Annotated in this window: 64 protein-coding genes (1 of these 64 only partly in view); 42 read left to right on the top strand and 22 right to left on the bottom strand. The window is 58.2% G+C overall.

Translation table 11 applies throughout. From position 1 onward, the window contains the following. Positions 1–1,694, top strand: the 3' portion of a protein-coding gene (locus B5D61_RS20295; RefSeq protein WP_078815270.1) for a carbon starvation CstA family protein. It extends 355 nt beyond the left edge of the window; only the last 1,694 of its 2,049 coding nucleotides appear in the window; its start codon lies beyond the left edge, outside the window; the stop codon is at positions 1,692–1,694. Between the two features lie 174 nt (positions 1,695–1,868). On the opposite strand, the gene B5D61_RS20300 is transcribed toward B5D61_RS20295, so the two are convergent. Next, positions 1,869–2,771 (bottom strand): hypothetical protein, encoded by a 903-nt coding sequence (locus tag B5D61_RS20300; RefSeq protein WP_078815271.1) that lies wholly within the window; start codon positions 2,769–2,771, stop codon positions 1,869–1,871. A gap of 144 nt (positions 2,772–2,915) precedes the next feature. Between B5D61_RS20300 and B5D61_RS20305 the strand changes: the two genes are divergently transcribed. Then, entirely contained in the window at positions 2,916–4,043 is a 1,128-nt protein-coding gene (locus tag B5D61_RS20305; protein WP_245846577.1) for a M20 family metallopeptidase, read from the top strand. A 31-nt stretch (positions 4,044–4,074) separates the two neighbouring features. After that, a complete protein-coding gene (locus tag B5D61_RS20310; protein ID WP_078815273.1) occupies positions 4,075–5,001 on the top strand; it encodes an amidohydrolase family protein in 927 nt (308 codons plus the stop codon). A 15-nt stretch (positions 5,002–5,016) separates the two neighbouring features. Here the strand turns inward: B5D61_RS20310 and B5D61_RS20315 are convergent, their stop codons facing one another. Further along, positions 5,017–5,550 carry a hypothetical protein gene (locus B5D61_RS20315; RefSeq protein ID WP_078815274.1) on the bottom strand — a complete coding sequence of 178 codons (534 nt, stop codon included), beginning with the start codon at positions 5,548–5,550 and terminating at the stop codon, positions 5,017–5,019. A gap of 196 nt (positions 5,551–5,746) precedes the next feature. Here B5D61_RS20315 and kdsA point away from each other — a divergent pair, with 196 nt between their 5' ends. Genes kdsA through hpf form a run of 5 tightly spaced genes read left to right on the top strand, consistent with a single transcriptional unit; the run spans position 5,747 to position 9,646 of the window. Then, on the top strand, positions 5,747–6,577 hold the full coding sequence (gene kdsA, locus B5D61_RS20320; protein ID WP_078815331.1) for a 3-deoxy-8-phosphooctulonate synthase: 831 nt from the start codon (positions 5,747–5,749) through the stop codon (positions 6,575–6,577). Next, entirely contained in the window at positions 6,577–7,092 is a 516-nt protein-coding gene (locus B5D61_RS20325) for an LPS export ABC transporter periplasmic protein LptC (RefSeq protein WP_078815275.1), read from the top strand. Before kdsA ends, B5D61_RS20325 begins: the two co-directional genes overlap by 1 nt. A gap of 1 nt (position 7,093) precedes the next feature. Next, positions 7,094–8,083, top strand: coding sequence for an LptA/OstA family protein (locus B5D61_RS20330; protein ID WP_078815276.1), 990 nt, complete (start codon positions 7,094–7,096; stop codon positions 8,081–8,083). 24 nt (positions 8,084–8,107) lie between these two features. Continuing rightward, the gene (lptB, locus tag B5D61_RS20335) at positions 8,108–8,998 is read left to right on the top strand and encodes an LPS export ABC transporter ATP-binding protein (protein WP_245846578.1); all 891 of its coding nucleotides are present in this window, start codon (positions 8,108–8,110) and stop codon (positions 8,996–8,998) included. Positions 8,999–9,055: 57 nt separating this feature from the next. Beyond that, positions 9,056–9,646, top strand: coding sequence for a ribosome hibernation-promoting factor, HPF/YfiA family (hpf, locus tag B5D61_RS20340; RefSeq protein WP_078815277.1), 591 nt, complete (start codon positions 9,056–9,058; stop codon positions 9,644–9,646). 111 nt (positions 9,647–9,757) lie between these two features. Here hpf and B5D61_RS20345 read toward each other — a convergent pair whose 3' ends face one another. After that, positions 9,758–10,390, bottom strand: a complete 633-nt coding sequence (locus B5D61_RS20345) for a TPM domain-containing protein (protein WP_078815278.1) — start codon at positions 10,388–10,390, stop codon at positions 9,758–9,760. Positions 10,391–10,533: 143 nt separating this feature from the next. Here B5D61_RS20345 and B5D61_RS20350 point away from each other — a divergent pair, with 143 nt between their 5' ends. The 7 genes from B5D61_RS20350 to uvrA all read left to right on the top strand — a co-directional run bounded on the left by B5D61_RS20350 (position 10,534) and on the right by uvrA (position 24,463). Then, the gene (locus B5D61_RS20350) at positions 10,534–12,891 is read left to right on the top strand and encodes a glycosyltransferase (protein ID WP_078815279.1); all 2,358 of its coding nucleotides are present in this window, start codon (positions 10,534–10,536) and stop codon (positions 12,889–12,891) included. A gap of 23 nt (positions 12,892–12,914) precedes the next feature. Beyond that, positions 12,915–14,870 carry an asparagine synthase (glutamine-hydrolyzing) gene (gene asnB, locus B5D61_RS20355; RefSeq protein ID WP_078815280.1) on the top strand — a complete coding sequence of 652 codons (1,956 nt, stop codon included), beginning with the start codon at positions 12,915–12,917 and terminating at the stop codon, positions 14,868–14,870. A gap of 22 nt (positions 14,871–14,892) precedes the next feature. Continuing rightward, entirely contained in the window at positions 14,893–16,161 is a 1,269-nt protein-coding gene (locus B5D61_RS20360) for an O-antigen ligase family protein (protein ID WP_078815281.1), read from the top strand. A gap of 73 nt (positions 16,162–16,234) precedes the next feature. Then, a complete protein-coding gene (gene recO, locus B5D61_RS20365; RefSeq protein ID WP_217699028.1) occupies positions 16,235–16,786 on the top strand; it encodes a DNA repair protein RecO in 552 nt (183 codons plus the stop codon). Positions 16,787–16,914: 128 nt separating this feature from the next. Beyond that, positions 16,915–17,808, top strand: a complete 894-nt coding sequence (locus B5D61_RS20370) for a tetratricopeptide repeat protein (protein WP_078815283.1) — start codon at positions 16,915–16,917, stop codon at positions 17,806–17,808. A gap of 104 nt (positions 17,809–17,912) precedes the next feature. Then, on the top strand, positions 17,913–18,704 hold the full coding sequence (locus B5D61_RS20375) for a transporter substrate-binding domain-containing protein (RefSeq protein WP_078815284.1): 792 nt from the start codon (positions 17,913–17,915) through the stop codon (positions 18,702–18,704). 98 nt (positions 18,705–18,802) lie between these two features. Continuing rightward, positions 18,803–24,463 carry an excinuclease ABC subunit UvrA gene (gene uvrA / locus B5D61_RS20380; protein WP_078815285.1) on the top strand — a complete coding sequence of 1,887 codons (5,661 nt, stop codon included), beginning with the start codon at positions 18,803–18,805 and terminating at the stop codon, positions 24,461–24,463. A gap of 77 nt (positions 24,464–24,540) precedes the next feature. Here the strand turns inward: uvrA and rpoD are convergent, their stop codons facing one another. From rpoD to B5D61_RS20430, 10 genes are all read right to left on the bottom strand, one after another. Continuing rightward, positions 24,541–26,430 carry an RNA polymerase sigma factor RpoD gene (rpoD, locus tag B5D61_RS27105; protein WP_078815286.1) on the bottom strand — a complete coding sequence of 630 codons (1,890 nt, stop codon included), beginning with the start codon at positions 26,428–26,430 and terminating at the stop codon, positions 24,541–24,543. A 108-nt stretch (positions 26,431–26,538) separates the two neighbouring features. Then, entirely contained in the window at positions 26,539–27,672 is a 1,134-nt protein-coding gene (locus B5D61_RS20390; protein ID WP_176159566.1) for an exo-beta-N-acetylmuramidase NamZ family protein, read from the bottom strand. Positions 27,673–27,855: 183 nt separating this feature from the next. Further along, positions 27,856–28,902, bottom strand: a complete 1,047-nt coding sequence (locus B5D61_RS20395; RefSeq protein ID WP_078815288.1) for an NHL repeat-containing protein — start codon at positions 28,900–28,902, stop codon at positions 27,856–27,858. 68 nt (positions 28,903–28,970) lie between these two features. Further along, positions 28,971–29,288 carry a PadR family transcriptional regulator gene (locus B5D61_RS20400; protein WP_078815289.1) on the bottom strand — a complete coding sequence of 106 codons (318 nt, stop codon included), beginning with the start codon at positions 29,286–29,288 and terminating at the stop codon, positions 28,971–28,973. Positions 29,289–29,418: 130 nt separating this feature from the next. Continuing rightward, complete coding sequence (locus B5D61_RS20405) at positions 29,419–30,762, bottom strand: tetratricopeptide repeat protein (RefSeq protein ID WP_078815290.1); 1,344 nt, start codon at positions 30,760–30,762, stop codon at positions 29,419–29,421. Positions 30,763–30,796: 34 nt separating this feature from the next. Continuing rightward, positions 30,797–31,462: an energy transducer TonB gene (locus B5D61_RS20410; RefSeq protein ID WP_078815291.1), complete on the bottom strand. Its 666-nt coding sequence runs from the start codon at positions 31,460–31,462 to the stop codon at positions 30,797–30,799. A gap of 9 nt (positions 31,463–31,471) precedes the next feature. Continuing rightward, a complete protein-coding gene (locus B5D61_RS20415; RefSeq protein WP_078815292.1) occupies positions 31,472–31,876 on the bottom strand; it encodes an ExbD/TolR family protein in 405 nt (134 codons plus the stop codon). Positions 31,877–31,886: 10 nt separating this feature from the next. Then, entirely contained in the window at positions 31,887–32,594 is a 708-nt protein-coding gene (locus B5D61_RS20420) for a MotA/TolQ/ExbB proton channel family protein (RefSeq protein WP_078815293.1), read from the bottom strand. Positions 32,595–32,640: 46 nt separating this feature from the next. Continuing rightward, positions 32,641–34,140 (bottom strand): MotA/TolQ/ExbB proton channel family protein, encoded by a 1,500-nt coding sequence (locus B5D61_RS20425; protein WP_078815294.1) that lies wholly within the window; start codon positions 34,138–34,140, stop codon positions 32,641–32,643. A 27-nt stretch (positions 34,141–34,167) separates the two neighbouring features. Further along, on the bottom strand, positions 34,168–34,965 hold the full coding sequence (locus B5D61_RS20430) for a DUF3450 family protein (RefSeq protein ID WP_078815295.1): 798 nt from the start codon (positions 34,963–34,965) through the stop codon (positions 34,168–34,170). 304 nt (positions 34,966–35,269) lie between these two features. Here B5D61_RS20430 and B5D61_RS20435 point away from each other — a divergent pair, with 304 nt between their 5' ends. The 3 genes from B5D61_RS20435 to B5D61_RS20445 all read left to right on the top strand — a co-directional run bounded on the left by B5D61_RS20435 (position 35,270) and on the right by B5D61_RS20445 (position 39,133). Beyond that, positions 35,270–37,816: a circularly permuted type 2 ATP-grasp protein gene (locus B5D61_RS20435; RefSeq protein WP_078815296.1), complete on the top strand. Its 2,547-nt coding sequence runs from the start codon at positions 35,270–35,272 to the stop codon at positions 37,814–37,816. Positions 37,817–37,908: 92 nt separating this feature from the next. Beyond that, positions 37,909–38,790, top strand: coding sequence for a transglutaminase family protein (locus B5D61_RS20440; RefSeq protein WP_078815297.1), 882 nt, complete (start codon positions 37,909–37,911; stop codon positions 38,788–38,790). Between the two features lie 31 nt (positions 38,791–38,821). After that, positions 38,822–39,133, top strand: coding sequence for a hypothetical protein (locus B5D61_RS20445; protein WP_078815298.1), 312 nt, complete (start codon positions 38,822–38,824; stop codon positions 39,131–39,133). Between the two features lie 22 nt (positions 39,134–39,155). Here the strand turns inward: B5D61_RS20445 and B5D61_RS20450 are convergent, their stop codons facing one another. From B5D61_RS20450 to B5D61_RS20465, 4 genes are read right to left on the bottom strand one after another with little or no spacing between them, the layout of a single operon-like run. Then, complete coding sequence (locus B5D61_RS20450; protein ID WP_078815299.1) at positions 39,156–40,553, bottom strand: efflux transporter outer membrane subunit; 1,398 nt, start codon at positions 40,551–40,553, stop codon at positions 39,156–39,158. 8 nt (positions 40,554–40,561) lie between these two features. After that, positions 40,562–43,687 (bottom strand): efflux RND transporter permease subunit, encoded by a 3,126-nt coding sequence (locus tag B5D61_RS20455; RefSeq protein ID WP_078815300.1) that lies wholly within the window; start codon positions 43,685–43,687, stop codon positions 40,562–40,564. 34 nt (positions 43,688–43,721) lie between these two features. Beyond that, entirely contained in the window at positions 43,722–44,807 is a 1,086-nt protein-coding gene (locus B5D61_RS20460) for an efflux RND transporter periplasmic adaptor subunit (RefSeq protein ID WP_176159568.1), read from the bottom strand. A gap of 19 nt (positions 44,808–44,826) precedes the next feature. Next, entirely contained in the window at positions 44,827–45,531 is a 705-nt protein-coding gene (locus tag B5D61_RS20465; RefSeq protein WP_078815302.1) for a TetR/AcrR family transcriptional regulator, read from the bottom strand. Between the two features lie 178 nt (positions 45,532–45,709). Here B5D61_RS20465 and B5D61_RS20470 point away from each other — a divergent pair, with 178 nt between their 5' ends. The 3 genes from B5D61_RS20470 to B5D61_RS20480 are packed head-to-tail and all read left to right on the top strand — an operon-like array spanning position 45,710 to position 51,212. Beyond that, positions 45,710–48,850, top strand: coding sequence for an efflux RND transporter permease subunit (locus tag B5D61_RS20470; protein WP_078815303.1), 3,141 nt, complete (start codon positions 45,710–45,712; stop codon positions 48,848–48,850). Between the two features lie 45 nt (positions 48,851–48,895). Beyond that, positions 48,896–49,897 carry an efflux RND transporter periplasmic adaptor subunit gene (locus tag B5D61_RS20475; RefSeq protein WP_176159569.1) on the top strand — a complete coding sequence of 334 codons (1,002 nt, stop codon included), beginning with the start codon at positions 48,896–48,898 and terminating at the stop codon, positions 49,895–49,897. 25 nt (positions 49,898–49,922) lie between these two features. Continuing rightward, positions 49,923–51,212: a TolC family protein gene (locus B5D61_RS20480; protein ID WP_176159570.1), complete on the top strand. Its 1,290-nt coding sequence runs from the start codon at positions 49,923–49,925 to the stop codon at positions 51,210–51,212. Between the two features lie 74 nt (positions 51,213–51,286). On the opposite strand, the gene B5D61_RS20485 is transcribed toward B5D61_RS20480, so the two are convergent. Beyond that, entirely contained in the window at positions 51,287–52,276 is a 990-nt protein-coding gene (locus B5D61_RS20485; protein ID WP_078815306.1) for a TlpA family protein disulfide reductase, read from the bottom strand. Between the two features lie 33 nt (positions 52,277–52,309). Between B5D61_RS20485 and miaA the strand changes: the two genes are divergently transcribed. Further along, the gene (gene miaA, locus B5D61_RS26445) at positions 52,310–53,251 is read left to right on the top strand and encodes a tRNA (adenosine(37)-N6)-dimethylallyltransferase MiaA (protein WP_217699029.1); all 942 of its coding nucleotides are present in this window, start codon (positions 52,310–52,312) and stop codon (positions 53,249–53,251) included. Further along, the gene (aroB, locus tag B5D61_RS20495) at positions 53,209–54,321 is read left to right on the top strand and encodes a 3-dehydroquinate synthase (RefSeq protein ID WP_078815307.1); all 1,113 of its coding nucleotides are present in this window, start codon (positions 53,209–53,211) and stop codon (positions 54,319–54,321) included. Before miaA ends, aroB begins: the two co-directional genes overlap by 43 nt. A gap of 175 nt (positions 54,322–54,496) precedes the next feature. Here the strand turns inward: aroB and B5D61_RS20500 are convergent, their stop codons facing one another. Continuing rightward, entirely contained in the window at positions 54,497–55,354 is an 858-nt protein-coding gene (locus B5D61_RS20500) for a hypothetical protein (protein WP_078815308.1), read from the bottom strand. 353 nt (positions 55,355–55,707) lie between these two features. Here B5D61_RS20500 and B5D61_RS20505 point away from each other — a divergent pair, with 353 nt between their 5' ends. The 11 genes from B5D61_RS20505 to B5D61_RS20555 all read left to right on the top strand — a co-directional run bounded on the left by B5D61_RS20505 (position 55,708) and on the right by B5D61_RS20555 (position 70,161). Then, positions 55,708–57,078: a sigma-54-dependent transcriptional regulator gene (locus tag B5D61_RS20505; RefSeq protein ID WP_078815309.1), complete on the top strand. Its 1,371-nt coding sequence runs from the start codon at positions 55,708–55,710 to the stop codon at positions 57,076–57,078. A 96-nt stretch (positions 57,079–57,174) separates the two neighbouring features. Continuing rightward, on the top strand, positions 57,175–57,888 hold the full coding sequence (locus B5D61_RS20510) for an outer membrane lipoprotein-sorting protein (RefSeq protein WP_078815310.1): 714 nt from the start codon (positions 57,175–57,177) through the stop codon (positions 57,886–57,888). A gap of 134 nt (positions 57,889–58,022) precedes the next feature. Then, positions 58,023–60,746, top strand: a complete 2,724-nt coding sequence (locus tag B5D61_RS20515; protein ID WP_217699030.1) for a DEAD/DEAH box helicase — start codon at positions 58,023–58,025, stop codon at positions 60,744–60,746. Between the two features lie 123 nt (positions 60,747–60,869). Further along, complete coding sequence (locus B5D61_RS20520; RefSeq protein WP_078815312.1) at positions 60,870–61,106, top strand: hypothetical protein; 237 nt, start codon at positions 60,870–60,872, stop codon at positions 61,104–61,106. 113 nt (positions 61,107–61,219) lie between these two features. After that, entirely contained in the window at positions 61,220–61,996 is a 777-nt protein-coding gene (locus B5D61_RS20525; RefSeq protein ID WP_078815313.1) for an MlaE family ABC transporter permease, read from the top strand. A gap of 11 nt (positions 61,997–62,007) precedes the next feature. After that, on the top strand, positions 62,008–62,820 hold the full coding sequence (locus B5D61_RS20530; RefSeq protein ID WP_078815314.1) for an ABC transporter ATP-binding protein: 813 nt from the start codon (positions 62,008–62,010) through the stop codon (positions 62,818–62,820). After that, positions 62,817–63,302 carry an outer membrane lipid asymmetry maintenance protein MlaD gene (gene mlaD, locus B5D61_RS20535; protein ID WP_078815315.1) on the top strand — a complete coding sequence of 162 codons (486 nt, stop codon included), beginning with the start codon at positions 62,817–62,819 and terminating at the stop codon, positions 63,300–63,302. Before B5D61_RS20530 ends, mlaD begins: the two co-directional genes overlap by 4 nt. Further along, on the top strand, positions 63,299–63,883 hold the full coding sequence (locus B5D61_RS20540) for an MlaC/ttg2D family ABC transporter substrate-binding protein (RefSeq protein WP_078815316.1): 585 nt from the start codon (positions 63,299–63,301) through the stop codon (positions 63,881–63,883). Before mlaD ends, B5D61_RS20540 begins: the two co-directional genes overlap by 4 nt. Then, on the top strand, positions 63,880–64,686 hold the full coding sequence (locus B5D61_RS20545; protein ID WP_078815317.1) for an MlaA family lipoprotein: 807 nt from the start codon (positions 63,880–63,882) through the stop codon (positions 64,684–64,686). Before B5D61_RS20540 ends, B5D61_RS20545 begins: the two co-directional genes overlap by 4 nt. 240 nt (positions 64,687–64,926) lie before the next feature. After that, positions 64,927–68,286, top strand: coding sequence for a beta strand repeat-containing protein (locus B5D61_RS20550; protein ID WP_217699031.1), 3,360 nt, complete (start codon positions 64,927–64,929; stop codon positions 68,284–68,286). Positions 68,287–68,406: 120 nt separating this feature from the next. After that, on the top strand, positions 68,407–70,161 hold the full coding sequence (locus B5D61_RS20555; RefSeq protein WP_139373394.1) for a hypothetical protein: 1,755 nt from the start codon (positions 68,407–68,409) through the stop codon (positions 70,159–70,161). A gap of 114 nt (positions 70,162–70,275) precedes the next feature. Here the strand turns inward: B5D61_RS20555 and B5D61_RS20560 are convergent, their stop codons facing one another. Further along, complete coding sequence (locus B5D61_RS20560) at positions 70,276–70,728, bottom strand: OsmC family protein (protein WP_078815320.1); 453 nt, start codon at positions 70,726–70,728, stop codon at positions 70,276–70,278. A gap of 82 nt (positions 70,729–70,810) precedes the next feature. Beyond that, on the bottom strand, positions 70,811–71,173 hold the full coding sequence (locus B5D61_RS20565) for an MmcQ/YjbR family DNA-binding protein (protein WP_078815321.1): 363 nt from the start codon (positions 71,171–71,173) through the stop codon (positions 70,811–70,813). A 91-nt stretch (positions 71,174–71,264) separates the two neighbouring features. Here B5D61_RS20565 and B5D61_RS20570 point away from each other — a divergent pair, with 91 nt between their 5' ends. From B5D61_RS20570 to ligD (B5D61_RS20605), 8 genes are all read left to right on the top strand, one after another. Then, entirely contained in the window at positions 71,265–72,062 is a 798-nt protein-coding gene (locus tag B5D61_RS20570) for a CE1 family esterase (protein WP_139373395.1), read from the top strand. A gap of 84 nt (positions 72,063–72,146) precedes the next feature. Beyond that, a complete protein-coding gene (locus B5D61_RS20575) occupies positions 72,147–73,127 on the top strand; it encodes an alpha/beta hydrolase (RefSeq protein WP_078815322.1) in 981 nt (326 codons plus the stop codon). A 37-nt stretch (positions 73,128–73,164) separates the two neighbouring features. Then, on the top strand, positions 73,165–74,130 hold the full coding sequence (locus tag B5D61_RS20580; RefSeq protein WP_078815323.1) for a sialate O-acetylesterase: 966 nt from the start codon (positions 73,165–73,167) through the stop codon (positions 74,128–74,130). Positions 74,131–74,148: 18 nt separating this feature from the next. After that, on the top strand, positions 74,149–75,795 hold the full coding sequence (locus B5D61_RS20585; protein WP_078815324.1) for a sulfatase-like hydrolase/transferase: 1,647 nt from the start codon (positions 74,149–74,151) through the stop codon (positions 75,793–75,795). A gap of 55 nt (positions 75,796–75,850) precedes the next feature. Beyond that, positions 75,851–76,630 carry a nucleotide excision repair endonuclease gene (locus B5D61_RS20590; RefSeq protein ID WP_078815325.1) on the top strand — a complete coding sequence of 260 codons (780 nt, stop codon included), beginning with the start codon at positions 75,851–75,853 and terminating at the stop codon, positions 76,628–76,630. A 65-nt stretch (positions 76,631–76,695) separates the two neighbouring features. Next, complete coding sequence (gene ku / locus B5D61_RS20595; RefSeq protein WP_078815326.1) at positions 76,696–77,598, top strand: non-homologous end joining protein Ku; 903 nt, start codon at positions 76,696–76,698, stop codon at positions 77,596–77,598. Between the two features lie 8 nt (positions 77,599–77,606). Continuing rightward, entirely contained in the window at positions 77,607–79,202 is a 1,596-nt protein-coding gene (gene ligD, locus B5D61_RS20600; protein ID WP_078815327.1) for a non-homologous end-joining DNA ligase, read from the top strand. Between the two features lie 12 nt (positions 79,203–79,214). Next, complete coding sequence (gene ligD / locus B5D61_RS20605) at positions 79,215–80,126, top strand: non-homologous end-joining DNA ligase (protein ID WP_078815328.1); 912 nt, start codon at positions 79,215–79,217, stop codon at positions 80,124–80,126. A 179-nt stretch (positions 80,127–80,305) separates the two neighbouring features. On the opposite strand, the gene B5D61_RS20610 is transcribed toward ligD (B5D61_RS20605), so the two are convergent. Continuing rightward, complete coding sequence (locus tag B5D61_RS20610; RefSeq protein ID WP_078815329.1) at positions 80,306–80,500, bottom strand: hypothetical protein; 195 nt, start codon at positions 80,498–80,500, stop codon at positions 80,306–80,308. Positions 80,501–81,473: the final 973 nt, after the last annotated feature.

Consider the following 81,473-nt stretch of genomic DNA (forward strand, 5'->3'; position numbering starts at 1 on the left):
GGATTTTGGTCGGAGCGACTTTGGGCGGCGGGGTGCACGATGCGATTGTGATGTTCGCTTCCATCCGTCGTGGCGGTAAGTCCGTGGGGCAGATGCTGAAGGAAGAGGTGAATCCGGTGGTCGGTTTCGTCGCCATGATTTCCGTGTTGGCGATCATGACCATCCTCCTGGCCGTGTTGGGGCTGGTGGTGGTGAAGGCGTTGGCCGAGAGTCCTTGGGGCCTGTTTACCATCGCCATGACCATCCCGCTGGCATTCATCATGGGCGTGGGGCACACGATCTTTAAGGTCAGCGTGCGTAATGTGACCATCTTCGGCATTGTGGGTCTGCTGGTCGGTGTTTGGGCGGGCAGTGAACTCAAAACGCTCGGCATTGAGCATTACTTCGAGCGCTCCGGTGAGTGGATGGCCTGGTCCATCATGATTTATGGTTTCGCCGCTTCCGTGTTGCCGGTGTGGATGCTGTTGGCTCCGCGTGATTACCTGAGCACCTTCATGAAGATCGGCACCGTGGCGGTGCTGGCTGTGGCCGTTCTCGTGGTGGCTCCCGAGCTGCACATGCCGAAGCTCACCGACTACGCCAGCAACGGTGAAGGTCTGGTGTTCCTGGGCAAAGTGTTCCCCTTCGTGTTCATCACCATCGCTTGCGGTGCCATCTCCGGTTTCCATGCCCTGATCTCCAGTGGCACCACGCCGAAGCTTTTGGATAAAGAAGACAGCATCCGCAGTGTGGCCTATGGGGCCATGGTGACGGAGATGCTGGTGGCCCTGATGGCTCTGGTTGCGGCTTGTGCTCTGCAACCCGGTGAATATTTCGCCATCAATGCGGGCATCAACAAGACCATGGCTCCTGAGCAGGTCACGCAGGTGATCACAGCCGCGGGTTATCCTGTGACGGTGGCGGGCATGAATACCCTGGCCAGCGAGATTGGTGAGAAGACCATGTTTGGCCGTGCCGGTGGTGCCCCGACTTTCGCCGTGGGGATGGCCCATATGTTTGCCCGTGCGTTTGGGGATAAGCTGATGGCTTTCTGGTATCACTTCGCCATCATGTTTGAGGCGTTGTTCATCCTGACGACGATTGATGCAGGCACCCGTGTGGGCCGCTTCATTCTTCAGGACTTCATGGGCAATATCTGGAAGCCGCTCGGCAACACCAAGAGCATGCCGGCCAACGTCTTCGCCAGCGCCATGCTGGTGGCCATGTGGGGTTACTTCCTCTATCAAGGTGTGGTGGATCCGCTGGGCGGCATCAATACCCTGTGGCCGCTCTTCGGCATAGCCAATCAGTTGCTCGCGGTCATCGCCTTCTGCCTTGGCACCACCATCCTCATCAAGATGGGCAAGGCCCGCTACATGGCGGTCACACTGGCGCCGCTAGCCCTGCTGCTTTCCGCCACTTTCTCGGCCGGTTGGATCAAGCTGTTCGATAAAGATCCGCGCATGGGCTTCCTGGCTCAAGCTGAACTTTACGCTGGTAAGATCGCCGCGGGTGGAACCCCCAAGGAGTTGTCCGACTGGGGCCATCTGAAGTTCAACGGTCTGGTTGATGCCTGGGTGACCGGCTTCTTCCTGATTGCGGTGACCATCGTTTTCTTGGGCTGCCTCGTTGAGTGGATCAAGCTGCTCAGCGGTGCCAAGCAGCCGAAGCTGCACGAAGACCCTTACGTGACCGCTACCGCCGAAGTGGCTTGAGAGGTAATCTCCAAGGATAAAGCCAAAAGCCGTCGTTGCGATACGACGGCTTTTTTGTTCGTGAGACGAGAGGGATGGTGCCCGCCGTCGGATGAATTCCACGCGCCCTCACGCCTTCGGTTATCCCTGATCTCGAATCGAGACTCCGAGTTATCTCTATCGAGCCCCCGCTCCTCACTCCACGCTGATCAGCTTCGTGGTCACCTGCTGGCGCACCGGGAGGGGTTTCTGGCCTTGGATTTCCAGCGCGATGTCCGCCCGGAAAGCTCCGAAGGCGACCGTGCCGCGTTCGAGGTCGAATAGAATCTGCCCGAAGACCTTCGATCCTTTGCCAATCTGCACGGGGCGGGATTCAATGCCGTTGTCGTCATTGGCCATATCACCCTCGAAACTCACCTTGGCGTGGGGGTGTCCGTCGTAGTTTACAATGGCATCGAACTTGACTCGCAGTTCCACATTGACAGAACCGGCACTGGGGAATTTCAGGGTGTGCTCGGCATTCCAGCGGTCGCCAGGTTTCACGCTGCGCTGCTGCAGGCCCATTTCGAGTGAACGGCGATAAAGTTCGGCCACTTCTTTCGCTTCAGCGATGCGGGTCAGCACGGGATTGCCCATATTGGCAGGGGCCATTCCGGCGGTATCTCGCACGTCGAGGAAGTTATCGTTTTCGTCGTAAATGAGCACGAAGGACTTGCCCACACTCTGCCCCACGGAGGCTTTGATGACATCGGGGGCTTTGGAGAGATCGGCGGAATCGAAGGTTTCCTGCTGGCCATTTAGGGTGACTTCTCCGTTCATTTTTTCAAAAGTGACGCGGGCTTCCTTGTGGCCTTTTTCCGTCTCGGTGACGGCAATGGAGGTGACCTGATGCACCTTCATTTTGGAATCCTTGGCTTGGCCGAGTGCGGTCAGGGCTGTGAGGGTCTCGGTCTGAGTTTCCTGGGTATAGGTCTTGCCCGGAAGCCAGCGGATCATCAGCGAGACGGGGCCTTCTTGGGCCATCAGACCCGGGCTGGCGAGCAGGGCGGCCATCAGCACGAGCGCACGGGAAGCGGGGGCAGGGAAGGGGAAAAACATCGTGCTCGCAGCAAAGGGCAAAACCGCACGGCTTGCAACTGTGGCGAAGAAGATGCGCGGGAGTAGGCAAAGTCGCGCTGGGAGTATCGAAGTGAAGGATTGTCAAACCAGTCGGCTTTGCTCATGCTGGTTCTTTCTCTCCCCATGTCTCCAGTGATCCAGACCCTGGCCGATCTTGTGCGCATCAACAGCGTGAACAGCTCTTATGAGGGCGGGCCCGGGGAGCGAGAGATCGCCACCTATGTGCGGCGTTTCTTTGAGCAGCAGAGCATCGAGGTCTGGGAGCAGGAGGTGTTTCCGGGAAGACCCAATGTGCTGGCGCGTTTGCCGGGGATGAATCCAGGCCGACGCATCGTGCTGGAGGCGCACACGGATACCGTCTCCGTGCAGGGCATGACAATCCCTCCCTTTGAGCCGACGATCCGCGACGGGAAAATGTGGGGCCGGGGTTCCTGCGATACCAAGGCTGGGCTGGCCGCCATGATGCATGCCGTGGCTTCACTCAAGGAACAGGGGCTCACTCCGCCCTGCGAAGTCTTGCTAGCGGCCGTGGTGGATGAGGAGTTCTCGTATCGCGGGGTGGTGAGCCTGTGTGAGGGGTTGAAAGCCGATGCCGCCATCGTGGCTGAACCCACGGAACTCAGAGCCGTGATCGCCACCAAAGGGGTGCTGCGTTGCCGGATCGTGGTGCAGGGGAAAGCGGCGCACAGCTCGAAACCTCACCTGGGAGTGAATGCCATCAGTCAGATGGCCAAGGTCATTGCGGCCCTGGAGGCGGATCAAGAGTGGCTCTCCGCACGTCAGCATCCTCTGGTGGGCTCTGGCACCTGCAACATCGGGGTCATCCGTGGAGGCGTGCAGGTGAATTTTGTGCCGGATCGCTGCGCCATTGAGATCGATCGCCGTTTGTTACCGGGGGAACGCGCCGAAGATGCGGTGATGCATTATCGCCAGTTGCTGGCTAGCCTACCGGGCATCCAGGCTCACATTGAGGAGCCGCTGCTGCTTGTGGATGAAGGTCTGGATACCTCTGCCGATGCTGCCGTGGTGCAAGTCGCCACCGCTGTGTTGGGTGAGCTAGGCTTGAATGCCGCGCCTAGTGGCGTGCCCTTTGGGTGTGATGCCAGCAAGCTCTCCCGTGCAGGTGTGCCGAGCATTGTCTTTGGCCCGGGTAGCATTGATCGCGCCCATACCGTGGATGAGTATGTGGAGCTGGATCAGGTGGAGCAGGCTCTCGAGTTCCAAAAAAGATTCCTGCTCGCCTTCACGTAAACCGCTAGCCTTTGCTTTCTTCATTCTCCCCATGAAAACACTCTCCCGTCGGCAGTTCGTCACCAGCACCGTCACCGCCGCCTTGGGGACGCAACTGGGCATGAGTGCCCCCGCCAAGGATGGACACTACATTGATGCTCATGTGCATGTGTGGACTTCAGATACGGAGCGCTATCCCCTGGCGAAAGGGTTTAAAAAGAAAGACATGGCCCCGCCGAGCTTCACGCCAGAGCAGCTCTTTGTGCATACCCATCCGCAGGGGGTGAACCGCATCGTGCTCATCCAGATGAGCTACTACCGTTTTGACAATCGCTACATGCTGGACTGCATGGCAGCTCATCCGGGCGTCTTTTCAGGGGTGGCCATCATCGATGAAAACGCGGCGGATGTGAAGGGCCGCATGAAGGATCTGGCCAAGCAGGGGGTGCGTGGGTTTCGCCTCTATAAAGGAGATCAAGAGGTGAGTGCCTGGCTCAGCTCCCCAGGGATGCAGGAGATGTGGAAAGTGGCGGCGGATGAGGGGCTCAATCTCTGCCTGCTGATCAATCCCGAGGAATTGGCCGCCGCCGATAAGATGTGCATCCAATACCCCCAGACGCCGGTGGTGATCGACCACTTTGCCCGAGTCGGCATGGCGGATGCCATTACCCGTGCGCATCTAGATCGCCTCCTGCACATGTCCGCTCATCCGAAGGTGACGCTGAAAACATCCGCGTTTTATGCCCTGGGCCGGAAGACGCCACCCTACACGGACCTGGGCGGGATGATCAAAGAGTGCCGCCAATACTTCGGGGCTCAGCGGCTCATGTGGGCCAGCGATTGCCCCTTTCAGGTGGACCCTGGGCACACCTACGCGGACTCCATCTCTCTGATCCGCGATCATCTCCCCTTTCTGACGGCAGAGGACAAGGCCTGGATGCTGGGGAAAACGGCGGAGAAGGTGTTCTTCGGCGCGTGACGGAAATGCCGAAACTCACCTGACTCGAGCGGCGTGCAGGATCATGGGTAGCACGCTGAGGGATTTTTCTTTTTCTTCCTCGGACATGGATTCGCCAAGCTTCCAAAACAGCTCTTCCAGGCGTTCCGTGTATTCGGAGATGTAGATCTCCGTGCCTTGGCGGCTTTTGGCCACCACTGCATTGATGCCATTGTTGTAAAAGGTGTGCATGCTGACGATGTCGCTCAGCGGGATCTGCTTTTTTCGCCCCCAGAAGTTCGGGCCAATCAGCACATCGTCTTTGATCACGACGCTGTAACTCTTCATGGCGAGGGCGATAAGGAAAGTCAGGCAAGGGATTCCGGCCAGGAATCCTGCAATGATCCAGGCTATTTCTGAAGACGACAGAGCGTCTGCCGGGGGCTCGGTAGGTTGACGAGAGAAACCCAACAACGAAGAAACCCCGACGATCACCAGACCTGCTACACCGGCCCCGACAAGCGCGAAAAAAATATGTTTCATCAGGGACTTCCAGAGGGAAAACCAGCGGATCGGGAAGATGTCGTTCATCGGAATGTGCTCCTAGAGAAACCCGAAGAGCAATAAAGAGTATGTCATGGTGCGGAGTGTCCCTCCAAGCTGAAAACCCCCGGTCGTGCTTTTACACGTTCGGACCACTTTGGCGGTTGTCAGGGAGAAGGGGCTTCGCTATGCTGATTCCCCGCAAGGTGGTGCCGTGCCACCGGGCGGATTTCTCAAGATCCCCATGCTCCCTCTCCCTGTCGTTAAGGTGGGCTCCGTGCCGGTCGATGGCACGCAGCCTCTGTTTATCCTCGGTCCTTGTGTCATCGAGAGTGAGGAGTTTATCTGGGATGTGGCGGAGCGCTTGGGGGCCATCGCCAATAGCCTGCGCCTGAAGTGGGTCTTCAAGGCCTCCTACGATAAAGCCAACCGCAGCGCCATCAGCTCCTACCGTGGACTCGGCGTGGAGAAAGGCTGCCGTATTCTCGCCGAGATCGGGGCGAAACTGGGCGTGCCTGTCACGACGGATGTGCACTCTCCTGAGGAAGCCAAGATTGCCGCTGAGCACATCGATCTCCTGCAAATCCCGGCTTTCCTGAGCCGCCAGACCGATCTCATCCTCGCCGCAGGGGAGACGGGGCGGGCGGTGAATGTGAAAAAAGGCCAGTTCATGGCCCCTTGGGACGTGAAGAACATCGCCGAAAAACTGGCCAGCGTCGGTTGCGAAAACTTTCTTTTTACTGAACGCGGCACCACGTTTGGGTATCAAAACTTGGTGACGGATATGAGGTCGCTATACTGGATGCGGGAGTTGGGCTATCGCGTTATTTTCGACGCGACTCACTCTGTTCAACGCCCCGGCGGCCTCGGCACCACCACGGGTGGTGATGGCAAGCTGGCTCCGGTTTTAGCCCGCGCGGCAGTCGCCACCGGCTGCGATGGTGTCTTCATGGAAACCCATCCCGATCCCTCCAAGGCTCTTTCGGATGGCCCCAATCAAGTGCCCATGGCGGACATCGCGCAAGTGGTGGAGAAACTGCGCCGTATCCATAGTCTCGTGACGGAGGACTCTTAATGATGAAGTCAGGTGATCTGCTGAGAACCCTCAGCCTCTGGCTCGGCCTGGGGCTGGTGATGACCGCCCTTTCCCAAACCACGACGCCTGAAGAGATCACCAACGATGGCATGGCGGCGTTTGGCAAAATGATCCCCCAGGGCTTTGTGAACGCCGATATCCAAGTGCCCTCCTTCCAGAATGGGCAGCCCTCATCCTTGCTGACGGCGGCCACAGTGACCCGTTTGGACGATGACCGCCTCTCTGCCGAAAACGTGGTGGTGGAGATCTATGGCCAAACTCCGGCGGAAAACATGCGCGTGGATCTGAAAAGCGCGATTTACAACATGACCGAAAAAGTGCTGCGCAGTGGCGAGCGCAGCCGGGTTTCTCGTGCGGATTTCGAGATGGAGGGAGATTCCATGGTCTTTAACTCGGCCACCTCTGTCTCCAGCATGAAAGGCCGCGTGCGCACTTTGATCTTTGACACTGACACGGTCTCGGGCCAATCGAAAGACAACCAACCAACCAACTGACATGAGAACGATCACCAGCATAGCCATGGCACTGAGCTGCATGGTCCTGTCGGCCAGCGGGCAGGGGGCGTCGCGTCTCACCACGCCCACCGGAGAGCAGAAAAAGCAGATGGAAGAGGCTGCGGAAAAACTGCGTCAGGCTCAGGCCAATGGTCAGCTCGATAAGGCGAAGGAAGCCGCGAAAGGCTTGATGGGAAATCTGCCGGGTAATCTCACCGATGCAGCCAAGGCCGCTCTGCAATCTCCAGAAATCAAAGCGCAAGCGGCTGAAGCGGCCAAGGCGGCTGCTAAAAACCTCCTCCCTGAGGCCCAGAAGCTGATGGACGCCCGTGCTGCGGCTCAGCAACAGACCCCTCCCGCTGCCACCACGACCACCCCGGCGGCCGATCAACCCCCAGCGGTGGCTCCGACCGGCCCTCAACCGCAACTGCTTCAGCCTCTGGCTTCCACCCCCCCAGACCCGAGCACGCGTAAACCCATGGCGGTGATCGAGGCGGATTCATCGGTGTTCGATCCGAATACCAGCGTTCTGGTTTACTCCGGCAATGTGCGTGCACGTCACCCGCAGTTTTACATCGAGTGTGAGGAACTGACCGTGCATCTGGAAAAAGATGAAGAAGGGAAAGAGGCAAAGAAGCCCGCTGCGCCTTCCAAAAACGATGCTATCTTAGCTAAACCGAAAAAAGATGAGCAGGAGCGTCAGAGTAAAGTGAAGAAAGCCATCGCGACCGGACCCATGGTGCGGATCGAGAAGGCCAATGAGCAAGGTGAAGTGCAAAGAGCCTTCTGCCGCCATGCGGTTTACGACGGCACCACAGGCATCATCACGATGCGCGATAACCCTCAAGTGCAGACTGGCAATGTGATGCAGGCTGCCATTACCCCCGATACGGTGATGACCTTCGACGAGAAGGGCAACTTCACCTCCAACCGCCGAACCAAAACCATCATCCTCTCCGAGAGTGAGAATGCGGGTCAAGTCGCGCAATAACTTCCAATTCACTTATCCAGGGCAATGTCCGCCTCACGTTCCAAACGTCCACGCACTAAGGATGCCGGGATGCTCCCCCTCATGGAGAACCCGCCGCCAGAGAGCACGGCTACGTCATCCATGGCGGCTGAAGCTGCTGTCCGAGATCCAGCCTCGGCACCTGAGGGTGCTCAGGAACAACCTATCGTGGGGAATGTCCTCCTGCATACCGAAGGCCTGAAAAAGGTCTATGATGGCCGCGCTGTGGTCAACGGTGTGGATATCGAAGTGAAAGAGGGAGAGATCGTTGGCCTTCTGGGGCCGAACGGTGCGGGTAAAACCACCACCTTCTACATGATCGTCGGCCTCGTGCGCCCCAATGGTGGCAAGGTGATGTTCAATGGCAATGATGCCACGCAAGAGCCGATGTTTAAGCGCGCTCGCCTCGGCATGGGGTATCTGCCCCAGGAAGAGTCCATCTTCCGCCGCCTCACCGTGCGGGAAAACATCCTGGCCGTGATGGAAACACAGAGCTACACCAAGAAAGAGCGCGAGGATCAGTGCCAGCAGCTCATGGAGAAGTTCGGCATCGATCACGTCGCGGACAACCTCGCGCTCACGCTGTCCGGGGGTGAAAAACGCCGCCTGACCATTGCCCGCAGTCTCGTCACCGAGCCGAAGCTGCTGATGTTGGACGAACCTTTCAGCGGGGTGGACCCCATCGCTGTGAGTGAGATTCAGGACATCATCCGCATGCTGCGTAAAGCCGGTCTCGCCATCCTCATTACCGACCACAATGTTCGCGAAACACTGAACATTGTAGATCGTGCCTATCTCATTTACGAAGGACAAGTGAGACGGCATGGAACCAAAGATTTTCTCGTCAACGATCCCGAGTCTAGGCGCCTGTATTTGGGCGAGGACTTCTCCATGTGATCCCTGATTCCCTTTCCCACCAACCTTTCAACCAACCCTAAAAGGAGGACATACACCATGCAAAAACATAACGTGAACCTGCCAATCATCGTCACTGGCCGTCACATTGAGATCACGGAAGCCATTCGTGACTACGCCCATAAGAAGATCGAAAGCCTCCACCTAGATTACCCGCGAATCATCGAGGCTAAGGTCATCCTCGACGTGCAGCAATACCGCCAGATGGCGGAAATCATCCTGTTCTGCGCAGACCACATTCATATCGAGGTCCGCAGCACCACGGAAGACATCTATGCTTCGATCGACGAGTCCATCGCCAAGATCGCTCGCCGCATGCGCAAGTATAAAACCCGCCTGCTCAAGAGCCATCGCCCTCGTAAAGAAGGCAGCATCCGTCATCTCGAGCAGAAGGTCTTCCACGCAGACGACCTTCACAGCGAAGACGAAAACATCGAGCATTCCTACGTTCACCAGGAGCAATACAAGGTCCGCCCTCTGTATCCCGATGAAGCCATCATGGACCTCGAAATCAGCCAGCGTCCATTCGTGGTGTTTCACAACCAGAAGACTCACCGCTTGGCCATCATGTTCCGCCGTAACGACGGTGAATATGGCCTGATCGAGCCCGAAGACAAGCTGGCTGCCTAACGATTCCAGCGACCGGCAGGCGTTAGGCCCTGATCGGTTAGGATCCTTCCCATTCCCCGCATGCAGTTGCTGTATGCGGGGTTTTTTGTGTCGCTGGCATGGTCGCGGAGGTCAATACACATCCTCGTCCAGTTCGGCAGGCTCCATTTCCTCCAGCAGGCTATCGGAACTACTGTACCAGGTCTGAACGGGAGCGAGACCGAACGTTTTAGGCAGGGCGTTCAGCACTGTTCTGAGCTGCCGCTCGAGTTCTCGCACAAAAGCTTCGATCGCGGCGCCACATCGGCCTTTGGCGAGGGATCCTGAGGCCGCCGTCAGGCAGATTTCCAGAGAGAGTTCCGGGATGAACGGCTCTAAACCGTAGCCCACCATGGCGGCACTGCGTCGTTGACTGGGATCCAGCAGCAAGAGCACGCCATGGTTATCACCACCCTTTTCCACGGCGCTGAAGAGACTGCCTTTATTGAACAGCCAAAACGCCATCAAGGCGGGAGCGATGTCGGCGGGCCATTCCTGGATGACCACTGCGAAGCTGAGCTGTGGAAAGGTTTGATGTAGAGTTTGGATCACCGCGCGTGCGGACCTCTCTTCTCCTGAGCTCAAAGTTCCTGTCATGTCCGACAACGGGGGCTCCAGCAGAGGAGGCAGACCCAGGGTCTGTGACAGCCCTTCCAAAGTCAAACCACACTGCCTGCACGCTGGATCAAGCTCCAGGGCTGGGGTTTGGCAGGCAGGACAACGCATGCCTCACTGAAACGAGAGCCGATTCCTCACTGCAACGGGTTTTTCAGCGATGGCTCGTTAGTTCCCCAGGTGTGGGAGCTAGCATGATCTTCGGCACGACTTGCATTGCCAATACCCCATTATGGAGATTATAGTTCAACCGAATGCCCGAATGCCCAGTGCCATGCCGACTTGCCTTTCTGATCCGTGACCTCGGTCACGGCGGGGCTCAGCGGCAGTTGGTAACGCTTGCACGGGCCTTGGCTCAGCGGAGCGAGTGTAGCCTTACGGTGGTGCATTTCTATCCCGGTCCTATGGAGGCGGATCTCCACGCGGCAGGGATCAAGACGGTGTGCATTGGCAAACGGCATCGCTGGGATCTGGCGGGTTTTTTCTTCCGACTCCTGCGCACGTTTCGGGAGATGAGGCCGGATGTCATTCATGGCTACCTCCATGAGTCCAACCTCATGGCGTTGCTGCTGAAGCCGCTGTGCGGGTTTCCCAAAATCGTCTGGGGTATTCGCGACTCTCAGACCGATGCGGCGACCTGGGGGATTCTGGGGAAACTGAGCTTCCGTCTGAATTGCCTGCTTTCGGGTTATGCGGATCTCATCATCGCTAACTCTCAGGCAGGGCGAAACTATTATCGAAAACACGGCTACCCTGCGGAGCGATTCGTGGTGGTGCCCAATGGCATCGACATCAGCCGCTACAGCGCCAAGACATCAGGCTCGACAGGGAAGACCTTCACCCTCATTGGCCGCCTTCATCCGATGAAGGATCACGCCACTTTCCTCAAGGCCTTGGCTGAGGTGTCAGAGGCTCAGGGACGCATCATCGGTCAGGGAGACGCGGTTTATATGGAGGCCATGCAAGCGCTGGCGTCTGAGCTCGGTGTTCAAGATCGAATCACGTGGGAACCAACTCGGGATGACCTACCCACTCTTTACCCCCTGCTGGATTGCGTCGTTTCTAGCTCGGCCTATGGCGAAGGTTTTTCCAATGTCTTGGGTGAAGCCATGACCAGTGCCTTGCCCTGCATCGCCAGTGATGTGGGAGACTCTGCGTGGTTAGTGAATGACCCCGCGTGGATTTTCCCCGCCGGAGATGAGGCGGCTCTCGCAGAGAGGATGCGGGCCTTTCTTGCTCTAGCGCCTGAGGGGCGGCACCAACTCGGCCTGAAAAACCGCCAACGCATTTTGGACCATTTCACCGTTCAGCGCATGGTGGAGAGAACCGCTGCCTTGATCAAACCGTCTCTGGTAGGGACCCGCTGCGCCGGGTCCGTAGAATCATCGGATGAGGCAGGTATCTCCTCCTACGACGACGCTGCTATCTCACGCTTTCAAAAATTGTCGGACCAGACGCAGCGGGTCCCTACCAGCCAGACCAGGGTGCTTTGGATCACCACGGGGCTAGGCACGGGAGGCGCTGAAATGATGCTGACGCAGCTGATCGGTGGCCTATCCGGATGTCATCATACGGTCATCTCCCTGACTTCTGGGGGCAAATACGTGAAGCCACTGAAATCTCTGGGAGCGACGGTTCACAGTCTAGACATGCCTGCGGGCAAACCGACACCGAGAGCCGTATGGCGTCTCTTCAAGTTCGCTCGCCAATCCAGGCCCACCGTGATCATGGGTTGGATGTATCATGGTTGCCTGGTGGCTTCCTTGGCACGCCTCTCCACTCCCGCAAGAGTGATCTGGAACATTCGCCAATCGCTCTATGACCTTGCCTTGGAGAAACGAGGCTCGGCGATGGTCATCCGTGCATTAGCTCTGCTTTCCCGGTTTCCTGAAGCCATCACTTACAACTCGGAGGTGAGTGCCCGACAGCATGAAGCCATCGGTTATCGCAAAGCACGCACGAGGCTCATCCCCAATGGCTTCGATCTCAGTCGCTGGGGCAGACGTTTAACGCAGCCCTTGAGGCGTGATCAACCTTATCGTCTCGGTCGTTTCGGTAGATATGCCGCCATGAAAGACTATCCCACCTTTCTCGAGGCCGCAGCCTTGATCGTGAAGAAAGCTCCGCAGGCTGAATTTGTGCTCGTGGGTACTGGCGTGGATGAACAAAACGAAGAACTTACCACTCACATCCATCGCCTCAACCTAACAAAAAACGTTCAACTAATGGGTGAACGTCACGATCTCCCAGAGCTCACAGCATCGCTTGATATCGCAGTCTCATCCTCGGCTTTTGGCGAAGGGTTCCCGAATGTCGTCGGCGAGGCCATGGCGTGTGGTGTGCCGGTTGTGGCTACGGATATCGGCGATACCGCCTGGGTCATGGGTGACACTGGGCGGTTGGTGCCGCCAAGGAACCCTGTTGCATTGGCCCAGGCCTGCCTGGACATTCTGCGTCTTCCAGACGAAGAGCGTCGCGTTCTTGGCCATGAAGGGCGAGAGCGCATTGAGAACCACTTTTCCCTTCAGAGTGTCATAGCCGAATTTGAGACCTTGCTCAGTCATGGCCCTGAGCGGGCAAGCGTGCCTGCTTCACTGAATCCTGAATACTGATCACCGTTTACTGACCTTTCTCCATGTGCGGCATCTCTGGCTTTTTCACGGTCCCCCGATCACGCTCTTCTGCGCAGATGACAGCGGAGGTCACGCGCATGACCGATGCCATTGTGAGTCGAGGCCCTGATGATCATGGAGCCTGCGTGGATGGGGAAACTGGCATCGCTTTGGGACATCGGCGTTTATCCATCCTCGATCTGTCACCCTTGGGGCATCAACCGATGACGAGTGCCGGCGATGGCGGGCGTTATGTCATGGTTTTCAATGGCGAGATCTACAATTTCCAAAGCTTGCGTGCGGAGTTGGAGAAGCATGGCCACACTTGGCGCGGCCACTCGGACACGGAAGTGATGCTGGCGGCCTTTGTGCAGTGGGGAATCCCCGAGGCAACACGTCGATTCAATGGCATGTTTGCCTTTGCCGTGTGGGATCGCCAAGAGCGTGCCTTGCACCTGGGACGTGACCGCCTGGGGGAGAAGCCGCTTTATTATGGTTGGTTAGGTGAGACCTTTCTTTTTGCCTCCGAGCTGAAAGCCATTCGCCAGTTCCCCGGCTTCAATGCAGCAATCAACCGCGATGCTTTATGCAGTCAGATTCGGTTCAACTACATCCCCGATCCTCAGTGCATCTATCAGGGGTTTCATAAGCTACCACCGGCCACCTTGCTGACGCTAGGCAACTCGCAGGAGCGACCTCAGCCACAGACTTACTGGTCACTGCGTCAGGTCGTCGAGCATGGCGTTGATCATCCATTCAGCGGCACGGATCAGGAAGCCATTGAAGCTTTTGAATCCATGCTCAAGGAAGCCGTGGGCCTGCGCATGGTGGCCGATGTGCCGCTGGGGGCCTTCCTTTCTGGGGGGGTGGATTCCTCGCTCATCGTCGCGATGATGCAGGCCCAGAGTTCACGCCCTGTGCGCACCTTTACCATCGGCTTCGATGTGCCGGAATACAATGAGGCGCAGTTTGCCAAAGAAGTGGCCGCGCATCTGCACACGGATCACACCGAGATGTATGTGACAGGGCAGGATGCGCTGAAGACCATCCCTCTCATGCCCGGGCTGTATGATGAACCTTTTTCAGATTACTCTCAGATCCCCACTTACCTCGTCTGTAAAATGGCGCGCCAGCATGTGACGGTGGCGCTCAGTGGAGATGCTGGGGATGAGTTGTTCGGAGGGTATGAGCGTTACTTCGTGGGGCGAAATCTCTGGAACAAATTCGCCTGGATGCCACCGGTTCTGAAAAAGGCCGCCGCCGGAGGCATGACCCTGCTGCCGCCGCAAACGCTCAATGCGTTAGGCCAAGTCGCGCGCCCAATGCTGCCGAAGCGCCTGCGGCATGTGCCATTCGGTGACAAGCTGCACAAACTGGCGGAAGTGGTGGCCGCTCCAGGTATGGAGACACTTTACCTCACGCTCATGTCGCACTGGAAGCAGCCCGCACAGGTGGTCATCGGCGGGCATGATCCACAGACGAGCATCACGAACACGCAGGGCTGGCCACGCGTCAGTGACTTCACCCATCGCATGATGCATCTGGACATGGAGACTTATCTGCCGGGAGATATCCTGGTGAAGGTGGATCGTGCCGCCATGGGGGTCAGTCTGGAGGGGCGTATTCCCCTGCTGGATACCAACCTCATCGAGTTTGCCTGGACGATCCCGTATGCGATGAAAGTGCGTGAGGGCAAAGGCAAGTGGCTGATGCGAGAGACGCTTTACCGACATGTGCCGAAGGCTTTGATTGATCGACCCAAACGCGGCTTTGGAGTGCCCCTGGAGCATTGGCTACGGGGTGAACTGCGCGAGTGGGCGGAGGATCTGCTGAGTGAAAGCCGCCTGAAGCGTGAGGGGTATTTCCATCCCGCGCCCATCCGTCAAAAGTGGCAGGAGCATCTGAGCGGCACCCGCAACTGGCACTTCTATCTTTGGGATATCCTCATGTTCCAGGCCTGGCTGGCGGAGCAAAAATGAGTTAGCTTTCTCCCGCTTTCCGATGTCACCTTACCCGACTAGCTATCCCGTAGCTCCTGCACCCTCCGCTTATGCCGGTCGGGCTCTGCCTGCACCGGTCGTGAAAGAGCCGCTATCGCATCGACTGGTCATTTGGGTCTGTGGCACCATTCTCGGCCTGCTCGCTGCGGATGTGATCATCGGTTCTTACAATGCGGGAATTTCGCCGTTGAAGCCGTCCTGGTTCACCGTGCTGGCCTTCAGCTCCTGCATGGGGCTATCCCTCCTGGCGGGTATCCGGTTGGCTCCTGCGGCCCTGCTGGTCTTGCTGCTGCCGTCGGTGCGTCTGTTCGATGCCGCTTTTCTGTCTCGGGCCGTCACCAGCCTCCAGGGACAGATGGGCATGGACCATGCCCGTGTGATGCTCGTCATCGTGGTGACACTCGTGGTGCTTTCCACACCAGTGGGGCTTCGGGCGGTGCGTTGGGCCGCCATCTTAGCCATCTTCATGACCACCGGTTCTGAACTGGCCGAGATGCTTGGAATGGTGAAGTTCACCAGCATCGAGGGGCGTTTCGCGGGGTTTAACAGCCACCCCAACTTCCCGCCCGTTTTGTTGTGTGAGATGTTAGGCATCACCTTCGCTTTGGTTCGGAGTTTTCGACTCAACTGCCTGCTCATCGCCGTCTCCTTCGTCGGCGTCGCACTCACGTATGGACGCAGCGGTTTCGTGGTGCTGATCCTGATGGTGGGGGTTTATGTTTTGGTCAATGCACGGCGTAACCTCCCTTTTTTGCTGCTGATGGCGGCACTCGCCATTCCCGCAGCCGGGATTGGTTTTGCGGTGCTGCAGAGCCGCACGGAGCAAGGCATCCTCAAAGATAAAAACACAGCTGATCGTCTCCAAGCCATTTACGAACTGGACTTTGAAAAACTGAAATCCCCCGAACGTGCCAAAGACCTGGCGGATGCTTGGGAAGGCGTGATGAAAGCGCCCCTGCTCGGCCATGGCACAGGTGTCTCTGGCGTGCTGTGGGCGCCCCACAATGAGTATGTCTCCCTGTGGCTGGAGCTCGGGATTCCCGGCCTGCTGCTCTTTGTCGGCACACTCGGTTCCTTGGTCGTGCGCAGCATCATGACCGGTGGGAAGGCCGGATATTTGCTCTTCGCCATCATCGCTTACACGCCTGCAGGGCAGGGGCGCATCGAGATGCCGCATTACTATCTGGCCCTCTCCACGGCGGCCTTCATTCTGTGGCCGAAGATGTATCGCCTGACGTTAAGAAGCCCGACCCAAACCGAGGCGGCGTAAGGGGCACCGATCACGCTCGTCTTAGACCTCTGCCTCTTGCACCCGGCCTTTTCCCATGAGACAACAGGGGCCGATGGAAAAAACTGAGGCCATTTTGATCGGTCGCACACGCTACTCCGAGACGACCCTCATCGTCCAATGGTGCAGTGCCGAGATGGGCCTCTTTCGCACCATTGCGAAAGGAGCGTTGCGGCCGAAGTCCGCTTTTGCTGGTCTGCTAGATCTCTTTGTCTCCGCCGACATTCACTATGCGCCTGCACGTAAAGGGGATCTGCATACGCTGGTGGAGGCCCACTGGCAGACTCCACGGTTAGGGCTGCGCAACAGCTACGGGCGTGTCCTTGCCTCGACTTATCTGGTCAAACTGATTCAGCTCGTGGTGGAGCCGCACGCTCCGCTCCCCGCCATTCACGACCTGCTGACCAAGGCCTTGGATTATCTCAATGATCACGACCCGAGTCAGGCCTTGATCCAGCGTTTCGAGCTTCGCCTCGCCGAAGACCTGGGCCTTATCGCTGGGGCGAGCAGCGGGGATGAGGCGGTCTTAGCCATCTCGGACAGCTTTCACCGGCGTCTGCCCGTGCAGCGGAGGCAACTGCTGGAGTGGATCGCCAGCCGCCCTTGATGGAAAATCCTGCCTCACTTTTGATACAAGACTCTTTAGCCCCCTCCAAAGTCTGTCTTTTTTGCTTGATGTCGGAAGGGTGAAGCCGCGATGTTATAGGCTCATTACCAACCCCCTGCTTCTTAACTGTGTCTGCGAGTCTTTCGAGCTTCTCCAATCTGCTGGATAATCACGCCGCGACTCTCTTGCGCGAAGGAAAACTGGATGAGGCTCTCAGTGCCGCCACCAGTGCCCTTTCTGGTCTTCGTGAAGCGGTGGAGGATGAACCCGCAGAAGCTCCGCGTTTATTCACCGGTCTGCAGGTCTTGGGCGACATCCAGCGGGAGATGGGCGATGCAGCAGGCTCTGAGGCCAGTTACGGTGAGGCTTTGGAAATCGCCGGGAAGACCACCATCCCACCTTCTCAGGTGGCCCGTGCTCGCACCCAGCTGGCCACCTTGCTGGACTTCAGTCAGCGGGAGGCGGAGGCCGCACCGCTTTATGAGCAGGCCATCAGCGATTACGAGGCGCTCACCCCGCCGAATGAGGAAGTGGCGGCTCAGCTCCGCAATAATTTGGCGATGATTTACAAAGGCCTCGGCAAATACGCCCTGGCTGAGCAGCACTACCTGCGGGCACTGGAAGCTTTAGAAAACCGTCGAGGCCGTGAAACGGAGGAAGTCGCTTCCGTTTATAACAATCTCGGCAGCCTTTATTACACCGCTGGTTTTCCTGACCAAGCTAAGGAGATGTTCACAGAAGCTCTGGACATCCGCATGAAGCTGCTGGGCACGAATCATCCCGATGTGGCGCAGTCTTACTGCAATCTCGCCACCGCCTGCCATGAGCTGGGCGATAATCCGGCCGCCATTCTGAATTATGAAAATAGCCTGCGCATTCTCGAGCAGCATCTGGCCACAGAGGCCGTTAGCTACGAGGCTGTGGGCCAAGACTACATCTCTCTGCTGGATAGTCTGGGTGAAGAGCGCAAGGCTCAGGCCGCCCGCAAGCGTCTGGACAAAGTCCTCTCTGAAGCGGCCTAAACACGGCCTCTGTTTCGGAGAAGGAGCACATCGGATGGTCTTCTCTCCCTAGCGTCGGTTTCTTCTCTGGCGCTGGCACGCATTTTGGTGCGTAGTGAGGGATCATGAGAGTCGCTTCCTTTTTCCTGCTGCCCCTGCTGAGCCTTTTGATCACTCTCACCGGTTGTTCGAGAAAGGAGCGCGAGGCACTCGTCATCGGCATGGACGCCACTTACCCCCCCTTTGAATTCAAAGACGCGCAGGGTAAGGTCAGTGGTGTGAGTGTGGCCATCGGGGATGAGATTGGTAAGACCTTGGGGAAACAGGTCATTTATGAAAACATGAGCTTCGAGGGGCTGATCCCAGCGCTTCAATCTGGGCAGATCGACCTCATCATTTCCTCTCTCACGGCCAATGATCAGCGGCGGAAATCCATCGACTTCTCGGACCCTTACGTCAAAACGGGCCTCTCCATCCTGGTGGCCAAGAACTCGACCGTGCAATCTGCGGCCGACTTGAAAACCCCGGGACGCAAGCTGGCGGTGCGCATCGCCACGACGGGTGAGCAATGGTGCCGTGCGGAATTACCCGGGGCACAACTCGTTGCGCTAGATACCGATGCTGCCTGCGTGCTGGAGGTGGTGAACGGCCGGGTGGACGCCTGGGTGTATGATCAAATTTCAGTGATGAACTACCATGAGCAGCACCCGGACACGACCCGGGCGATCTTGGCCCCACTGCGTGAGGAGGTATGGGCGGTGGGCATGAAGAAAGGCCGCGACGAACTTCAAGCCCAAGTGAACGCAACACTGGCCCGCATGCGCGCGGAGAAGGTCTTCAGCAAGCTGGCGGATCAATACATGGCCAAAGAGCGGGACCTCATGAAGGCCCAAGGACTGCCGTTTGTGTTTGAGTGATCGGTAGGGACATCTCAAGGCCGCACTTTTTTCTTCAGGGCTGAAAAAATTAGCGTTCACTTGAACTGTTCTGGCGTAACTCTATCCTGCGCCACCCCATGCCGAAAAAAACTGCCGCTAAGCCCAGCCCGACCGCCATCGCCGACGTCATCCAGGTGCGTGGGGCGACTCAAAACAACCTGCGTGGTATCAGTCTGGACCTGCCTTTGGGCAAGCTCTGTGTGGTGACGGGACCCAGCGGCAGTGGCAAGTCATCGCTGGCCTTTGATACCATTTATGCCGAGGGGCAGCGGCGCTATGTGGAGACCTTCTCGCCTTACACACGGCAGTTCTTTGAGCGCATGGATAAACCCAAGGTGGAGGCCATTCATGGCATCCCGCCCGCCATCGCCATTGAGCAGGTCAATAACATCCGCTCCACCCGCAGCACGGTTGGCACCATCACGGAGATCAACGACTACCTGAAGATGCTCTTCCCGCGTCTGGCCGAGGGACGTTGCCCAGAGTGTCACCGGCCGGTGAAACCGGAAACGCCAGAGAGCATTTTGCGTGAACTGCTGACCAAGCATGCGGGGAAAGCGGCGCTGATTTGTTTCGGTGTGCCTGTGCCGAAAGGGACTCCCGTGGAGGAGTTTTTTCCCTTCCTCCAGAGCCAGGGTTACCTCCGCCTGTGGTTGTATGGAGAGGCCATTCGCACCGATGAACCGGACTCGGTTAAAGGTCGTAAGCTTCCTGCGGTGGCCTTGGTGATTCAGGATCGCGTGACCCTGGAGCCTAACCAGAAGTCACGCGTCAGTGAGGCGCTGGAGGCGGCTCTGCGTTATGGTAAAGGACAGGTGACGGCGATCATTCAGGATCAGTCCTTTGCTTTCAGTACCGACTGGCGCTGTGCGGACTGTGATGTGCAGCTTCCGCCTCCGACCCCGGGTTTATTCTCGTTCAACAGTCCCATTGGAGCGTGTCCAGCGTGTAAAGGTTTTGGCCGGACTCTGGGCTTGGATTTGCGCAAGGCCATGCCGGACGAGTCCTTGAGCATTCGTGAGGGTTTGGTCAAAGCTTTCACGGGAAGCACGTATCGCGAGAGTCAGGATGATCTGGAACGCGCGGCTAAAAAGAAGGGTGTGGACTTGGACACGGCCTTTTGCGATCTGCCAGAGGATCAGCAAAAATGGATTGTCGAGGGCTCGGGGAAAGATCCTGAAGAAGCTTGGCAAAACGGCGAGTGGTATGGCGTGCGCGGTTTCTTCCGCTGGCTGGAGAGTCGTGCTTACAAGATGCACGTGCGCATCTTCCTCAGCCGTTTCCGTGCTTACACCACCTGCCAGGAATGCAATGGCGGTCGCTTGAAAAAAGAGGCTTATCACTTTCGCATCGGCGAGCACACCATTGCGGATCTCTGGAACCTCGCCGTGACGGACCTGCTGCCGCTGATCCAGAGTTGGCCAGTGCATACTGGCGACAATGCCGCAACGATGCTGCGGGATGAGATCCTGAGTCGTCTGAGCTACTTGGAGCGTGCTGGGTTGGGCTACATTCATTTGGATCGCCAAACCCGTACCTTGAGTGGAGGTGAGCTTCAACGTGTTAACCTAACCACCTGTTTAGGAGCATCGCTGGTGAATACGCTGTTCGTTTTGGATGAGCCGAGTATCGGTCTGCATCCGCGTGACATCGGGCGCCTCATCGGGGTGATGGAAGGGCTGCGTGACAAGGGCAATACCCTACTGGTGGTGGAGCATGAAGAATCCGTCATGCGGGCAGCGGATCATCTCATCGAGATCGGGCCGGGCAGGGGTGATAAAGGCGGCACATTGGTTTACGATGGACCTTTGAGCGGGCTGGAAAAGCAAGCGGGCTCATTGACGGCGGATTATCTCACGGGGCGTAAAACCATCCCGGTGCCGGCACAACGTCGTGCCGTTGGGGTGAAGCCGAGCGGCAAAGGGAAAACCTCGAAGAACCTGCCCTTCATCACCATCAAAGGAGCGAAACAGAACAACCTCAAGAACCTGGAGGTGGAGATTCCTCTCGGTGTCTTCTGCTGCATCACCGGGGTGTCGGGCTCGGGCAAAAGCACCCTCGTGCATGAAGTGCTGTATCGGAATCTCCAGCGTCTGCGGGGGGAAGTGAGTGAGGATGAACCCGGCCGAGTTCGGTCCATCTCGGGCCATGAGAATCTCAGCCAGGTCATCATGGTGGATCAGTCGCCTCTGGCTCGGACACCACGCAGCACTCCCGCCGTGTATGTAGGGGCCTTCGATACCATTCGTGCCTTGTTTGCCGAAAGTGAAGATGCTCGCACCCAGGGCATCAGCGCCGGGTTCTTTTCCTTCAACTCGGGTGAAGGCCGCTGCGAGCGCTGCATGGGGAACGGCTTCGAGAAGATCGAGATGCAGTTCCTCAGTGACCTGTATGTGACCTGTCCCGAGTGTGAAGGGAAGCGCTACCAACCCCACGCCCTGAAGATCCAATTGCATGGTCGCAGCATTCATGATGTGCTGAGCCTGACCGTGGAGGAAGCCTCGGAATGGTTTGGCCAAATGGAAGCTCCAGGAGGGAATGCGGGGGCCCGAGCCGATGCGTCCTTCATTCGCAAAGCGCGTCAGGTGGCGGGACAGCTCGCGATCCTGGTGGAAGCAGGGCTGGGTTATCTGAAACTCGGTCAGCCCCTGAACACCCTTTCCGGCGGTGAAGCTCAACGTCTTAAACTGGTGGGGCACCTGATCGAAAGCGCCTCGGAGAAAGATCATGACGGTCGCCCCACTCTACTACTGCTGGATGAACCGACGACGGGCCTGCACTTCGATGACATCGCTTTGCTGGTGAAGCTGCTGCAGCGTCTTGTGGATGAAGGTAACAGCCTGTTGGTGATTGAGCACAATGTGGATGTGATTCAGTGCGCCGACTGGGTGATCGATCTCGGACCTGATGGCGGGGCTCAGGGCGGTCAGCTCGTGGTGGCGGGAACGCCTGAGCAAGTGGCGGCCTGTGAAGGTTCCTGGACGGGGCATTACCTTGCAGAGAAGTTTGGAACGAAAAAATCCGCACGCTCCAGCAAGGTTCAGGAAGCCGCGACGGCGTATCAGACCCATAAACCCGAAAAGGCGGAGCATCTCGCTCCGAATGCCATCAGCATTCGTGGAGCGCGCGAGCATAACCTGAAAAACATTTCGTTAGACATACCACGTGATCAGTTCGTGGTGGTTACCGGTTTGAGCGGCAGTGGTAAGTCATCCCTGGCTTTCGATCTGGTGTTTGCAGAAGGTCAGCGTCGTTTCCTGGACAGCATGTCCGTCTATGCACGCACCTTTGTCGAGCAGATGGAGAAGCCAGAAGTGGATGTGATCAGCGGTGTGCCGCCGACGGTGGCCATTGAGCAGCGCATCTCCCGTGGCGGTGGAAAATCCACCGTGGCCACGGTCACGGAGGTGTATCATTTCCTGCGCCTGCTGTTTGCCAAGCTCGGCACCCAATACTGCCCGCACTGCAACGTGCCTGTGCAGAAGCAGAGCCTGAGTGCCATCACCCAAACGGTGGTGGATCGCGCTCGCAAAGCCGGGCTGCAAGTGTTGGCTCCGCTGGTGAAGGCTCGGAAAGGTTTCCACACGGATGTGGCGGAAGCCGCAGCGAAACAAGGCATCGAAACCCTGCTGGTGGATGGTCAGTTCGTTGGCACCGCCAATTTCAAACGACTAGAGCGTTTCAAGGAGCACAGTATCGATGCGGTTGTGGGCGAGATCAAAAAAGGAGCCTCCGCTCTGGAACCGCGCCCGCTTTTGGAAAAGGCCCTCAAGATGGGCAAGGGCACGGTCAAACTGTGGCTACCCGGCAATGTCTCTCAAGTGCTGAGCACGGAGATGAGCTGCCCGAAATGTGATCTATCCTTTGAGGAACTCGACCCGCGTCTGTTTTCCTTCAACAGTCCGCATGGTTGGTGCCCAAGCTGTCGTGGTTTCGGCTTCAAAGTCTCTGCGCATGGGGCTGAACCTCGTCGCGATGACATGTCGAAGCTCGAAGCGGAGATGGAGGAGGAACGTCGTCTTTCCCGCAGCAGTGACGATGATGAAGCGGACAATGAGCGTGTGGTTTGCCCCGATTGCCAGGGCTCGCGCCTGAATGCGACGGCGCGTTATGTGCGTCTTCAAAACACCTCGGTGCCGCTGATCAATGCCATGTCCGCAGGGGATGCGGCGGCGGAAGTGACGAAGCTCAAGTTTGAGGGAACAGAAGCGGTAATCGCCCGTGATATCATGGCTGAGATTGAGCAGCGTCTGCACTTCATGAAAGAAGTGGGGCTGGGTTATCTTCAACTCAATCGCAGTGCCGATACCTTGAGTGGTGGAGAGGCGCAGCGCATTCGTTTGGCTGCGCAGTTGGGGAGTAATTTACGTGGCGTTCTTTACGTGCTGGATGAGCCCACCATCGGTTTGCATCCACGCGACAATGAGCGCCTTTTGGACACGCTTTCCGCCCTGCGTGATAAGGGGAACTCGCTGCTCGTGGTGGAGCATGATGACGACACCATGCGCCGTGCGGACACCATCATCGACCTCGGGCCCGGGGCAGGACGTTTCGGCGGGCAGGTCATTTCTCAGGGAAATTTGGAGCACATCTTGAACGACAGTCAGAGTGTGACAGGTCAAGGCCTGCGGAATCCTTTCAAGCATCCCCTGCGTGGTGAATGGCGTGATTTACCTGGCCCTCGTAGCAAGGATGGCTGGCTGAAGATTCAGGGCGCTTATGCGAACAACTTGAAGAATGTGGATGTGCAGATCCCGGTGGGGCGGTTGACCGTCATTACTGGCGTCAGCGGCAGTGGTAAAAGCACCTTTCTGCACCAGGTGCTGTTCCCCGGCGTGAAAGCCCTGCTGAGCAAGGAACGCAAGAAGAAGGGCTCCGTTCAGCCTTGGAAGGCCATCCTCGGTGTGGAGAACTTTGCCGCTGTTTATGAGGTGGATCAGTCACCCATTGGCAAAACGTCACGCTCTTGTCCTGCCACGTATGTGGGGGTGTTGGACGATATTCGTAAGCTCTTCGCTCAGGTGCCTACCGCGCGTGCACGCGGATACGATGCTGGGCGTTTTTCTTTCAATACGGAAGGCGGTCGCTGTGAAGCCTGCCAGGGCAACGGTTATGTGAAGGTGGAGATGAACTTCCTGCCCTCCACCCGCGTGCATTGTGAAGTCTGCCAAGGCATGCGCTTTAACTCCGCCACCATGGAGATCGAATACAATGGCAAGAACATCGGCGAAGTGTTGAAGTTGAGCATCACCGAAGCTGCGGAGTTCTTCGCCCATCAGCAGCGCATCGCCCGACCTCTGCAACTGCTGGCCGATACCGGCGTGGGATACTTGCAGCTCGGCCAGCCAAGCCCCACACTCAGCGGTGGCGAAGCTCAGCGCATCAAACTGGTGACGGAACTGAGCGGCGGCGTCGCACGCTCCGCGACGGAGAAGCTGCGAGGGCTCAAAAACACGAAGAAGAATCTCTATCTCATCGAGGAGCCGACCATCGGTCTGCACATGAGTGATGTCGGTCGGCTCATTGATATCCTGCATCGTCTCGTGGATGACGGTCATACCGTGGTGGTTATCGAGCATCATCCGGACATCTTTGCCGAAGCGGATTACCTCATTGATATTGGACCTGAAGCCGGAGCCGCAGGTGGTGAAGTTGTGGCTTCAGGCACCCCGCTGGAAGTGGCCAAACACAAGGTCAGCCGCACGGCTCCGTTCTTGAAGAAGATGCTCATTCTATAAATCAAAAGGTGAGGCCTTTTGGGGCCTCACCTCAGGACGAGAGGGCCTGAGGCCTCTCACATTTGGATGGTCATCATTTAACTCCCACCAAAGAAACCACCCAGCTTACGGATGCGGGTGGGGTGGCGGAGTTTGCGGAGGGCTTTGGCCTCGATCTGACGGATGCGCTCGCGGGTGACTTGGAATTGTTTACCCACTTCCTCCAGGGTGCGGCCGGCACCGTCCACGAGGCCGAAGCGCTGCTCCAGCACTTCGCGTTCGCGGGGGTTCAGGGTATCCAGCACGTCGCGGAGTTTATCGCGCAGCAGGTTCATCGCAGTGAGCTCCATGGGGTCATGGGCTTCCTTGTCTTCGATGAAGTCGCCAAACTCGGTGTCTCCATCGCTATCCCCCACCTTGGCCTGCATGGAGACGGGCTGCTGAGCCATGCGCAGGACGGCATTCACACGCTCCACAGGCAGGTGGATTTCTTCGGCGATTTCTTCCGGGGTGGGGTCACGACCCAGCTCTTGAACGAGCTGTTTGTTCACGCGCATGAGCTTGTTGATCGTCTCGATCATGTGCACCGGGATGCGGATGGTGCGGGCCTGATCGGCGATGCTGCGGGTGATAGCCTGGCGGATCCACCAGGTGGCGTAGGTGGAAAATTTGTAGCCGCGTCGGTATTCGAATTTTTCGACGGCGCGCATGAGGCCCATGTTGCCTTCCTGAATGAGGTCGAGGAAAGAGAGGCCGCGATTGGTGTATTTCTTGGCGATGGAGATGACGAGGCGCAGGTTGGCCTCGATCATTTCGGTCTTGGCACGCGTGGACTCAGACACGCAGCGGCGGGCGTCCGCGGCGATCTGGTGATAACCCTCCGGGCTTTGCCATGCGTTAAGCTGGAACTGATGCAGCGTTTGTGCGGCGGCTTCGTTCTTCGGATGCACCCGCACTTCATGCTCTAAATGCTCTAACTCACGGAGCTTTTGCTGGAGGAGGGCGACGAAGTCTTCATTCAGCTTCTGTTTGAAGAAGAACTTGGCGGTGAGTTTGAAGTAAGCGCTGCGGGCGTTGTTGAAGGCTTCCAGCGCGGACTCCTTTTTCTTCGCACCTGCATTCAGATAGGCGGCATAAAGATCATTGCAGCGTTTGAAGCTGTCTTGGGCCTGCTCGATGAGCGGGGTGAGTTTCTTGAAGTAGTTATCACGTTCCTCAGCTTTGCGGTCGATGACAAGGCGGTCGAAGCGTTCGATGCCATTGGCGAGGCCTTCGGCAAATTGCAGGAAGTTCTTGGCCACGAAGCCGACGTTTTGCAGGCAGCTTTGGAGGCTGATCTCGGCTTTCTCGATGCGCTTGGAGATCTGGATTTCCTGGTCGCGTGTGAGCAGGGGCACCTGGCCCATCTGGCGCAGATACATGCGCACCGGGTCATCCAGCGTGTCTAGCTTGGTATCCGGAGCCCGTTCACTGGCGGCTGCTTCTTCGGTGACTTGCACCAGCAGCTTCATGGCGGTCTGGCCGGGCAGGTCACTCTCCTCCACGACGCGGATTTCCATGGCGCGCAGGCGGCTGATCACCTCATCCATGAGGTCGGGCGTGACGATGCCGATGGGCAGAGCCTCATTGACGTCATCCCAGGTCAAGTGATCTTGCTCCTTCGCCAGAAGGATGAGGTTTCTCAGGCGAGCCTGGACCTCTGGGGAATTGATGTCGTCATACACCACCGTGGGGGCAGACGCCGTGGTGGAATAGGTGGTCTTCGGTGGACGTCCGCGCTTGCGCTTGATGGGCTGGCCATCAGGGCCCAAGGCCGCCTCAGGGTTGGAGCGTTCCTGCACAGGATGTAGGCGTGGACGTCCGCGCCTGCGTTTCTCAGGCGTTGATTCTCCTGCGACTGGAGACGGAGCGGCTTTAGCTTTCGCTGGCGCTGGTGCAGTCTTGGAGGATTTGGACTTTCCGGGGGCTGGTTTTTTGGGGACGGCCATAGAGACGCCGCGATTTCCTTGGGGGTAAAGAGGAGCCGGGGGAAGTGACTCCGAAATGTGAATATCTGGGACGTGCCGAGATGGTCAAGATTTTCTTTGATGCCGGGACTAGGCATACATCAGATATCTTTGCCGGGATTGCCGGAAAGAATGCGTCCAATTGGCCCAGCTACGGGTAATCTGGCTGCTGGGAACGCCTTTGCGTAGGTTGCTATAAAGAGATTCACTACCATACACTTTGTGAAAAAGATTCAGTTTGGAGCCACTCATGCGGCTGAGGGCTTTGCCTCCCGTGAGGCGATTCACCTCTGCCAGCAGCATGACATCCAGCGCCGTGAGGTCCGCCTGGGTGTGAGGATGGATGTTTAACCGCACGCCGCCGAAGCCGTTGCGGGAATAGGGGCTATAAGAGACACCGGGCAGACGCCAGCTCTGGCAAGCAGCCAGCATGGCCTGTGCATTCACACCGCTGCCCCCCGCATAGCCAAAAGGATTTTCCGTGCCGATGCCGATGTCCACGGCTGCGGCTCCACCGAGGATGCCTGTGGCCACATAATAGAAGGGGGAGGTGGCATGGGGGATATTCGGCGAGGTGCGATACCAGCGCAGGCCGGTGTCTTGCCACACCATATTGCGGCTCCAACCCTGCATTTTCACCACGTTCATGCGGGGAGATTGGCTGATCCATCCTCGGCTGCTGGCGGTCATCATGGCCAATTCACCCGCCGTCATGCCATGCACATAGGGCACAGGGATCTGACCGACGAAGGATTTCCACTTAGCTTCGAGGGGGGGACCCTCCACACGCCAGCCGCCCATGGGATTGGGACGATCCAGCACAACGAAGTGTTTGCCATTCTCGGCACAGGCTTCCATGGCCACCGCCATGGTGCTGATGTAGGTGTAGCTGCGGCAGCCGATGTCTTGGAGGTCAAAGACGAGCACATCGATCGGGGCCAGCATCTGCGGGGTCGGTTTGCGCGTGGGGCCGTAGAGAGAGTAAACCGTGAGGCCGGTGACGTGATCCCGTCGCGTGCTGACATGCACCCCGGCACCGATGGTGCCATCGATGCCATGCTCAGGCGCATACAGGGCCGTTAGCGAAGAGCCGAGCGCACGCTGCATGGCCACGCGGGTCATTTCACCGCGGCCGGTCATGCTGGTGTGATTGGTGATGAGACCCACGCGCTTGCCGCGCAGGAGGTCGAAGTTTCGCGAGGCGAGGAAATCGATCCCCAGCATGAAGGGCCCGCCTTGAGCTTGCGGCTGCGCCTGTGGATAGCCTGGCGCCATCCTTTGAGTCGCCATCTGGCAACTCGTTAAAAAAGCCGTGCCTGAGAGGATAAAGGAACGTCGTGAACCCATGCCCTATGACAGAGGCGGCAGCCTAGGCGCGGGTCAAATGAAGAAAGCACATTCTTGAGATCATATTCGCCGCAGTTTGTAGGGGTAAACTTGATCCGCATTCCACTGGCAGCCATACAGATCGCCGACATCATCCACGCAGACATCGTGCACATTGCGGAAGACGGGTTGATCCTGGAGTAGCAGCTTCACCTGATCACCGTCATACTCAGGCGCATGGCCTCCTGGGGCGGAGATAACTCGGTGGTCTTGATCCAGGATGATGATGAATCCGCGTTCCCGCCACATGCGGTAGTCTCCGGGTTTCATGCCGAAGCAAACTCCCGATAGCAGAAGATCTCCCGCGATCACCGGGCGGCTCATGAAGGCTCCTGGCAGATACACGGAGCGCACATACTCGCCCGCCAGGGTGAACCAGTGAAACTCATTGCGGACACGCTCCGTGCAGAGCACGAGCGGCTCGGTCCCACGCAGATCAATCGTGACGCCATGAGCCTGCATGAACTTGCCGGGATTCATGGCCTGGGTGCTCTGCCCGCCGAACTTGCGGATGAAATGACCCTGCGCATCGAAGTGCAGGATGAATTGAGAGCCATAGCCATCCGCCACATAGACATCGCCGTTTGGGGCTACGGCCGCTTCGGTCGGGGCATACTTGGTGATGGCATCGTAGGCGCCGCAGTCCTTGGCATGCGGAAGTTTGAGCAAGACTTCACCTGTCAGTGTAGTTTTCGCCACCGCGCCGCCGGCGGGGTCACAGAGCCAGAGGTATTCCTTGCCCTCCCGCGCATCCAGAGTCAGGCCATGGCCTGACTTGAGCTTGAGTGTCCAGGCATCGAGCACCTGCCCGTTTTTATCGAAGATGAGCACGTTGTTACGCGCTTCATCAGTGATCATGATGAGGCGCTTTTGGGCATCCATCACCATCTCATGACAGTTCTTCACCGGATGTTGCTCACGCTTCGCTTGGCACCAGTGGAGATCGACTTGATAACGGTGCTCTCCATGGCCGATGATCGCCCCTTGGAGAGAAACTTTGCTTTGTGACCTAACAAAAGGTGCAGTCAGGGTGGCGGATGCCGTGGTGAGAAAGGTGCGGCGTTTCATCGGATAGAACGCCCCGTTGCTATCAAAACGGGAATGGAAAAGGAAGCACGGAATCCACACACAGGGGCTCAATGCCGTGCGACCTCGACTCCCAGCTCACGGAGTTGCTGACGGACGATCTTCAGCACCTCCCGCCCCTCCTGAGTGATGCGGTAAGCACGAGGGGCCTTCGGTCCGCGACTGGCATCCGCCGTGGAGATCAGCCAGCCGTTTTTCTCCATGCGCTTCAGCAGCGGATACAGCGTGCCAGGGCTGACCTCGTAGCCGTGATGCCGTAACTCCTTGATCATCCATTGGCCGATCACCTCGCCCTCAGCGGCATGGTGCAGGACATGCACCTTCCAGAAGGAGAGCAAAATCTCGCGGTTGATCAGTTTCAGGTCCATGAAGAAGACGCTGAGACTGTGTCGCAATCCTGAACGATGCCAAGTGCCGAATCATGGATTATTGCCGTGGAGGGCAAATAGCATCCATGCCGCATCGACCGCCTCACGGGTAGAGGCTGTTGGGCACCGATTAACGGCGGTTTTTCATGAAACGCTCAAGCTCTTCGAGGAATTTACCCACGCTTTCACGGGGTTTGATGTCTTGGGCACGCTTGAGCAGCGGGATAGCATCCGCATACTTACCCATGCCGGTGTAGAGTTGGGCGAGGCGCACTTTGGCATCGGCTTCGAAGGCTTCGATGCCGCCTGCGGTTTCATAATAAAAGGCCGCTTTTTCGTTGTTGCTCTCGCGTTGATAGTAGCCACCCAGCAGGAGCAGGGTTTCACCATCGAGCGGATCTTGTTCAGCCACTTTGCCAAGAATTTCGACCGCTTCTTTTTCTTTACCTTCCGCCATGCCGATCTTGGCCTCCAGTTTCATCACGCGGCGATTGTCTTCAGGGCTGAGTTTGGAACTGCCTGATTGCACTTTTTGCAGCAGGTCGCGGGAGGCTTTGTAGCCTTCTTTGGCGAGCAGGATCTCTGCGGCGCGAAGTGGGCCGGTCACATTGGTGCCGCCATCTTTTTCATAAGCGCGGAGGTAAGCCGTGGCGGCCACATCCAGCATGTTTTCATTCACGTAGATGTCTCCCAGGGTAGAGAGTTGGGCGGTCTCCAGTTTGCCCATGCGGTCCAGCACCTCAAAGTTGGCAGCGGCGGCCAGCATGTCTTTTTTCCCCATGTAGGCATTGGCCTGGAGAGACCAGAGGGAATCATCCTCGGGTGTCTTTTTCAGCATGGTATCCAGCAGGGCAATGACATCCGTGAAACGCTCCTGCATGTAGAGCGCACGCACGAGGCCCATGACCCAATCTTTGACATCCGGGCTGAGCACCACGGCCTGACGGAAGGATTCCTCGGCGGAGGTGTAGTTTTCCAAACTCAGGTAGGAGATGCCGAGGAGACCGTAGTTGGTGCCATCCACGGCACCCAGGCGAATGGCCTCGGTGAAGTGGCGAACCGCTTCCTGATGCGCACCCGACTGAGCATACAGGATGGCGAGGTTGGCGTGGGCTTGGCGGTAGTCAGGGAATTTTTCGAGGGCTTTGATGAACTCTTTGGCGGCTTCCTGCTTGCGATCTTTCTGGAAGTGGAGGTTGCCGATGAGGAAGTCAAAGCGGGCGCTGCTGTTGGGCAGGGCACGCAGTTGCTCCAGGTATTTGAGGGCCTTGTCGGGGTCATCTTTCAGCAGGGGGAGGATCTGCTCGTAGTCGGCCCGCTCAGTCTCGGACATGGAGGGTTCGACCTCGCTGGAATAGCCAAAACTGCCGAGAAGCTTTTTTTGGAAAACCGGGTTATCCCACAAGCTGGCAGCCGGGCTCAAGCTGCTGCTGAGCATGGCGAAGAGTGCGAGGGTGAAGGCGGACTTTTTCATAAACGGAAACGAAACGGCGGGAGAAGGAGGGCGGCTACTTGCCAAACTTGAAAGGCATCTTGGTCTTGGTGGGCACGCGTTTGCCACCACGCTGACCAGGTTCGAAACGCCATTGCTTGATGGCGGCGATGACGGGTTCGTTCATCAGAGGACTGAAGCTGCTGGTGATGCGGGGATTCTGCACACGTCCCTGGACATCGACGGTGAACTCCACCTCGACACGCCCATTGGCGTTGCGCAGGGTGGCGGGAATTTTGGGCTGCACTTGATAGACGGGGCGCGGTTTGGAGCCGCTGTCGCCGAGACTGAAATTGGCCACCGCGTTCTGCATCGCGGCTCCGCCAAAGTTCATGGGCATGGCGGCGCCAGTGCCACCCACCATGCCGATATCGAGCGAAGTCGAGCCGAGATCAGGTGGAGGTGCCATATCTGGTGGAGGTTCTTCTTGCGTGTCTGGCGGTGGTGGAGGCTGATCCAGCAAATTGTCTGACGGTGGCGGTGCGTCCACCGTGGCCACGGTGCGCACGATCAGGTCCTTTTTGGCTCCACCAGTGACAATCTGAAGGTAGGGGATGACGCCGAACACAAAAAGTGTGAGGCCAGCTCCATAGCCCACCATGAACAGCAATTGCACGAGGACCCAGAGGCCGGTGCCTTTGCGTTTGTGTGTCTTGGAGGCTGGGAGGGCCGTGGCTGACATGAGAAAAACTTATTTCTGGGTCGCTACGGAGACCTTGGCCGCCCCACCGAGCTTGGCTTCGTCGATGACCCGGACAAAGAGGCCGGACGGGGCTTTTTCATCCACTTGGATGATGACCGGAGTGCTTTCATCTTTCTCGACAAAGCGACGCACGGTGGACTGGACACCGCTCATGCCGATCTCTTTACCGCCATAGACGATTTGGCCCTCGGCGGTGACTGCGATCATGACGCTTTGCTTTTCCAGATCCCCTGCGGAAGCGGCTTGCGGCTTGTCCACTTCGATGCCGGTTTCTTCCACAAAGGTGGTGGTGACGATGAAGAAAATGAGCAGGATGAAGATACAGTCGATGAGCGGCGAAATATCAATCGCGGCCTCGTCTTCCGGCTCGGAGTTTTGTCCAAATTTACCCATGGTGGATGTCTCAGTCGTTGGCGTTGATTTCGTGTTTGGCCAGTTTCAGCACGCGCTGGCCGCAGGCGTTTTGGAGGTGTTCGATGAAGGCCTCGAACTTGCCACGTTTGCCCGTTAACAAATAATGCAAAAAGTAACCAGGGAGGGCGATCATGAGGCCGGTCTCGGTGGTGATCAAGGCCTCGGAGATACCTCCAGCGACGATGTTCATGGTGCCTTCACCGCCGCCTCCTTTCGAAAGGCCGTCAAAGGTGGTGAGCATGCCGGTCACTGTGCCTAGTAGCCCCCACAGCGGAGCTGCGGCCACGGCGACGTTGATGAACTTGAGGTCGCGATCCAGGGGCGGCAGTTCGTGCACACGCAGTTCCTCAAAGGCGGCCATCACATCGTCGTAGCTGGCATTATCCCGCAGGCGCACTTCATGGAAGTCGAGGTATCTCTGGGCGCTTTGATAAGCCGAGAGAGAGGCTGCGCTGTCGGCACCGAGTCGGGAGACCATCTTGTGGCCACCGAAGTAGCGATTCTGGCGGAAGTTCACCAGGAAGAAGGTGTAGAACATATCGCCACATTTGGCGTAGAGAACGAAGGCGGTGATGGCCAGAGGAATCATACCCCAACCACCCGCATCCCAGAGATCAAGGGCGCTCTGCACATACGTAGCCAATCCTTTGGGCAGGGTGTCCGTGAGGCTGGCCAGTAATGGGGGGAGGATAGACATGCAGGATGGGGTTCTCTCAGAGCAAGCGTGAGGAATGGCCGATCAATCAGAGCGCAGGCGCGGTGATGGGGCGCAGACCGGTGGGCTCAGGTGCGGCGGGCGCTGGCGTGGCGGCACCGGTCAGCGGACCAGGAGGATTTCCCCCGACGTCTTTCGCATTGCGATGATTCATGATGCGCACGCCGAGCTTCTCCATGTCATCCATAGCAGCCTTGGAGAGGCGCGCCAGGAAGGCAGCCATGAGCAAGCAGGGGATAGCGGTGATAAGACCCCACTCGGTGGTGATGAGCGCCTCAGAAATACCCGAGGAGAAGGTGGAAGCATCCTGGGTGCCGAAGACGGTGATGAGCTTGAAGGTATTGATCATCCCGGTCACGGTGCCGAGCAATCCGAGGAGTGGCTCCACAGCGGCGGCGATTTTGATGAAGGGGATGTAGGAGTTCAGTTTGGTGCGGGCATCCAGCACGCGCTCGAACATCGACTCTTCCATCATGGAGGCTGGATCTGTGTAGTGCTTCACCGTGGCTTCCAGCATCTTGCCGATTGGGCCACCGATTTTCTTCACCATGGTCTGTGCCTGAGGAGAGCGGCCTGCATCCAGATGAGCGAGCAGTTCTGTGACTTGCTTGTAGCTCGGCCGCTTCACGAGGCTGAGCTGGAGCCACTTGAGCACTCCTACAAGGATGGCAACGAGACCGAGACCGCCAATGGGCCACATGACGGGTCCCCCTTTGAGGAACTCTTCCAAGACGGTCATCTTGGTTTCTTCCACCTTGAAGGCGGAACCACGAGTGGAGTCGATGGGGAGCTTACCTTCACCTGCGGCGATGGTTTTGCCGATGTTCTCGGGTTGAGTTTCGGCAGGCAGAGTTAGGATGGCGGGCTCGGAGGAGTTCAGGCGCAGGTCGGCCAGACCCATGTGTTTGCCGTCTTTACCGGCAAAGAAAGCCAGAGGTCCCATGACGAGGAACTCACCTTCCGACACGACCCCGCTTTTACCCTCGACCGCGCTTCCGTCGAAGATGACACCGCCGACGGATTCCTCAATGCGATCCATGGCGAGATTGAGCACGTCCAGGCGGGCTTGAAGTTTGTCGTCGGCCTTCAGGTTGCCGTTGGCAGCAGCATTCTTCTTATCCTTAATGGTCTTGCCATAGCGCTGGGCTTCGGAAATGTGGATGCGGGTCTCGAAGTTACGGATGAATTCATCCAGGATGTTGGAGATGTAGTTCGTTTGGTCTTCCTTGGCCTTGATCTGCGCCTTAAGGTTGGTGATGTCCAGAGTGCGGCTGTCGCTAATGCGCAGAATGCGATCGTATTCCTTGCGGGCTTCGATGATCTTGTCGTCCAGCTCATTGAGCTGCTTGGTCATCGGCACCTTTTCGGTTTCGATCTGCTTGCGGGTCTCCGCCAACTCATGTGTCACGGTATCCAGGCGTTTCTGGAAATCATCCGCCACATTGGCGAGCGGGGAAGGTGCGGTCTGGGCGAAGGCGGCGGTGCAGAGGCTGCACAGGGCCAGGAGAAAAGTCACGGGGGCTTTCATCGGAAACGAAATGAGGGGAGGGAGGGTTCAGCGCACTTTCACCGGCAGAGAGACAAAGCCGGCCACCTTGTCGCCCTTGTTCATGGAGATGACTTCATCCACCAGGGCAGCTACCTTCGGGTCTTCGATGGCTTCCCAGCCTTTTTCACCCGGAATGAGCATACCACCGACATCGGCGGTTTCACCACTGCCGGCGAAGTAGGCAGCGGCGAGACCAAAGTAGATCACACGCACTTCCAACTCGCGACCGCTGGCTAGTTTGCGACGCTCGCTGACCACGGTCACGTCGCTATGGAATTTGTTTACTTCGTTGATGACGATCAGCACGTTGACGAAGCGCTCGCCGACGCTGGATTTGATCTCTTCGGGCTTCAGACCCACTTTCGGGAGTCGTTCATACTGGCCACGGATCTTTTCCTGGAGCATTTCTGGAAGCAGTGGCCAGAGCTTGTGCACGCGACCTTCCAGTTTTTGGATGGCGGAGACTTGGAGGTCTTGGGTGGTCAGAAGTTCTTTGTTCTGTGCATCCAGCTTTTCCCGCTCGGTATCGTTGGTGGTGATGGTCTTCTGCTGTTCGGCCGTTTTTTCTGTCAGCTCCTTGAGCTGGGCCTGCATCAGAGCCAGACGGCTGCCGATGATTTCTTTGCCGGTTTTCCAGTCGGACTCTTCTTTGGAAAGCAGCTTCTGAGTCTCGTAGTATTTGTTCAACAACTCCCGGGAGAGAGCGAGGTAGTCTTTCGTGGCCGTAGCGGTGGGCGTCTGCGCCGCGACGGAGCCCAGGCTACCCAGCAGGGCAAAAATGAAGACGAAGAGAGAACGATTCATGGCAAAATCTCCGCGTCAGCCAAGTGCTGAAAGGGAGGCCATGATAGGTGCCGGAGACCGCCAAAATCCAAAGATGATTACGGTGACAAAACAGTCACAAAAGGAATGCAACGGAAATGACAAGGGGGGATCGTAGGGGCACACATGCAACAGTTTTGACAAAAACCGGATTCTGCATGCTGACAGCGCCGTCGGAAAAAGTGCCTCAGTAGGTAGCGAATCTGACGAAAATTCCTGACCTCTCTTGGCATTGAATCTGTTTGCTTGAACCAGCCGTTCTGGCAAGAAGAGTATCTCACGCCGAATGCCCAACCCGCCACCCTTTACGCCAGAACCTGTGCCGCCTCGCAGCCAGCCCTCGTCGCCGCAGTCTCCACTGCCAGCAGGGTCATGCTTGGAGGGGTATCGGCCTGTGTCAGGCGTCTTTGATGAAATGGTGCTGCCCAACGGCAATCTGCGGCCGCATTGGAAAACATTTGGCAGCTTTTTAGGCCAGTGTTCCGCTGCGGATCTCAAACAGCGCGCGGAGACCATCCAGCGCCTGCTGGCGGATCACGGGGCGACCTACAACATCTATGACGATGCCCACGGCAACAGCCGTCCCTGGATGCTTGACTTGCTACCCGTCATCGTGGCTGAGCAGGAATGGCGCTTCATTCAGGAGGGCTTGGATCAGCGGGGCCGCTTGCTGAATGCGATTCTGCAAGATCTCTACGGTCCCCAGAACCTCATCCGCAATGGGTTCCTACCGCCCGGTATCGTTCAGGCAAATCCGGGCTTTTTGCACCCCGTGGTGGGAGTGAATCCCCCTGGCGGACGCTTCATTTTCTCCCTTGGCTGCGATTTGGTGCGGGATGCCTCTGGCATGTGGCGGGTGTTGGCAGACCGTGCCCAGGCCCCCAGCGGGCAGGGCTACACCCTGGAGAATCGCATTGTCATGTCCAACGTGTATGCCGAGGAATTCAACACCTCCCGTGTGCGTCGGCTGGCCAATTACTTCGAGGTGAAGCGTGAGATGCTGCGCTCTCTGGCGCCGAAACACCGTCATGGGGATGCAGGCATCCTGATGATGACGCCTGGGCCTTACAATGAAACCTACTTCGAGCATGCCTTCCAGGCTCGCTATCTGGGCTTTCCCCTGGTCGAAGGCGCAGATCTGACCGTGCGCGACCGGCACACCCAGCTCAAGACGTTGGAGGGCCTCCGCCGTGTGGAGGTGATGGTCCGGCATGTGGATGATGTGTTCTGTGACCCGCTGGAATTGAATTCTGGTTCGCTACTGGGCACGCCAGGATTGCTCGAGGCATGGCGCAGTGGCAACATCGCCTTGGCGAACGGTCTGGGCACCGGTGTGATCGAAACACCCGCCTTGCACCCCTTTATGCCGGGCCTGTGTCGCCACATCTTGGGGGAAGAGCTGAAGCTGCCCTGCGTCCCCACCTGGTGGTGTGGGCAGAAGCGCGAGCTGGACATGGTGCTCAATCAGCCTGACCGCTGGGTGGTCAAACCCGCCTTCGTGCGGGGTGCCAGGGACCCGGTTTTTATCCGCAGCCTGGAGAAAGAGCAAAAGGCCCGTCTGCTGGCAAGCATCCGTGCGGCGCCGTATGAATGGGTGGCGCAGGAGGTGCTCAGCCTCTCCACCACCCCGACCTGGACAGGGACGAAGATGGAGCCGCGCTCACTCGTCTGGCGTGCGTTTGCCATCGCTCGTGGGGATGGCTTTACCACCATGCCTGGTGGCCTGAGCCGCGTGAGCCCTGAGCCCCAGCGCTGGTTGGTGACCATGCGCAGTGGCGGGATCAGCAAGGACACCTGGGTGCTCGGAGACGGCACTGAGGACACGAACTTTGGCCACCTCAACCAACAGGCGCAGGTGATCCGCCCCGCCCGCCCACCGAGCGGGGTTCCGAGCCGGGCCGCCGATCATCTCTTCTGGCTGGGCCGCTACGCAGAGCGCCTGGAGCTGACCGTGCGCATGTGCCGTGTCATCATGCAGAGGCTGGCGGGTGAACGCGGGGCCGTGCAGAGCCTGGAGGCACAGAGCTGTGTCAATCTGATGGCAGAGATCGGGCTAGTGCCCGCAGGGGCGACGGGGCTGAGGGACCACCTTCAATCGTTGCTACAAGATGCCAAACGTGACGGCAGTGTGCCGGATTTGCTGTCTCGTCTGCGCTACAATGCCTCCGCAGCACGGGATCGCCTTTCCGATGACATGTGGCGCCTATTCAACCGCCTGGATCGGGATGCCCGGTTACCTGCCGGGTCTTTCAGCATCTCAGCCGCACAGCATGCGCTGGATACCCTGGTGTTGGACTTAGCCGCCCTCAGTGGCATGCAGCAGGAAAACATGACTCGTGGCCATGGCTGGCGCTTTTTGGAAATCGGTCGGCGTCTGGAGCGCGCCACCATCACCCTCACCCTGATGAAAGGGACGATGAAGCAAATGGAGCATGATGACAGCATCCTCAGCCCGCTGCTGGAGATCTGTGATAGCACCATGACCTATCGCCGTCTGCACTATGCACGGCCAGCCGTGGTGCCGGTGGTGGATCTGCTCATGCTCAATGACATCAACCCCCGTTCTGCGGCCCATCAGCTCATGGTACTAGGGCGGCAGACGGCTCAACTCCCGCTCGACCCCACTCAGGACACCGGCATGCTGGAGAAGCAGCAGATTGATACCCTCCTCTCCGATCTCAGTACCCTGAACCTAGCCGCCCTTTCCCGCACCCCCGAACAAGTCCCGGCAGCTATCACCGCCATTTGTGATCATCTGATCGAAGGCCTGGAAAAACTCTCCGACATCGTCACCGAGCATTATTTCAGCCATGCCATCCGTAAAGGGGAATGAGGTTTACCGTGGAGGCCATAGCTAACGGTCGTTCGGGAAACCCATCGCAAACAACAGCCAGCCGCCGCTAACAATCGCCAACTTTTTTAAACGTGCGCTACAACATCATCCATCGCACCACCTACACCTATGAAAGTGCCGTCACGGTGGGGCATTACACGGCTCGGTTGGAGCCACGGGCGCTGCCTTTTCAAGAGTGTCCCTGGCATGAGTTGGTGATTCGGCCCGAGCCGGCACAGCGTTCGGAGAGGTCGGACTACTTTGGCAACACCTCCGTGTACTTCGAGATTGAGGGCTCCCATCAAAAACTGGAGGTCATTGCCCGCAGTCTGGTGGAGGTGGGATGTGCAGAACCTTTTGATCCGGCCAAGACTCCAGCTTGGGAAACCATTCGCGATGCTTGCCGCAGTGATGTGTATAACGTGGCGACGCCTGCCGGTGAACTGACCTTCGCTTCGCCATTGATCCCCATTGGGCCTCTTTATGCAGATTACGCCCGCCCTTCGTTCCCACCCAAGCGGCCCATCTTAGAAGGCGTCTGTGATCTCAATCGCCGCATCTTCGAGGACTTTATTTTTGACCCCACCGCCACCGATGCCGCCACCCCGGTGGAGAAAGCCCTGACCCAACGCCGCGGTGTTTGCCAAGATTTTGCGCAGGTCATGATCGCCTGCTTACGATCACTGGGACTTCCCGCACGCTATGTCAGTGGTTACCTGGAGACGTTACCTCCCCCGGGACAAGTCAAGCTGGTGGGGGCAGATGCTTCCCATGCTTGGGTCTCTGTCTATTGTGGAGAGACCTGCGGCTGGATGGATGCGGATCCCACGAATAACATCCTGCCTTCCGAGCGTCACGTCACCGTGGCCTGGGGGCGGGATTTCAGCGATGTTAGCCCACTTCGAGGCGTCACCACCGGTGCTGGGGAGCAGCGCCTGCAGGTGGCTGTGGATGTGCTGCCTGATCCTGATTGAGTTTGCAGACGGGCTGAATTTTACTTTGGTAATGGAACTGCACCGGCATCCCTGCGGGTTTTATTTTTCTCAGGATTTCGCGGTTTTCCTCTCTGAAAAACAGCGGGCCGAGGCGGCTCAGCATGCAGGGGAAATCTTGGCGTTGGATTACCTGCGCTGTCGCGAGGGGGCGCAGGCAGGGCAGGCGTGGTGGCAGTTGGATTGGGTGGCACTCCACACGGTGCCCGCCGATGCGCGCTATAGCTTGGGAGATACGGAGATCGCTCTTTCGGTGAAAACCATTCACGGTCTGCGCCACCACCTAGTTCACTATGCAGACGGGCAGGTGGTGGTGAAGAAGTGATGGTTAGACCTGCTCTGTCTTGTCACCAGCCGCCGCCGAGAGCCTTGATGAGACGGACCGTGGCGAGGTGACGCTGAGCGGCAATCTGAGCGGTCTGGCGTTCGGTTTGCAGGCGGGTGCGTTCGGCATCCAAGAGCTCGAAGTAGCTCAGAGAGCCGCGTTCATAGGATTCACGGATGAGGTCGGTGGCCTTAGTGGCCGCGGTATGGGCTTCGCTGACGGCAGCGGCTTGTTCCTTCAGATAGCGTGTTTGAGCGAGGCTGGTTTCGACATCTCGAATGGCGGAAAGCACGGTTTGGCGATAGTCGGCGATGGCTTCCTCACGGAGGGCTTTCTGGCGTTTGACGTTGAATCGGATGACGCTGAGGGCCGTGATGGGCAGGCTGACGCTGGGGCCAATGCTCCAGACACGACTGTCGGCTCCGAACAAGGTGTCGATATCTTTGGTGAGGTAACCTCCCGAGGCGGTGAGTTTGACAGCGGGGAAGTAATCCGCTGTGGCGACTCCGATATCGGCGTTGCGGGCTTTAACGATGCGTTCAGCTGCGGCGACATCGGGTCGGCGCTCGATGGCGGAGGCTGGCACTCCGGCGGGGATGGTCGGTGGAGCCTTGGCGACGATGGGGCGCTCACTCAAGGTGAAGCTGCTCGCTGGCTGACCGCAGAGGAGGGCCAGGGTGTCACTGGCTTCTTGACGCTGGCGTTTCACATCGGCGAGTTCCGCCTTTGCGGTGGCCAGTTCCGTGACAGCTCGGGCGAGATCGGTTTCAGGGATGGCTCCAGCTTGAAACTTATCTTGTAGCAGATTTTTGAACTTTTCACGCAGGGAGATGGTGCGGCGAAGCGCATCGAGTTCCGCATCGGAGGAGCGTAACAAGAAGTATTGTGCGGCGACATCACCCGTGAGGGTGAGCAGGGCGTTGTAATAATTGGCGGAAGCCGAGTCGGCGGTGGCGCGCGCGCTTTCCACCTGACGTCGGACTTTGCCCCAGAAATCAATCTCGTAGCTGAGATCGATCATGGTACTGAAGCTATTGATGCGGCCACGTGGAATATCCACAGGCACAGGCGTGGGGAGATTGCCGGAGGTCTGCTCGCGGCTGGCATCGCCATTCAGGCGGATATCCGGTGACCATGGCGCGGTGCTGATGCGCGCGCCTGCACGTGCTTGATCCACTCGGGCGATCGCGGCCTGAAGGCTCGGGCTGTTATGCACCGCCAGGGTCTCCAGGCGATTCAATTCACTGTCTTTGAAGACCTGCCACCAGTCGCCACGCGGATGATCGTCGCGTGGTGCGGCCGTCTGCCAGCGCCATTGAGCGGGGGTGATGTCGGTGACATCAGGGGTTTTGTGATTGGGCCCAACGGCACAGGCGCTGAGAGCCAGTGCGGAGATGAGAAGCAAAGAACGAGAATGCATGGCGAGGGTCAAATGGGGGCTTGGAACACCTGCTGAGGCTTGGCTGCAGCTTTGGCGGCGCGCCGTTCACGCCAGCGTTGCCTGAAGTGGATGATGTCGTCGAAGATGGAGTAGATGACCGGCGTGGCCAGCAGGGTCAGCAGGAGAGATAGGCTCTGACCACCGAGAATGACCCCAGCCGTGGCATTGTTGTAAGCCGCACCCACGCCTTTCGCCAACATCATGGGCACCATGCCTGCCACGAAGGCGAGCGTGGTCATGAGAATGGGGCGGAGACGTTCTTTATTCGCTAAGAGAATGGCTTCCAGGCGGTCCATGCCCTTCTCACGAAGTTGGTTGGTGTGGTCAATCTGAAGGATGCCGTTTTTCTTCACCATCCCGAAGAGCACGAGGATGCCGAGCATGGAGAAGATGTTCACGGATTGATCGAAGAGAATCAGGGAGAGAATGGCAAACGGCAGGGTGAGCGGCAGGGCTAACAAAATGGTGAATGGGTGGACCCAGCTCTCAAACTGGGCTGCCAGGATGAGATACATGAAGATGAAAGCCATGAGGAAGGCGACCATGAAGGCCTTGCCGGCCTTGGCCATTTCCTTCGAGCGGCCCGCGCTGCCGCTGGTGTAATCTGCGGGCAGGCCGAGCCGTTGCACGGCGTTGGAGATGCCATCGAGGATTTCGGTTTCACCCACACCTGGCGCGTTGTTGGCGGTGATGGTGACCTGACGGCGTCGGTTTAGACGATTGATCTGCGAGGGGCTGTCGGTGTCGTCCAGGGTGAGGAGATTGGAGATGGCCACCGGGCCCGCTTTGAGGGAGGGCACGGTGAGCAGATTGAGGATGTCTCGTGTGTTGCGATAGGGTTCCTCAGCTTGGAGATGGATGTCGTATTGCTCACCGTTTTCATCATACGTCGAGACATCCAATCCCCCCACGAGCAGTCGTAGCGCACTGGAGATGTCCGAAATGCTGGCTCCCATCTCTCCTGCTTTGCTGCGGTCCACCGTGCCGGAGATTTCGGGCTTGCCCGGAATGAGTGAGCTGTCGAGATCGCGGATACCGGGTAGGTCTTTCACCTCTTCCATGACCTGCGTGGTGGCGCGGGTGAGCACATCCAGGTCGGGACCCGCTATGAAATATTGAACGTTAGCGCTGGACATCCCGGTATTGAAAGGCGGCACGGACAGCACCGTGATGCGCCAGTCTTTCGGGAAGTGAGGAACGATCTGCTGGCGCACCTGATCCATGATGATCTGCTGTTCTTCCCGCAGGGCCGGATCATTCAGGCGGACGAAGATGCCCGCGAGGTTGGGGGTGCGTTGGTCGTTGTCACCGATGGTCAGCAGGGTGCCTTCCACACCATTGAGTTTACGGACTTCGCGGGCAAAGCGCTCGGTCATGAGATCTGTGGCGGCGAGGCTGGTGCCTTCAGGCGTGCGGATATTGACCATGAACTCGGCCTCTTCGACCGGCGGTAAGAAGCTCTTCTTCACCGTGCGGAAGAGCATGGGCATCGCGGCGAGAATGCCAATACAACCGAGCACGATGATCCAGCGAAAGCGCATGGAGAAGCGCAGCATGGCCATGTAAACGATCTCCACCGGGCGATAGAAAATATTCACCAGATGTTCCAGCCAGCGATCAAAGCGAGTGCCGTGACCGTTTTTAAACATGCGTGCGGATAGGGAAGGCGTGAGCGTGAAGCTAACCAACAGTGAGACCGCAATGGCGAAGGCCATGGTGAGGCCGAAGCTTTTCAGGAACATGCCAACGATGCCGCTCAGGAAGGCCACGGGCACGAACACCGCGAGCAAGGAAAGGGTGGTGGCCATCACGGCGAGACCGATTTCACGAGGCCCTTCGATGGAGGCGGTGAAGGAATCTTTGCCCTTTTCCTCCATGTGGCGGAAGATGTTTTCCACGACGATGATGGCGTCATCAATCACGATCCCCACGGCCAAAGCCAGGGCGACGAGGCTGATCACATTCAAGGTCACTCCCTGCGCCCACATGACGCCGAAAGCTGCGATGATGGAGGTAGGAATCGCGAGGGCGGAGATGAGGGTGGCGCGGGAGTTACCGAGGAAAACAAGCACTACGATAGCAGCAAAGATGGCACCCAGCACCAAGTGCTCTTTCACGGCATCCACACTGGTGCGAATGACCTTGGAGGTGTCACGCACGATCTCGACGTGATAACCCTCAGGCAGCAGGTGTTTGACATCCCCGAGCTTTTCCGTCACGGCATCCACCACAGCCACGGTGTTGGTGCCGCTTTGTTTACGGATGGAGAGCACCACCGATGGGATGCCGTTGTTACGGGCGACGGTGGTCTGCTCCTCCGCACCGTCTTCTACACGAGCCACATCCTGAATGCGCACGAGGCCGCCCTCGGTTTCTCGGACGATGAGTTGACCGATTTCTGCCACACTGCGGGCTTTTCCCAACACGCGGAAGCCTGCCTCGCTGGCCGCATTCTTCACCGTGCCTGCGGGGATCTGCACGTTCTGTGCGCGAAGCGCACGTTGGATGTCGGCCGCTGTGAGATTGTAGGAACGCAGCCGCATCGGGTCTAGCCAGATGTTGATTTGGCGAAGGCGTCCGCCCAGAAGCGTGATCTGACCGACGCCGGGCACGCTTTCGAGCTGACGGCGCAGCACCTTGTCGGCATACTCCGTGATCTCGCGGGTAGGTTTGTTAGCCACGAGAGCGAGGTTGAGAATCGGAGCGGCATCGGGGTCGAGTTTTTCGATGATGGGAGCATCCACATCTTCAGGAAGCTCTGGGATGATGCGGGCTATTCGATCCCTCACCTCCTGGGCGGCTACGTCAATGTTCTTCTCAAGTACGAAGGTGATGAGCACCTGCGAAATGCCTTCGCTTGAGACCGAGCGCAGTTCATCAATACCGGCGACGGTGTTGACGGCTTCCTCGATCTTGTCGGTGATTTCAGTTTCGATCTCTTTGGGTGTGGCTCCATCTTGACGCGTCACCACACTGACGGTGGGGAAGTCAATTTTGGGGAAACGGTCCACGGGTAGTCGTGTGTAGCCGAGGATGCCCACAACGACGAAGACGAGGATGATGACGCTGGCGAAGACCGGGCGCTTAACAGAGATTGCAGCAAGCCATTGCATGGGGGGAGAAAAAATGAATGGTTGTTAGGCCAAGTTAAGCCGCTGGTTGAAAGGCGAGACCGTCGGTCGCCTCTGGAGAGGGGTTGAGAAGCACCTTCTCACCCGTAGCGACACCACGGCGGATTTCAGTGAAGCCGTCACGGCTATCGCCAATCTCGACCAGGCGCTCAGACAGGGTGTTTTCCGCGGTGATCACAAAGACCTTCCGGCGAGAGCCCTCGATGCGGAGGGTGCCATCTGGCACGGCCACGGCCTTCTCCTCACGGAGCAGGATGCGGGCATCGCAAAAGAAGCCGGGCCTCAGCTTACCCGACGCATTGTCCACCACCGCTTCCACCACCAGGTCCCGTGAGGATTCGCGCATGGCGGCGCCAAGAAATTTGAGGGTGCCTGTGAAGCGCTGATCGGGATAGGCGGCGGTGGTGAACTCCACGGTGCGGCCTGTCTCTAACACGCCAACCTGAGTTTCAGGCACATTCAGGACAAGGCGAAGTTGGGAGATATCGACCACACGTGCGACAGCCGAGTCTGGGCGCAGGTATTCCCCGGGTTCCACCATACGCTCGGAGACGACACCGCCGAAGACCGCGCGGATGGTGCAATCATCCACGGCTTTTTGAGCGAGATCTCGCCGGGCTTGGGTGGCAGCGAGATCGGCTTCACGGGCGGAGGCCTCGGTGAGCAACTTCTGATAGTCGGAGTCTGAGATGGCTTTCATCTTCGCCAGAGGCTGGTTGCGGGCCTGTTCGTTTTTGGCGAGGGTGAGTTGAGCTTTGGCCAATTCGAGCGCGGCGTTAGCCTCCGCGAGCGACAGCTTGGCTTGTCGGTCATCGAGCGTAACGAGGACGTCGCCGGCCGCGACCTGGGTGCCGCGTTCCACGGGGGTGGTCAGGACACGGCCCGTGGCATCGGCGGCGATCACAGCATCATTTTTTCCCGTCAATTGACCCGTGACGCGGAGGTAGCGGGGGAAACTGCGCTCCGATGCTTGGTCGGTGTCGCCTTGGATCGTGATGGCGGCGGTCTGGGGCGGCGCTTCGGTGGGTGCAGCAGGTGGCTTGTGACAAGCCGCGAGTGTGAGGGAGCTAACCACAAGTGTGGTGTATAAGGCCTTTTTCATGGGGGGAGTTGAGGTGTGCCTAGGGTTTGCGGGATTTTGACTTGGCGGCTGTAGGGGCGCGAGTGGACGTGGCTCTTTTGGCCAGCAGTCCATGCAGGGCCATATCGGCGATGCTATCGGCGAGACGGGCGATCTCGGTTTCGGTTTCAGGCAAGCCCATGCCCAGTCGCCCAATGATCTCGCGGCAGTGATGAAAGTGTGTGCACATGGCCATGATCTGCGTGGCGGCCATTTCTTGATGCCAGCGGTCGAAGGAGGTGTCTCTGCTGTCTCCAACCACATTGGCGACCATTTGAACCAATTGGTTGAAGAACGGCCTCATCACACCTTCCACCAGCTCGCCCAGAGCCGGAGTCGGCTGCTGCATCTCATGAGCCATCAAACGACCCAGCACGGGATGTGCAGGCTTTTTGAGGAGCACGAAGCGCAAACAAAAATGCACCCACTGTCGGAGGGCGCGTTCGGGTTCGTCGTCGAACTCGGGAAGGGGCTCTTCCGAAATCATGCGCCGGTGGGACTCGATCAGAAGCTCCCGATACAGGCCTTCTTTGCTACCGAAGTAGTAATTGATCGAGGCCACGTTGACGCCTGCCTTCCGGCTGATCTCACGCACGCTGCCATCGGCAAAACCGGTTTTAGCAAACACCTCACCTGCAGCCTTGAGGATTCGCTCCTTGCGGGCATCCGGGTCGCGTTCGCGGAGAGTGGGGGAAGTTTTAGCCACAGAAGTTAAACAAGTGTTTTAAACGCGTGTTTAATAAACCCCTTGGATGGATTGGTCAAGCGCTGGCGGCGAGAAAAGCCGGAAGGCCGTTTTTTCTGGATAGAAATGGCCAAAACACCGTTTTACGGTGCCCGTAATCGTCGCTCGTTTTTTAGTTCCGTTTCCAGACTCCTCCCGCATGTCTTTAGCTCGTTATGCTCTCCGCCATCCCTGGACTGTTCTCGTTGCTGTTGTGGCGGTGTGTTTAGGGGCTTGGCTGGCGCTGCAGCGGATGACGCGGGATATTTTCCCGCCGCTCGGCATCCCCACCATCTATGTGGCGCAGCCTTATGGCGGTATGGACCCGCTGCAGATGGAAGGCTATCTGACTTATCGTTACGAGTATCACTTCCTCTACATCGCCAACATTGAGCATGTGGAGAGCAAGTCCATCCAGGGCGCTTCGATCATGAAGCTGCAGTTTCATCCCGGCACGGATATGAGTCAGGCGATGTCGGAGACGGTGGCGCAGGTCAATCGCTCTCGCGCTTTCATGCCTCCCGGGACGGTAGCTCCCTTCATCATGCGCTTCGATGCGGGCAGTGTTGCGGTCGGGCATCTGGTGTTCTCTACGGATGATCCGAACATCTCGCTGAATCAGATGCAGGATCAGGCCTTGAACCGAGTGCGTCCGGCCTTTGCGACCTTGCCTGGAGTCTCCGCTCCGCCACCGTTTGGCGGGAGCTCTCGCGCCATCGTGGTGAATGTGAATCCGGATCGGATGAAGGCCTACGGTCTCTCACCGGATGAGATCGTGCAGGCGATTGCACGTGGGAATCCCATCAGTCCCTCGGGCAATATCAATCTGGACGGTCGTTACCCCATCGTGCCGACCAACGCGATTGTCTCGAATGTGAAGGATCTGGAGGCGGTGCCTTTGAAAAAGACGGAGGCGGGGGCGGTCTTCATCCGGGATGTGGCGACTGTGGCAGATGGGGCTGATGTGACCACATCTTATGCCTTGGCCAATGGCAAGCGCACGGTGTATCTGCCTGTGACGAAGCGTGCTGAGGCTTCGACCTTGGAAGTGGTGAAGCGAGTGCGTGAAGCGGTGCCCGAGTTTCAAAAACTGCTGCCGGATGGGATCAAGGTGAGCTTCGAGTTTGATCAAACGCCGGTGGTGAATCGCAGCATTCAGGATCTGGTGAAAGAAGGCGCATTGGGGGCTGTGCTCACGGGCTTGATGGTGCTGATTTTCCTGCGGGATCTACGCACCGCTTTCATTGTGGTGATCAATATCCCATTGGCCTTGCTCGCCTCAGCCTTTGGCCTCTGGATCAGTGGTCAAAACATCCACCTTATGACCCTGGGTGGATTGGCCCTTGCGGTGGGGATCCTCGTGGATGAGGCGACGGTGACGGTGGAGAACATTCATACCCATCTGGCGCGTGGCAAGCCTCTGGCACGTGCAGCTCTGGAGGGGACCCTGGAGACGACTCAGCCACGTTTGCTGGCCATGCTGTGTATCTTGGCCGTCTTCATTCCTGCCTTCTTCATGGAGGGTGCGGCGAAGGCTTTGTTTGTGCCATTGGCATTGGCGGTGGGGTTTGCGATGCTGGCGTCCTTTCTCCTGTCCAGCACGCTGGTGCCCGTGCTCTCGGTGTGGTTCTTACCGACGAAACAAACGCTGCATGAAGAGTCTCTGGGATTCTTTGCGCGTAGCTACCAAGGTGTCGTGAAGGCCGCGGTGGCCATGCGGTGGATTCTCGTGCCCGCTTATCTCGCTGGGGCCGGTTTGATCATCGTGTCCTTCGGCCCTTTTCTAGGCACGGAGATCTTTCCGAAAACGGATAGCGGTCAGTTTGCCATTCGCTTTCGTGCCCCCAGCGGCACGCAGGTCGCTACCACCGAGAAGATCGCCCAAAAGATCCTGCATGTCATCGAACACGATCTGGGGGAGGGCGTGACGGTGGATTTTTCGTTAGGCATGGTCGGCGTGCATAACTCCAGCTTCCCGGTGAACCTCGTGCACCTATGGAATGGCGGACCGGAGGAGGGATGGCTGGCGGTGCAGATGAAGCCCGGACGCATGAACGTTGAGGAGATCGAGGAAAAGCTACGCGCGATTCTCGCTCGTGAGTTGCCTGAGGTGCGCTTGTCTTTCGAGCCGCAGGACATCGTCAGCCGAGTGATGAGCTTCGGTGCTTCGACGCCCATTGAGATCGCGGTCAGCGGGCCAAGTTTGCCGACCAGCAAGGAACACGCGGAGAAGATTTTGGCGAAGCTCAAGGAACTGCCTTTCCTGCGCGATGTGCAGATCGCGCAGACGCTCGATGCACCTACGGTCAATGTGCAGATTGATCGTGAGCGGGCGGGCTTGCTCGGGGTGGAGGTGGAGGATGTGACGCGCTCGCTTGTTGCTGCTACGACCTCCAGTCGTTTTACCACACCGGTTTTCTGGGCTGATCCAGGCACAGGCATCAGCTTCAACGTTCAGGTGCAGATTCCTGAAGAGCGCACGCAATCGCTGGAGGATCTGGGAAATGTGCCGGTCACCTCGAAGCTGGGAAACCCCGTGCTGCTGCGTAATCTGGCCAAGATCGAACCCGGCACTGCGGTAGGCACCTATGAACGCTACAATCTGGTGCGTCTGGTAAGTGTCACGGCGAACATTCATGATCGCGACTTTGGCAGTGCGATCCATGCGGTAAATCAAGCGCTGAAAGAGATTGGGCCTGCTCCCGATGGGAAAACGAAGGTGGATGTGCGCGGGCAGGTGGTTCCGTATAACCAACTTTATGAGGGCTTTAGCCGGGGCTTGGTCATTGCCATTGTGGTGATCTTTCTCCTGCTGTGTGCCAATTTCCAATCGCTCCGCTTGGCACTCGTGGTGATTTCCACCATGCCTGCCGTCATCGCTGGGGTGGTTTTGGCGTTATTCTTCACCGGCACGACCGTGAATATCCAGTCGGCGATGGGGGCCATCATGGCAGTCGGGGTGGCCGTGGCGAATGCGATCTTGCTCGTCTCCTTCGCCGACCGTGCCCGGCGAGAGAAGCAGGGAGATCGGCATGCGGCTGCGGTGGAAGGTGCCGTGAGTCGCTTGCGCCCCATCTTGATGACCAGCTTCGCCATGATGGCAGGTATGATGCCCTTGGCTCTGGGTGCGGGGCAAACGGCTCCTCTGGGGCGTGCCGTGGTTGGAGGACTGGCGTTGGCGACGGTGGCCACCCTGCTTTTCCTGCCCTCCGTGTTTGCTCTGTTGGCCAGTCGAAAGGCCACTTCAGCGTCGCTCGACCCCGACGATGAAAATGGCGCTCTTTATGAAGGTCGTGCCTGATCTCGTTGTTTCTCTTTGTCGCAAATCTTGTTCATCTCAAATCTCGTGAATCCCGTTCGTCCTCTTATCGCTCTCTGGCTCGCTTACAGCATCACCGCCGTAGGGGCTGTGGAAGTGCCCGCAACGAAACCGCAGAAAGGCACCATTCACCGGTGGATCAGCCTGCCTGCGACACTGGCCCCCTGGCAGCAGGTGGCCATGAAGGCGCGTGTGGCAGGCTACGTGAAAAGCGTGTCGGTGGACCTCGGCGATCAGGTGCGGGCCGGGCAGACGCTCATTGAAATCGAAGTGCCGGAACTCCAGGCAGACCAAGTCAAACGTCGCGCGGAAGTGACTGCTGCTGAAGTGGAGGTGAAGCGCCTGCATGAAGCGCGGAAGAAATCCCCCGATCTGATTTTGCCTCAATCGGTGGATGATGCCGAGGCGAGGCTGGCGATTGCGCAGGCGGGCCTGAAGGAAGCCGAGACACTGCTGGACCTAGCGCAAATCAAAGCCCCCTTCGATGCCGTGGTGACGGCACGACATGTGGACCCTGGCGCTTATGCCGCAGCTGGTGGGGAGACCTTATTGCATCTGGAAGATACGCAAACGATTCGGCTACGCGTTCCAGTTGTTGAGTTGGAGACTGGTTATCTCAAGACTGGGCAAGCGGTGGAAGCCCGCGCCGAGGTGCTGAAGGGCGAGGTGGTGAAAGGTCAGGTGAGCCGGATATCAGGCAGCCTGGATGAGGCCACTCGCACACTGATGGTGGAGGCGGATCTGAAAAATGAAAAGGGTATGCTTCGGCCAGGCCTCTACGTGACCGCTCGTCTGGCGGTGGAGCAGCATGATGGAGCGACTTTGATTCCGGTGGCTGGACTGGTGAAAGAGAAGGCCAATAGTTTTATCTTTAAACTGGTGGAGGGTAAAGCCGTGAAGACGGCCATCAAACCAGGTTTCAACGACGGTGTGAATGTGGAGGTGCCGGAACTGAAAGAGGGAGAGGTCATCTTGCTGCCAGGGACTCTGCCGCTGGTGGATGGTCAAGCGGTGACTGTGAAGCCCTGAACTCGAAATGGGTGAATCTTTGGTTATGAAAAAAAGCCTGTTTTTGCTTTCTATTCTCATCGGGGCTGGGTCTGTGTTGGCCGCTCCCATGCACGTGAGCCTGCCGACTGTGATGAAGCTGGCCGGAGCGAACAATGATGAGATCGAATTGGCTCGCGTTCGTCATCAGGAAGCCATTGCGGAGTCGAAACAAGCTTGGCAGCGCTTTTGGCCCACACTCACCTTGGCTGCGGGTTATCGCGGGCATGAGGGGAAGGTGCAGGACATTGCAGGGGCGGTCTTTGATGCCCGTAAACAGCAATACACGGTGGGCTCCACGGTGATGATCGACTGGTCACCGGGGGATATTTATTATGGGGCACTTGCTACGGAGCAAAAGGCTCTGGCGGCAGAGCAGTTGGCGGAGAAAGCGCGGCGAGACATTGTGCAACAGGCCGTGACTCGGTATCTGGACCTGCTCGCGGCTGAGGCCGACATGGCCATCGTGGCGGACGATCTACGCCTAACTGAAGATTATGCCGGACAGCTCGATGGTGCCGTCAATGCCGGCACCGCCTTTCGGGCCGATCTCCTGCGTGTCAAAACTCAGGTGAGCCGAGCCAAGATCACCATGCGTCAGGCTCAAGAAAAGCGGGATCTGGCCGCTGCTGCCTTGGCCGAAAGTCTGCGTCTTGATCCAGCGACTGAGCTACGTCCTGCTAAGGCGGATTTGGTTCCGGTGAGCCTGACCTCAGTTTCCGGCATGGCCACCCTCATTTCACAAGCTCATCAAAATCGACCCGAATTACGAGCCATGACGGCGGCCCAATCAGCGGCCGGTTTGGAGAGCGATCGTAGCCGTGTGGCTCCGATGATTCCAAGTGTGCAGGCAGGTTACAGCGTCGGTGGTCTCGGTGGCGGTTATGCCAGTGAGTGGGGTCACTTTGGCGATCAGCAGGATTTCTTCGTGGGGCTGGGTTGGAAGATCGGCCCCGGCGGGTTGTTTGATCTTCAACGTCAGAAGATCGCTGATGCCCGCGAGCGCGGCACCGCTTTGCAAGGAGAGCAGGTCAAGGCGGCAATTGGGCGCGAAGTGGTAGAAGCGGCCTTGAAGGCTCGTTCCGCCAAGGATCAGCTGGCCATCAATGACGAGGCCGTCACGGCAGCGGAAGAAATGGCCAAGCTGGCGAAGGAACGGCAGGCCAGTCAACTGGGGGTTGTCCTCGAGTATTTGTTAGCCCGTGAGGAACTGACTCGTGCGCGTCAGGATCGCGTGAGGGCAGTGACCGACTACAACAAAGCCCAGCATGAACTGAAGCTCGCGGTGGGGAAGTAACGGATGGTGCCCAACAAAAAGTGCGATCATCATGCCGAGACTGACGACCGCACTTCAAAGAGGAAAGGGGACTGTTAGGGAGCCTGAATGGAAGCGTCCACTTTTTTCAGTGCCACCCACAGGGCGGGATCATCGGGATAACCGTTGAAAAGCACCTGACCCGTGGGGGCGATCAGGACCATGCGGGGGATGGTTTCGAGTTCGAGCTGTGTGGTGAAAGGACGTTCGGCGGGTTCGATCAACCAGGGGAATTCGATGCCCATGTTATCCTTCATTTTCGCGGCTATCACCTGGGCGTCCTTGTCATCCTTGTTCATGCCTGCCACCACGATGCCGTGCTTGCTCAGCATCTCGGCTTTCTTTTTGACCTCAGGCATGAGCTGGATGCAGGGGGCGCACCAGGATGCCCAGAAGTCCACGAGCAAAGCTTTCTTATCTCCCAAGACATCTTTGAATGTGGTGGCTTGTCCATCATGGGTGGTGATCACCAGATCCATATCCACCTTCACGTTGGCCATCTTCTCCTGGATCTTTTGTTTCTCAATGGCCTGGAGGTAGAGCGGGGCTTGGCTGGGGCTGAGCCAGAGAGCTTCGAGGATTTGTGTTTTGAAAACCGCCTGATCACCCTTGCTATGGGCTTCCAGGGCTTTGGCATAAGCGATAAAGCTGCGAATCTCGTCTGCAGATTTGAAGCCTGCGGATTGAGTGCGATCAAAGTTTTGCGCTACGACTTCGAGTTCGGGAATAACCTTGGTCAGCCAGGGGATGTTTTGGTTACGCAGCCCCCAGACGAGCTTGGCTTCAATGATGCTTTGGCGTGGAATACCGGCCATCCCGGCTTTTTTGATGTTTTCCAGGAGGTCTTGCTCAGTGGCTTGGGGATCGAAGAGCCTCTGAATCATTTCTTGAGGGCTTGCCGGCGTGGGGGCGGCGGTCGTTGCTTCCTCAGCTTTCTGGGCCTCAGGCTTTGCTGTTTCGGCAGGGGGTTGCGTCTGAGCGGCTTCCTGCGCAGGCAGGTGGAAAGGCAGCAAAGACAGCAAAAGGATCGTGCGGAGAGGTTTCATGGACAGGAGAGATTACGTCAGCTAGGAGGAGATATGTCGAAGTGCTTTTCGCTTCCCTTCTTCTTGGTGGGCCCGACTGCCAGCGGAAAATCCGCTCTGGCAGCGGCTCTGGCTGAGAAAATCGGGGGCGAGGTGGTGAACGCGGATGCTTTCCAGTTGTATCAAGGGATGGATCTGCTGACGGCAAAACCGAGCCTCGAGGACCTAGCTCGGGTGCCGCATCATCTCTATGGGGTGGTGCCGCTCACGGAGAGTTGCGATGCTCAGCGGTATCGCGAGATGGCGCTGGCGGTGATCGCAGAAATCCAGAGCCGGGGTCGTTGGCCTATCGTGGTGGGGGGCTCGGGTCTTTACATCAAAGCGCTCACGCATGGTCTGGCTCCGCTTCCTCCGACCGACCCTGCCGTGCGTGCTCAGGTGAACGCCATGTCCTCAGACGAAACCCGGGAGATGCTGCTGCGACTCGACCCTCAGGCGGGGGACAATGTGCCCTTGGCGAACCCACGCTATGTCAGCCGTGCCTTGGAAATTTGCCTACTGACGGGCCAGCCTCAGTCGGTTCTGCGACAAACCTTTGCTCAAACCGAGCCCGTCGGCGTTGGCGTCGTACTTCAGTGGGAGCGGGAGGCGCTGTATGAACGCATCAATCAACGGGCATGGCAGATGCTGGACGCCGGACTCGTGGCGGAGGTGGCGGCTCTGCCTGCGGTGGGGGAGACAGCGAGCAAGGCGATCGGCCTCCGCGAGATGCAGGCCCATCTGCGGGGAGAAATGTCCCTGCAACAAGCGGTGGAGAGCCTGCAACAAGCCACCCGACGGTATGCGAAACGGCAGGCCACCTGGTTCCGCCGGGAGACTTGGCTGCAAACGATTTGCCTGAACTCAGAGACCACGGCAGAGTCAGGGCTCGATTTTATTCTCACTCACTTTCCATGTCTGACCTCGCCACCAGCCACACTGTCCCCGTCAACTTAGGTGCCCGCAGCTACACCGTCCAGGTGGGGCGGGGCCTGCTTTCTGGGATCGGCGCAGCAGTCATGACCCTGGAAAAACTCAGGGGGCGAAAAAGCTGTGCGGTGATCACCGACTCCAATGTGGCTCCGCTCTATGCGGAAACCGTTCTGCAAAGCCTGCGGGCAGCGGGTAAGGAAGCGCATCTCATCACGGTGCCTGCCGGGGAGGCGAGCAAGTCCCTGCTGGTGGCTCAGGATGTGTGTGGTGAAATGGTGCGTGCGGGTTTGGACCGAAAAAGCTTCGTGGTTGCCCTGGGCGGTGGCGTGATTGGGGATTTGGGTGGTTTCTGCGCCAGCATCTTCCAGCGCGGCATCCCCTATGTGCAGGTGCCCACCACCGTGCTCAGTCAGGTGGATAGCAGTGTGGGTGGGAAGACCGGAGTGAACCTGCCAGATGCTAAAAACATGGTCGGTGCCTTTCATCAGCCCGTGCATGTGATTGCCGACATCGCCACGCTCGATTCCCTGCACAAGCGGGAGTGGAATGAGGGCTTTGCCGAGATCATCAAACACGCCTGCATTCGTGATGCGTCCATGCTGGAGGCGATTGATGCCGTGGCGGACGATGAAGGGGACCTCACGGATCTCATCCGTCGCAACATCGCCATCAAAGCCGCGGTGGTGGAAGCGGATGAGTATGAAACGCTGGGGCTGCGTGCGCTACTGAACTTCGGCCACACCCTGGGTCATGCCATCGAGGCAGCCGCAGGTTACGGCAGTCTGCTTCACGGCGAAGCCATCTCACTCGGCTTGCGCGCCGCCCTCTGGCTTTCGGAGCAGGTTTCAGGCTTGTCTCAGGCGGAAAGTCAGCGTGTGATTGCTCTGTTGCAGAAGTTTGATCTGCCTGTGCAGTTGCCAGAAGGCTTCGATACCGGGGAACTGCTGCGCATCACACGGATGGACAAAAAGTTCGAAACGGGAAAAATCCGCTTCGTGCTTCTGCCTCACATCGGAGATGCCTTTGTCAGTAAGGAAGTCACAGAGGCGCACCTGATTCAAGCGCTCGACGAACTGCGCAAGCCTGTGGCTTGACGGTAAAAAAGCTTGAAGTTTTGATCTCTCCACAAAAGAGAATCGGGCCTTCGGTGAGATGTGATTTGGTGTGCTTTTTGTTAGGTGTTCGGTGTTATGCATTAGGCTTGGAAACAAAAACCCCGAAGAGTGGGGCTCTTCGGGGTCGTCTTGAGAGTGTGTGAGGTAAGTTAGATCAAGCCTGTAGCACGAGGCCGCGTTTCACGAGGCGAGTGCGGGGGCTTGGCTTAGTTTTCGTCCGCGAACGAGAGCGTGCTTTCGTCAGGACCAGCTGAAGGGAGATGTTTTTTTTTTCGGCCGCAGCCAGCTTCTGTTCCAGTTCAGCAAACTTGGCGTCATCCATGGGGGCCGTCTCCAGGACAGGCAGGGAGGCCGGAGTGACCGGCAGGATGGAAGCCAGAGGTGAAGGAGGAGGTGGTGGTGGAGCCGCGAACTTAGGCGGAAAGAACGGAGAAGGCACGGGCAGCGGGGCTGGCGCAGGTGCGGGTGGCTCAGGCTCCTCCACAGGTGGTGCAGGGGGAGGGCTGATCATGAAGCCGCTAGGGCCACTGAGATCTGGCATCGGGCTGACAGGTTCTGGCACAGGCAGGCCGCCATCTTCGTCGGAGTCACTGCTGCTGCTCGGGCCGCTTTCAGGAGCTGGAGCGGGTGCGGGAGCTTGATTGGCCAGCGCTTTTTCCAGCAGGGATTCCAGATGCAGGATGCGGGCCTTCGCTTCGGGGAGCTCGGCACTCATCTGCTTCGTCACGTCCAGTTGTGTCAGCAGTTCATACTCGCGGCGCTGGGACTTGCTTAGGAGTTCGTTGAAGCGCTTCTCTTCGACGCCCAATTGATCACTGGCCATGTGGCGGAAGAGATCGAACTGACGCTGCATCTCCGAACGCCAGGCATTGGCGTCTTGCCTCACCATCATGAGGTCTTTCTGCTGAGTCACGACCTGCTTTTCGAGTGCTGCTTTATTTTTGAGAAGCTGCTCTTCAACACGGCGTAGGAGCCAAAGTCGAATGATCGCAGCAACGAAGAATGCCGCCATTATAGAGGTGGCAAAAATGTAGATTTGGTGTTCGGGAAGACTAGCCATCGGAGCCTGCATGCAAGCAGGTCTCAAACCAAGAAACAAGGCTTGAGTCTTTTTCAGCTATGCAATTTGCGTTTTTTTGCTAATTGGTTGTCATCGCTTGAAAGTAAGACTCTTCGAATAAACTGACACACAGTCTCGAAATTCCTGCGTTCACTGTAGTCTCTGGGAGGCAATGAGCTTTTCTCGGAGGCTCGACTGCGATTCTTTTACAATTTGATCATGCTAAATGAAACGCCGTTGACGACGGCAAGGGTTTCATTTAGCATATTTAATAATCAAATTTGACTCTCAATTTATAACTATTTATGGCTAAACTGGTAATCATAGATGACGAGGCCGCCATCCTTGAATTGATGAGCAAACTTTGCCGGGCTGCAGGGCACACAGTTTTTGGCTGCACCACAGGAATCGATGGCATGGCTGCCATTCGTAGCCAGCAGCCAGATCTGGTGATCGTTGACCTTCGTATTGGCGACGTGAATGGCTTGGACATCGTCAGCATGTGCCGGGATCAGTTTCCTGGCACCGCCGTCATCATGGTGACCGGTCACGGCAGCGTGGAGACCGCCGTGGAGGCCATGCGTTTAGGTGCTTTCGACTACCTGACCAAGCCGTTTGACCTCGGTGATTTGATCAAGACGGTCAATCAAGCTCTTAACAGGAATAATCCTGCGGCTTCTCAATCAGCACCCTCGATCAGCGTCAGCTCCAGCATCCGTAATGCCTCGGCGTCCAAGCTCATCGGTCATAGTGATGCCATTCAGCGCATCTTTGAAATCGTCCGCCGCGTGGCCGATAATGACAGCCCAGTGCTCTTAGAGGGTGAGTTCGGCGTTGGCAAACACATGGTGGCTCGGGCCATGCATGAGGCCAGCCGCCGTGCGGGAGCGCCATTCAAAGAACTGCAATGCAGTGCCATGCCGGAGGATGCACTGGAGTCTGAGTTGTTCGGACATTCCAATGGCCAGGGCGGTGTGTTCAGCCGGGCCAGTGGTGGCACGGTTCACCTGGCTGAGGTGCATGTGCTGCCGGCCCGCATTCAGGCTCAGCTCAATACTTTCCTGGATGAGATGCAGGCCCGCCGCAGTGCCTGGAGCAACAACTCCACGGATTTCCGTCTCGTGGTCAGCACCACGATCTGTCTGGAAGAGGCCTCCAAGAAAGGCTCTTTCCGTGAGGACTTGTATTACAAACTCTCGGTGGTGCCTTTGAAGATCCCACCCCTGCGTGAACGCCGTGAGGACATCAAGCCACTGGTGGATCACTTCCTGAAAGAGCTGTCTGACCGCAGTGATTCCCGGGTCAAGAACATTGATACTTACGCTCTGGAGTTCCTGGAGAAATACGCGTGGCCGGGTAACATCTCAGAGCTGCGCAATGCAGTGGAGCGAGCCTGTGCCTTTGCCGAGAATGATCGCATCCGCCCTGTGGATCTGCCTACTAAGGTGACGCAGCAGATCGAGGTGCCTACGACGGCGGCCTCGGGGGGCACCACGCAGTTGCCTATCGGGTCCACCTTGGATGATTTCATCCGTGGCCAGGAGCGCATGTTCATTCAGGAGACGCTGAAGTATAACAACGGTTCTCGTGAAAAAACCGCCTCCATGCTCGGGGTCAGTATTGCGACACTCTATCGTAAGATGGGCTTGAATGTGGATCGCAAGACGACGGCATAAGTTCTTCGGACAAGCCGTCGTTTGTGACCGCATAAAGATCGTAGGATTGAATGAAAAGACCTCGTCTAAGGTCTATGGGGAGTCGTTCACTGTCACATGAAACGCCGTCTTTTACTTTCTCTCGCCGCCCTCTGCACGCTGAGCTCATGGAGCTACGCCCAGACCACTGCTACGCCATCCGCCCAGGAGATCCTAGGTTTAGTGCGCCGCAGCTACGCTCTGCAGGACCATAAGATGACCGGGAAGCTGCGTGATGAAGACAGCGGGCGGGAAGAGCCGCTGGAGCTGACCCTCACGAGTTCGGTGATGCGTTTTCGTTTTGCCAGTTCGCCTCCCGAGATCATTCACTTGGACCTGACGACCTCTCCGGCCACGCTCTGGCAGGTGAAACCCGGCGGCAGCAGCCAAGTGCCACTTACCAATGCGGCTGATTCCGTGCGTGGTATGGACTTCAACTACGAGGATCTTTCTCAGCGCTTTCTTTACTGGAAGAATGTGAAGCTGATGGATGCCAATGCGCGCATCACGGCCGCGCGGATCAAATGCTGGCTGGTGCGCGTGACCGCTCCCAATACCAGTGGTCCCTATTACACTGTGGATCTCTGGGTGCATCAGGACAGCGGTGGCGTGGCCAAGATGGAAGCTTATGATAAAGCCGGGAAGCTGGTGAAGCGCTTCGAGGTCACTAAAATGTGGAAAGTGGGCGAAGCCACCGCCCTGCGAGAAATGCGAGTCCAGTCCTTCAATCCTCTCAATGGCGAGCGCAAAGGCATGACCTACATGACCATGGACAAGCCGGAGAAGCAGTGATGGAAGTCAGTGACCGGTTTCCCCTTTCAATGCTCGCCTACTGAACCTGCTGGAATAGCCAGAGTCCCTTTTCCCCCTTCAGGGTGGAAAAGCACTTGGCAGGGGGCCTCTGCACGCTAAGCCAAGATGTCCGCGTGCCTGATTCATTCCCCTTTTCCCAGCTCTGGTCCCAGGTCCGCCGCAAATCGTGGATGTGGCTTTTCAAGCGCCAGCAGATCGAAGCGGCGGCAAAGTGGGTGAAGTCCCACGCACGGGTGAAGTCGGTGACGCTGGTAAATGCTCAGGAGCTGGAATTGGCCGGGTCTGTGGGTCGGAGTGAACTCACCCATGAAGAGCCTCGGCTGCGCCTGCGACTGAGCGAAAGTGGGGATCTGCACCTGACGACCGAGTGCACGTGTCATGCCGGTTCCTTATGCGAGCATGCCGCCGCTCTGATGATGTTGTGTGAGGATGATCGGCAGCGGCAGGCGATGGAAGGCATGGCCCAGCGGGGCCAGGGGCAAGTCGGCCAAGGCGCACCCGGCGGCATGGCCGAGGGGGAAGATACAGCCGTGCAGGTGGACAACGATCATCCCCAGCCGGTGGTGCGCCTGCGTCGTCTTATCATCGAGCGTCCGCAGGTGAAGATGGGGCGCACTCAGGTCAGCCATGTGCAGGTCAGCATTGGCGTGGCGGAGCCCGTGGTTGCCTATGCAGGTTGCCCGCAACTCTTTCCCATGCTGGGGCGGCAAAATGGCGCGCGCTGGACTGGCGAGGATGGGCGCACCTATGCTCTGACCCGCAATGTGCGTATGGAGCGCCTGCTATTGGCCGATCTCATGCATGTTGGGCTGGGGTATCTGGCGGAGGCTATTCCTGATGCGCGGGCGGCTGAGCCGCTGGCTCCCTTGTTAACGATGCCCGAGCATCGGCAGGCCATCGAGTGGTCGCAGTTTTTACGCGATGTGCAGCCACAGCTCCTGGCGGAAGGTTGGCAGGTGGAGGTGGCGGAGGACTTTGGTTTCAGCATCCATCAGGCGGAGGAAGAATCATGGTTCACGGATGTGGATGGCGCGGCCAGCACGGCTGAGACTTACTCGCTGGACTTGGGCGTGGACGTGAAAGGTGAGCGCATCTCGCTGGTGCCGCTGCTGGTGGATTGCATCGATCAAGGACTGACTCCGGCCACCCTGGAAGCCAATCCAGATCAGCAATACCTCATCGCCCTGCCCGGGCCGGGAAACCCGGTGCTGGCGGTGCCTGCGCGGCGTCTGCTGGTGCTGCTCCGGTTTCTCAACGAACTCCTGGCGACTCGTCCGGTCCAGAAGAATGGCCGCCTGCAATTGGACAAACTGCGCGCCGCTCAGCTCGCCAGTTTGGAGGGATTGCCCATTCGTGTGCCTGCGGAGTTGGCGGTGTTGCGGGAGCGGCTGAAGGGCTTCAAGGAGCTGGCCCTGGTGGAGCCTCCTCAAGGCCTGCGTGCCACACTGCGTCCGTATCAGCGCGAGGGACTGAGTTGGTTGCAATTTTTGCGCGAGTTTGGTCTTCACGGGGTATTGGCCGATGACATGGGCTTGGGCAAGACCTTGCAGACGTTGTCGCATCTGTTGTTGGAAAAAGAGTCGGGCCGCATGGATAAACCGTGCTTGATCCTGGCCCCGACCTCGGTGCTCCGAAACTGGGCTCGGGAAGCGGCCAAGTTTGCTCCTGAACTGCGGGTGCTCCTGCTGCATGGTGAAGAGCGGCGCAGTGCCTTCCGTCGTATCCCTCGGCACGATTTGGTGATCACCTCCTACCCGCTTCTGGTGCGGGATGCAGCGGAACTTCAGAGCATCGAGTGGAATGTGGTGGCCTTGGACGAAGCCCAGAACATTAAGAACTCACGCAGCAAGGCCTCCCAGGTCTGTGCGGGCTTGAAGTCGCGTCATCGTCTTTGCCTCACCGGCACGCCGATTGAGAACCATCTGGGCGAGTTGTGGAGCTTGTTTCAGTTCCTCATGCCCGGCATCCTGGGAGATGCGGACAGCTTCCGCACCTTCTATCGGAATCCGATTGAAAAAGACGCGGATCAGGAACGGCAGCAGCAGCTTGCGGATCGGCTGCAACCGCTCCTGTTGCGCCGAACCAAAAGTGCCGTTGCGAAGGATCTGCCCCCCAAGACCGAGATTCTGCATCGTGTCGAATTGGGGCAAGCTCAGATGGATCTTTATGAGACCATTCGCGCGGCCATGGACCAGCGTGTGAAAGAAGCCATCGATGCCCAAGGACTGGACCGCAGTCAGATCATCGTGCTGGATGCCCTGCTCAAGCTACGCCAAGTCTGCTGCCATCCGCATCTGCTGAAGATCGAGGCGGCGCAAAAGGTGTTGGAATCGGCCAAGACGGCCTACCTCATGGAAGACCTGCTGCCGGAGTTGATCGATGAAGGCCATCGCGTGCTTATTTTCTCGCAGTTCACCCAGATGCTGGCAATTATTGAGAAGCAGCTCAAAGAGGCGCGGATTCCCTTTGTGAAGTTGACCGGGGATACCGAAGACCGTGAAACGCCGATGCGTCGTTTCCAAAAAGGTGAGGTGCCAGTCTTCCTCATCAGTCTGAAAGCCGGTGGTGCGGGGCTGAATCTCACCACTGCGGATACCGTCATCCATTACGACCCCTGGTGGAACCCCGCCGCGGAAGCCCAGGCCAGCGATCGTGCGCACCGCATCGGGCAGACCAAACCGGTATTCATTCACAAGCTCATCTGTCAGGACACCATTGAGGAACGCATCCTAGAGATGCAAAAGAGTAAAGCGGCTCTGATCGAAGGCTTGCTCGCAGGGCGCACGGATAAGCTGAGACTGACCCAGGAGGACATCCAGCGTCTATTGGCTGCCTGATGCCTCGTGACTGAGCGCTTCGTGCAACTTGCTTGCTTGGCCAATCCTGCTCTCCGGAAGATCCGAGTTCAGAGTTGTCTTTTTTGCTGGTCGTCTTCCACACCATTGGATAAAAGAGCGCGAATGATCGAAATCGAAGTTTATGCCCCCGGCCTCCGTGCGGAATCCAACTTGCTGGAGTTGCGTGGCCAGATGGACCTTTTCCAGCAGGTGAATTACAAGGTGGATGCCAACCATGACCTCGTTTATTTCGAGGTCAAAGATCCTCAAACGATCACGATGCAGCAGATCATGGAATGCTTCACCAACATCGGGCTGGCTCCGCGTCTCGTGGGTCAGGCCCCTGAAGGATGGAACTAAAGGTGATGCAGAGACACTGGCCTAGATTCCTTGCGTTATCTTGATCGGTTGCCCTAGAAGAACCTTCAGCGAGACGTTGCAAGCTGCCCTCAAGTGCGCGAACGTGATGGCTCATGGTGCGCGCTCTGGGCAGTCATACTCTTGCAATCGTTCACGGGCTGGGGGACTTCGCTCTATTTACAGGGCGGTCTTTCCTCGCGGCTTTGGGCTCGCGGCGTTTATTCCGCCGGGTGGTGCGCGCTGCTTTTGAGCAAGGCGTGCGGTGTCTTCCCGTGATCTTGATCGTGGGTTTATTCACAGGGCTGGTGCTGGGTCTTCAGGGCTACTATGTGCTGAATCGCTTCGGTTCGGAGGGGCTTCTGGGCGCGTTAGTCTCTTTGAGCCTTGTGCGGGAGATGGGGCCGGTTTTAGCGGCCTTGATGCTCGTGGGTCAGGCGGGCTCGGCCTTGGCAGCAGAGTTGGGCATTCAAAGAAACACGGAGCAGGTGGCGGCGCTGGACACCATGGGCATCAATAGCTTGGGTTACTTGGTGGCTCCGCGCCTGCTGGCGGCGCTGCTGGTGTATCCCATGCAGACGGCTTTGTTTGTGACGATTGGCCTCATCGGTGGCAGTCTCTCGGGCACCTGGCTGCTGGGGCTGGAGACGGGCATTTACTGGTCCGCCGTGGAGCGGGCAGTGGAGATGCCGGATGTGCGGGAGTGCTTCATGAAAGCGGCTTGCTTTGGCCTGCTCACGGTGGCGCTGTGTGCGTATCATGGGTTCAATGCGCATCGCTGCCGTTCAGCGACGGGTGCGCGGGCAGTGAGTGCATCCACCACACGGGCAGTCGTGCAGTCCAGCATCACGGTGTTGGCGGCGGATTATGTGATCACCTCGTTCCTTGTCTGACTGGAAACCTCATGGCTGCTTCATCCCCAGATCTCCTGCTGCAAGTCGAAGGCGTGACGAAACGCTTCGGAGACAACGTGGTACTGGCGGGTGCCGACCTGGAGGTGCCGCGCGGCAGTGTGGTGACGGTGATGGGCCGCAGCGGCACGGGCAAGTCGGTCTTTTTAAAGTGTCTGGCGGATGTGATCCAGCCGGACTCCGGCAGCATTCGCTTCGACGGTCAGCTCCTGAAAAGCGGCGGACATGCGAAGTCGCGAGCGGAGTTCCGCCAGCGGTGCAGCTTCCTGTTTCAAAACAATGCCCTCTTTGACTCGCTAACCGCGCTGGAAAATGTGGCCCTGCCTCTGGAGCAGATGACGGATCTGCCGGACCGCGACATCCAGTCGCGGAGTCTGGAGGCGCTGCAGCAACTGGAACTGGAGAAGTTTCAGGACAGCTACCCCAGCCAGCTTTCCGGTGGGATGCAGAAGCGGCTGGCGCTGGCTCGGGCCATTGTCACCCGGCCTGAGTTGGTGCTCTTCGATGAACCCACGGCAGGCCTCGACCCCTTGCGCCGGAATGCGGTGTTTCTGATGATTGCCAAATACCAACGGCAGTTTGGCTTTACCGCCGTGATGGTGACCCACGATGTGCAGGAGGCCTTGATCGCCAGTGATCGGGTCGCGCTGCTGGATCAGGGGCGCATGCATTTCCAAGGCACCCCGGAGCAGTTCCGATCCTCGGCAGATCCGGTGGTCACCAGCTTCCGGGATAACACCTTCACCCTCACTCAATCTCTGGCCGCCATCCGCAGCGGGCAGAGCTTTTCCTCAGACGACTCATGAAACAAAGTAAGCTGGAATTTCTTGTCGGAGTCTTCGTGCTCCTGGGCTTGGCCGCTGTGGCTTATCTGACGATCCAACTCGGCGCGGGCTCTCTGCTCGGTGGCGATACCTATGCGTTGGAGGCTCGGTTTACCAACATCAGCGGCCTGAACACAGGGAGCAATGTGGTGGTGGCCGGTGTGAATGTGGGAAAAGTCGAGGCCATCCGCATGGAGCCATCCGAATACACTGCGATTGTCACTTTCCGCGTCATGTCTGGACTGAAACTTCCCACCGACTCTATGGCCTCGATCAAAACGACGGGGCTGATTGGTGATAAATATGTGGCGCTTTCTCCAGGAGCAGACGAAACTTATTTGGAACCAGGGGCGCGGATCACCATGACGGAGTCGTCAGTTGATCTTGAGTCGTTGATTGGGAAAGTGGCTTTCGGTAGCGTTTCAGAAACACCTCAAGAACCAGAAAAAACACCGCCCCAATGACCTCCCGTTCCTTTCTCGCTTTGCTGCTGGTCGTCCCCTTCATTCCCGTGCAGGCCCAGGCCTCCACGGCAGCCGCTGAGCAGCGCCTGCGCAGTGCGGTGGATGATGTTCTGGTCATCACCAACAGTGCCTCCAGCCGGGCAGCTCTGGTGCAAAAAGTCAGCCCGGTGCTGCAAAAATACATCAGCTTTGAAACCATGACCCGGCGGGCTGTGGGAGTGGGCTGGAGACAGTTTTCAGGAGCCCAGCAGAGCCAGGCGGTGAATCTCTTCACCCAGCTCGTCATCCGCACCTACAGCGGTAAATTCACGCCAGGGGCCCAGGCGGTGATCAATTTCAAAACCTCCACGGAACCGGCCGCCGGTCGTGTGGATGTGCCCACGGATCTGGTCTATAATGGCAGCCGCTACAATGTGATCTACCGCATGGAGCAGGCGGGGGGCACCTGGGCCATCGCCGATGTGGTGATCGAAGGTGTCAGCATGGTGGCCAACTACCGGTCTCAGCTCGATGCCACCTTCAAACGCGGTGGTGCCGCCGCTGTGATCAGCTCGCTCGAACAATCTGTCTCCCGCCAATGAAACCCGGAACCGCTCTACGCCTGCTGTTGCTGGCCCTTGCGCCATGCCTGAGCTTGACTCAGTGTGCCACCCCGAAGTCTGCCGCCACCTCCTCCCAGGCAGGCATCCAACCCGTCTCCGACCAGGCCGCCCCCGCGGGTGACCATGCGGTGGATGAACTGGACGACTACGGTGAAGCCGCCAAGATTTCTGATCCCCTCGAGGGCATGAATCGCGTCACCTTCGCCTTCAATGACGGCGTGTATAACTTCCTCCTGCGCCCAATTTCCAAAGGCTACCAGATCATCACCCCAGACCCCATGGAAAAGGGCCTGAACAACTTCTTCGACAACGTGAAGTTCCCTGTCCGCCTCGTGAACTGCGGGCTTCAGGGGAAGTTCAAACGTGCCGGCCAAGAGGTGCAGAAATTCGGCGTCAATACCGTTGCCGGGTTCGGTGGCTTCATCCGTCAATCGGATAAAATCCCCTCCCTGGCCAACGTGCCGCAGGAAGACACCGGCCAAACTCTGGCGGTGTGGGGCATCGGTCATGGTCCCTATCTCGTGCTGCCCATCGTCGGCCCCAGCAGCCTGCGTGAGGCGGCGGGATACGCCGGTGACTACATGCTGAATCCTGTGAACTGGGGTTTTGCGCTGCGGCATGATGCCGATGACTTCGCTTGGATTCCAGGGGCGGTGAATACCGTGCGCTCGCTGCCAGATCAGCTCTACTACTACGACGAGGCTCGCAAGAACTCGGTGGACCCTTACATCTCCGTGCGCAGCATCTACGTGCAGAACCGCGACTCCGCCGCGAAGGAGTAAAGCCGAGGCCGCTCTTCCCATTGTTTCTCCAAAAAGAGCCGGACGTGAAGTCCGGCTCTTTTTCTTTTGTCCCTGTGAACCTAGGTCTCGCCCGCCAGCCTTTAGCGGCATATCCGATTATCCTTCATCCGCAGCCTAAGCTCTTTCTTTTTCGGATTCTGCCGATGAAAAGTTCCCTGAGGTGTGTAGAAGTGGGCGCGACTTTTCCTCATGATGGCCTCCGCTCTGTTTTCCCCTCTCGTGTCAGCACGCACGTGGCTGGCTCTCGTGGTGTCCGCGTCTCTGCTCTCGGGGGCCCAGAGGGGACAAGCCGTGGAGGCCACGTGGTCGGGAGGCGGTGCCAATGACAACTGGAGCACTGGGCTTAACTGGGGCGGCGCAGCCCCGGTAGCGGGAGACTCGCTGCTCTTCAGCGGCAGCACCCGCCTCGGCCCGGTGAACGACTTCACGGCCGATACCAACTTTGCAGGCATCACCTTCGCTTCGGGTGCCGGAGCTTTCACCGTGACAGGAAACCGCATCACGCTGGGCGGCAATGTCACAAACAACGCGTCCTCGGCGCAGATCCTCAATCTGGCGTTGATCCTGGATGCCACACGCACCTTCGATGCGGCCTCAGGAAATTTGACCTTGGGTGGCGTTATCAGTGGCAACGGAGGTTTGATCAAAACCGGCGCCCAGCAGTTGACGCTGAGTGGCTCGGCTCATAACACCTACATCGGTGTGACCTCCGTCACGGCAGGGACCCTGCGTTTGGACAAGTCCCTCAACATCAACGCGATTGCAGGCAATCTGGAGATCTCCTCCGGTGCCAAGGTCATTTTTGGCAAGTCCAATCAGCTCGCAGATACCACCGTCGTCACGGTGACGGGAGCGGGCTCCGTCTTCAATGGCACGGCAGCCAATGGAGGACAACTTTCCAACATTACCGAGACCATCGCCGGACTCAGTGTGAACGGCGGTGTCTTCAATGGCAGTGCGGGCGGCAACTGGACGATCACTGGCGCGGGCAGCTTCACCGGCAGTGTGGATAGCACCGTGTTTGTCGGAAACAGCGGCACGCGGCTGAGCTTCGGCAGCCTGACGCTCACGGGTATGACCGCCACAGCGGGGAGCAATGTGGCCTTGGCCAATAGCTTCACTTTGTATGGCAACTCAACCACCACCCTCTCCTCCATCACCGTCGGCTCGGGTGGATTGACCCTGGATGGCTCTCGCTTCAATCTCCGCCGCGGAGGTGCCGGAGCATTGGGGAGCCGACTGGTGCTCAATGGCAATGTCACAGCCGTCGGCACGACGGCATCCACCATTTTAGAAGATACCAATGGCGGATCCGCTGGCCAAGTGGACCTGGAACTCAGCGGCACCTCGGCTGCGGTGGATCGCCAATTCACTGTTGAGGAAGCGACTGGCTCCCTGACCATCAGTGTGCCCATTACCAACGGTGCCTCCACCGCTGCTGGCCTGATCAAAGCAGGGCTGGGCAGCCTGACTCTCTCCGGCAGCTTGGCCAATACCTACACCGGCCTCACACGCGTGAGCGCAGGGACGCTGGTGCTGAATAAAACCGCAGGCGTGAACGCCGTGGCCGGAAACATCGAGGTGGCAACAGGTGGCACCCTCACCCTGAACGCCAATGAGCAAATCGCAGACACCGCAGGCATCACCGTCTCAGGCGGCACCATCTCTGCCTGGAGCCGCACGGAGAAAATCGCCTTTTACACCCAGACCGCGGGCGGCGTCACGGGCTCGGGAAACAGCGGACAGGTCACCATCACGGGTGCCATGAGTCTCCTCGGAGGTAATACCTTCACCCTCAATAGCAATAGCGGCGGCACCCCCGCCCACTTCCAGATGGACAGCCTTATCATGAGTGGTGCTGACATCGTCATGGGGGGGAACAATGGCGTGGGGGCTGTGCGCACTGCCATCACTGTGGGCAGCGGCGGCATCCAGATGACAGGCCGCGCCATCAATCTCTACCGAGGCAGCGCAGGAACAGTCTTGAACCTGAATGGCGACTTCTCGGGCTCCGGCAACAGCGCGATCCAGGTAGGTGCCACGGGCGACGTGGAACCCCAGCTCAACCTGGGCACCGCCACCCGCACCTTCACCATCGCAGACAGCAGCACCACCACCATCAACGTCGGCATCGTGGGTGATGGTGGTTTGACCAAAGAAGGCAATGGCACCCTGAGTTTCACCGGTAACCTGAACAACACCTATGCCGGTGTCACTACCATCAATGGCGGTATCCTGGCCCTCAACCAAACCTCTGGCACGGACGCCATCACCAACGGCGTGGACGTGCGCACCGGAGGCACCCTGACCCTGAGCGCCAGCGAGCAAATCGCCGACAGCTCAGGCATTACTGTTAACGGTGGGTCGATCACCTCCCTGAAGTTTACCGAAACCTTGTCCTACTACACCCAGAATAGCGGCGGTTTTGCCACCAGTGGCAATGTGGGCAATCTCATCGTCACCGGCACCCTGACACTGGCAGGCGGTAACACGCTGACCATGAATAGCAGCTCCATCCCTGCCAACTGGGATCTGGCCAACGCCATTTTCAGTGGCGCTGACATGATCATGGGCGGCAGCAATGGCGCGGCGAATCCCAAAACCCGTCTGACGATTGGCAACCTCACGCTGACAGGCCGGAAGATCACCATGAACATCGGTGATGCAGGCACCGAGATGTATCTCAATGGAAATCTCACCGCCAGCGGCACCAGCTCCATCACCACTGGCTCAGCCACTGGAAGTGTTCAGCCTGAAGTTCATCTCGGCACGGGCACCCGCGTTTTTAATATCACCTCAGGCATCACCACCATGGGCGTGACTCTGATGGATGCCGCAGCCATCCAAAAGACCGGAAGCGGCGTCCTCGTCCTGAGTTTGCCGAACAGCTACAGCGGTGGCACCACCATCAGCGCTGGGGCCATCCGCGTGAGCAATACCTCTGGCAGTGCGACCGGCACTGGCAGCCTCACCGTCGCCAGCGGAGCTACCCTCAGCGGCGCTGGTCGTGTGGCCCCGGCCGCAGGGGGGAATATCAGCATCAGCGGCACCGTGCTGGTGGGAAATCCCAGCCCCACTCAGGGGGAAACCCTCACCCTGGTGACCAGCGGAGCAGGAGCCATTGAGCTTCTCGGCACCGTCACGCTGGATCTGTTCAGCGGTCAGGGCAGCGGCACGCTGAATGGTGCCACTACGGCGGATCGATTGGTCACCAGCAGCGGCAGCAACCTCACCCTCGGTGCCTCCTCGGTGCTGAATGTCACCACCAGCCTAGCCATAGATGCGGGTAACAGTGCGGGCTGGGCGGTCGGAAGCACGTGGCAGATTTTCGACTGGAGTGGCCTCACCGGTGTGACCGGCAGCTTCAGCAATCTCTCCGCAGCCAGCCCGAACAACTATGTCAATCTGCCCAACCTCGGCGTGCTTGGTATGGCCTGGGACATTTCCAATCTCTACAGCGCTGGCACCATCACCATCGTCGCCATCCCCGAACCAAGCCGCGTTGGGTTTTTAGTGCTGGCCTTGAGCTGTGGTCTGATACGCCGCCGCCGTGTGCGGTCGGGCAGGTGCCTACCGTGAACAGGCATTGTCTGAACCTCGGCTAAAGACAGCCCGACTTGCAAAACCACGGCGTGAGCGGTGTAGTAAGGCATGCAATGGATTCGGATGTTTCAGGCGAGAGAATGGGGAATGGCTCTGATGCTGCTTTGGCTTCTGCCTGCCCAGGCTCAGGAAGTCAAGTCGGTGGAAGGGAAAGCGAAATTGGTCGAGACGACGGCGCCTCCCGCAGCGGTTGAAACGCCTGCTACAGCACCTGCCGTGCCGACCCCACCGACGTCCCCCCCGGGCGTGGTGCCCCTGGAGCCTGAGCCAGATAAAGCCAGCACGCTGATCTCGCTGCTGAACACGAAGGCCGCGCTACGCAAGTCACTGGAAGAGCAGCGGCGCAGACTGCGGGCTGAGACGACCGAGAGCGGCAAGGAGGCGATCCAGGCGGAAATCACGCGTCTCGAGAAGCGGACGCAGGAGGTGGATCGGGATTTCAACGTGCTGGTGACCGGGGCGGATTCCCTGCGAGATCTGAGCCTTCGAGCGAATGAAGCACCTGTAAAGCTTCAGGATGAGTTGGGCCAGTTCCTCTCCCCTGTGTTTGCCGATCTGCGGGAGCTGACGCGGCGTCCCCGAGAAGTGCGGGCTCTCCAGGATGAGTTGGGCCGCCTGAATGCGGAGGAGAAGCAGGCCCTCGATGCCCTGAAGGAAGTGGAAACGACTCAAGCGGATTTGGGCACCGAGGTGAAAGCCGACTCACCGGTGCGCGCGGAACTGAAGGCGACGAGTCTGCGCTGGCAGACCCGACTCGATGAGGTACGCAACCGCATCGCGGTGGTGAAACATCAGCTCAAAGAACTGGATGCTTCGGGAACGACTTTTTGGTCGGAGCTCGGCGGGCAGGTGAAGAACTTCGTGTTCGTGCGGGCGGTGAATATCAGCCTCGCATTGCTGGTCTTTCTGGTGGTGTTGTTCGGGGTGCGCACAGCTTACTACTATGCGTTCAAGTTCGTGCCGGTGCGGAAGTATGAGAAGCTGAGTTTCTCTGCTCGCGTGCTGGATGTGGTGCATGAGGGCGGTAGCATCGTGCTTGCGGCGGTGTGTGCCCTGCTGGTGCTGTATGCGCGGGGAGATTGGCTGCTCGGTGGCTTGGCGTTGATCGCCATCGGCGGTCTGATCATGACGGCTAAGTCCGGCATTGGCCGTTATCTGAAGGAACTCCAGTTTCTGCTGAACCTGGGATCGGTGCGGGAAGGCGAGCGGGTGACGATCAACGGCGTGCCTTGGCGGGTGGGGAAAATCCACATGTTTACGCAACTGACCAACTCGGTGATCGGTGGCCCCGGTTTACGCTTACCGTTGGAGGAATTGAGCGGGATGGTCTCACGCCCCGGCGCGCTGGATGAGCCCTGGTTTCCTTTTCCCAAACGCTCCTGGGTGCTGCTGGGTGGCACGACGATGGCGCAGATCACCGACCTAACACCTGACCATGTGGAGATTGTCTATGGCGGGGGCCTGAAGCGCTGGATACCGCTGGCGGATTTCATGGGCATGGACGTGGCGGGCCTCTCAGGTGGCTTTGCTCGATCGATTACCCTCGGCTTGGACTATCGCCATCAGGCTCAGGCTCCACATGAAATCCCTGAACTGCTGAAGGCGGACGTGCGCGCGGCTTTGCTAGAAACCATGCGTGAAGACGAACTGGTGAATGTCATTGTCGAGTTCGAAGCGGCGGCGGATTCCTCGCTGAATTTCCTCATTGTCGGGGTCTTTGCGGGCAGTCAGGCCCCGAACTACCCCGGGCTCACCCGGGTGATGCAACGTGCCGCGCTGGAGTCCGCCACCCGTCATGGCTGGGACATCCCATTCCCTCAGATGGTGGTGCATAAGGCGAGTGACGAGTAGGCGTCGTCAGAGGGCAGAGCGGTTTCCAAGGTTGGAGCCCCGGCTTCAGCCGGACGCTTGGGGCGGGAGATCCTGGATTCCGCCTCAAAGCGGGGCTCCGAACTGCTCTATTCTCTATTCAATCTCCACCCGCGTCTTGATGGACGCGGCGATGAAACAGCGGCGGTGGGCTTCGTGGTGCAGGTGGGCCTCCTGGTCGGGAGTGGGTTTGACCTCGCCACTCCAGGTCACCTGGGGATGCAGGGTGATGTGACTGATCCAGGGCACGCCGTCCTCGTTTTTGGTCATCACGCCAATGGCCGCATCTTCATAGCGGTCGGCGATGAACCCCGCATCCACGGCGACATGCAGAAACCACAGCATGTGGCAACTGGCTACGGAGGCGATGAAAGCCTCCTCGGGGTCCACGCAGGCAGCGTCTGACCACGGAGCGGGCACGATGCTGGGGGAAGGGGAGGCGGGGATGACCGCTCCACCATCGAAGTGCCAGGTGTGTTTCCGAGAGTAACGACGCTCCAGGAAGTCTGGGCCCTGGCGAGCCCAGCGGATGGTGGCTTGATGCGACATGTGAGGGTTGGTTGGGGTGGAAAAAGCGCGCTGCGTTTTCCTATAAGAAGTATCGAAAGGGCGCCCCTCTTTGGCCGGGGCATCAGGAGGTGAGCGGTGGCAAGGTCTCGCGCACTTTTTTGGGCAGCGAGGCGATGACGAGCTGATACGAATGATCGATGAGCTCACGCAGCAGGGCATTCGTCAGGCGGCCCTCCAGGGTGACCGTGTTCCAATGCCGCTTGTTCATGTGGTAGCCGGGTTGAACGTCCTCATAGCGATCCCGCAGCTCGATGGCGCGGTCGGGGTCGCATTTGAGGTTGGCCTTGGCGGGGTAATCCTCCGGCACGGTGAGGGCGAACATCTTGCCCCCCACTTTGTAAACCAGAGCCTCGGGGCCAAAGGGCATGGTCTCTTCCACGTGCGGCAGGGAGAGGCAGTAGGCGCAGAAGTCAGCGAGCGTCATGGTGAGGGATGATAACACCGGTCGCGAAAAGATGAGAGCAGAAACGATCTCTGTCCACGCAACCTGGGGCGTAGTGCTGCGTTACAGAGGCATGCAAAGACGATTCTTTCTTTTCCTCCTGGCTGCATGTGGCATGGTGAGCGGAGCTGTGGCTGCGGAGCCGCTGATTCGCAAAGAATGGCAGGTGGACGGCGTCACTCGGGAGGCTCTTCTGCACATCCCCGCGACAGCGCATGAGGTGGCTGCACCGGTGGTGTTTGCCTTTCACGGTCACGGTGGGCGCATGGCCTCGGCGGTACGCAGTTTCTCCATGCATACCCTGTGGCCTGAGGCGCTGGTGGTTTACATGCAGGGGCTGAATACCCCCGGGCGGCTGACGGATCCCGAGGGTAAGAAGCCCGGCTGGCAACACGCCGCCGGTGATCAGGGCGACCGCGACCTGAAGTTCTTCGATGCCGTGCTGGCAAGTCTGAAGGCCGACTATCGCGTGGATACCCGCCGCATCTACAGCATGGGTCACTCCAACGGCGGCGGCTTCACCTACCTGCTGTGGGCGGAGCGTGGGGATGTCTTTGCGGCCCTGGCCCCCTCGGCTGCTCCGGCGACACGCAGTCTGTCGAAGCTGAAACCCAAACCGTTGATGCATCTGGCGGGTGAAAACGATCCGCTGGTGAAGTTCGAGTGGCAGCAGGCGACGATCAACTTTGTGCGCAAGCTGAATCAATGTGGGGAAGGCATGACCTGGGATCAGGATGCCAACTGCACGCTCTATCCCTCCGCCATCGGCACCCCGGTGGTGACGGCCCTGCATCCGGGTGGGCATGAGTTTCTCAAGGACGGTCCGCCACTGATCGTGAAGTTCTTCAAGCAGCATGCGAAGAAAGAGTGATGAAAGAATGATCGGTTAGGTAAAGCCAGGTATGCGGATGCAGAATGTCTGGAAGACGGGCGGGGGTGAGATCGTTGTGGGGCGATGTTTTCCCCTCGTCTGTTACCTTCGCTACTGATCCTCGCCCTTGGATGCTCCGTGCCCCTGACTCACGGGCAAGCTCCGAAGAAGTCGGATCCGAAAGTGACCTCGGCGAAGAAAAAGAAAGCGGAACCCGCCTTTAGCTGGGTGGCACCGCTGGAGAATGCGGAGTGGGCGGCGAAGATCCTGCCGCCGACGATGAAGCATGCCACCTTCACCAGCCCCTCCATGGGCGTTGAGGTGGGGTATTACATCTATCTGCCACCGGGATACGAGAAAGGCGCGGCACGTTATCCGGTGGTTTATCACCTGCATGGAGGAAGGCCCGGTGCGGAAAACAAGGCGGCACGGCTGGCACGTTATGTGGATGAAGCCATCGCGAAGGGAACGATCGAGCCCACCATCTATGTGTTTCCCAATGGCGGGCCGGTGAGCTGGTATGACATGCCGGAGATGAAGCAGGGGATGGGGGAGTCGGTTTTCGTGAAGGAATTGGTCCCGCACATTGACGCCACTTATCGCACCTGGGGCACGCGTGAAGGGCGAGCGCTGGAGGGCTATTCTCAAGGGGGACGCGGCACCACCCGGATCATGTTCAAGCACCCCGAGCTGTTCCTCTCCGTGGCCCCCGGTGGCTCGGGGTATGGACCGGAGAAACACATCCAGGACAATGAAGGCTATGAGTCCGAAACGCTGCGTTTTCTACCCCTGGGTTACAATGCCTGGGATCTCGCCAAGGCCTATCAAGCACGGCCTCAAGCCGAGCGTCCGGCGCTGAACATCCTTATCTGGGATGGCACGAAGTGTTTCAACTACGACTTCAATCTCCAGTATTCCGCCTATCTCAAAGAGCTCGGCATTTCTCATCAGTTTCTTTCCATTCCGGAGGTCCCGCATACGGTGACTGGTAGCTATGATGTGAAGGGAGATGCGATCATGCAGCATCATCAGAAGACCTTCGCTGCGCATCGCCCCAAGGCCTAACCAAACTGGATCTCTTGCACCCGTTTTTTGAAATCTCATGAAACCTCATTTGTTACTCTCCTTTTGGTTGGGTTTGTCCTTGGCAGCTCCTTTAACCCTGCCTCATGCGGCCCAGGCGGAGGCTGCGGTGAAGGCCGAGAAAACCGCGAAGAAAGGTAAGGCTCAAGCTAAAGCGAAGAGCAAGGAAGGCCGCATCAATACACCGCCGCCGACGCATCCACCGCTCCAGTCGGTCGAGGTGACCCAGCTTCCCGAGGGCACGGATCACGTGGATCTCTACCTTCTCATCGGCCAGTCCAACATGAAGGGCCGCGGTTTCATGCCTGAGACCCCGAAACGTGATCCGCGTGTGATCATGATGCACCTGCGTGATGACCACTGGTATCTGGCCCGGCATCCGCTGCATCTGGTGGGGGATGCTCAGACCTTCGTCGGACACGACAATGCAGGCGTGGGCCCCGGGTTAGCCTTTGCGGAAGAGATGGCGGCTCAGGTGCCTCAGGCGGTGGTGGCGCTCGTGCCCGCAGCCGTGGGAGGCTCCTCCATCACACTGTGGCAAAAGGGTGCTAAACTGTATGATGAAGCCCTGCGGCGTGTGAAGCTGGCGCTGACAGAGACGGCTCCAGTGAAGGGTCGGCTGCGCGGGGTGCTGTGGCTGCAAGGCGAGGCCAATGCCAAACCGACCGACCTACCGCTGCATGAAGAGCGATTGCTGAAACTGGTGGATGATCTGCGGGCGGATTTGAGTCAACCCGACTTGCCTTTCATCGCCTGCACGATCGGCGAGATGGGAGATGTCTCACGTCTGACGGATAAAGCGGCCATGAATGAGATCCTGCTGGCTCTGCCCGGCAAGCGAGCAAACACCGGCTGCGTGGATGCACGTGATTTGAAGACCCACATCGGTGATAACGTCCACTTTGACACCGCCGCTCAGGAAGAGATCGGTCGGAGGTTTGCCAAAGCATTAGAGAAGCTGGGCTCCACCCAGGCTAGCCGCTAATCCGTTTACCCGCTTGTTATGAACTCGATCTTATCGCGGTTATCAGGCCGACTCGTCCTGGGGTTATTCGTGGGCTGTTTCATGCCATCGATGGGGGTGGCGGTAGATCGGCCTAACATCGTATTCATCTATGCCGATGATTGGGGCTGGGGAGATCTCGCCTGCCATGGGCACCCGCATCTGAAGACCCCCAACTTGGACCGCTTAGCCAGAGAAGGAACGGATTTTCAGCAATTCGTTGTGTGCAATCCCGTCTGCTCCCCCAGCCGCACCGCCATTGTCACGGGGCAGTATCCCGCACGTCATCAGGTGCATCAGCATTTCGCTGGGCATGCAGAGAACGTTGCTCGTGGCATGCCGGATTGGTTGGACCCGCAGGCTCCGCTGTTACCCCGGGTCCTGCATGAGGCAGGCTATCGCACCGGTCACTTTGGCAAGTGGCATCTGTCAGGAAATGGCGTGGGGATCGAGGCTCCTTTACCCGCCGCCTATGGTTATGACGATGCGGCGGTCTGGACTGGGCCGGGCAAAAACGTCTTCGAAGGCACCAGCGTGGAGAAGCAGGCCGGTGGAGCGCACGATCGTGCCGGGGCCTCGTTCCAGACCATCGCCGCCGCCGAGCATGTGCTGCGCTTCATTCGAGAGTCGGAAGGAAAGCCGTTTTACATCAACTTCTGGCTCCATGAGACCCATCACCTCGTCGCCGCGACGGAGGAGCAGAAAGCACCTTATCCAGATACCCCGGAGCCGCAGCGCACCTATTACTCCGCCGTCACCCGTGCTGATGCTCAGGTGGGGCGTGTGCTGGATCTGCTGGATGAGCTGAAACTGGCGGACCATACGCTCGTCATCTTCTCCAGCGACAATGGGCCGGAAAATAGCATGTCTAAGCCTAACGATAAGTTTTACTACAGTGTTGGCGACACTGGAGGCCTGCGCGGGCGCAAGCGCAGCCTCTACATGGGCGGCGTGAATGTGCCTTTCCTGGTGCGCTGGCCGGGGCATGTGCCTGCGGGGCGTGTGGATAAGACCAGCGTCCTGGCTGGGGTGGACGTGATGCCCACCCTTCTAGCGGCGCTAAAGCTGGAGGGACCTGCAGGCTATCAGAGTGACGGCGTGAACATCATGGCCGCTCTGCGCGGGGAGCCCTTTGAACGCCCGCAACCACTGTTCTGGGAGTGGCGGGGGCCGAATAGCAAAGAAGCCGATTGGCCCCAACTGGCCATGCGAGAGGGGTTTCACACCTTGGTCATGAACCGGGAAGGGGATCGAACGGAGCTGTATGATCTGGCTCAAGATCGCGCCCAGCAGACCAATCTCGTCTCGAGCCAACCTGAACGCACGGCGGAGATGACTGCGGCGATTCGGGCTTGGCGGAAGACGCTTCCGGCACCGCTCCCCATCCCCGCTGAGATCTTAGCGGGTGAAAGGGCGCGCAAGAAGGAGGGGATGCCCGCCAGCAAGGAAGGACCCAAGCGGAAAACCCAGAGTCCTCAGGATCTCGCCGCTGTTTTTCAGCGTTGGGATCAAGACGCCAGTGGCAGCCTCAGCCTGGAGGAATACACCGATGGCCTGAGTGAGAAAAGCCGTGCTCGGGAGCGTTTTGCGGCCTTCGATCACGATGGCAATGGGCAAGTCAGCCGGGATGAGTTTGTGAATCGCTGAAGGTTTCATTCATTTTCGCGCTGCTTTTTGGCTGGAGAGTCGTTAGGATACAGGCATGACTCTCCCCCGCTCCGCAGGCCGCCAGATGAAGTTGTTTCATCTGGAGAGCCCGTTGCTGCAGCGGCTGGGAGGGGAGTTCTTTCAGGGACTGCCCTCAAGTCCAGGAGTGTATTTTTTCTTTGCCAGCAAGGCAGGGAATGATCTGCTCTACATCGGTCAATCGGGCGACCTCAAAGCACGGCTGACGAGCTACCGACACGTCACGCCCGAGAAGAATGCCCGCCGCACCTTGCGGCTGGTGCAGCGGACTCAGCGGATCGAGTGGCGTGCCTGTGCCACCCCTGCGGAAGCGGTGGAGTTGGAGCGTGTGCTGCTGCTGGAGTATCGTCCGCCTTTCAATCGGGCCGGTGTTTGGCAGGGCGAGCCGTGGTGGCTGCGTGTGGAGCCGGGTGAAGAAAGGCTGCAGCTCGCTTTGAGCCGCCAGCCCGAGGGCATCGGCCCTCTGCCTTCAGGTTTCCGACATGCCTTGGGGAGCCTCGTGCGCTGTCTGTATCGCAGCCTGCATCCAGAGCATTCGCTCGCGGAGTTTCCTCTCGGGGTCTTCCAGCATCGCTTCCCGTTGCAGATCGTTTTGCCAGTTCCCCAGACGCGTGTCGCGGAAGTGACCGAGATGATTCACGGTTATGTCTCGGGAGAGGTGGCTCGGCTGGAGCCCTGGCTGACGGCACTGTTGGCTTGGCCGCAAGAACTGGAGCGCATGACCTGGGAGGAAGAGGTGGAGGCGCTGAAGCGTTTTGCCAAGAAGCTGGGGAAAGAGCCGCTCGGGGTGTCTTGAGGCGGTGAGTTCTTCAGACGCGAATGCAGGTGGGCGAGCGATTCTCATGAAACACCGTCCCCCACATGAGAGCGATTTGGAAAGGCACCATCAGCTTCGGGCTGGTCTCCATCCCTGTGTCCCTGCATCCAGCGACGCGTCGTGAAGATCTGCAATTTCGTTTGTTACGCGGCAGTGACCTGAGCCCTGTGAATTACAAACGAGTCGCGGAGGTGGATGGCAAGGAAGTGCCCTGGGAGAAAATCGTGAAGGGTTACGAGTATGAAAAAGGCCAGTTCGTGGTGATCCGCGAGGAAGACTTTCGACGCGTGGATGTGGAGGCCACACAGACCGTGGATATCCTGAACTTCGTGGAGATGCAGGAGGTCAATCCGCTGCTCTTTTACAAACCCTATCATCTGGAGTCGGGTAAGGGAGGCGGGAAGGCTTACATTCTGCTCCGAGATGCCCTGGAGAAGACGGGGAAAATCGCCATCGCCCGCGTGGTCATCAAGACGAGGCAACACCTCGCTGCGATCAAACCGCAAGGGAAGAACCTGATGCTGGAGCTCATGCATTTCCCTGATGAACTCCTGGACTCCTCCGAATTGAAGGCCCCTCAAGGCACCAACCCGGCGAAGGCGGAGATCACCATGGCGGAAAAGCTCATTGATAGCATGACCACCCCCTGGCAGCCGGAGCAGTATAAGGATGAATACAAAGAGGCGCTGGAGGAAATGATCGAGGAGAAAGTGGCCCACGGAGATGAGGGAAAACCCACGAAAGCTAAGCGCAGTCGCAAGCCCTCCAATGTGATCGATCTCGTCTCCGTGTTGCAGGAGAGCCTGAAGACAGCTTCATCGAAAAGCACCGGGGGCAGTCGTACTAAGGCGCGCAAAACGGCAGCGCGGAAAGCCCCCAAGAAAACCACAAGCGCGAAAAAGAAAAGCTCCGCGCGGAGATCCAAAACCGGTAAGAGGGCGGCCTAACAGGATTTATGTCTCTGAGGGAATACCAGCGGAAGCGCCATTTTGGCATCACTCAGGAACCTGCCAATCAACGGGCGAAGGCGAAGGCTGGCGGACCAAGGCAATTCGTGGTGCAGAAGCACGCGGCCTCGCACCTGCACTACGACTTTCGTTTGGAGCTCGGTGGCGCGTTGAAGTCGTGGGCGGTTCCCAAAGGCATGCCGTATGAAAAGGGAGAGAAACGACTGGCGGTGCAGGTGGAAGATCATCCGCTGGCGTATCGGGATTTCGAAGGGCCGATCCCCCAGGGACAGTATGGCGGCGGCACGGTGATGGTGTGGGATTACGGCAGCTATGAAGCCCAGAGTCGAGCCCCGCTGAAAGAGCTGAAAGGGGGTAAACTGCACTTCACCCTCTCGGGAAAGAAACTGCACGGGGAATGGTATCTGGTGCGCTTGCGTGACGAGAAGCAATGGCTGCTGATCAAAGGCGGAGCGGACATGAAGCCCATCGGCAAACGTGCGGACAATACCTCGGCCCTCTCCGGTAAGACGATGAAGCAACTGGAGGCGAATGAGGCCTGGATCACCCAATCTCAATCCAAGAGCAAGACGCCGAAGAGAATAACCCAAAAAGCGACTCCGAGGACCGCTAAGCCGCTGCCCTTCATCGAGCCGATGAAGGCTCGCCTCGTTGAGCAAGCACCGGAAGATGAAGGTTGGATTTATGAGGTGAAGTTCGACGGCTATCGTGCCCTGGCGGTGATGCAAAGCGGTAAAGCCCGACTCATCTCTCGGACTGAAAATGAGATGACGGATAAATTTCCCGAGGTGATCGAGGCGCTGGAGCGAATGAAGTTACCCGACTGCATCCTTGATGGTGAAATCGTCGCTCTGGATGAAGACGGGCGCTCATCGTTCCAGGCTCTCCAAGCTTATGACCTGGGCCAGGAACAGCCTCCGTTGCGCTATTATGTTTTTGATCTGCTCAAACAGGGACGCCGTAGCTGTCTCAAGGAGACGTTGGACAAGCGGAAAGACCAACTTCAAGCGTTGTTGGGAAAGTCTGACATCGTGCGTTTTTCAGCCTCACTTCAGGGCGATGTGAAAACACTCCTCAAAGAAGCGGCCAAACTGAAGCTGGAGGGGCTCATCGGTAAGAAGATGGGCTCCAGCTATGAAGCGGGCCGACGGAGCGGACAGTGGATCAAGCTCAAACTTCTAGCCGAACAAGAAGTGGTGATCGGTGGTTACACTCCGCCTTCAGGCAGTCGACGACACCTGGGTGCGCTCATCGTTGGGGTGTATGAAAAAGGCAAGCTCGTCTCCACGGGCAAAGTCGGCACAGGATTCAGCGGCAAGCTTCTGCGTGAGTTGCATGAGCAGTTCCAGCCCCTCGTGCGGGAGAAGTGTCCGTTTTCCAATTTGCCTGTCGAGAGTGGCGGACGCTGGGGCCAAGGAATCACGCGTGCCGAGATGAAGCGCTGCACCTGGCTGAAGCCTGCTTTGGTTTGTCAGGTGAAGTTTGCCGAATGGACCCGAGACGGGCGCATGCGCCAGCCTGTTTTCCTGGGGCTGAGAGATGATAAACGTGCCCGTGAGGTGGTGCGTGAACAACCCGCGTAGCTACCCACTGAGATGAGCCGAACTCAAACCGAACTGGATGTCGAGGGCGTGAAGGTGCCCATCAGTAACCTGGACAAGGTGATGTATCCCAAGACGGGTTTTAGCAAAGGGGATGTCATCCACTATTACATCCAGGTGGCCCCTTACCTTCTGCCGCATCTTCAGGACCGTGCGGTCTCTTTGAAGCGGTATCCCGATGGCGTGGACGGTTTCTTTTTCTATGAGAAGCAGTGTCCTTCTCATGCACCGAAGTGGATCACGACCACACGCGTGCCAAAGGAGGACGGTGTCATTGATTACTGCGTGCTGGCGGATCTTCCCAGCCTCGTTTGGGTGGCCAATCTTGCCAATCTGGAGGTGCACACCTTCCTGCATCGGGCGCGGGCTCGCAAACGTCCATCGGCCTTAGCCTTTGACCTCGATCCCGGAGCTCCGGCAGATGTGCTGAGCTGCTGCCAAGTGGCTTTGGATCTGAAAGCGCTGTTTGATACCCTGGGTCTGGAAAGCTTCCCCAAGACCTCCGGCTCCAAGGGCCTGCAGGTGTATGTGCCGCTGAATACGCCCGTGACCTATGCCCGCACCAAGGCCTTTGCCAAAGCCATTGCGGAAGCCTTGGAAAAGGCCCGACCTGAGTTGGTGGTCTCGAAGATGCTGAAGAAATTGCGGCAGGGAAAAGTGCTGGTGGACTGGAGTCAGAACGACGACCACAAAACCACCGTGAACGTCTATTCCCTGCGAGCGAAAGAGCGGCCTACCGTTTCGACTCCCTTGACCTGGGCGGAGGTGAAGTCGGCTGTGAAACGCAAAAAGCCTCCCGTTTTCGAAGCCAAGGAGGTGATCCGACGTTTGAAAAAGCACGGTGATCTGTTTGCTCCGGTGCTGACCCTGAAACAAAAGCTGCCTGCCGTCAAAAACGTGCAGTGAAAGAGGACGCTACCTCGAAGTTCGGAGCCCCGGCTTCAGCCGGACCGTTTTGCGTCATCGAAGCATCATCGATTCCGCCTAAAGGCGCTGCTCTAAACATGGAGAGCAAGACAACTTCTAAAGTCTGAAGGTTGTCATTGCATTGGTTTGTCAACCCAGACCCACCTTCACCGCTCGCGTCACAGCGGCTTACCCGGCGACGCACTGGGCAGACCTGGATCAGGCACGGGTGGAGTGGTGCGTCCTGCGATGAAAAACCACGCGGCCAAGGCCATGAGCAGGAGGGTGGCAATGACGAGCAGCAGACACCCTCCACGGTTCTTCCCCTGGCGGATGGCTGGTTCGTTGGCTTCGATCGGAGGTGGCATTTCCATGGCGCAAACGACTGGGGATTGAGCTCAGCGAGTCGAGGGAGTCTGAGTCTGTGTCGGGGACTCAGGGCGGTGAACGCGTGGGATGACTCGGGTGCAAGCAGGGTTTCCTGCCTGAATCTGAGTGGGCGTGACCAGCATGCGAGGACGCAGAGAGGCTGAGGGAAGGAGAAAACGACGCGCAGAGATGAAGGAGTTCATGGCGATGACACCCCAACTTCGAAAGCCAGGATGTCAGTGGTCCCTTCAATTTACAGTCTGTCACGTTAATGATCTGAGAGGAGAGGCAGTTGCTGCCAAGACAAGTGTCAGATGCGACGTCTCTCATCCATGGCTTCGGGTATTCTATACATACACCGGTTGGATTTTAGGATGAGAGTTCAGTTTTTGACCGCGTGAGGCCAATTTTGGAGATCGTAAACAACCGATGGCATCCCTCGGATGAGGTTTTGGGGGCGGGTGGGACAAACGAAGATTCGTCCAACATGAACTTCGCGAGGGATATCCCTCAATAGAGGTGGCTGAGCCCGGTTTAGAAGTGCCGTCGAATGCCTGTTTTAGCTTACACCTTCGCAACGGTGAACATACAAGAAGTTAGAGGGGTGAGTCTAACAAAGAGCGATTTGAAAAAACCGCCAATTTTGGGGTGTTTTTCGGCCTTTTTGGTCAAAAAACTTTAAAAAAGGAGCAGAAAGAGGTTGCGGGGAGCGGGGAACTGTCCATACTGCCAATCCGCCACCGAAACAGGAGCGGCTGAGACGAGGGAAGCGAGACGCTGTAAGCGGTTCACTTTCAGCGGATTAGAAATGGATCTTTCAGAAAACAACATCTTCAGATTACGAGAGCGAATGAGCCTCTAGGGCGAGTGAGTTTGAGGAATTTGGAGAGACAAAAACGAAAGCTAAATTGTGCGCTGCGTGTGGATAACGCGTGGCTTGTTTGAAAGAAAACAAGGTTCAATTTAGCTGGCATTCAA

This window comes from Prosthecobacter debontii (genome assembly GCF_900167535.1).
Taxonomy (GTDB): Bacteria; Verrucomicrobiota; Verrucomicrobiia; order Verrucomicrobiales; family Verrucomicrobiaceae; genus Prosthecobacter; species Prosthecobacter debontii.

Excerpts from the sequence above, each read along its gene's own strand:
- B5D61_RS20300 (WP_078815271.1), bottom strand. The coding sequence starts at position 2,771 with ATGTTTTTCCCCTTCCCTGCCCCCGCTTCCCGTGCGCTCGTGCTGATG.
- B5D61_RS20305 (WP_245846577.1), top strand. The coding sequence starts at position 2,916 with ATGTCTCCAGTGATCCAGACCCTGGCCGATCTTGTGCGCATCAACAGC.
- B5D61_RS20310 (WP_078815273.1), top strand. The coding sequence starts at position 4,075 with ATGAAAACACTCTCCCGTCGGCAGTTCGTCACCAGCACCGTCACCGCC.
- B5D61_RS20315 (WP_078815274.1), bottom strand. The coding sequence starts at position 5,550 with ATGAACGACATCTTCCCGATCCGCTGGTTTTCCCTCTGGAAGTCCCTG.
- kdsA (WP_078815331.1), top strand. The coding sequence starts at position 5,747 with ATGCTCCCTCTCCCTGTCGTTAAGGTGGGCTCCGTGCCGGTCGATGGC.
- B5D61_RS20325 (WP_078815275.1), top strand. The coding sequence starts at position 6,577 with ATGATGAAGTCAGGTGATCTGCTGAGAACCCTCAGCCTCTGGCTCGGC.
- B5D61_RS20330 (WP_078815276.1), top strand. The coding sequence starts at position 7,094 with ATGAGAACGATCACCAGCATAGCCATGGCACTGAGCTGCATGGTCCTG.
- lptB (WP_245846578.1), top strand. The coding sequence starts at position 8,108 with ATGTCCGCCTCACGTTCCAAACGTCCACGCACTAAGGATGCCGGGATG.
- hpf (WP_078815277.1), top strand. The coding sequence starts at position 9,056 with ATGCAAAAACATAACGTGAACCTGCCAATCATCGTCACTGGCCGTCAC.
- B5D61_RS20345 (WP_078815278.1), bottom strand. The coding sequence starts at position 10,390 with ATGCGTTGTCCTGCCTGCCAAACCCCAGCCCTGGAGCTTGATCCAGCG.
- B5D61_RS20350 (WP_078815279.1), top strand. The coding sequence starts at position 10,534 with ATGCCCGAATGCCCAGTGCCATGCCGACTTGCCTTTCTGATCCGTGAC.
- asnB (WP_078815280.1), top strand. The coding sequence starts at position 12,915 with ATGTGCGGCATCTCTGGCTTTTTCACGGTCCCCCGATCACGCTCTTCT.
- B5D61_RS20360 (WP_078815281.1), top strand. The coding sequence starts at position 14,893 with ATGTCACCTTACCCGACTAGCTATCCCGTAGCTCCTGCACCCTCCGCT.
- recO (WP_217699028.1), top strand. The coding sequence starts at position 16,235 with ATGGAAAAAACTGAGGCCATTTTGATCGGTCGCACACGCTACTCCGAG.
- B5D61_RS20375 (WP_078815284.1), top strand. The coding sequence starts at position 17,913 with ATGAGAGTCGCTTCCTTTTTCCTGCTGCCCCTGCTGAGCCTTTTGATC.
- uvrA (WP_078815285.1), top strand. The coding sequence starts at position 18,803 with ATGCCGAAAAAAACTGCCGCTAAGCCCAGCCCGACCGCCATCGCCGAC.
- rpoD (WP_078815286.1), bottom strand. The coding sequence starts at position 26,430 with ATGGCCGTCCCCAAAAAACCAGCCCCCGGAAAGTCCAAATCCTCCAAG.
- B5D61_RS20390 (WP_176159566.1), bottom strand. The coding sequence starts at position 27,672 with ATGCTGGGGATCGATTTCCTCGCCTCGCGAAACTTCGACCTCCTGCGC.
- B5D61_RS20395 (WP_078815288.1), bottom strand. The coding sequence starts at position 28,902 with ATGAAACGCCGCACCTTTCTCACCACGGCATCCGCCACCCTGACTGCA.
- B5D61_RS20400 (WP_078815289.1), bottom strand. The coding sequence starts at position 29,288 with ATGGACCTGAAACTGATCAACCGCGAGATTTTGCTCTCCTTCTGGAAG.
- B5D61_RS20405 (WP_078815290.1), bottom strand. The coding sequence starts at position 30,762 with ATGAAAAAGTCCGCCTTCACCCTCGCACTCTTCGCCATGCTCAGCAGC.
- B5D61_RS20410 (WP_078815291.1), bottom strand. The coding sequence starts at position 31,462 with ATGTCAGCCACGGCCCTCCCAGCCTCCAAGACACACAAACGCAAAGGC.
- B5D61_RS20415 (WP_078815292.1), bottom strand. The coding sequence starts at position 31,876 with ATGGGTAAATTTGGACAAAACTCCGAGCCGGAAGACGAGGCCGCGATT.
- B5D61_RS20420 (WP_078815293.1), bottom strand. The coding sequence starts at position 32,594 with ATGTCTATCCTCCCCCCATTACTGGCCAGCCTCACGGACACCCTGCCC.
- B5D61_RS20425 (WP_078815294.1), bottom strand. The coding sequence starts at position 34,140 with ATGAAAGCCCCCGTGACTTTTCTCCTGGCCCTGTGCAGCCTCTGCACC.
- B5D61_RS20430 (WP_078815295.1), bottom strand. The coding sequence starts at position 34,965 with ATGAATCGTTCTCTCTTCGTCTTCATTTTTGCCCTGCTGGGTAGCCTG.
- B5D61_RS20435 (WP_078815296.1), top strand. The coding sequence starts at position 35,270 with ATGCCCAACCCGCCACCCTTTACGCCAGAACCTGTGCCGCCTCGCAGC.
- B5D61_RS20445 (WP_078815298.1), top strand. The coding sequence starts at position 38,822 with ATGGAACTGCACCGGCATCCCTGCGGGTTTTATTTTTCTCAGGATTTC.
- B5D61_RS20450 (WP_078815299.1), bottom strand. The coding sequence starts at position 40,553 with ATGCATTCTCGTTCTTTGCTTCTCATCTCCGCACTGGCTCTCAGCGCC.
- B5D61_RS20455 (WP_078815300.1), bottom strand. The coding sequence starts at position 43,687 with ATGCAATGGCTTGCTGCAATCTCTGTTAAGCGCCCGGTCTTCGCCAGC.
- B5D61_RS20460 (WP_176159568.1), bottom strand. The coding sequence starts at position 44,807 with ATGAAAAAGGCCTTATACACCACACTTGTGGTTAGCTCCCTCACACTC.
- B5D61_RS20470 (WP_078815303.1), top strand. The coding sequence starts at position 45,710 with ATGTCTTTAGCTCGTTATGCTCTCCGCCATCCCTGGACTGTTCTCGTT.
- B5D61_RS20480 (WP_176159570.1), top strand. The coding sequence starts at position 49,923 with ATGAAAAAAAGCCTGTTTTTGCTTTCTATTCTCATCGGGGCTGGGTCT.
- B5D61_RS20485 (WP_078815306.1), bottom strand. The coding sequence starts at position 52,276 with ATGAAACCTCTCCGCACGATCCTTTTGCTGTCTTTGCTGCCTTTCCAC.
- miaA (WP_217699029.1), top strand. The coding sequence starts at position 52,310 with ATGTCGAAGTGCTTTTCGCTTCCCTTCTTCTTGGTGGGCCCGACTGCC.
- aroB (WP_078815307.1), top strand. The coding sequence starts at position 53,209 with ATGTCTGACCTCGCCACCAGCCACACTGTCCCCGTCAACTTAGGTGCC.
- B5D61_RS20500 (WP_078815308.1), bottom strand. The coding sequence starts at position 55,354 with ATGGCGGCATTCTTCGTTGCTGCGATCATTCGACTTTGGCTCCTACGC.
- B5D61_RS20505 (WP_078815309.1), top strand. The coding sequence starts at position 55,708 with ATGGCTAAACTGGTAATCATAGATGACGAGGCCGCCATCCTTGAATTG.
- B5D61_RS20510 (WP_078815310.1), top strand. The coding sequence starts at position 57,175 with ATGAAACGCCGTCTTTTACTTTCTCTCGCCGCCCTCTGCACGCTGAGC.
- B5D61_RS20520 (WP_078815312.1), top strand. The coding sequence starts at position 60,870 with ATGATCGAAATCGAAGTTTATGCCCCCGGCCTCCGTGCGGAATCCAAC.
- B5D61_RS20525 (WP_078815313.1), top strand. The coding sequence starts at position 61,220 with ATGGTGCGCGCTCTGGGCAGTCATACTCTTGCAATCGTTCACGGGCTG.
- B5D61_RS20530 (WP_078815314.1), top strand. The coding sequence starts at position 62,008 with ATGGCTGCTTCATCCCCAGATCTCCTGCTGCAAGTCGAAGGCGTGACG.
- mlaD (WP_078815315.1), top strand. The coding sequence starts at position 62,817 with ATGAAACAAAGTAAGCTGGAATTTCTTGTCGGAGTCTTCGTGCTCCTG.
- B5D61_RS20540 (WP_078815316.1), top strand. The coding sequence starts at position 63,299 with ATGACCTCCCGTTCCTTTCTCGCTTTGCTGCTGGTCGTCCCCTTCATT.
- B5D61_RS20545 (WP_078815317.1), top strand. The coding sequence starts at position 63,880 with ATGAAACCCGGAACCGCTCTACGCCTGCTGTTGCTGGCCCTTGCGCCA.
- B5D61_RS20555 (WP_139373394.1), top strand. The coding sequence starts at position 68,407 with ATGCTGCTTTGGCTTCTGCCTGCCCAGGCTCAGGAAGTCAAGTCGGTG.
- B5D61_RS20560 (WP_078815320.1), bottom strand. The coding sequence starts at position 70,728 with ATGTCGCATCAAGCCACCATCCGCTGGGCTCGCCAGGGCCCAGACTTC.
- B5D61_RS20565 (WP_078815321.1), bottom strand. The coding sequence starts at position 71,173 with ATGACGCTCGCTGACTTCTGCGCCTACTGCCTCTCCCTGCCGCACGTG.
- B5D61_RS20570 (WP_139373395.1), top strand. The coding sequence starts at position 71,265 with ATGCAAAGACGATTCTTTCTTTTCCTCCTGGCTGCATGTGGCATGGTG.
- B5D61_RS20575 (WP_078815322.1), top strand. The coding sequence starts at position 72,147 with ATGTTTTCCCCTCGTCTGTTACCTTCGCTACTGATCCTCGCCCTTGGA.
- B5D61_RS20580 (WP_078815323.1), top strand. The coding sequence starts at position 73,165 with ATGAAACCTCATTTGTTACTCTCCTTTTGGTTGGGTTTGTCCTTGGCA.
- B5D61_RS20585 (WP_078815324.1), top strand. The coding sequence starts at position 74,149 with ATGAACTCGATCTTATCGCGGTTATCAGGCCGACTCGTCCTGGGGTTA.
- B5D61_RS20590 (WP_078815325.1), top strand. The coding sequence starts at position 75,851 with ATGACTCTCCCCCGCTCCGCAGGCCGCCAGATGAAGTTGTTTCATCTG.
- ku (WP_078815326.1), top strand. The coding sequence starts at position 76,696 with ATGAGAGCGATTTGGAAAGGCACCATCAGCTTCGGGCTGGTCTCCATC.
- ligD (WP_078815327.1), top strand. The coding sequence starts at position 77,607 with ATGTCTCTGAGGGAATACCAGCGGAAGCGCCATTTTGGCATCACTCAG.
- ligD (WP_078815328.1), top strand. The coding sequence starts at position 79,215 with ATGAGCCGAACTCAAACCGAACTGGATGTCGAGGGCGTGAAGGTGCCC.
- B5D61_RS20610 (WP_078815329.1), bottom strand. The coding sequence starts at position 80,500 with ATGGAAATGCCACCTCCGATCGAAGCCAACGAACCAGCCATCCGCCAG.